This is a genomic window from Shewanella sp. 10B (genome assembly GCF_023475885.1).
In the GTDB taxonomy this organism is placed as follows: Bacteria; Pseudomonadota; Gammaproteobacteria; order Enterobacterales; family Shewanellaceae; genus Shewanella; species Shewanella mangrovisoli.
Window position 1 is genome coordinate 403,700 of sequence record NZ_JAMDJO010000002.1, and the last position, 115,343, is coordinate 519,042.

A 115,343-nucleotide genomic window follows, 5' to 3' on the forward strand; every position below is an offset into this window, starting at 1 on the left:
TAGCCTCTGCTTAGATGAAAAGCCCATATCGGGCACCGAAGCGCTCAGCTATTGGCTCTTCAATAAAGCCGTAGGTACAGATTGCCGTTTGTTAGACGCCGATAAATCCAGTTTGCTGCATTTACTGCCAACTGCACCAAGACTCTACCCCGTTGGCAGATTAGATAAGGATTCCCGTGGCTTATTGCTGCTCACCAATGATGGCGAACTCACCCATAAACTGATGCACCCCAGTTTTGCCCACAGTAAAACCTACCATGTGCAGCTCGATAGGCCCTTCAACGATGCCTTTATGGAACAAATGGCTAGCGGCGTGCAATACAAAGAGGTGCGCACACTCCCCTGCCAAGTCACACGGTTAAGTGCAGACCGTTTTGAAATTGTGCTTACCCAAGGGTTAAATCGCCAGATTCGGCGCATGTCCAACGCCTTAGGTTATAAGGTGATTGACTTACAACGCGTCGCGTTAATGACATTAACGCTAGGCTCCTTAGCCGAAGGCGAAATGCGCCCACTCAGCCCAGAGGAAGTGACAGCGCTTAAAGCCGCTGTGGCAATTTAGTGGAGGACAAGTGGCGAATGCCCTCAAGTTGCTAGCCTCAATTTGAGGCAAATGCCTGCGCGAACAATATCTGCCAATAAACGCCAATGAAGATAGAAACGCCTGAGATGACTCAGGCGTTTTTGATGGAACGAAGATAGCCTTTCAAACTGATGAAATTGAGCTACTTTTTATCGGAACGAAGCACTAACTCCACTCTGCGATTCAACTTTTGTCCAGCGTCATTCGTATTGCTGGCCACAGGGCTGTATTCCCCATTACCGTGGGCGGTTAATTGGGTCGACGGAATTTGAAACCCATCACTCAACTGCTTAATCACTGCAGCGGCGCGGCGCTCCGACAGGCTTTGATTGTAACTCCGCTCGCCCTTGTCATCGGTATGTCCGACCACATAGAAACTCAACGCAGGGTTCTGCTTAAGATAACTCGCGAGGACCTCGAGTACAGGCTTAGACTCAGGCAACATACGCTCACTGTCATAATCAAACAACAATCCCTCTAACGTCGCCTTGCCTGTTTGGCTAATTGCATCGGTCAAGGCATCGAGGTCGATAGCCACACGATCATCCTTCAGAGTAGAGAGTTCCATGACCCTGAGCGTAGTATCGGCAGGCGTGCCATCGAAATATCCTTGGGAATAGATATCGAAGTAAACATCGCCCTTGGCGTGACTCAGCTTAAACAGCTGATACTCCTGCCATTCGTCTTCTTTATCGTCCTTGATTAATTTGATGGCATTGGTCAGGCTATCATCGTCACCGCAGGCCGTACCTTTACAGTGGAACACCCGTTCAGCCTGCAGCTTTTGTGCTGCTGCGGCATAATTGCTGTTGATTTCAAACAACGAGTAGCTTTCAGGCATCTGATAAGTTATTTGGGTAAGCTTGGCGTCCAGCGGTTTGGTTTGATAATCTGCGCCCGAGATCCCCACCAATACAGGCAGTTGAGTAAAGTTAGTTTGTTTGTAACTTGAAATATAACTGCCGGGCATGCGCCCCAATAAAGGATGGTCTGTCGCGCCTTGAACATCATCACTACGCCTATCTTTAATCTCAATGTCCTTCGGCGCCTGCTGTAAAAAGTCACCATTCGCTTGGATCAAATCCAGCGGCTCAGGGATAGCGTCGAGGATATCGACCTGCAGGTAGGTGTATCTATCCTCGCGATTGACGACATAGATACTGGTGTAAACCTCACCGCGAGGACCTTTTAGTTTTGCCGCCGCATAAGCACTGTGATAATCGGCATTCACGCTTTTAAGTGGCTTTAGCTGAGTTTGCATGGCTTGACCATCACCACAGGTGGCGGCCTGACAGCTAAATAACACTTCAGCATTCAGTTTTTTAAGCTGTGCCAAATAGTTATTGATCACATGTTCAGGACTATACCCCTCTGGCAACTCAACGCTTTGTCGAATCAATTTGCCCGATACAGGCAACAGAGTGAACTTGTCACCATTCACTGCGGTAATAAGCTCAAAGGGCGTATAGTGGATGCGCTTTTCTTCAGGCGATTTGGCGTCAGGGAAGGGAGTAAACAGCGATTCAGCATTCACCGCAAAAGTGGCGACACTGCTGGCCACAGTCAAAAATACAGCACTCGATAACGTTTTATGTCCCATAAAAAATCCTTTTCTGTAGGGAAAACTAAATAGATAAAAAAATAGTGACGGGATAATACGATAAAATTTTTTACCTAGGTATTAACTTGCTTAAAAGTAATACTTTTTATTGAAAAGGAAATACGGGAAATACTGAGATATCCTTCTTTAAATAGCGTGGAATAACCTCCATCTATACTTGATTAAGCATTGAACAAGGAGATTTATATGCCGCCAACGGTCACAGTTCATCTTACTAAAAGCTATTGCCCCAAAGCGAGATAAGTTTGTCGTCAGGTGTGTAGGATTAATTGTCATTGTTTCCCCAGTGACACGCCGTCCTTTTATTTTACAAGAAGTATCCCTATAGGCTCGACGGTGGCATCTGCAACACATGGAAGTGTAAATGCCGCGTTCACATGGATGTGAAAGAGCGGCCATGTCGCCAACGGTCACTGTTGCAACAATGGCAATTTTGACGGCCATTGCACTGTTCATTTGGCAAAAAAGCTAATGCCCCATTCCGTGTTTCGGCTCGTTAGCTCAATCGAGAATTCCCACTCCTGCTACCATACATATTCTTATCTATTTGCCTATGTTTGGCATTACCAGAAATCGTCTAACAATGTATGGGTATACAGTCGTATTTAAATTTAGGTGTTTTGGTCTGATTTTCATACAAAATCAGTACGCACTAATTCCATCAGAAATAAATAAAACTCTATAAAATCAGTTAAATATAGTAACTGAATTTTAGTTAATAGGTTTGAAAAACGCGCGTGCGCGTTTTTCCAGATGGTGTATTTGGCAGAATGCTGATAAGTTCTTTACATACAGATAGTTAATCGTGCGCGTTTTCACTGGTCCAACGAGGTAAACGCGCATGCGCACGAATAAAATGTTATGTGAAATGGAGGTAACATGGTAACTCGTGAAAGCATGAAGTCTTGGATAGTGGAGTGCCTTGAGTTAAGTGGTGGCTCAGGCTGGCCCAAAGATGTAGCGAAGTATGTATGGGAGTCTTATGAGTCCGATCTCCAGTCTTCAGGCGACATGCTTTATACATGGCAATATGACCTTCGTTGGGCAGCTCAGCAGTTACGAAATTCCGGGGTATTAAAGCCAGTACACCGTCGAACTGACTTACCATGGGAACTGGCATCTTTTACATCGGAATAGGCATTAGTATCTGTGTTGGCAAGAACTGAAGCTTCAAGGTTAGCCAATAGTATTTCACATAACAAAGCGTTTAAGAGGGACTCCCAACGCTCGGCGAATTGGGTTCAAAGTTCAGCTTAAGTGTTTATGGCACAGTATTTAAGTCTAGGTGTTATAGCGTTGTCGCCCCTTAACGCGGCGTTAAGTGTCCAAAATGAATAAGCATTGTTGCCAAGATATGCAGAGAGCAATCACTTTGGATTGCACCCAACACAAAGACATATATTCATGCCCGGATGTACTTGTTAGTTACATTCCAAAGTTCGACGAATATGGTTTGATTATTCATGACGGCGGTAGTGCATCGACTGAAATAAACTACTGCCCTTGGTGCGGTAAAAAGCTACCAGAGTCAAAACGCGATGAATGGTTCGAGGAACTTGAAAAACTTGGTTTTGATGAACCTTCCGAACAAGAAATTCCAGTGGAATTTAATAGTGATGCATGGTACCGCAACACTTAACCAGTTGCTCAAGTTTACTTCGCCAGCCAAGGCTGGCTCCGTGGGACTGGCGCGTGGCGCCAGCCCCTTAGCAAAGCGTTATGTTTCTGAGGAGAGTTCATCATTGTCAAATAGTTCAGAAAAGAAGATCAAGCGTATTAATCTTCTCCTTGCATATCTTGCGGTATTAACACCTGCGGGGTATCTGGTTGGCCTGAGCTTTTATCAAGGCCGACTGGCGGCATTTGGAGTAAGTGCAGATGCTTTTCCTTTAGCAATTCAGGATACATATGTTTCGGCATATTATGCTATTGGATATTTCTTGTTAGCGGTTAGTTCTGTCTTCACGGATTTCTTGAACACAATATTCTCCTGGCCTAAAGTGATTTACACATTGGGTGTCATTAGTAGCTTTATTGGATTGTGCTACTGGATGATTAAAAGGAAGAAAAGCCCTGATTCAAAAATCAAACAGTGGCTTAGAATACGAACGAAGGAATTAATTTCATACCTGCACTGGGAAAATAATGATTTCACTAAAGCAGTTGGTATAGCAGGTCTTGCATCTTATGGTGTCTTATCCATCTTATATGTCTTAGCTTTCTTGGCAATTTTTTGGTTTATGGTGCCTGCAATCGCTTATTACAGAGGCTTAGATAATGGTGAAGATATCCGATCCAAGTATTTGGAAAGCGGGTGCCATATAGCCGACGATGCTTACTGGGGAAATTGTCACAAACTCAATGACAAAGATGGAACGTTAATCTTAAAAGGGATTTTAGTTGTTCATACAAAAGAGCATGTTGCATTCTTTCATGACGGTGGTTCTATAGTAATGGGGATCCCACAAGGGTCTAGTATCACAAGAGATTTTCGCCAACAAAAAATAACAAGTAAATCCAGGTGACGCCTACGTCGCACCTGATTTAGGCGTTATGCATAAGAGAGTGGTGCTGAATGGAATATGATCGAGAGGCTGATCTTAGCCATCGCTTAAATACATTTTTATCTGAAAATTTTGGACTCCCGACCAAAGATTACTACTCACGGCTAGATGCCGAAGGGTTTATTTCTCTTAAATCAACGCTGTCTGATATAAATAATATTTTGACCCTAAAAGTCACGCTGTCTTTTGCCAACTGGTTATCGAAACACTACAACCTTGATGGCTCAGCCAAAGCAGAATTAGAACGTATTGTTCTCGAGGCTAAGCCTAATTCAAACGGTTATGATATATGGCTCGGTTATCCGATATCTTTTGTAGGTGAAGTTAAGTGCAACATCCCAATTAATAATGGTTCTATATATGGCTCAGCTCAAAGAGTCGGAATAGAAAAGGATATTAATGGTCTGTTAAAAGGTAAGCGAAAAGCATCAATAAATCCTGTAAAGTGCCCAAAGTTTTTAGCTTTTCTTGACTTGCCAGAGATTCGGAGTGCTAACAAACACTTATTAAGTGTCAGTGGTATCTGCAAAGAGCATCTCGTTTTTGCAGAAATGGGTCAAGAGTTAGATAGACTAGATGTAGTGTATGGCATATATGTTTCAATCAATGCATAACAAGTACATCAAAAACCGCTCCACTTCGTTGCGCTGGAACGTCGCTGACGCTCCGCCTTTTATGTGGGCGTTATCGTCATAGAAATTTAATCCGAAACTCAAAAATTAGAGTTCAAAATCTACCATGCTTTTGTCCCTTTGCTTTTTACGTACATACAGCAAATGGGTAGTTAAAATTGACATTGGGGCACCAGTGACCGTTGGCGACATGGATATCGCCGTCGAGCCTATAGGGATACTTCATGTTAAATAAAGAGGCGGCGCGTCACTGGGGAAACAATGATAATAAACTCCATAAATAGATAAAAAGATTAATCGCTTTTGTCCAAAAGCATGCTGTGTGTTTCTTTAAAACCTGCAAGCTACACCGATGCTAAAAGGGTGAGCCATGGTGATTAGCGAGACGACCGTCCTCCCCACGGACGGGGCGGTCGAGCATCCACGGATGGACTTGCTGCGCGTCGGCGAGTGAATACCATGGCTCCGCCTCCGCTATACGCTTACGTTAATGCAATGCTTTATCCATTAGTTCACTCGAAACGCTTTCAAACCTCCAAAAACAAAAAAGCGATAAACCCTTTGGGTTTATCGCTTTCTTCTTACCTTGCGGTCGCTACCTATATATCACCTAAATCATGCAACACAAGCATTAGGCAATGATACTTGCCGCACCTGTGCGGTGCGGTGATGGATTACTTAACGATTTCCATCTCGGCTAATAGGTTGTCGGCATTATCTAAATACTTCATCACCCACAGCATATAACGGCTATCGACTTGGATTGAGCGGTTGATATTGTCGTCGTACGCCCAGTCACCGATGATGCTTTCATACACGCCATCGAACAGTAAACCTACTAGTTCGGCGCGACCATTTAGGGTTGGAGAGCCTGAGTTACCGCCCGTTGTATCTAAGGTCGACAGGAAGTTTACTGGCACAGAATCGATGGCTTTCACATAGAAATCACCGTATTGCTTCTGCTTGATAAGCTCTAACTGTTTTTTCGGCGCATCGAATGGGTCAACACCCGTGTCTTTTTGCACTATGCCTTCGAGGCGAGTAAAGGGCTTAGCCACTAAACCATCTTTAGGCTCATAACCTTTAACATGGCCAACGGTCACGCGCAGGCTAGAGTTCGCATCGGCGTACACTGGCTTACCTTGCTCACGGTTATAGGCAATGATGGCATCCATATACTGTGGACGCACTTTCATCAGCTCGCCATCTAACTCTTTCTCTTTCTTCTCTTCGCTCATGTTGGTGTCATACATGGCCACAGCGAATTGAATAAAAGGATCCTTAGAAGCTTTGAAATCATCAACGGATTTTTCCATCCAAGCTAAACGCACATCTTTATTGCCCAGCTCGGTTTTGGCGTACATTTTATCTAAGGTTTTCGCCAGTTTAGCTTCGTTCACCTTTTTATCGATACCAAAGGCTTTATCCATTGCAGGTAAGCGCTGCGCCTCGGGTAATGCGGCATAACGTTTAAGCATATCCAAGAGTACGGCCTTATCGACACTTGGGGCATAACGGCGATCAATACGCTCCATGCTCGCCTTGAAACGCGTCATATCGCGGTCTTGGAAGCCGGGTTCGCGTTGCATATCAGGCAGTTGCTTCTCATGGGCCAAACGGTACAGATTGGTCGCCGTTGGCACCATAGTGGTGTTGCCAATGTAGCTTAAAATCATATCCCGTTCTTGATGGGCTTTGCTCTTAGCGATCAGCGCGTCTAATTCGCTTAAGGTTTTACCGTATTTGGTTTCGCGGCTGCTGTCTTTAGCAATCCATGCGGCGAGCTCGGCTTCACGGGCCTTGCGGTCGGCTAACATGGTGGATTTGCCATAAAACTCGATCATCGAAGTGAAGTTTTTAGCGTAGTTCGCTAAACCTGCAATTTGGCTCTCGTACTTAATGCGCTCGTCGCTGCCTTCTGGCGCAGTTTCTTTAATGATTTCAATAAAACGTTCGCGCAGCATCTTGCCTTCTGGGTAAGCCCATTCGAACTGATTTTGCACTTCGTTCGCGGTGCGGTATCTGTTGGTACGGCCGGGGTAACCCGCCACCATCACAAAATCCCCTTCACTCACACCTTTGGCCGAAACTTTTAAGAAACTCTTTGGCTCGTACGGCACGTTGTCGGCGCTAAATTCGGCAGGTTTGCCAGTTTTAGACACATAGGCGCGGTAGAAGGAAAAGTCGCCCGTGTGGCGCGGCCACATCCAGTTATCCACATCGCCGCCGTATTTACCGACGCTGCCCGCTGGGTTATAGACTAAACGTACGTCGCGGATTTCTAACTGTTTTACCAGATAGTATTCTAAGCCACCGTGGAAGCTATACACTTGGCAGCGGTAGCCTTCATCCTTTTCACACTCGGCAACGAGTGCTTTTTCTTGATTCTCAACGCCTTGATAAAACTCACGGCCCGTTTTGTTTTCAAGCCCAGCGTTGACGCGCTCAGTCACATTGGTCACCTCTTCGGTGACATAAACGCGAGAGCCAGGCGCCGCAGGTAATTCATCGGCAAAGGTCTTGGCTAAGAAACCGTCCTGTAACAGGTTTTTCTCTGGAGTCGAGTTATATTGAATCGAACCATAGGCGCAGTGGTGGTTTGTCACGACTAAGCCTTTTGGCGATACAAAAGATGCCGTACAGCCACCTAGGCTGATCACGGCATTCATGGGGAATTCGGTCAGTTTGGAAATCGATTTTGCATCAATCTCTAAGCCTTTCGCTTTCAGCTCATCGGCCATTGCGGGCAATTGGTGTGGCTGCCACATGCCTTCATCGGCATGGGAGGCAAAACTCGCCGCCACGGCAACTGAGAGTAACCATTTTTTCATTATCTTAAGTCCGTTTTAGGTGAAGAAAGCCGAGCGCTTGCGAGGCCATTTCTTATATTTATTGGGATAACATGCCGCTTTGATTAACGCTAAAAAGCAAAAAGTCAGGCACAGGGCCTGACTTTAGCATATCGCACGCACTCTATAACAGAGTTTGAAAAATTCGCTTACAAAGCAAATACATTCATCATAGATTATCGGTTTCACTCTGCCGTATCAGCGCGTTAAACAACCTTCAGTTACAGCGCGACAAATAGTTGAGCGCCGATAATCACCGCCCCTAGCAAACCCGCAATGCCGAGGGCAAATGTCCCGCCGGACACTTGGTATCCCTGCGGCGCGGCTTGGCGTTGACGCAGTGCCATCACTATCGGCAGGAAGATAATCATCACCACTAGCGGCACGGCGGCAAACCCTAATACGGCAACAAAACCTTCGGGGACATAGAGCGCACATAACAGCGGCGGTACAAAGGTTAACAGCCAAGTTTGAGCGCGGCCGAGGAAGGTCTTCTTCGCGCGGGTCAGTTCGGCCACAAAATCATACAGGCTTAAGGTTACCCCAAGGAAAGAGGTGATTAAGGCTAAATCCGCAAACAGCGAAATACATTTGCTGATCCAAGGCGTGTGGGCAATCTCTTGTAATGCACTGATAAGCGCAGGTAAAGAGCCATTAAAGCTGCTGATTTCGGTGCCCCCCACAGTGCCTAAGGTCACCAATAACCAGAAGATATAACAAGCGAGAGGAATGGTTGAACCGATTAGCAATACTTTGCGAAGTGAAACGGCATCGCCATCTAAATAACGCACTAAGGTCGCGATACACACGTGGAAACCGAAAGAAGTAAACACTACAGGAATCGCCGCCATCCAACTACTGGTCATGGATTCGGCCACTGCACTGGTTGCCATACTCGAGATACTGACTTCGGGTAACAGGAACAGCACGACCACAATCAGCAATAAAATCATCAGCGAAAACAAGAAACGCGAGGCTTTATCGACCCAAGCCACCCCTAAGGCCGCAAATCCACCCAGCACTAAGGTAAACAGCACGACCGCAAGCTGGTTGTCTAACACTAGGTCGAACATATTTTTGGCTTTAAGCACTAACAGCGATGAGCCGCCCGTCAAATACGCTGCTGTTAAAGCAAAGAGCAAACTGAGAAAGGAGGCGCCTTGCACCATTTGGCCTTTCTTGCCGAGGAGTTTGCCCGTGATGGCGTGGACGTTATCACCGACGCCGGAGCGTAGGTTAATCTCAAGCATTAACAATGAGGTATAGGCTGACAAGCCCCAAATCACCACCATTAACAAAATGGCTGGCACCATGCCTAAAGCGGCCGTGGCTAAGGGTAAGGCTAACATTCCCGCGCCAATGGCGGTCCCCGCGACAATGGCTATCGAGCCTAACATTTTTGAATTCACACAATTATCCTGTTCAAGTATTAATTATTATTTTTTAAGGTTTTTTGAGTAGATTTGAAGGATAAAGCCTTGCGCACTCTGTGATTAAGCCAACAGCAATCTCAAACGAAAAGCGTCACTAAACTTAAAGCATCCAATCCGATCTCAAAGAGCAGATCAATTGGCCCCAATAGCTTTTGAATATTTCAACCCAGTCGCCATTGAGGCTAACTAAATCGTTTGCAGAAAAGTGACATTAATTTCAACCGTGATTGCCTTAGCAAAGCAGCGACATCGCGCGTAATAGAAGATAGCTAGGGACATTAACAGAGCCTATCCCAGCGGGCAAGCCAGTTATAGACAAAGATGACGCCGCTTTAGCTATCCGAAGGGGAAATGTGAGTAAAAGATAAAAAATCGAGGCGGATCTGTTATCAAAACAATAAACCCTGCAACACCTGTGGCATTGCAGGGTTTATCTATTGGCTTTGCGATTCGCTCACGGGGATACGGGATTGCGCTAACGCGGATTAACACGACTCACAATCCCTCATTCCCCTGTTAACGGGTTACAGCTCAATCCAGGCCATAGCCCAAGAGCCGCCGACACCCGGTTCAAACCCTGTTGCCGTTGGCGACCATTGCATGCAATAACCACTGTAAGGCCAAGGTTTACATTGATAGATCTTGCCGGTTTTAGGTTGCAGCACTTTAGTACCCGCCACATAGTTTTTAATGCCCTCGGGGAAGACAAAGTCGGCATCGGGCGCTGTGGCTTGATCTTTTAAGAACAGATCGAAGTTTTGCTGGATAACCTCGCCTTGCTTAGGCTCGCCCTTCACCTGTAAGTGATAATGGCCCGCCTTTGGCGCAACGACATCAAGCACTAAACTCGCGCTGGTATTGTTGACCGCTTGCGTGACATACCCTGCTGCCGTGCCATCGTGGCTAAACAGGTAAGCCGAGACCTGCATATCGGTATTGGTGCTAACATCGAAACTGACCTGAGCGGCACCATCGACAATGGTGTAATCATCGGCCAGTGACGTGACATCGAGCTGATTGCCCGGCGCAGGCGCAATATCAAAGCTCACTTCCACTCGCTCTAGGCCCGAATTTGGCGCGGCATAAATCTCATTTTTACCATAAACGGGCGAGATCACCCCAGAGGCATTCTTCTGCCCCGCCTTAAGTTGTGTCTGCTGGGCATTAATCGCGCTGGCTAACAGGAATGGCCAATTTTGCTTGGCACCTTGAGTGGTGTCGGCAATGGTTATCTGGGTTTGCTTGGCAGCTTGCTCACCGTTGGCGTCAAACACCCGCGTCATCACCTTATCACCCGCCTTAAGATCGAGTGACGGATTGATATCACCAATGTCGGTCCACTCGCCCGGCACCACGGTGCCAGAGCTAAAGTTCACATCGATGGCATTGTAGAAACTGTTGGTGGTGTCCCCCACTTCCCACACGGCCAAAATCACGTGATAACCGCTTCTATCTTCAGGCACATAACAGTTATGCGTCACTAACTTAGGCGGCTGCACCATGCCACCATCGATCACACAGAAGGGCGCTAAGTCAAAACTTGCACGGCTCAACGCTTGGTTTTGATCCCAACCTTGGCGAGTTAAATAGTAACGCCAATTGCGGGTCACATGGTTAGCGGTGAACTGCCAAGAAAAGTCATTCCAACCCGACTTGATATCACGTTTGGACCAACGACTTGGACTCTGTTCATCCAAGGGAGAAAATGCCCCGTTGGCTGCGCTGGCAATTTTACCGTCGGCAGGGCCTGACTCCGGAAAACCTGATGGGCCTTCGACACTTTGCGGTTCCCACTGAACGGCGCCGCAGTTTAAATTGCTGCCGGTTTTACAGGCGTACGAGCGTGACTCAGGTGATACTACATAACCGTGGGCCGACGCCGTTTGGCTGACGATCGCACTCGTGGCGCTTAAAGCTAAGGCAATTAGGCTTAAGCGAGCCAGTTGCGGACGTTTGAGTTTAGCGTTTGTGATTGGTGAAAAAGCAGTTTGATGTTCCACTTTAATGTACTCCGTAGGGTGCCTTTCTCGACGAGATTGGCATAGGTATAAAAGTGGTATTTAGGCAAAACAGCATTAAGCAAAGCCGTTTATTTTTCAAAGAATTGAAAGCATTAAATCAATTCAGAGGCAACCCCGCTATCTTAGTTACAACATCCCTTTACAACCTTAGACCGGAGGCTTTGCGTCCTAATTTTTCAATTAGTTTGCCAAATACGGTGGTTCTCCATTCAAGTTAACAATATGTAACTTAAATTGAGACAGGGCTAACCTAGCAATAAAAGACAACGTTGTCAAAAATTAAAATGTTACAATTCAATGCATTACAAAACGTCGAGCGGTATTTTATTGGCGTTTGTCATATTATTTGCGCTTAAGCTTAATGACTTTACCCTTGAAACAGACTCTTACTTGGGTATAATGCCCTCCTAGCTTCGGGGGAGTAGCTAACTGGATTTCGAGCCGTCGATATTCAGGGTGAACATCAACATACTTGGCCGCATGCCATGGTGTTCACAGCAAATCATCGATTTGTCCTGCAAGACCTGAGCACAGTAACCGCACCTAGGGGTGGACGGTCTATTGTGCTTATGTCAAAAACCACCCCTAAAAGGATCACACTTGGAAGCGTTACTCGCCTCAACCTTTACGGTTGCCATCGCCGAGATTGGCGATAAAACCCAACTGCTTGCCCTATTGCTCGCTGCAAGATTTAAAAATAAAACCGCGATTATCTTGGGTATTTTACTCTCAACCCTATTTAACCATTTTGCCGCCGCTTGGCTTGGTCAATGGGCGATTAACTGGGTAAGCCCAGATGTAGCACGCTACTTGGTTGCCGCTTCCTTCTTTGCGATTGCGCTATGGGTGTTAATCCCCGATAAAGTGGACGCCGAAGAAAGCCGTTTCTATAAGATGGGGCCTTTTATCGCGACCTTTATTCTGTTCTTTATTGCCGAGATGGGCGACAAAACCCAAATCGCGACTGTCGTGTTAGCCGCTAAATACGATGCCTTAGCCATGGTGGTTGCAGGTACCACTTTGGGTATGTTGCTGGCAAACGTCCCAGTGGTTATTGCAGGGCATTTTAGTGCCGAAAAACTACCAATGAAGTGGATCCACCGAGGCTGCGCGATTTTATTCGCCCTATTAGGTGTCGCAACGCTAGTGCTTTAACCAATTGATTAAATTTAGATAAACAAAAAGGCCAGTGATAACATTGGCCTTTTTTATGGGTTAATTAAGCTTATAACCCGAGTGCAGTTTGGATCCGTTGACCGTAATCCGCATCGGCCTTGTGGAAATGTGCCAGCATACGTTGCTGTACCTCTAAACTCGCCTGACGCAGTGAGCCAGAAATCGTTTCCACTAAGCGCACTTTCTCAGCTTCGCTAAAGATGCGATACAAATTACCCGCTTGCGTGTAATCATCCTGATTGTAACGGCTGTAACGTGCCGCTTCGCCATCTAAACGCAGTGGTGGCTCGGCAAAGTTTGCCGGTTCCACTAAAGCTCCCGCAGTGCTGTTTGGACCATAGTTAGCTGCGGCATCGCCACCGGTTTGGCTACCGTGGTACGGGCATTGCGTTCCCGCCATGGCACCCGCACGTTGATGATGATTCGCTTTAGTCGCATGTGGGCAGTTTACTGGTAACTGGTTGTAGTTCGCCCCAATACGGTAACGCTGCGCATCGGCATAGGCGAATAAACGCGCCTGTAACATCTTGTCGGGCGATGCGCCCACACCAGGCACTAAGTTGCTCGGTGCTAATGCCACTTGCTCGACTTCGGCAAAGTAGTTTTGCGGTAAACGATTCAGCTCTAACACACCAATCTCAATTAACGGGTAATCGCCATGTGGCCACACCTTAGTTAAATCGAATGGGTTGATATGGTAAGTGTTGGCGTCGCTCTCAGGCATAATCTGTACGTTCACCGTCCAGCGTGGGAAGTTGCCATCGGTCACTGCCACCACCATATCGCGCTGGGATGAGTCAGGGTCGATACCCTTTAACTTATCGGCTTGCTCGTTGGTTAAGTTCACCACGCCTTGCTGCGATTTGAAGTGGAACTTCACCCAGAAACGCTCACCTTTAGCATTCCAGAACGAGAAAGTATGCGAACCATAACCATGCATTTGGCGATAGTTTGCCGGAATACCACGGTCAGACATCAGAATCGTTACTTGGTGCATGGCTTCAGGGTTTAATGACCAGAAGTCCCACATGGCTTGCGGATCTTTCAAATTCGTCAATGGGTTACGCTTTTGGGTATGGATAAAGTCTGGAAACTTAATCCCATCACGCAGGAAGAAGGTCGGCGTGTTGTTACCCACGATATCGTGATTACCACGAGCGGTATAAAAGCGCAGACCAAAACCACGGGGATCGCGCTCGGCATCAGCAGAACCCATTTCACCGCCCACGGTAGAGAAGCGTACGAAGGTTTCAGTTTGCTTACCAACACCGTTAAAGTGATCGGCAATGGTGTATTCGCTTAAGTCTTTGGTCAGGGTGAAAGTACCGTATACGCCAGTGCCTTTGGCATGCACAACACGCTCAGGAATACGCTCACGGTTAAAGTGGGCAAGCTTTTCAATTAAATGCCAATCTTGCAGTAGTAAAGGACCACGCTCGCCCGCTGACAATGAGTTTTGATCGTCAGCAATTGGAGAACCGCTTTGGCTTGTTAAATACTGTTGACTCATACCTTGCTCCTCATTCTTGATTGGTGTTAACCCAAGATTCAATTAAATCGTAAATTGTGGCCATGGCTTATCTCCTTGGCAGGGCGACGTTTTGTCGATGGAGTTAGAATAGACAAAGATACAGATTCAATAAAACGATTAATATAGATTCAAACAATCTACATTTCAGATTAACGAAGAATGCTTAGATCATTCAGGGAGTAAAGTTCACTCCCCGTATGCGATGAAATAGCCAGCGACAGAATAAAGAGTATGCCAGCCGTAACGCAAACCGACTTGGCAAAAATGAGAACTCGAGCTTAAGACAAACTTAAAAAATACTTCAATTGATTCAAAGTGCTACATATTACTCATTGACAGAGGCCGCCTGTTCACGATAGATGACGACTAAGTAATAGGCATCGATTATCACGATAAAAAAGTTAACCGCCGCCACTGGATAAGCTTGTATCGCCACCCCATAGGCAACGAATAATGCCGACCCCAGCAAGTTCCACCAGCGTAACTTTTTGATGTTAGACATCATCAAAGAGATGGCCACCACCACAGACGCTAAATAACCAACCCATTCCCACATCATTGCACTATCCATACCACGTCCTTATTTATCGATTGATACAACTACAACAGGTTGGTTGAGCCTTGTTAGCGTTTTACTACCGCCGCCGTCATCCGTGAAATACAGGTCAACTCCCCTGCACTATTATGGATTAAGATTTCCCACACCGAACTGCGTTTTCCCAAATGAACCGGTTTAGCCGTCGCGGTCAGTACGCCATTACGCGAAGCGCGTAAATGGTTGGCGTTAATCTCTTGTCCAACACAATAATATTGCTCGAAATCCACCGCAAAGTTTGCGGCATAGCTGGCAACCGTTTCGGCCAGCGCCACGTTAGCACCGCCATGAACAATGCCTAAGGGATTATGTACGGCTGGCGTGGCAGGCATAGTTGCCTTCATGTAGTCATCACCAATCTCACTGATCTCAATCCCTAGGGTCTGCATCAAGGTGCCTTTGCCCCCCATGCCAGCATCTAAACGCGCACAATCCTCTAAGGTGACAGGTCTAAACCAAATACTCATTTCAACATCCTAGTAAAGAAAACCAGCTAGCAGTTTACTAAGAAGTGACTGAAGTTCAACACATAAGCATTGGCTTAATCTGTGTAAAACGGCAAGGGGATGCTGCGCCTAAGTTAACCAATGCTTTGTGACAGCAAAACGACTAAACCAGACTAAGAACACTCCCCACAGGATCACCACACTCGGCATAATGAGGGCATCGCTGCCTAATACCGCAGCCGCCTGTTGAATACCAAATACATAGCCCATTTGCAGCAATACTGCGACTAAGGATGCAACTAACACTTTATAGGAAAAGGCTTTTTTAATAAGTAACAACAGACAACCTATAACACCAGAAACCACCGCAAAACCAAACACACAGTCAAGCCAGGCGGGTGTAGATTCATAGAGCTTTATTTGATCTGGGCTCATCTGCGCCATGGCTTCAGGCGTCATGGTCATTTGGATAACAAATGCCAATAAGCCCATGATGTTCCATAGCAAACTGACAAATGAGACAAAATAAAACCACAGTGGCGCTTTCGCTACGCCGATTGCATGGTAGGAGCCAGTCGCTGCCATTTCTGCTCTCCGAGTGTTCAAGGTACAAACTTTCACAACAACAGTGCCATAAAAAAGGGATGGTAAAACCATCCCTTAGCTCTGAGTTTAGCTCACAAACTCAGTTGTGAGCGTGCAATCACTCGATTAACGGCGACGGCGTTGTAGACCAAATAGAGATAGCAAGGCTAGACCTAAGTATCCTAACGCACCACCATCATCCTTTGGTTTTGGCTCAGGTTTTGGTGGCTCAACCGGCGCTGGGTAGCTAAGCGCCACAATCACTGGGTCATGATCAGAAGCTGAGAAAGCATTTTCAGATTTAGCCAGTTCGCCAGAGAATTTTTTGCCGTATTCGAACAGGTTAGATTCCACCGAGTTGATATGCCAATCTTCGATATCCACTAAACGCTTTGCAAGACTGGTGTTTGCTAAGGCATGGTCGAGGTTACCTAACTCACCGTTGTAGCTGTATGAGTAAGTACCAGCACCATGGGCCTGAGTATTGAGGTTAACCAGACCATAGCCCTTCTCAATCTTGCTACCTTGGCGCTCAAACACTTTGCCATCTAAAGTGGTCCATGAGGCGGTCATGATATCGCGCTCAGACTTGCTCGCATCGTAATCGGTCAATACGCGGATAGGATCTTCCATGCCGTAGGCATTCATATCACCAATCACCAGCAGATCGCCCTTAACGTCTTTTAAGGCTTCGCCGAGCACTTTCGCTGCCGATACGCGGAAGGCATTACACTTGCCCTGTTGATCAGCCGGATCGACTGACTCTTCGAAGTTGATCCAATCTTCTAAACAGCCTGAACCTTTTGATTTCAGATGGTTAACAACAACTGTTAAGTTCTGATCATGGATCTTAAAGGTTTGCGCTAAGCTGTGACGCTGGTAAGCATCGTTACCTGGATTAGTCTCAGTCTTGCCGTCTTTAATACGAGTCACACTGCCAGCGCTCGCGTGCTGCTCAGGGGTATCAATCGCACGAGCCGCACCCGCTAGGCTCACTTTACCCGCGCGGTAAAGCATACCCACAGTGATGGCATCGCTACCAAAATACTTACCGTCGTATTTATCTTCATCGGTGATTTCAACGAAACTATAAGCGTTTTCAGCAGTTTGCTTCTCGTTTAAGGCATCGACTAAGTTCTTAATCGCGCTCTTTTCACCAAAACCGTTGTTAGCGATTTCCATTAAACCGACGATATCGGCGTTCATGGCGGTAATCGCGCTGACGATTTTCGCACGTTGCAGCAGCATTTCTTCTTCGGTTAATGCGCCGCGGTTACTGCCCGATGGGTTAGTATCTCCGCCAACAACATCGTTAAAGAAGTTCAGCACGTTAAAGCTAGCAACACGGATATCGCCCTTAGTGGCCACACTTGGCGCGTCGGTTCTATCGTCACCGCGGATAAAGTCGCCAGCGGTAATAGTATTGGTTGCCACTAAACGGTAGGCGCCATAGCTGTAACCTATCACCCCTTCGAGGTTGGTCAGTTGGTCGCCCACACGGATATAACCGGTTTCGACGTTAAAGTCAGGGAAGTAAGGGATAACACCGTCGGCTGGCTTGTAGTCAGATTCGATAAACAGCTGATTTTCAAGGTTAGATTTAACTAACGCCGTTGCTTCTGCTGACAGTGCTGGATAGAGCTGAGTCGGCTTCATCAACGGTGCCTTGTAAGACACCAGCATGTTATTACGACGGCCCGCATAATCGTAACTGAAGGTACGGCTGATCTTCAGATCGCTACCCGCATCCAGTTTCACATTCATGCCTTCATAGCGCTCTAATGCTTGCGCTAAAGTTTCGCCGTCAGCCACGTAGAATGGTGTTGCAGCAGGGACTTCACCCTTAGCACCGACTTCAAATTTCTTATCGGCTTTAATATCGATTTGGGTTAGGCCGAAGTATTCCTTCACCTTCCCCTGAACGCAGACTTCAACGCCTGGTTGAATCGCTTCAGGTGGATTCTCACCTAAAAACACGAACACACCGTCGGAGGTGTATGGCGAGTTATCGCCTTTCACTTCTTGGAGGTAGAAACCTTTAAATAAGCTCTCGCCACGGGCGGTCACTACGCCGCGAACCGTCACTTCGGTTTCAGACTCGAATGCACCTTCAGGTACATAAGGGCTAGATTCACCCGCACCTTGGACTTGATAAATAGGGACGATTTTCGCGCCGCTGCAGCTAAAGACAGGCGTTTCAGGCTCAGTCGCAGCTTCTAGCGAACCTAAACCTGTGAAGGTGTCCTTAGGTAATTGTTCCCACTGGGCAGGATTAAAGACAGTGTTGGCAACTAATGAATCGAGTTTACGCTGCAGGGTGACATCGAGGCCCCATCCTGTCGGCGTGGGCACATCACCGATAATATCGACTACGGCACCATCTTTAACTAAGGCAACCGCATCACCACCGTTAAAACTTAACGTGCCCGAAAAACTATCGACACCTTGAGGCAGGGTAATGACTGCGCTTGAGTTTAAAATCACTTTTGTGGATTTTGGCGCAATACTTTGTCCATCTAATGCTTGCATATCTAAAGCATCAGTGGCGCCATCTTTATAACGAACGAGTTTATAACCCGCCAGATCAATTGCCGTATCACCGCTGTTATACAATTCGATAGCTTTGTTGTTCGAGCTACCTTCAACATATTCAGTGATCATCACATCAGCGCTTGCCATCATTGGCAAAGCTGCGGCCACAGCTAAAGAAATAGCCGTTAACTTATTAACATTATCCATATTATCAACCCCATTATTATAATATCGCCGCTAATTTTTATTAACGTGCGGGCGGATTATTCCAGAGTTGAAAAGCTAAAAAAAGAGGGGAAGATCCCACTATGCACGCATAAGATATTGATGGAAATGAAATTTTACAACTCAAACTGTCCTATATACAGAACAGTGCTATAACACAAAAGTATTAAGCAGTAAGAAAACAATAAGTAAGATAAAGACATCACAGTGATATATCAGAGTGAAAGCGAGCAAATAACAATCAAAAAATAAATGTGATATTTTGATGATATTTTTAAGAATGCCATACCGAATAAAATAGGCGTTTTCGATAATTTAAATTATGGCAATTTATTTAAAACTTAATTATTTGATCATTATTTTGAAATATTATTCGTCGTCAAAAGAATACGCCTTTTTCCGTCTTTTAAACGCTAGTTCGATTTAAAAAGCCTAGGTGTGGTCGTTTGCGAGATGCTGTAAAACGGTTAAACAAGTTGCCCCATGGTTTTATTTGTATCGCTTACAGCACTGCTTAGTCATTTCGAATGCAAAAAAATACCGCCCTAGGTAGGCGGTATTCTATGAGTGCAAAACTTAACCCGAGTTAAGTTGTTATCACTGCAAATTACTTTTTAGCAGGCTCAGCAGCAGGAGCCGCTTGTGCTTTCTCAATTGATTTCAGTTCAACTTCAAAAATCAGGGTTGAGTTTGGTGGAATAGTACCAGTATCACGGTCGCCGTAAGCTAAGTTTGCAGGGATCACAAACTTGTACTTAGCACCCACAGGCATTAATTGTACGCCTTCGGTCCAGCCTGGAATAACGCGGTTTAATGGGAACTTAGCCGTTTGACCACGCTTGTATGAGCTATCAAACTCAGTGCCGTCAAGCAAAGTACCTACGTAATCCACCTCTACAGTGTCTTCAGCCGCTGGCTTGTCACCAGAACCTGGTGTTAACACTTCGTATTGCAGACCCGATTCAGTGGTCACTACGCCAGGCTTAGCTTTGTTTTCCTCGAGGAACTTTTTACCGTCCTCGATGTTTTTCGCTGCAATGGCTTTAGCTTGTTCTGTGCGTTTGTCGTTTAACTTTTTGTCTAAACCTTGAAGAATGGTTTGCATTTCTTCTTCGGTTAATTTCAGTTGATCATTCAGACCGTTAGTAAAACCAGTCACGATCAGCGCACGGTCAACTGGCAGGCCTAATTCTTCTTGCTCTTTGATATGGCCAGACATATAACGACCGATTGAAGCGCCAACACTGTAGGCTTCTTTTTGTGCTTCAGTCGTTAATTCAACATTTGTGCTTGCATTTGTTGCTTTTTCTTCTTGATTACAAGCAGATAGGCCAATAACAGCCAATGCAACTAACGATAATTTATAAATCGATTTCATTAAAGCTTCCTCAGCATCCTCAAGCGGTTACAATAACCTAAGCGCGACAACTGTATACTAGTTATCTGGGTTATACCAACTAGATTCTGTTATGTGTTAACTGTGATTAATCTCACTCTACCGGACTAGAGACACCAACTTTAGGAGCAAGTTCATGAAGAAAACCCTACTGCTGGTATTTTGCACACTTTTTTTAGCGGCCTGTCAGCCCAAAGCCGATGATATTCGAGTGCTTTCACAGGAACCTTCGTACAGCGCGAGCCTCTCTAGCGACGGCAATATCGCCATTGTCGCCACCCAAAGCCAAGGGGTGCAATGTTGGGACTTAATCACCCATAGCCTCAAGTACCAATGGGTGCATGGCGACCTCAACACTGGCGTCACGGCCACCGCCATTTCCCCTAACGGCGAGTTCGCCGCCTCGTTAAGCCGCGATTCAGTTGCCCTATGGACAATAGCCGACGGCAAATCCCGAGGATGGTGGTCGCTGCCCGCCTCGGGAGAGAGTGTCGCTGTGGCTAACAATGGCGCCTTACTGATTGGTTTGAACGATGGCAGCGTGATGTCACTCAATGCCGCTAAAACCGCATTGATAAAATTCTTAGGGCATAAGGAAAGAGTGAATACGGTTGCGCTTTCCGCCGATGGACGCATTGCCCTGTCAGGCTCCAACGATATGCAGGCAATCCTGTGGCAGGCGCAAACTGGGCAGCCTATCCACACTTGGGATATAGGTAGCCGAGTAACTAAGGTGGCACTCAACGACAGCGGCACATTAAGCTTTACCAATGGCAGTACCAATGAGGCGAACATTTGGGACAACACTAATGGTAAGCTATTAAATCAATTAGAGATTAAACGTCGACAAATGACCTTCTCGGCGGTACGTTTCGCCAAGCAAGACACTCAGTTGCTCACAGGCACACCCGCGCGCGAAGTCATACTCTGGCAACGCCAAACGGGTAAACCTATTGCTAAGTGGCAAATTGCGCTGACTAAAAACAGCCAAAACCGAGGAGCCGTTGTATACTCTGTGGCAATTCGAGATACCAATAAAGTGGTTAGTATCAGTAGCCAAGGCCTAGTTGAGACTTGGCAGGAGTAGAGGTTAGTCATGCAAGGCGTACAAGAACAGATTGAAGAGCTGCAAATGAAATTGGCTTTTCAAGAGCTCACGGTCGAAGAGTTAAACCAAGAGGTCATTAAGCTGAACCAGCTCATCGCCAATCAGCAACATCAAATTCAGTTATTGATTGGCAAATTAAAGGCGATGGAACCCAGCAATATTGCGACCCAAGCCGAAGAAACGCCACCGCCCCATTATTAATGTGATAACGGATAATGGGTAACAAAATCCGCTAACAACACTATGGCCACTAAATATCCAGGGAATGCGATGTTTAAAGATGAGATGTTACAAGCGCCCAGTCAGCCACTGCCAATCGCTTTGGTGGGTGAAGCCATTTTAAAAGAGCACGCCATTGAAGTACGCGACTTCGATACGGCTTTGAGTCAATTAGCTGAGCAGATGGCGCTGAGCATGGTGGCCGCCAAGGGCGTTGGTATTGCCGCTCCACAAGTGCACAGTCCTCTAGCACTGTTTATCATGGCATCTCGGCCGAACGAGCGTTATCCCGATGCGCCGCTAATGGACCCAGTCGTGGTGGTCAATCCACAGATCTTGTCTGCCTCTGCGGAATTAGTTAGCGGTGAAGAAGGCTGCTTATCGGTTCCCGGCCAAAGGTTTAGCATTTGGCGCCACCAGACGATTGTCGTGCGCTATCAAGATCTTTCAGGGCACAGGCAACAGACTGAGTTAACAGGTTTTATTGCTCGTATTTTCCAACATGAGTTTGATCATCTACAAGGGATCACTTTGCTAGAGCGTTCACAAATGCCGGAGCAAACAGTAATGGCGCAAGCAGGTAATCATCAGGCATGAACAGCACCTTCATTCATTCTTTTATCAGACCCACAATCAGTACAGTAGTGTTCGCGGCCATTTTAAGCTCGAGCGGCTGTGCCTATAACAGTATTTTTATCAATTATCCGGCGCAAATTGCACCGATAAAACAAGAGCTCAATACCGCAACGCCCATGGCGGATATCGAGAAATTAGCCAGCAATATCCAAGGTAACGATGGCCTACTCTACGCCCAAGAAGCGGGACGAGTGGCGCAGGTCGCCGGAGATTTTGCCAGCAGCCGTAAGTACTATCAGCAAGCGGTAGATGCCTATACAGCCTTCGATGACAAAGCCAAGATCAGCGCCAGCGACATAGGGGCAACTGCTAGCAGCTTAGTGTTAAACGATAATGCCATCCCCTATCGCGGCCCAGGCTACGAGCGCATTATGCTGCACCAATATCAAGCATTGAATTACCTGTTCAGCGGTGACTATCAAGGTGCCTTGGTGGAAGTTCGCCGCAGTAATGAGCTACAAGGCTCTGAGCAGGAACGTTATCAAAAGTCGCAAAAATCCGTGCAGGCTATGGCCAATGGCACCATAGATGCTGAAGTGAATAAGCTCGGTCAAGCCGCTGGCACAGTAACTAGCTCCTTCCTCAACGCCTACAGCTACTACACTACGGGTCTGTTGCATGAGGTGTTAGGCGAGCCAAACGATGCCTTTATCGACTACCGTAAAGCGGCGCAAATCACTCCAGATAACACTTATCTGCAACAGGATTTAGTACGTCTTGCCAAACAGCTCGGCATGCCGCAATACGATGAGTTTAAAAAGCGCTGGGGCGATGCCCTGCTTCCCAAGGCGGGTGAAGGCCAAGTCATTCTCATGGTCGAAAAGGGATTTGTCCCCGAAAAACAAGCGCTCACAGTGCCCTTCACTATCCATGGCAACTGGCAAACTGTCTCTTTGGCAACCTATGGGCCAAACAATAACTTTGTTGCCGAGACCCAAGTGCAAGGCTTAGGCACAGTGCTTAAAACCGAGCCCATCGCCAATATCGATGCCTTAGCGATTAATGCGCTCAAGGAAGATTTGCCCGGCACCTTGGTTCGCCAAGTCGCGCGGGTATATGCCAAATCGGAAATGGCCTATCAGGTCGAAAAAAGCGGCAAACCCGGTAACAATGCCGCCGATATCGGCAGTATCGCGATGCAGATTTTTAACGTGGTCACCGAACAGGCGGACCGCCGCAGTTGGTTGACCCTGCCAAAACAAGCGCAAATTGGCAGACGTTATCTCAATCCGGGGGAATACACGCTGCAGTTAGACAAGGCACCACCGGCCAAAATTGACGTTGCCGCAGGCAAGACCACCTTGGTCTGGGCAATTGATACTGGTAATTACACCCGAATTTATTCAATAATCATTTAACCTAGCGGTGAATGTTTGAATAAAACGAGTGTCATTAAGTTTTTACAATCACAAAATGGAACTGACTATGAAACAATTTAAACTGATTTTTGTGCTGGCTGCCGTAATGGGCCTGGCTGCATGTCAATCGAAGGTAGAGTATGGCGATGCCACAGAAGTGGAAACCGTTAACGCAAACTTTGGCTCAACGGATCTGCAAGCCATCGCCGCTAAGATGGTCGATAGCATGATGACTTTCCCACCTATCGTAGCAATGACGGCGAACAACCGCCCAATTTTGTTTGTCGATAGCATCAAAAACAAAACCTCTGAGCATATCGATACTGAATCAGTAACCGACTCTATCAGCAACAAGTTGCTGCGCTCAGGCAAGTTCCGTTTTGTCGATATGACAAAAGTCGATTCAGTTCGTAAGCAACTCGATTACCAAAACAATACCGGTATGGTTGACCCATCAACCGCCATCAAGTTTGGCCGTCAAATCGGAGCCCAGTACATGCTGTATGGCAACCTGTCTAGCATCGTTAAGCAAGATGGCAGCACTAAAGACGTTTACTACAAGATGACTATGCGTCTGATGGACTTAGAAACAGGCCTTATCGAATGGTCTGACGAAAAAGAAATCCGTAAGACAAAGTCTAAGTCTTTCTTAGGTATGTAATCTCGTTCAGCCCCATGGGCTAAAGCCGAAATACTCAAAAAAAGCCAGCATTTTCGCTGGCTTTTTTTTACATTTTTAACATTGGTTATCCATGCTAAATAAGGTAGTGTACTCGGCCAAAATACCTAGCATGGGTGCCGCTTTTGAACGGGATAAGTTTGCCACTTCACAGTGCCTAAACTTACCAACCTGCGCCGCGTCCAAGCCACAAATAAAGTAAATCGTTGAAGGATTGAAGTCGTGAATTTGTTTAAAGCCAGCCTAGTCGCCCTCACCTGCTCGGCCCTGATGTCGTGCGCCGTCCAAAGTCCGTTAAATACGGGCCCAAGGGATGCCAGCCCCTATATCAGCCAATATCAGGCGAGCTTACGTTCACAGGTGATTTCGAATGTGCATTATGAGCTGGATTTTCAACTGACTGGCGACACTGAGTTTAGCGCCACCACTAAGGTCCATTTCAATCTTAGCGAAGTGCCTAAGCAATTGAGTCTCGATTTAAACAAGGCACAAATTAAGCGCTTTTTGATTAACGGCACCTCGGTTTACCCTAATTACAATGGCGCCTATATCAGTCTGAACACCCGTTTACTGTCGTCGGGCGACAACACGGTCGAAGTGCAATTTACTCGCGCCCACAGCACTAATGGGGAAGGCTTGCACCGTTTCCAAGACCCCGTCGATGGTAAGGTCTACCTGTATTCACACTTCGAACCTGCTGCGGCGCAGCAAATGTTTGCAGTGTTCGACCAACCCGATTTAAAAGCCAACTATAAAATCAGCGTGACCGCGCCGAAGGACTGGCAAGTGATCAGCACCATGCGCGAGTCTTCAGTTACACCTGCGGGAGCAATAAATCGTTGGGAGTTTCCTGAAACACCTAAGTTAAGCCCGTATAACTTCTCGATGCACGCAGGACCATACCATATGTGGCAGGATAATTCTGGCCGCTACCCAATGCGCCTGTTCGCGCGCCAATCGGTGGCTAACCAAGTCACGCCAGAGGATTGGTTTACCTATACTAAACAAGGCTTAAACTTCTTTGATGCCTATTTTGGTATCCCTTACCCCTTTAAAAAGTACGATCAACTCTTAGTACCAGATTTCCTCTACGGTGCGATGGAAAATGCTGGCGCAGTGACCTTTGCCGAAGATCATTTCCTCCACAAAGCGGCAATGACCGCCGAGCAAAAACAAAGCTTAGCCGGCGTTATCATGCATGAGATGGCGCACCAATGGTTTGGCGATCTAGTCACCATGAAATGGTGGAATGGCCTGTGGTTAAACGAGAGTTTTGCTTCTTTTATGGGCACACTCGCCACCCAAGAAGCCACCGAATTTACCAACGCTTGGCGCAGTTTTTACGCCCAAGGCAAACAGCGCGCCTATGAGCAAGACAGCCTAGTGACCACCCATCCTATCGAAGTGCCCGTGGCGACCACCCAAAATGCCTTCGATAACATCGATGCCATCACCTATCAAAAGGGCGCCTCGACCCTCAAGCAGTTACGCCACTTACTCGGCGATCTGGTGTTCCAGCGCGGCGTGAGTAACTACTTAAAGCAATACAGCTATCAAAATGCCGAGCTGGACGACTTTATCAATAGCCTAGCCAAAGCTGCTGGCCGCGACTTAAGCGCCTGGACGAAGGACTGGCTCTACAGTGCGGGGGTCAACACCATTAAGGCCGAGTACCGCTGTGACGGCAACCGCATCAGCGAATTTAGCCTGTTGCAGTATCCTGCCAGCAGCGAACTGCCGACGCTCAGGGAGCAGAAAGTCCAAATCGCTCTGTTCACTAAGGGGCGCTTCGATTTAAGACATGAGACCACGGTACCAGTCACCTACAAGGGCGAACGCACTGAGGTGAAGCAATTGGTCGGAGAACGTTGTCCTGATTTGGTTTACCCCAACTACGATGACTGGGGCTTTGTGAAAGTACAACTCGATGACAAATCCTTCGACACCGCTAAGCAACAGTTAAGCCGTGTTACAGATCCTCTGCTGCGTTCTATGCTATGGCAAAGTCTGTGGGACAGTGTGCGTGAAGGCAACCTGAGCCTAGATCAATACTTAAGCACGGTATTCGTCAACGCCCCTGCAGAGAATGACTACACTGTGGTCGGCCAGATTATTTCGAGCTTGCTACGCAGTAAAGAATACCTCGCACAAATCGCGCCGATTCAGCAAAACTATGCTGAAAATGCGGTCAAAGGCTTAGCGCAAATGAGCCTTCGTAAGACCATGGAGAGCCGTGGCGACAATGACTTCCAGCGCCGCTGGTTCAATGCCTATATCCAGTTGGCTGGCGATCGCGACAGTCTGCGTCACTTAGCGCAATTGCTAGATGGCACGACCAAAATCAAGGGCTTAACTTTAGACCAAGATCTGCGCTGGGCCATCATCACTCAGCTGAATCGCTACGACTTCCCGAATGCGCAGCAACGTATTAGCCAGGAAGCCGCCCGCGATAACTCAGATTCGGGTGAAAAAGCCGCATTGGCCGCCCAAGTTATCCGCCCAGAAGCGGCCGCAAAACGTCGCTGGTTGAGTAAAGTCCATGCCGACGCCCTGCCGTTTGCCAAACAGCGCATCATTATGGAAAACCTCTATCCTGCGGAGCAAAAACTCTTAAGTGCCGCGACCGCCGAAGAGCGCCTCGCCAACTTAGGGGATATGGATAAAAAAGGCCCAGTATTTATGCGTAGCTACAGCCGTAACTTGATCCCAACCGACTGTAACTACACCAGTATTGCCGCCTTGGATAAAGTACTAGATAGCCAAACTGGATTATCGAATCTTGCCCGCCGTACCCTGTTAGAAACTCGCCAAGCCGAGCAGCGCTGTGTACTGATTAAGAATAAAATGACCCATTGATAAATCGGTTCATCATCCACAAAAAAAGAGGCTCATAGGGGCCTCTTTTTTGTGCGTCCATCTTACTTTTTATTGGATAAATTCTGGTAAAACGTCAGCAAATCCTCAAAGGCCAAAGGCTTCGCATAAAAATACCCTTGATGTTGATATACCCCTTTGGCGGCCAAATACTCTACCTGCGCTAGGGTTTCGACACCTTCGGCCACCATATCCATCTGTGACTCTCGGCCAAAGGCAATAATGGCATCGAGTACCGCGCCCTTTAAGTCCTGCGTGCCTATGGTATCGGTAAACATCTTATCGATTTTGATGCTGTTAATTCCTAGCCGCTGTAAATAACTAAAACCACCAAAGCCAGTACCAAAGTCGTCCAGTTTAAAGTCGTGGCACAGGGGGGTGACCGCCTTCATTTCGGCCAAGGCTAATTCGAATTGTGTGATGGGTTTACGCTCGGTCAACTCGAAGGAAATTCGCTTAGCCCTAGGATCGGGGTGAGACGAAAACCATTGGCTGAGTAAACCCAATTCTAAATGTTGGGCGACAATATTAACGCTGACCCAGCCCTTAAGCTGAGGCAAGTCCTGATATACCTGCTCCAAAATCAGATCGGTGATCGGCAGGATTAATCCCGAATCTTCGGCATAGGGAATAAACTGATTCGGCTGAACGAGTACACCATCGAACCTTCGCCAACGGACTAACATTTCCTGACCGACCACCTCGCCGCTGCGACAATCGATAATAGGTTGATAGTAAGGAATAAACTCTTTACGGCTAATGCCCTTTTGGATCAGCATCCCCATAGACACCCGAGCCGATTGCCAATTCCAATAAAAAATTACCGCTAAAAAGGCCACAATAAGCGCAGAGATAAACAATACAATCCCAACCCGAGAAGCCTCACGCCAATAAAGCTCATCCCCCGCTCTTAAGGTCAAAGTCACATCTAATACGCTGATATAACGAGAATCTTCGATAAAGGTTTGGGTTTGCAGTAAATCTTCAACGCCTCGCTCGAGGGAAGAAAGACCTTGGTAACCAATCATTAATTGGTAACAGCCATGGCACAGAGTAGATAGGGTTTCGTTATAGACAGAGCTATTAGTGAGCACCACTAACCTCTGCTCACCAAGATGAAAAATATAAGCGATGCTGCGGGCTCTATCGTTGGCGGCGACTGTGGTGGCAATATCCACCAATTGCGAATCGATAAATAGGCTGCGAAATCGGTCAAACTGATAATGCACTGGCGGGCCAATATTGGAGCATTGCCTACCATCGGCGAGTTCGAGTTGAATAAAGCGTACGATTGCGGGGCTCAGTGAGGGACTATTCAGTAGGGCAATATCCTCTGGATCACAACTAAAAGATAACTCGGCAAAAGCCTGTTCAACATTGCGCTGCTCAAAACCATCTAAACCACTCGCAAAATCGGTGGCAATATTATCGAGATCTTGGGTAAATCTTTTCTCCATGCTGTAAGAGGTTAACCAAGGTTGCAGTGCGCTCGCCAGCAGGATAGGCAAAATAAATAACAGGCTTGTATGTAGCCAAGGATTTAAGCACCAGCGCGGAAAATTCCATTTCATATAGGTCACTCATTGTATTAATCGGTGCTGTTTGCACTAACTGATCGTTCCCTCAGCGTATGCTCCATAACGACTAAAAGCTGTGCAATAAATCAAATTCGTCATGTTAGCGGTATAAACTCCTATAAAAGCAATTAGCTAACTCAATTGACTATTTGCCGAGATTACACTCACAGCGCCATGAATTCCAATTTCAACCGTCATAAAAAGAGTGGCTTATCTATTCATGCTTTCACACTTTCAGCCGCTATACTCTATTAACGTTAGACAGCTAACGGAATTTAAAGGAATTACATATGAGATCAACACTCAAAACCCGCTTACTCTTTAGTAGTCTCTTCGCCGTTCTCATTACTGTCGCAGTGCTGGTAAGCATTTCAAGTTACTTCATTAGAAATAATGCCTTAGAAAATACTCAACATGAAATTGATCAACTGGCGAACACCTTTGCCGAAGGGATTGGCCTGTGGATGCAAGATAGAAAAATGGCCATCACTAGTCTTAAAAAGACCATAGAGGCCGATCCCAGTGTGCAGATCACCCCTTATTTATTACAAGCCCATAATGGTATGGGATTCGCGCTGACCTATTTTGGAGATGAACAAGGCAACATGTATCGCCAAGATCCTGCGCTTAACGTCGCTAACTATGACCCCAGAATTCGTCCTTGGTATATGGATGCCAAAGCAGCCAATGCCATTGTGATGACCGCGCCCTATGTCAGCGCCACCTTAAAAAAACAAGTAGTGACCATTGCAGAACCTGTAACTGTCTCTGGTAGCCTGTTTGGGGTGGCGGCAGCAAACCTCACCATAGATCAACTCACAGATGCGGTGCAGCGCCTTCAAGTGCCAGGCAAAGGCTACACCATCATGGTGGACAAGACAGGGCTTATCATCAGCCATCCTAAAAGCCAGCTCAATAACGAACAACTCAATAAAATCGATAATAGTTTTACCCCGAGCTGGTTATCTCAACGTGCCAACGCCAATACCCTAGAAGAGCGCGAACTCGATGGCGAGACCCAACTTATTTATGTTGCGGCTGTGCCATCCACCGATTGGGAATTGGTTTTCGTAATGAATAAAGACGAAATCATGTCGCAGGCCACCACACTCGCTTGGTGGATGTCCGCCGTCGGTGCTGGTTTACTGGTGATTTTCGGCTTAGTCCTAGTCGCCATCTTCAAGATCCAATTTAAAGACTTAGAACGCGTTGCCTTGGCACTCAATGATATTGCCGAAGGGGATGGTGACCTAACGGTGAGAATTCACACCGCCAACAGCCACGACGAGATTGGCATCTTAGCCTCGGGCTTTAACCGCTTCGTCGAGCGTCTGCACGGCATGATCTCAAGAATGCACAAGATTGCAGGCCAACTGGAATATCAAGCCCAAGGCAGTAGCGCCTCGGCCACAGATAATAGCCAGCGCATCGCCGTACAGCAGGACGAAGTGACTATGGTTGCCACCGCCGTGACTGAAATGGCGAGCGCCACCGAAGAGATTGCCAGCAATGCCGAACACACAGCGCAAACGGCGCAGGATGCGGTTGGTCTGTCGAACCACGGCCAAAAACAAGTGATGCAGAGTCAGCAATCGATCCGCAACTTAGCCAACGAGGTCGAAACTGCGGGTCGTATTATCAGCGAGTTAAATGAACACTCGCAGAAAATTAATAGCATCCTGCTCACCATCAGTGGCATTGCCGAACAAACCAACTTACTGGCTCTGAACGCCGCCATTGAAGCCGCCCGCGCCGGAGAGCAAGGTCGTGGCTTTGCCGTCGTAGCCGACGAAGTGCGGGTGTTGTCGCAGCGCACTCACTCCTCGACCCAAGAAATTCAAGCCATGATCGAAACCTTACAGCAAACTGCGGGTAAGGCGGTTAAATCTATGACTCAAAGTCATGATATGGCTGAAACCAGTGTCGCCGACGCTAACTCGGCCAGTGAGAGCCTGCTACAGATCAGCAAAGCCATTAATGAGATCTCGGATATGGCGAGCCAAATTGCCACGGCCGCAGAGGAGCAAACCTCGGTCACCAGCGAAATTAACCGTAATACCGAATCGATTCGTGAGGTCTCTGAAAACCTCTCTATCGAAGCGCAAAGCTCTATGGTTCAGGCGCAGGAATTGGCTCACTTAGCCGCCTCGCTGCAACAGGAAGTCGGCCGCTTTAAGCTATAAGGACTGGCTAAATACTGCCGCAGTCATTCATCGAATCATCCATAAAAATCCCCGATAATCTTAAACTTATTGGGGATTTTTATTTATGCTAAAACTATCTCTTTTTACGTTTAGAGATGATGCGGGCTCAAGGATTCAAAATAGCTGGTCTTTAAGCCTTGATAGCCCATTTCAACCCGATTCCCCCCATTACGCTTCGCCTTATACATCGCCGAATCGGCGCAGGACAGCAGCTGTTTTTCATCCTTTCCATGTTCGGGATAAAGGGCAATGCCTATGCTGGGCAAAATATGGATCTGTTGATTGACTAATTCGAAGGGGTGATTAAGTACTTCAAGAATTTTTTGGGCAACGAGCAGGGTATTCTGCGCCGAATCGACACGCTCCAATAGGATCACAAACTCATCGCCACCAAAACGAGCAACCGTATCCGAGTTTCTAACGCAGCCCAAAATCCGCTGGGCAGTGATTTGCAGTAACAGGTCGCCTACACCATGGCCATAGGTATCATTCACCCATTTAAACTTGTCTAAGTCCAAATAGAGTAAGGAGAAATAGCTCGATTCACGATTCGCGCGTGATAGCGCCTTCTGGAATCTGTCATAAAACAACTCACGATTTGGCAAATGGGTGAGTTGGTCGTAAAGCGCAATATGCTCTAAACGCGCCAACATCTGCCGCCGCTCAATCGCGAAGGCGATTTGGGTCGACACAAATTCCACCAGCTCGCAATCTTGCTTAGTGTAGGCCCGAGAATCCGGAGTGCTATGCATGATCAGCGCGCCAATTATGCCCTTTTGTAGCTTTAGCGGGACCCCAAGCCAACTAATAGGTTGATTTTGAAAATCTTGCTCCTGAGCATGGGAAACGGGCATAGCAACCGGACAAATCAGCAGTGACTCGGCGCTTTGGATCACTTGTTCGGTAAACAGATCGAAGCTGGCACACTGCGCCCGATTCTGCTCGCCAACCCAAACTCGATAAGGAAAATCCAGATCATTAAGATCTTGATCATAAAGCGCAATGGCAAAATTCGCCGCCGGTAATAACTTGGCCATGATCTGATGAATATGCCGATACAGGGCTAAGAGATCTTCGGCCACATGCACGGCTTCTGAAATTTCATAGAGCGCGGCTTGGCGCCGCTCGGCAATTTTATTCTTAGTGATATCACGAGCCACGGCAATCCGCTGCTGACGGTCCTCGGACCAACGGGCGGACCAAAGAATATCGACGAGAGTACCGTCCTTTCGTACATAACGGTTTTCAAAGTCGAGCTTAAAACGCCCTTCCATTATGTCGTTGGCTGCGGCGAGAGTCCGTTCCCTGTCCGGTGGATAGACAAGATCTAACATCTGCATGCCGAGCATTTCGTCTGGGGTATAGCCAAAAATACGTTCGGCCCCCGCACTGACAAATTCAAAGTGCCCCGTTTTATCGACGACACAGATGGCATCCAATAGCAGATCAACAAATTGGCTTAGGGAAGTATAACCATCGTTTTTCACACAACTCTCCAACCATGCCTGCGGCTCATTTACATCTTCATACTGAGGCAATTTATCCCCAGTCGTTAAAGCTCTCACCACACAATAACATACTATTAGAGTAGGTTAATTATTATGACAGTTCCACGCAGGCTTAATCACTAAGCTAAGCACTGTAAGTTGAGGGTAAAAGCGATTTGACCTATATAAAGGGATTTGAGCACAATACTCACATAAAACGGCGATGATAAGCTCACAACGCTGATTTATCCATTGAATATCAGGCAATAAGTTTAACTAGGAGCATTTTTGGCGTCACTCAAGTCCCCTTCCCATAGCCCGCGGCATTTACGTCTCGGGCTTGCCATGTGGTCACATAACCACTGGCAAGAAAGTGTTTATGGTTCAAGCACTAAACAGGCTGACAGACTTGCTCGCTATGCCAGTATCTTCAACACAGTGGAAGGTAACACCAGCTTTTACGCGACGCCAAATGCGCAAACCGTGATGAATTGGCACAGTGCCACCCCAGTTGATTTTCGCTTTACCTTCAAACTGCCACAGACCATCACCCATCAAAGACAGTTGCAGGATTGTCAGCAGGAGTTACTGGCTTTCTTCCAAGTGATGTCACCCTTGGTCGAAAAAACCGGTTTGTGGAAAATTCAGCTCCCCGCCGCCTTCGGGCCAGAACAGTTGCCCGCATTAGCACGTTTTTTTGATCTGTTACCGCAAGGTTTAAGCTATGGCGTAGAGGTTCGCCATTTAGCCTTTTTTGCCAAGGGAGACGCCGAGCGCGCGCTAAATCGTCTGCTGATGGACAGACAAGTCAATCGCATTATAATGGACAGTCGGCCGCTATTTGCCCTGCCGCCCGCCAACGAGGCGATTATCGATGCCCATAAGAAAAAACCTCAGGTGCCCGTCCACGCTATCGCGACCGCCCATACGCCCGTGGTGCGCTTTATTGGCCAAACGGATGGCACGATTGAAGCCTTAGCGGCGAGCAACGATAGATTGCAGGTGAAGAATAACGATAGCTTTTTTAACAATTGGCTACGGCAACTCGCGCTGTGGATAAAAGAGGGTCGCGAGCCCTATCTGTTTATCCATACGCCCGATAACCAGACCGCGCCTGAATTAGCGGTACGTTTATACCAGCAGTTACAGCAACAACTGGCCGATGAGGTCAGCTTACCGACGATTCAGTTGCATAAGGCCTTGGTACAATCCACAGCGCAGATGCAACTGACCTGGTAAAGGGTATTGAGCTTAACCCCAGAGCACGTTAGCCAAGATAAACACCAAGGCCGATAAGAGCATGGTAATCGGCAGTGTCAGTACCCAAGCCAATAAAATCTGCTTAATGGTTTGGCTTTGTAAGCCTGAGCGATTAGCCACCATAGTGCCCGCCACCGCCGAAGACAGAATATGGGTGGTTGAAACCGGCATCCCCGTCACGCTAGCAATCCCAATCGATGCCGCCGCCGTCACCTGTGCCGCAATCCCTTGGCTGTAGGTCATCCCCGAGGAGCCTATCTTCTCGCCGACCGTATAAACAATGCGGCGCCAACCCACTAAGGTGCCACAGCCCAAAGCCGTCGCAATGGCCACTATCACCCACAAAGGCGCGTATTCGGTTGACTTAGTTAGGTCCTTACGCCATTTATTGAGTGATGTTAACTCCTTGGCGGGTAAGTCTAATTTTGCCACTTTGCGCGCAGTATCATCGATACACAGCAGCAGGCGACGCACTTCACGACGTTCTTCGACAGTCATCTCTTGAAAACTGCTGGCCTTATCTAAACGGCGATCGAGTAGCGACATGGCCGGTAACACGGTTTGTGCCGAGCAGTGGCTCAGTAAAGTGTCAGTCACATTCACTTGTGCTTTAACATCCACCAGATCGCTAATCACAGCTTGATTGCGACTGTAGATAGCCATAATACGGCGGTTAGCATCCTGTGTTCTTTCTAAATCATAGGATTGGCTACTCATGTCGAGGGCAAAATACGCTGGCGCCATACAGATCAGCACCAGCATCACTAAACCAATGCCTTTTTGGCCATCGTTAGAACCGTGGGCGAAGCTCACCCCCATGGCCGAGGCTATCAAACTGACGCGCGCCCAGAACGGCGGATGGCGTTTGCCATTAATCTGAAATTGTTCATCGGGGGTGCGGTGGATCTTGTGCTTTTGCCACACAAACTTCATTAGCAATAACAGTATCCCCGCCAGCACAAACCCCAGCGTGGGCGAAATGATCAACGACAGCATAATTTGCGTGGCTTTGGTGAGATTAATGCCGTGCAGTACAGGTTCATTGTGTATCCAAGCGAATGCGCCACCAACCCCCATAATCGAGCCAATCAGGGTATGGGAACTGGAGGCTGGAATGCCAAAATACCAGGTGCCTAAGTTCCAAATAATGGCCGAGAAGAGTAGCGAGAACACCATCAACAACCCTTGGGTGGAGTCCATTCCCAGTAAAGAATCGACGGGCAAGAGATGCACTATGGCATAGGCCACGCCAAGTCCACCGAGTAGCACTCCGGCAAAGTTGAACAGGGCTGAAGAAATCACCGCGAGGTTGGCAGGCATTGCCTTGGTGTAGATGACTGTGGCAACAGCATTGGCGGTATCGTGGAAACCATTGATAAATTCGTAGGCCAGCACAAATAACACCGCCAGCACTAAAGCTACCGACCAACCCAGGCCGATAGAAGTCAATATCTCAAACATGAATCGCTAACCTATAACGAGGACGCCACAGATTACGCCTTAGGTAGGCCTCTTTGACAGTGAAAAATTATTTAGATTTGCAAAAAGTGAATCAGTCCTCAATAACTCAGTTGCATGCTTGCAATTAGCACAGGCTTGATTTTATTCGGCCCTAATGAATATCTGGGCCGCAAAAAGATACAACGGACTGATTTAATGTAAGAAGTATCGATTAAATAGAGTGTTCGTCACCATAAATCGTCACAAGGTTATATCCCATGATCGCCTAATCGAAATCGCTGTGGCGTCACCCCAAAACGCTCCTTGAAGGCTTTGATATAGGATGAGTCATTTTGATAACCAATTTGGTGGGCCACATTCTGTATTGATAGGTCAGTAGCCAATAGTGATAGCGAATAGATCAGCCGCAAATGTTGACGCCATAATACGAAGGAAGAACCAAACTCCCTCACGAATAACCTCGACAATGTTCGCTCCGATGCCCCAACCATCTCACCCCATTTCACTAAAGATAAATCTAGAGCAGGCGTTTGAGTTAAGTGCTCAAAAATCAATTTTAGGCGCCTATCTTGTGGTATCAGTAGCTTAAAAGTCTGTTCCCCAGCACTATTAATTTGATCGTATAACACCTCAAGTAAACGCTGTATTGCCGCCAGCAGTATTGGATCAACATTCATTGGAGTGTTAAAAATACATTGTTTTCTGATCGTTAACACTAACTCCCTTAGGAAAGTACTCATAGCAACTGGTTTAATCGTGGCGCCATAATCTCGACCATACATAGGGTTCAGATAGACACCAATAAAGCAGGTATCAGTAATCGCAACAGACTCATGTATCACCCCTGCTGGCACAAAAAGCGCAGTGGTATGGGGAACTAGAAATAGTGACCCATTTGCCTCTGTCTGTAACAGGCCTTGAAGCGGAAAAATAAGCTGATGCCAACAGTGCTCGTGTAAAACATCCACATACCCTTTCTGCATCTCAATCGTTTTTACAAAGCAAGGCATATTAGGCGCTTGCTCAATAATAGCGTTAATCGAATCAGTTTGGCGGCTTAGCATCATTATTTGTCCATATGACTTTATTCAGCCAAATAAAAGGATTGTAGCATAGCGTTATCCCATAAAAGACACAGGAAAACTCAATGCAGATTCATTGCATTATTCATGAAAGCTATGAAGGTCTAGGATATTTTAGTGATTGGGCCGCCAGCAAAAACTACAAAATGAGCTTTAGCAGAGTCTATTTAGGTGAAGCCCTCCCCGAAGATACTGATGGTTTTGATCTGTTAATTATCCTCGGAGGCCCTCAGTCTCCCGCCACATGCCAAAGCGATTGTCCATATTTTGATAGTCAAGCAGAACAAAGACTTATCAGGCAAGCTATTCAAACAAATAAAGCCGTTGTGGGGGTTTGCCTTGGCGCACAATTAATTGGCGAAGCATTAGGCGCCCGTTATCAAAAGAGCCCACATACCGAGATTGGTTATTTCCCCATAGAGCTAACGGCAGCAGGTAAAAATGATATTAACCTTAAGACATTTTCGACAACCGAAATAGTCGGCCACTGGCATAACGACATGCCAGGCCTCACTCCCAATAGCGAAGTACTCGCCACCAGTGAAGCTTGCCCACGGCAAATTGTACGTTACACAAATTTAGTTTATGGATTCCAATGCCATCTTGAATTTATCAGTAGTCAATTGACGCCACTCATTGCCCAAGAACAGGCTTTTTCCAGTACGCAGACCATGGCATACATTCAAAGCCCTAAGTTCATCCAGGAGCAATCAACGACTCGGATGAATCAGTTGCTGGGGCATTTTTTAGATAATCTAGTCTTAGTCTATCAAACTGTATAAACCCCACACTGGGTAAAAAGTAGCTAAAGCCAAAACAAAAACGCCAGCACAGGGCTGGCGTTTTAAGATTTAAAACTGAGTCACGGCTTACTGCAGATGACCGGCGTTATGCAACTCACGCTCGTTCACTGGTGGTGGTGTCCATTGGTACATCCAAGTCTCAGTTAACGGTTGACCATCTACCTCTAAGTAAACTCTGAGGTTAATCGGCTCAACGCTGTCTTCTGGTGGCACTAGGTCAAACATAGCGCGGTAACCGTTGATCGCATGTTGTGGGCGAGCAGATTCAATTTCAACACGACCTTGAGAGGTCGAAATCACCGCTTTCACTTGGGTATCTTTACCCAGCATAGGTAATGAACCACCAGCAAAATCAATCACAAAGCGCTTGCTATAGTACTTACGCTTTTGACCAACCACACCACCAATACCGGTAAAGGTATCGACTACACGAGCACGGGGTGACTGCACGGGTGGAATACCGCCCCAGTACATGTTGTAGCTGTAGAGTAACTCTTGACCTGGCTGAATGGGCTCTGCCGGGTTCCAAAACGCCACGATATTGTCAAAGGTTTCATCCAGTGTTGGAATTTCCACTAACTGCACCGAACCTTTACCCCAGTTACCCGTTGGCTCAATCCACAGGCTTGGGCGCTTCTCGTAGAACACACCATCATCTTGATAATGGTCGAAATTACGGTCGCGCTGCATTAAACCAAAGCCCTTTGGATTCTCATCGCTATAGGCATTGAAACGCAGGTTGCTTGGGTTGCCCAGCGGACGCCAAATCCACTCACCGTTACCCGTGTGCATGGCAAGACCGTCTGAATCGTGGATCTCTTGGCGCCAGTCGTAACCGGTACGGCGATCGTTTTCACCCACCATGTACATACTGGTTAGTGGCGCAACGCCTAAACGTTCGATAGCCTTACGCGGGTAAATCGCCGCATCGACCTTCATTTTTAAACGTTCACCCGGCTCGATATCGAAACGGTAAGCCCCTGTTACACTTGGTGAATCTAACAGAGCGTACACAGTCGCAATATTAGAACCCGGTTGTGGTTTCTCTAACCAGAAGCGGGTAAACATAGGGAATTCTTCAGGTTTAGGCAGCGCAGTGTCTACCGCTAAACCACGGGCAGATAGACCATATTGCATTTCTTGACCTACGGCGCGGAAGTAGCTGGCACCTAAGAAGGCGACCACGTCACGCTGCCAGTCGGTGTTGAACTGCATTCTAAATCCAGCAAAGCCTAGGTCTTTCGGTAGCTGGCTACCCTTCACCTTGGATTTACCGTAATCGAACATGGAAGACGAATATTCGATAAGCTTTGCCTTACCATTTTCCAATTGGTAAATATGCACAGGCGTATCGAAGTACAGGCCTAAGTGGAATAACTCGGCGCGAAACTCCGAATCATCCTCACGCCACAGGGCGGCTTTTTTCTTGAAATGGAACTGCTGGTAATCATCCCAGCTCATGCCCTGTAAGCTTTTTGGCAACTCGCCCTTATGGCTCACATAGGACTCAGTCGCCAGCGTATGGGCATAGCCTTTCAACCAAGCGTAGCTAAACTCTTCTTCCTGCGGTGCGCTCGCCTTACCCGCTGCACAAGCAGATAAGCTTAACAACACGCTGCAAGTGAGTAGCACACTGCCCATCATGCGTTGTAAACGGCTACGGGTAGACTGAGCTTCCACCGACGGCATCACCATCGGCTCACGATTAAAATGTCTTTGTTCGGGAAATAAATTGGGTTGCATAAGCAGACTCTGATTTGGTGTAACTTCCTGACACTTCTCTGCAAAAGTAAGCAATATTGCAGTGACTGCCCTGTGGAGAACTGTTGATGACAGTGATAACCATACCTCTATCTCCATCAGTTCGCCAGAATCTAACATAATTTCGACGCAATGGAATATGTCACAGTGACAATATTCAATACTGACGCCAGTTTATGAAAATAGTATTAAAAAGGGCTGCAAAATGCAGCCCTTAGCAGTCACAAAACCAATGAGGTTAAGAGTTTGTATCCAGCACTGTTTTGCGTTTGTTATGGGCAATAATCAAGGCCACTAAACACACCACACCGACCGCAATCCCCACTGGTTGACTCAGTGACTGAGGTAAGCCTAAACCAATACCCGCCGTCATGATGTAAGAGATGGTCACACAGGTTCCGGCAATCGCTGGCAAGCTCACGATCCAATGGAAGCTGCCTCTATCGAACAGGTACTTAGTCGCCAACCACAGCACGCTTGTCGATAACAGCATGTTTGAGAAAGCGAAATAACGCCAGATCAAGGAGAAGTCGATCTTAGTCATAAAGTAAGCGATAGTCAGGATAGGCGCCGCCACCAGTAAACGGTTACGCATACTCTGTGGGATATTAAAGGCGTCGATAATAGTGAGACGTAGCGATCTAAACGCAGTATCACCCGATGTAATAGGGAATACAGCCACTGCAATAATCGCCATCACACCGCCTAATACGCCAAGATAGCTAGTCGCCACTTGGTTAACCACTAGGCCTGGACCACCTTGGTCGAGTAAGCTCTTAAGCTCAACATAACCACCAGGGAAGGCCGCAATCCCCGCAGTCGCCCACACACAAGCCACTACACCTTCAGCCACCATAGCGCCATAGTAAACGGGGCGAACGTATTTCTCGTTAGTCAGGCAGCGCGCCATGATAGGTGCTTGAGTCGAGTGGAAACCGCTGATAGCACCACAGGTAATAGTCACAAACAGCAATGGCCAAATCGGTAAACCGTCTGGGTTTGGCTCGAGTAACTCATTGTTGTAATGGCTGTGGTTGAAGTAAGCGAACACATCGCCCATCTCGGGTAACTGTGGCGCGCTGATAAGTAGAGCAACCGCAATCGAGGTGGTCATAACGATCATCAACAGACCAAAAGCAGGATATAGCTTAGTGATGATCTTATCGATTGGCAGCATAGTGGCTAAGAAGTAATAAGCCAAAATCACCAACACCCAGAAGGTGTTATTGCCAAAAATGGTGTCTTTAAAATAGTCGAGGTTACTTAACAGGCCCGCAGGGCTCATGATAAACACCACGCCCACGAAGAACAGTAACATCGCAGTAAATAGCAGCATCACGCCTTTAAAGTAGACATTAAAGTAATGACCGGCGATTTCTGGCAGGCTCTTACCATCTTCTTTAATGCTTAACACGCCAGAGAAATAGTCGTGTACCGCGCCGCCAATAATGTTACCTAACACAATCCAGAGTAAGGCCACTGGGCCATATAAAGCCCCTAGGATAGGACCAAAGATCGGCCCAACCCCGGCAACGTTTAAGAATTGGATCAAAAACGCTTTGGCTGGGTGAACGGGCACATAGTCCACGCCATCTTCGAATCTTGCTTGGGGTGTTTGCGCTTTAGGATCAATCCCCGCTTGGCGCTCAACAAACGGGCTATAAAACTTGTATGCCAGCACTAAGAGCGCAAGACATAAGAAGAAAATAAACATTATTTAATTATCCATACTTTAGTAGGAGGTGATTAAATGGAGAGTTTCATTGAGTTAGCCAATGAGGTCAAGCCATCAGGTACTAGACTAAAGTCGGGTTGATAAATCTAAATTTACGATAAAACACGTATATCTAAATAGATTTCTTAAATAATGTTCTCCTAAAAATAAACCAAAGCCACAGGAAAAGCGTTTTAAACTATTGGCTAGCGTGACTGTTTAGCATCAGGCCAGTACAAACTCAAACAAGGGCGCCGCATCATCCTCTTCTTGAATGAGTCTGTCCGTCTTTACAAATCCGTGGCGCAGTAACACCCGCTGGGACGCAAGATTATGCTGAGCCACATGGGCAAAGAGCGGCTTTGAGGTCACTAAAGGTAAAAACGCGCTTAAGGTTAGGGTTGCTACCCCACGTCCCCAAAATGCACGGTCAATCCAGTAGCCAATCATCGCCTGACCATCCATATGCCAATGGCCGATATTGCCAACGAGCAAGCCATCGACTTCTATCCCCCGTGCCAGCACCGATGCCTGCCCGAGGATATTTTGCTGCCAATGAAGGTAAAACGCCTCACGATCCCGCGAGGGAAACTGTGCCAGTTGGGATGCTATCGGATCCTGCTGATGGGTGAAGATCAACTCCAAATCGTCTTGTCCTATGGGTCTCAATGTCACATTCGATACCCGTGTTTGCTTGTCCATCCTATATCCCTATTCGATTTCGTTATCATTCTATTTTACATTCGCCGCCAGCTAAAAAAATGGGCGCATAACCCAGCAGAGGTTAGCGCCCTAAGAGGCAAAACAACATCATTTAAACAAACAAAATAGCAATAAGGTGGAGAGGATTAACGCAAACTCAGCACACCACTCTCGAACATTAACTGAAGATCACTGCAAATACGGGCGCGCCCAGCACCATGACAATCCCGATAAAAATCATGGTTAAACTGGCAATAACCCCCTCTTGCTGACCTAACTCACTGGCTTTAGCAGCGCCCGCACCGTGGGCCGAGGCACCCAAGGCTACGCCTTTACCTAAAGACGTACGAATGTGCATCAGCTTGAACAGCGGCTCGCACACTAACATGCCGATAATGCCGGTGATGAGCACCATCATGGCGGTCAGTTCTGGCACTCCGCCAAAGGCGCTTGTGGCCTCCATCGCAAAGGGCGTGGATACCGAACGCACCAACAAGCTCTTAGATAGCTCCACCGGCAGCGGCACAAATTTCACTAACAGCCAGCTGGAAATCATGCCCAGCAACAGTCCCGCTATCACCCCAAGGGCAATGGTCAACGGATATTGGCGAATAAGTTTACGCTCCCGATAAATCGGTAAAGCAAATGCGATCGTCGCTGGCGCTAACATCGCCATTAACCAATGGGTATATTCAAAATAAGTGGGCAGTGGAATATCGAGATTAAACACTAAGAGCGTTATCACCACAGGCGCGAGCACAATCGGCGCCAACCACCACACACGGTGGAGCCTGTATAAACGCTTGGCCGCAAAGTAACAGAACAGCGTTAATAACAAGCTGATAAGCGCCAATCCCGTCTGCGAAAACAGCAACTCAGAAACAGCCGAAGGGTTTAAGTTAAGGCTCGACATTAGGCGGCCTTAGCATGGCGACGTGCATGCTTTTTGATATTGAGTTGACGCTCGAAACGAAATACTCGGTCAACCACAAATCCTGTGCCCACCATCACGCACACACTGCCCATGACTAAGGTGAAGAGAATATTCACCCCATATTGTTCAAACAGGCCTTCGTACTTGATCACAGAGATCACTGGCGGGATAAAAAACAGCAGCAACTCACCTATCAGCCAAGCGGCACCAAGCTGCACAGCGTTTTCAGGGATTAACTTAGTCGCAAGTAAAATCAGTAAGATACCTAGACCCAGCACACTACCAGGCACAGGTGAATGCGCCCAAGTCGCAAACCAATGGCAGGCGAAAGACAATAAACAAAAGAGGCCAATTTGAGTTAACAATAAAGCCCCATGACGGCATCGACGTATTGCGGCTTGTAGGAAAGACATGCGGTTTCTCGATTTACACTAAAGTTGCTATGGGATTATTTTAGGCTTGCCTATTTGATAAAAAAAATGAATATTAAGAATGTAATCCATGAATTTTAAGAATGTATTATAGGGAAGATAATGGATCTTAAAGTGCTGCGTTATTTTATCGAGATCATCGATGCCGGCGGTTTTGGTAAGGCCAGCGAAAAAGTTCACCTCACCCAACCCGCCCTTTCCAAGGCGCTGCGCCAATTAGAGGAAGAACTCGATCTCGTGCTACTCGAGCGCGGCAAACGTGGCACGCAAGTTAAGCTCACCCAAGCGGGAGAAGTGGTCTATCGCCATGGCAAGGAGTTACTCGCTGGCCGACAACGCATGTTGGCCGAACTCAGTGCCCAGCGCAGTTTAACTGCAGGCGAATTAAAACTCGGTCTCGCGCCGCTTGGCAGTGCTGAGATTTTTGCTCCTATAATTGCCAAGTATCGCCAGCAATATCCGCAAATAGATATGCACCTGCTGGTGCGCGGTGGCGTCGAGCAAACACTAGCCATTCAAAAGGGTGAAATCGAACTGGCAACCGGGATTATCAACCTCGACGATGGTTACCACGGCATTCGGGTGTTTAACGATCCTATGGTGGTGGTGCTGCCCAAGGAGAATCCCCTCACCTCGCGGCCAATGCTGTCAATCCACGACTTAGTCGACGAGCCGCAAGTAATGTTTGAGTCCGAGTATACCTTGTATCAACTGGTGTTAACCGCTTGCCAGCACGCCGGATTTACCCCTAAAAACATCACTCGAGTCAGCCAAGCCGACTTCGGGATTGCCCTCGTGGCGGCGGGCACTGGCGTGATGATACTGCCGCGCTCTATCGCGCGGCGTTACAGTGTGTCTGGGGTGGTGAATATTCCATTGGCGAGCGATGAACTGCGCTGGGAGTTATCGCTGTTCTGGCGCAAAGAACAGGTATTGTCCTTTGCGGCAAAGGCAATGATTGCGTTAGTGGAGAAACACTTAACCCAAAAGTAATAACTACCAAGGCACGACTAAGCTAAAGCGCACTAAGGTATCGTTATCCCAAGGCAGAATGGGCAAGTAGTTAGGTGAGTGCACACTCTCCTTGGCATAGTGGTCTAGATTGTATTCGGTATGCTCCACATACAGTAACCACTGGCTGCCCTTCTCCCAATAATCCGTATCGTAACTCATGCTGAAGCGATATTGATTTTCAAGCCATTTATCACCGTCATTCCAGTTTTGCGCGGCAAAATTCATCTTTAACTTGGGCGTGATATCAAAACCAAAGCTGCCCATTAAGGTGTAAGCAAACGTGCCATTGCCAAAGTCACCCCGATCGTAACCACGGGTGCGAGGCACATCGTCATCGATTTCTAAATAGTAATAGCCCGCGCCCGCCTTTAACTGCGCCTGCGATTCTTGGCCTTGATAATTGGCGGTTAATCCAGGGAATAACTTGGCTTGCTTTTCGATAGAACTCACAGTGTTACGTTTACCCTGCAAGTCGACCTGCCAACCAAAAAAGAAGCGAGGATCGATATGGTAGAACTCACCCGAGGCCACATAGTCCGATTTAAACCACACGGGAATATGATCGGGGTCGAGATCGTCGGTATCGATGTCGATAAACATATCCAGCTTGGCGGACAGGTAAATATTCGATGCCGTGGTATGTTCAATCATGATGTTGCCGTTAAAGCCAAAGGTATGTGAACTCTCCTGTTCCACAATAAAATCGTGTATCCCCATGGTGTAATGCCACTGGGTAGATTCTTCTGCACTGACTGAAGTTACTAAACCTAAAAGGAGTGCCGCAGGTGCCAGAGTTAGGTATCTCACATTTCGCTCCATAAATTGCTATTTGTTCCTGCATTAAGATTAGATTAACGCGCATAATTTAATGAAGTTTTTACGATTTTTGTTGGAAATAGCTCATAAAATTTCATCGCCGCCTAAAAAATGAATAAAAGTTGCCGTCTTGTGCACAAGTTTACACCGCCAAATTGCTATCCACGGTCATCCTAAACAATTCGCTAACGCTTTAAAAACGTATTGATATCAACCCAGCCTAAGCCTGTAGCCATAAGCTTCCCCTTATAAATTACCCACTTCTTAAATTGAATTTTTAATCAAATTTAAAGCATAATTATTGACACCTATACTGCATATCCCTATAGTCGCCACATTGCGAGTCATTCAAAAGAGAGTCTTAAATGAAAAAATCCATGTTATTAGGCGGCCTAGCGCTGACTGCCACCTTGTTGTTAGCTGGATGTGGGAAAAGCAACGATGTTTTAGTCGTCGGTACCAATGCGGCATTCCCGCCCTTTGAATACGTAGGCGGACAAAGTGGCGACGAAATCAAAGGCTTCGACATTGAGCTTGCCAAGCAAATCGCTAAAGATGCCGGCAAGACGCTTAAAGTCGAAAACATGAAATTTGATTCACTGATCGTTGCGTTAAACTCTGGCAAGATTGATTTTATCGCCTCGGGCATGACCATCACCCCAGAGCGGCAGGCCAGTGTTAACTTTTCGGAGCCCTACTACGAGGCGACTCAAGTGCTGCTCGTGAATAAAGATAACGACACAATTCATACCCTTGATGACATTAAAGACAAACACTTTGCGGTGCAGCTCGGCTCAACCGCCGATATGATGTCTAAAAAGTACACCCAAAATGTCACGGCTTTTAATACAGGTTTTGAAGCCATCATGGAACTGAAGAATGGCAAAGTCGACTTAGTGCTATTCGACAGCGAGCCTGCGGCGAACTATCTGGCGAAAAACCCCGATCTCAAACTGATCAAGCTGGATTTTCCCCCTGAGTTTTATGGTTTTGCGGTGTCGAAGCAGCAACCAGAACTCCTCACCAGCATTAACAACACACTGAAAAACTTGAAAGCAAGCGGCCAGTATCAGGCACTCGTTTCAGCCCATATCAAGTGATCCCTATGTTAGAAGCAATCAATACTTCGTTGTTTAGCCCGATTGGCGACGACGGCATGATAGGCATACTGCTGATTTTAAATGGCTTAAAAGTCACCTTGATTGTGACCTTCTTCGCCATGTTATTAGGCGCAGTATTAGGCGTGGGTACCACACTGATGAAGATGTCATCTAAGTGGTATATCCGCTTCCCCGCTGAACTCTATGTTGGCGTCATCCGCGGCACGCCTGTGGTGGTGCAGTTAGTGATCCTTTACTTCATCGTGCTGGCAGCGCTCGATGTCGATAAAATTACTGCCGCCATTATCGCCTTTGGTTTAAACAGCGGCGCATATATCTCTGAGATTATTCGCGCAGGGATCCAAGCCGTTGATAAGGGTCAAACCGAAGCGGCACGCTCGCTCGGCCTGTCGCAGGCGATGACCATGAAGCTGATTATTCTGCCGCAGGCGATTAAGAATATTCTGCCCGCGTTAGGCAATGAGTTTATTGTGCTACTCAAAGAAACCGCGGTCATTGGCTTTATTGGCGGCGTGGATTTAATGCGGGCGGGCGAGATTATCCGTAGCCGCACCTTTGAAGACAGTATCCCACTCTTTACCTGTGCACTGATTTACCTGTTCCTGACCTACAGCTTCACATTTATGCTGTCGAAATTCGAAAAGAGGTTGAAGCAAAGTGATTAACATAACCAACCTACACAAAAGTTACGGCGATAATAAGGTCCTTAAGGGCATCAACGAACATATTCGCCAAGGCGAAGTGGTCAGTGTTATCGGCCCCAGCGGCAGCGGTAAAAGCACCTTTTTACGTTGCATCAATCTGTTAGAAAAACCCACCCAAGGGGATATTGAAATCGAAGGGCAATCCATTACCGCCAAGGATGCCTGTGTCGATAAATTGCGGCAAAAAGTGGGCATGGTGTTCCAAAACTTCAACCTATTCCCTCATAAAACCGTATTGCAAAACATTACCTTAGCACCAGTGAGCCTAAAGTTAATGACCCAAGCCGAAGCCGATAACAAGGCGCTGGCGCTGCTTACTCAAGTGGGTTTGCAGGATAAAGCCAATTCCTATCCTTCGAGTCTCTCGGGTGGACAAAAACAAAGGGTTGCCATTACCCGCGCGCTGGCGATGGAGCCGGATCTGATGCTATTCGATGAGCCCACCTCGGCACTCGATCCTGAAATGGTCGGCGATGTACTGGATGTAATGAAGGACTTAGCGCAAAAAGGCATGACCATGGTGATTGTGACCCACGAAATGGGCTTTGCACGCGATGTTTCCGACAGAGTCATCTTTATGGATGGCGGCTATGTGGTGGAGTCCAATGTCCCCGAGGAATTATTCACCCGCCCCAAAGAAGCCAGAACCCAAAGCTTTTTAAGTAAGGTGCTGAGGTAATAAAGACTTATAAAACATTGGAAGTTGAACAATGGTATTTGCTCGATGATACGCAGCATGCTTTGAGACAGAAGCGATTAATCTTTTTATCTATTTATGGAGTTTATTGTCATTGTTTCCCCAGTGACTCGCCGTGAATATATCCCTATAGGCTCGACGGCGACATCCATGTCGCCAACGGTCACTGGTGCCCCAATGCCAATTTTAACTACCCATTTGCGATATATACGTAAAAAGCAAAGGGACAAAAGAGAGTTAGATTCCTGACTATTATTTCCTAATTTCGGATTAAAACTTCTATTGAGATAACGCACACCTAAACGGGGAGCAACTTGTTGCGAGTCCAGCGGCCGCAATGTTTAAGGCGCTTGTTAGGGCTGCTTTGGCGCATAAATAAAAACGTAACTATGAATACCATTGCGTACAGTTTTGTTTCTTGGCGCTGGATAGATTTTAAAATCTTGGACTTTTAGCTCTGGCGTACCGGTGCTATTAACGGCACGTTGAGCTAACGGAATTGTTGTGGCCAATCCCTTTAAATTTATAGTATCCAGAGCTTCGATAAGCTTTTCATTCTGCGCGACTTCAATAACAAAATCTCGCCCGTTGTCCGAAATATAATATTTCGCTGTACTATCACTTAACCCAGCATCAAGCAGAATTTGACATTCTAGACTCATGTTTAACTCCTTAACCTTAGCGCGAGCAAAGGGCGCGTTTTTGATGGCGCTTGTTAGCCACCATTAAAAGTTAATTTATAGCGAGGTAAGCTAAACGATATACCAAGCAACAGCCATTATGGCCACACCAAACGCAAATCCATAAATAAAAGGCTTAAAACGAAAATCTGGTGAAGATTGCTTGTTTTCCATTTTAATGCTCCTTGATAAAAACAGTTCTTAATTCAAAACTAGGGCTAACGCCGCGTTAAGTGGTGAACAACGCCAACCACTAAACCTAAACCATTGTACCTTAAACACTAAATTTAACTTGAACTGAGATCGCCAAGCGTTGTGAATCCGCCTTAAACGCCTTGTTATGTTCGTAGCCTCGTATGCCACCTAGTTACTTCCGAGAATCTACTTTCATAGACCTTATTCACTGTTGCCACATGCGCTGTGCAGTCAAAATTAAACAACACTACACGTTTTTTAATGGTTTTTACTTTATCCGTATCTACTTCAACTGTTAAACAAGCTTTCAATAACTTTGATAAGTCGATATTTTCCTTTATAGATTCGCTTCTAAACCACGCTGATAGCTCATTGGAAATATACAGTTCTAGCTCACCAACAATCGAGTGGGAAACTGTTCCATCGAGTAAGTTAATACACAAGACACCATTGGGCAGCTCAGACAATGTTTCGAGGTCTTCACCCATCCGCCACCCGACAAACATTTTGGGTAGAACTTCAACGTAGTGATTAATCCTTTTTAATCCCATATTTCCTCTAGAACATAACGCCCGCATTTGCGGCTGGTTGGGAGCGCAGCGGAAAACCAGTGAGACAACATGCGCTTGTTAAATGCCAATCTGTGCTCGTGCAACGAAGCTCTGATCAACTTCGGTCACTCCCTCTAATTCATTGATACCTTTTAATGCCGCTAATGATTTATCTAAGTCGCCATCAAAAGATAGTATCTTTTCAAATTTAGAAGACACCTCAAGAGGAAGACCATATTCCTCCAGTGCAACAAGTGATGAATCATAAAAATAATTCTCAACCATAATAGAGTAAGCACTGTAATCACAAAAAAAACTAGCCCCTTTTGCTTGCTGGACACTATTTACAATTGATTCTATTGTTCGAAGTAACCGGGGGAAATGAAAATTGGCCCAGAGTCGTCTAAAATCCAATATTCTACTAATGACCGCGTCGACGTTTTCATCAGGGCGATATGCAAGCGCTTCATCGATCAGTAAATATATTGGTTTTCGCTCAGAAAGCTCACTAACTTTAAATGCAAGCTGAGAGGCTGAAAAAACACTTCGATTGCCTATCTTGGCACCATCAAAGCAATCCCAAATCAACGCACATAGAAATTTCAATTGGTCATAGCTAGGGTATCCTTTCCACAATAGTTGGGGAATCCAAGCTTCATAATTCTTGTTCAGCAATTTTGCGAAATTAATTTGTTGGCTTGGTTCAACCGTTTTGTTGCCTCTAATTGTACTTAAGGATAAATCAGTTTGATCTATGATTGGCTTAATTCGATCTCTAGATTGTGGAGTAAGATCAGTCTCATCCATATTTACCAGTAATGATTCTGGTGTGTCGGGCCCCTGAGTATAAACGGGTATATCTACATATGGTAACTGTTCAGTCGGTGGAGGGGCTAGCAAATACACATGACCAATAAAGTGCTTAAACATTCTGCCACTTCGACCGGCAATGTTGTTGAATGTAAAATAGTCAATATTAGTCCTATTGATTTTATTGTCGTAACACACGATATTTTTTGTAGCAGTATTTACACCTTCGATTAACGTTGACGTACATACCAAAAACTTGATCTTTCCGGCATTAAATAGATCAACTATATATTGAGATACACCTCGTGGAATTCTAGCGTGATGGATCCCAACTCCACATCTTAGAGCGTTTGTTAATATCCATTCTTCATGGTAATTGTCCGCTAGCCAGTCTGCTAGCTTAAGTGCATCTTCTTGCCCCTCAAAATCAACATTACTAGCAATTAGCTCGGCCGCAGAATTCGCCCTTGCAGGCGAGCTGCAAAAAACAATTGTTTGGCCACTTATTGACCCACATAAATCAACTAGAACATCCTCTTTTTCATCAGAAGTCAGGTCATGGAATTCAGTAACCACCGTGCTAAAGCTGAATTTAATAAACTCAAATCGTACATTTTCAATAAAATCGCCAGCTACACCTTGTATGTTTGGCCCCAACATATAAAAGTGTGAGCATTTTTTATACAAACGGTAAAATGCTTCATTTAACAATGAACACCTATTACCGCTATCTGCCCAAGGACTTAGTTTGTAAAATTCATCAATCACAAAAAAATCAACGTCACCAATGAAATCCACTTCTAAAACACGTTCTTGAGTTAAAACAAATATATTTTTATCTGCTTTAGACAGTAGGGAATGAGTAATGATTTTATATTCGGGGCTGAACTTAGCTAATCTTCTACGTGTCTCATCTATTAGCGATATTGTAGGGACAACTATCACAATATTTCTGAATTTTTCGCTGGCAATCAGTGCATCGACTATCAAGCTTTTACCAAAGCTAGTAGGAGCACTCAGCACTACACTCTGCCCAGTCAATAGTTTGTAATAAACTTCTGCTTGCGGACCGTGAAAATAGATTTCTTCATTACCAATGGAAGCCTTATGAGCCTCTACAGCGAGCAAATCTCGTAAATTTAGATTTTCCTTATTTAAGTATGGAAATAACCCAAGCTCTCTAATTAGAGAATCTATAATCGGTTTTGACTCACCAAAGTATTCGTATTTATCCATCGCTCTAAGCACTAGTTCTTGCGCCCTAGAAATGGATTGTGAATCCGAATTGTTATATATCGAGGCTAGCGCTTTAGCAATAAAAAATGATTCACGCTCAATAACCTCTGAATCTTTTAACTTGTTTTTCAGAAGACTTAATTCCATGCTTGGAGTTCCTCATGTAATTTCTTCTGAATATCTTCCTTAGACCTAAGAGGCAGCAATATCAATCTGATATTTATACAATCAGGTAGGTTCTTGCCTTTAAACTTCTCCCAATTATTTAGAACTTCACTCTTAAATTCAGCCTCAAATTCATCCGTTACTTTTGTATGACTATTAATTACGTCGCTATCATAAGTTAGCAAAACAGGTATACAGACAGAATCAAAAATATCATCAAGTGATGTATTTTCATCAAGCAACATTTTAAGCTTTTCTGAGTGAGGCCATGTTTCGTCAATCTTATTAGTGATTGCTACAAATTCGTCGCGCAAATAATCCCTTTCTGTATGCTCATAAAGTTCTTTAACAACATCTCTAATAGCAGATGTAATCTCCTTATAAAATTTTACTTCTCCAATCCATAGCTCTAACTGGGTTTCTTTTGCGACAACATGGACACAGTCAAAGCCTTTTACAGTGTCATTTCTAGAGTCTTTGTAGTGCATTTTACAAATCGCAGGGATAGTGCCAAATACTTGCCTGAGAATCATATGAAGAAAGAGCTCTCCAAATTCTCCCCGACTTTTAAATTTTTCTGTATTATAAAGAGCTTTGGCCGCTTTTCTGATGAGTTTTACAGCGTTCGAAGCACCAAGCGAACTCCATTCGCTATATTTAAGAGAGAATTCCGGCAACCATTCCATTGCATGCTCTATAAGCTGCTCTTCTCGCCACTCCCCATTTTCATAACCAGCACACATGGCTACCAGCCATGGTTCGGCTTCAAAGTCTGATACTCTTACTTTCAAAAGTGGAGCAGGATGCTTCATCATCTCATCCTTAGACATCTATTATTCCTTCTGTGGACATAGAGCGATTCTTGTTCTGGGCATTTAACATTTTATTCGTGCGCATGCGCGTTTACCTCGTTGGACCAGTAAAAACGCGCACGGTTAACTACCTGTATGCAAAGAACTTATCAGCTTTCTGACGAATACACCATCTGGGAAAACGCGCATGCGCGTTTTCCAAACCTATTAACTAAAATTCAGTTACTATATTCACCTGATTTTATAGAGTTTTATTTATTGCGGACGGAATTAGTGCGCACTGATTTTGTCTAAAAATCATACCGAAACACCTAAATTTTAATACGACTGTATACCCATACATTGTTAGCCGATTTCTGGTAAGGCCATACATAGGCAAATAGATAAGAATATTTATGACAGCAGGTGTGGAAATTTTCGGTTGAGTTAAAGAGCCGAAACAAGAAATGGGGCAAAAGCGCGTTCGCTAGAAGCCAACTCAAAATAGTAAGGGTCGCACGTAACCAGACTAGATAAATCTGAACCACTGTCACGTTTGAATATTGATAGGGTAACTCCAAATTAATACAGCAACAGATGACCAATGCTCTTTTATCACCAACTTATGGGTATAAAAGACTGTGCAAACATCTGTTTGTGACTTCTTTGGGACTGCACTTTCTAAAACGTTTTCTAGAACATAACCTCTATGAAATTACATTCCCGCAGGTTTCTCGCAGGTCTCATAGTTCTGTTGAGTACAAAAGGTCACTGGTGTGTAAATAATGTCGTCGTATTTTTGTTTCGTGACAATTTTATATAAGGTCAAAATGGCCTGCCTTCCCATTTCATAGGGACTTTGACCAATGTTGATATGGGCAAGGCGGTCTTTCAACATAGTTAATTGCTCTGGAGAGATGTCGGTAATAATAATGACGATGTCCTTGTTATCAATTTTATCTTGATAGGGAGCCATCATTTCACGGTAGAGGGTTGCATCATTTTGCGCCCAACCGCCTACGGCAACGAAGGAATTGGCCTTGACTGGCTTGCCTTTCATCACGGACTCCATTTGCTTAACCGCTTGACTAAGTTGGTCAAAATTAAACAAAGGCTCGCGTACTTCAGTCCAGCCCAAATCGTTATTGAGCAATTCACCTGGAGGGGTATTGTAGGTTTTGCCAGATAACGCGGAGCGCACGCCCATCAACCTTAAATTCAGATTTGGAGAATCGGGCCGGCCCGATTGCATGATGAGGCTTCCCCCATTGGGCCGTAACTTTTTAAGCTGCTCCCCTAACGACTGACCTAGTGCAAAATTGTCGGTGCCGATATAAGCCAAACGTAAATTTTTAGGATCTTCATCGATAGAAGCATCCAAGTCTGAGTCATAGGTAACAATGGGGATGCCGGCTTCCTTTGCCCTCTTTAAGCTATTTTCGGCAAGATACTTAGATTGCGTAACCGCAACGGCAATTCCATCCACACCTTCATCAATCAGCTGGTTTATCACTTGATCTTGCAATCTCACACTACTTGATTCGGGTCCCCGATAGATGCATTCAACCCCTTTAATTTGTGCGGCGGCGTCAACACAACCCGTTTTGCTTTGGTCAAAAAAAATACTATAGAATTTAGGCACTACTGCAAACTTAAGTTCCTTTGCGTAGCCACAAGACAGTGGTACTAGGCTAAAAGCAATCAGCAGCATCAATAATCTCGCCATACGTTCCCCTAAACAGTAAGCTCGACTTAATAAAATGTAGCAAAGGAATAGATTAAACCATACGAGCGACAACGGTATTTTGGAGGACTTTTGATCTCACTCAGTATTTTTGAGTTAGCTCATTTCTCTGCCCACAACAAAACAGTACTCAACAATTTGTTAGACGAGTCATAACGCCAATAGATGATTCTTGCTATTCACTGCAATTCACCAAAGCCGATAAGCATTCATTGCGTAAAACGGCTATTAATTTCAAAAATATTTTGAAACTGATAGCTGTTTTGATCACATTGTTTTTTGTCCAAACCAGCTTAAAATGCTGAGGTTGAATTTGTATTCCTAGATGATTTGGAGCCGTTACATGAGTGATTTAAGTTTTCTCGCTAAAAAGCGTTACACCACTAAGGCCTTTGATCCAACCAAGACGATTCCTGCCGACAAGATTGCCGAAATCAAGACCTTACTGCAATTCAGCCCATCATCGACCAACTCGCAGCCTTGGCACTTTGTATTGGCTGGCACGGCGGAAGGCAAAGCCTTGATCGCACAAGCGACCGAAAACTACGCCTTCAATACTCAAAAAATTCTCAACGCTTCCCATGTAGTCGTGCTGTGTACACGCACTCAACTCGATGAAGCCCATTTGCTGCAAGTGCTAGAGCAAGAAGCCAAAGATGGCCGTTTTGCCAGTGAAGAAGCCAAGCAAGGTCAACATAATGGCCGCTCTTTCTTCGCCAATATGCACAAATATGAGCTAAAAGACGCCCAGCATTGGATGGAGAAGCAAGTGTATTTAGCACTGGGTACCCTGATGTTGGGCGCAAGTGTGCTCGATATCGATGCCTGTCCTATCGAAGGTTTCGATGCGACTAAACTCAATCAAGTCTTAGGCCTGCGCGAAAAAGGCCTGTGCGCCTCTGTCGTGGTCGCTCTAGGTTACCGCTCCGAAGAAGATTTTAACGCTAAGTTACCTAAGTCGCGTTTAGCGCAAGAGGTTATCTTTACCGAGATCTAAACCTCGCCCCTTGAGCGAATTTGTATATGCCCTTGTTTGTTATTGACAAATAAGGGCATTTTTATTGCCTCTACTCCAGCATCAGCCAGATCCCATTGCCGCAGTTAAAACCAACCAAAGGCGGAGTGACCTTGGGGTAAATTGCTCTAGAATCCTTCTTTGCCTACACTTTTCCTCTATGGCATAGTGTATTCCAAGCTCAGTAACGACTCGCATCAATATAAGATAAAAACATTTAAAATCTTACAGATAGCGCAAAGTTACTTTTAATCACACTCGCTTGATAACAACTTAGGATGGGACAGTCAGTATGCTACTCGCTAAACCTTCACTCAGTGCAGAAGCTCAATCGGCAACGCTCTCGACCACTAAGGGCGATAACCCGTTAATCTGGCCCGTGTTATCCGTGTTACAAGCCTCTAATCAAAGTTGGAAAATCCATCATCTCGCCACCGAACTGCAAAATCGCGGGCTAATCCATCCGTTAGATGAAAACCCTGGTAATGATTTGTTTAAACGCAATTTTTTACTGATGAATGCCCTGTTTGAACTGCAAGAGATCCTGATGCCAAAGCAATGGCTGCAAGTCAAAGCCATGGAGATTCAAATTTTCCGCCTCGTCCCTTCCAACGTTAACCTATTGATAATGGAAGATACTTCCCTGCGGGAATACTATCTTGACTGGAATAACTACGACACCAGTGAAAACGTGGTGCGCGAATTATTAGAAGCCTTCTGGAGCAGTTATAAGAGCTATATTGGCTTGAATGTGAATTTGATGCATAAGGGCCATGCGTTGAGGGTATTCGAGTTGGATGAGAGCGCAACCCCAAGGGATATCCGTAAACAGTGGCGCCGTTTAGCGCTGAAATGGCATCCCGATAGACCTGAAGGCGACGCCGCGCGTTTCCGTGAGGTCTGTGAGGCTTGGCAATCCCTGCGGGATATTGCTTAAGTTTTCCCTTTTATAACTGTGATCCCCTTTGCAGTCCTGCAATTCTCACGGTGAAACTCCCGCGGGATCACAGATTTAGTCCGATATCCGCCCCCTAATTCAGCGATAATTAAGCCTTGCCATCTAACCTAAAACCATATTCACGCGGGTATAAGCCCTGCGTATTTTTCAGTTTGAAATCATCTCGCCAATTAAATTAATTGCGCATCTCAATCGATACGATGAATTCACGCTAACCGACTTTGAGGGAACTATGATCAAACCATTAGCCTTGGCTGTCGCCTTAATCGTTGCACCATTTAGCGCCTTTGCCGCGAATTATGTTGAAGGTACTCATTACACTCAAATCTCTGACAAAGCGCCGAGCAGCGAACCCAAACTGACTGAGTTTTTCTCCTTCTATTGCCATAACTGCTTCAATATGGAAACCAACTATCTGCCCGATATCAAAGCGAACCTAAACAAAGGCATTGCATTTGATACTAAGCATGTCGACTTTATGAATAGCGACATTGGCACCGAAGTGATGCGCTCGCTGGCAGTGATCCAAGAGTTAGATAATAAAGATGCCTTAACCCATGCGATGTTCGCCGCGATTCAAGGCGAAGCAGGCGCAAATGGCCACGACCACAGTGCGCCAGGCCATAAGCACGAGCCACAAATCAATAGCCGTGACGACATTAAACAAGTCTTCGCTAAGTTTGGTATCGATGCGGCCAAGTACGACAAACTGGCCGACAGCAAGAGTACAGATGAGAAGCTCGCCCTATGGCGTGCCCAGCAGAACCAATTCCGCGTTGAAAGCGTGCCTGCTTTTATCGTGAATGATAAATATGCGGTTAACTTAAGTAGCATCAGAACCTTAGATGAATTAATTGGCCTGATTAACTACCTAGCAGTCGAGAAAGATGCTCAAGCACCTAAGAGTTCTGGCGGTAGCCTAAACTGGCTATTTTTAGCCTTTGCCGCAGTAGTTGCTCTTGGCCGTCAAAAGCGTTTGAGCTAACACTCGACTGACGAGTTACCAATAAAAAACCAGCATCTCTGCTGGTTTTTTATTGTGTTTTATTCGCGAACTAACTCTACGGGACGTGACTCCTACGGGAAGTTACGCCTATGGGACATTAGGCCTACGGAAAGTTACGCTCAGCAACGCCATTAGCGGTAACTGTCACCCCAGTTTCTGCGGCATGGATAAAGAAAGGCGCTGCCACATCATCGGGATTGTTACTCACATCCGGATCATCATTTTGCGCTAAGCAGGTATAGCCTAAGCTGTAATCACCCGCGACCACAAAACCAAATTCATAATCGTGGCCGACGACTTGGCCGTTTGTGTCTGTGACATCATTCACCCGAGCGGCGGCGATAGGTGCGATTTCAGTCGCCGTGTCAGCTTCGGTTCTGAAATCTTTCATCTGCTCAAGCGTGGTATTGGCGGGATACAAATAAACCGCTGGCGAGAACTCAGAGCCACCCGCAGCGACTTCACAGCCTTCCATCACCGTCGCGCCCACTGTGCCTTTAATCGCACCCACTTCGGACTGATTAAATAATTGCACTGAAGTCGGTTTCAGCGTCCAGTAATCTTTGTTGCCATGGGGATCCTGCAGACCTTTGCTTAAATCAAACTCGGCGACAAAGCTGTTTACACCCGCCGCAATGGTGAATTTTTTATTAAAAAACAATCGGCCAGTGTCGCTTTCATCGGCGCCCACACCACCGCATGAGCCATTGCTGTTGGTCGTTAGCCCATACAGAGTGTCATCGAAGGTTTGTACGTGTGAGCTTTCGCTATTGGCCACAGTGCTGTTTTTCATATACAGGCACATTTGGTATTCACCGACTGGGATGGATTGACCACTCACCAGCGTTTCTACTGCACTGCCTTGAAACTCTAATAAATCGACAAATTTGAGCTCGCCATTTGGAGTGACATTAAATGAGTAGCTACCCGTGTCGTTCTTCAACACGACCTGCCTAAATGCGATAGTGACCGATTTTGCATCGGCGGGGTTGTCTGAAACCCCTAGGCTAAAGGTCGCCATTTGAGTGGCGGGCTCATTCGAATCAGAGCCACCGCAACCAAACAGTAACCCCGTCAACGCTATCGCTAGAGCACTTTTTTGAATATTCATAGGATACCTTCATTTGTTCCAAAAAATTCTCAGCATCGCCTACCTCAATCTTTGAGCACAATTCAGTAAAGCCAAAGCATGAAAACATCGGCTCAAACGGCTGGGTAGGCATGTAGAGATAAGTCTAGGGCTGAGTGTGCAGCTTGTCGATGAACGTACGCTGAACGGTGAAAACCTGTTCAATCGAGAATGAGGTAAACCTATAGTCGGAGGAGGCGCAAAGCGGGCCAAATCCTTGAGCTAACCTGACCGAGATAAAATGTTATTGGCGAATAAATTCAATGATATGTGTTGCTGCCAAGACCAAGTGAACGACTGAAAAACCAATAAAAAAATCAGCACAGACTTGATGATACCCGCGCCAAGTCATCGCGAGCGGAGTGCCTTGATAAATAAACCATATCGCGCCCGTCACGCCAGTGGCCACCAGCAGCAACATGCCAATGCCTTCAACCGTACTGAACAAGCCCTTACCACCCGCGACCGGTAGTTTGCCCTTAAACAGTCCTTTAATGTCCTGCGCTAGTTGCCCCCAATCTCCCACCAACCAGGCAAAATACTGATGCCATTTCCCTTGAAGAGTATTGCGCAGTAAAAATAAGATCCCGAGTACAGCACAGATTAATCCAAGATAAACATGCAGATAATCCCAAACGCTAGCATTAGCGCGCAGGCTTCTGCCGATAAAGATCCACGGGCTAGTACAGACGAGTAAAGTAGAAGACAGCACAATCCAAACGTGCAAACGTGCCAACAAAAAACCGAGAGCCTGCGTTAATTTTTCTGACATAGTTGAGTTACCTTTGCAGCAGACTTATCCCATTCGCCCATTTAGGCTTGATGGATCTGTTGGCCAAAATCATTCACTTTTTGCCAGTCAGTGTATTCCACATTAGTGACAGGATCCGTAGGCCCCTTAGTTAACCACATGATAAAGCGAATGATATTTCTATCTAACGCATTATAGCCTTGGTAATTTAAGTTACCGCCAAATACCTGTAACAGCTTAGGGCGCCATGTCGTTTTACTTAAAAACGCCTGCATATAGGGATTGGTTTCTGGGGTGTTTTTCTCTGGCTTACGCGCGACTAAACTGACGGAGAAAAAGCCACTCACCTTTTGCGTGAGGATCTGTTGATGCTTCTGAATAAACTCATACAGCGCTGGGTTATGTTTCCCGTGGCGAATGCTGGCGCCAATAATGATCTTATCGAAGGATTCCATCGCAGGGACGGCCTTAATATCCGCAATCACCACAGAGTTGCCTAACTCTTTGAGTTGCTGCGCCAATTGATTGGTGATTTTACGAGTTTGACCATGAACACTAGAGAAGATGATCAGAATTTTTTTCACTTAAGCCTCGATTATCTCAACAAAAATAAGAAAAAGCGGCCAGAAAAAGACAAAGACGGCGGCTTTATGTTGACCTAAAAAAACGAATACATTCAGCCTCGATGACCCAATCAACCACTGCGCTTATTAAGCACCAGAAGGGCGCTTTTATGGTTCATCAGTCAAATAAGAAGCCGTTTAGGTTTATCACGCAAAAAGCAAACTGCCTATTACGATATTGCATACTAGGTGATTTAGTCATCAATTTACATGAAATAGATCACGGGCTTAGCGCCAAATGTGCCCTAGATATACGGTAATTCTAGCTTGCTCACAAAAACAAATATCCACTACCTTGGGATCAAAATGTTACAAAATCAGGAATGAGTACTATAGCTCTCGGGTGGCGAATAACAGGTAAAAGCATTAGCATTTGTTCACTTATCGCCTGAGTACCCCATCCATGAACGCAACTAAAACCCCAAATCCAAAGGCATTACTGCTATGGATGACCTTTGTTATGTCGCTGGTCTTCGCCGTCTGGCAAGCCCTGCTCAATAACTTCGTGATTGAAAAAGCGCAATTTACCGGCGCCGAAATCGGTATGCTGCAAAGCCTGCGGGAAATCCCCGGCTTCTTGGCCTTTACCGCTATTTTTGTATTGCTGTTAGTGCGCGAACAAGCCTTCGCTCTGCTCTCATTAGCCCTGCTCTGTATTGGCGTGGCGATTACTGGCTTTTTTCCGCAGGTGTTGGGGCTATATCTGACCACAATTCTGATGTCAGTTGGGTTCCATTATTTTGAAACCATTAACCAATCCCTCACCCTGCAATGGGTCGATAAACAAGACACTGCGGCGTTTATGGGTAAAGCCCTCGCATGGCGCTCGGCGGCGGCCTTAGTCGGTTATGGCAGTATTTGGCTAGTCATGACCTGGCTAAAGTTAGATTACTGGCATATGTACTTGATTATTGGTGTATTAGGTTTACTGATGGTGATCAGCATGAGCCTGTATTACCCCCAGTTCGACACCCATGAAGTGCAACATAAAAAGGTCATCCTGCGTAAACGCTACTGGTTGTATTACTTACTAACCTTCTTCTCCGGCGCCCGTAGGCAGATTTTTATGGTGTTTGCAGGCTTTATGATGGTCGAGAAATTCGGCTACAGCGTTAGCGAAATCACCGCCCTGTTCCTTATCAATTATGTGGTTAACCTGCTTTTCGCCCCAGCAATTGGCCGCTTTATCGGCCGTATTGGTGAACGTAATGCTCTCACAGTGGAATACATTGGGCTGTTTTTTGTGTTTGTCAGCTATGCCCTTGTCGAACAACCCCATATGGCCGCCGCGCTCTATGTGATTGACCATTTACTGTTTGCGATGGCGATAGCCATGAAAACCTATTTCCAAAAGATTGCCGACAGCAAAGATATTGCCGCCACTATGTCGGTCAGCTTTACCATTAACCATATCGCTGCGGTCGTTATCCCCGTACTCTTAGGTCTGTTGTGGCTAAGCGATCCCGCCCTCGTCTTCTATATAGGTGCAGGCTTTGCGGTGTGCTCACTCGTGTTGGCTCTCAATGTGCCGCGCCACCCATCCCCCGGAAATGAAACCTACTGGGCATGGCCAGCTAAAAGCATTGATAAACCGAGTCTCGACAGTTAAAACGGTAGGCTGCGCAATAAAAGCAATCCAGCGCAGAGACTTAAGGATTGCAATCGACTAAGCTGGTCACGCGGGATAAGCTAGTATCCCGCGTATCAACAGCGATTAAGCCACAGGATAAAGGCATGAAGGATTCAGATATTTTAATGCTTGCGGATGAAGCGGCTCCCGCAGCCGAGGTCTCGGCCCGTAAAAAAGCGCTGCTCCTTGGTCGCCAACTCGGGCTCGCCAGCGAGCAGGAATATCGCCCCGCCAATGCCTCTATTGCCGAACGTGCACAACATAGGGAGCGCAAACTCGCCAGCCAATATCAGGCCAATGTCGAAACCATTTTCGCCCTCGCCTTGAGCTACACGCCATCGGATGTGACGGGTGTCGATCTCGACCCCGACTGGAGTCATCAATTTTTCCTGATGGCGGAGCAAATCCACAACCGTAAAATGCAGGATCTGTGGGCCCGTATTCTCTCGAGTGAAATCGTCAACCCGGGTAACTTTAGCCTGCGCACCTTAGCGCTACTCAAACAACTTACCCACAGAGAAGCGCAAATCCTCGAAAAGGCCCTCGGTATGGCGGCCAAGGTCAATAATGAGCAGCGCTTAAAACTGATCAGCGGCTATCGACTCACCGGCGGACTCGGGCAGTATTTTCGCAAAAATAGCACTGTCACTCTTGGCCTATCCCAATTCGGTCTGCCCTACTCCAGCATTCTCACCTTAGTCGATGCAGGGATACTCCACAGCAGTGAGTTTGAAACCGGGTTACTCAACAGTAAAACCCCCATCCAACTGAGCATGCCCGGCATCCAAATGAAGCTCACCCCCAAGAGCGGAAACTTGCTGTTTAGCTACTATCGATTGACGCCGATTGGCGATGAACTGGCGCAGCTTGTGTTGCCCAAACAGGATCAAGAATACCTTAGGGCATTACAGGCGCTGTTTTCTAAGGATTTCAAAATCGAGTAATTGCTTAAAAAGACTTATATATCTGACCACAAAAATATTTTCTTGAATAAAGCCTAGCTGTCGCAAATACTTTGAGTATAAAAATTGCTCACTTCTAGGCTGAGTTAATAAGGATGCTTAGGCATCTCAAGGAAAGAGAATATGGTTAGTCAATCGCAAGAAATTGTTTTTTTAGATGAGCCCATAGCAAGCACAGCGGTAAAGGCTGCAAAAGCTGTCAAAATTCTCACAGTTGATGATGATATTAACTTCCAACGCTCTACCGCATTTGCACTGTCTACCCTGACCATTCTTGGCTCAAAATAGAATTAACCCAAGCATTTAGCTACGCAGAAGCCTGTCAAATCGTCGCCAATGAAGACGATTTTGCCATTGCCTTAGTCGATGTGGTGATGGAGACCGAAGATGCAGGACTGAGATTAGTTCGCGGCATTCGAGAAGTGCTCGGCAACGAGAAAATTCGCATTATTCTGCTCACCGGACAACCCGGCATGGCACCAGTTTTTAACGTGATGCGCGACTATGATATCAACGATTATTGGACTAAGTCGGAACTCTCCGCCGATCGCCTACAAACCATCTTGACCACTAACCTGCGCTCCTATCAACAGATCAGCAATATCGCCAACGCAAAACGCGGGCTGCAATTAATCGCCGAGTCCAGCGGCGCCCTGTATACCTCGCGCAATATCAAAGAACTCTCGAGCAAGATGCTGCAGCAACTGGCCATACTGCTGAATTTGCCTTCGGGCGGGATTGTCTGTGTCAAAGCCATTAATGATCTCAGCGAGTTTGGTCATATACATCAGATCATTGGTGCCTCGGGGGAATTTGAGTCTTACTATGGCAAAGCCTTACAACAACTCGAGCAGCAACATATTCGCATCCAGCTCGAATTATCACTCAGCAGTAAACAATCACGCATCGAGCCACAATACACTTGTCTGTTCTTCCCCGGCGAGCTGGCTGGCAATGACTATGCGGTTTACCTCGCCACTGGGCGACTCTTAGATGCGACCGAAACCGAGCTAATTCGCGTCTTTAGCATGAATATTTGCGGCGGCTTGCACAGCGTCTCCCTGATGAGTCAGTTGGATAAGATCGCCTTCGAAGATCCTTTACTTAAGATCCCAAATCGCAATGTACTCATTCGTACACTCGATGGCATTTTAAAGGAGGATGTTCGCGATAAATTTAATCTATTACTCATCGATATTGATAAGTTTTCAGACTTTAACCACGTATTTGGCTCTGAGCATGGCAACGATATGCTCAAACATGTGGCCAATAGCCTGAGGGAGCAGTTCGATGCGAGTGTGCTCGTCAGCCGCTTAAAGGATGATAAGTTTGCCATTTTAGGCCCTAAGCATTTAGTCACCGCCGCACTGATTGAGCAGCTGTTTGTCGCCCCCTATCAACAGGGTACCTCCTGTATTACCGTCAATATCAGCACTGTGACTCTCCCCCTTGAGCTCGCCGAAGGGGATGTGGTCGCCGCCATCACTCAGCTGAATATGGCACTCAAAAAGGCTAAGAGTCTGGGTATTCGTCAGCATGTAACCTATCAGCCCAACAACGATGATGTGACGTCACATTTTGAATTACTTCAGGCACTACAGTTAGGCATTACCCAAGGGGATATTCATATTGCCCTGCAGCCACAGGTGTCGTTACAAACAGGGGAAGTCGTTGGGGTCGAAGCGCTGGCGCGCTGGACTTTACCCAATGGTGATAAGGTGCCGCCCCTACGTTTTATCCCCATCGCCGAAGCGACGGGGCTGATCACTCAGTTGGGGGAACAACTGTTTGTGCAATCATGCCAAGCCATGCATGCACTCGCCGAGGCGGGTTATCAAAACTTACGTATTGGCGTTAACCTCTCCGCAATGCAATTTGAGCAGGAAAAAATCGTTAATCAACTGCATAGCCATATTGAGGCCGCACAGATTGCCAGCAAACATATCGAAATAGAAGTCACAGAATCCATTGCCATGCAAAATTTTGAGGTGATCAATAAACAACTCAAAGCCCTGCGCAATATGAATATCAAGGTCGCGATCGATGACTTTGGCACTGGATTTTCTTCCCTTGCCTACCTTAGCAAGCTGACCTTTGACAGGATTAAGATTGATAAATCCTTTATCGATAATATCACCACCGACGATGGCGCCGCGGCGATTGTCGACAGCATTATCCTGCTGGGTGAACGCTTCAAGATGAATGTGATTGCCGAAGGCGTTGAAACCCGCGAGCAAGCCCGCTGGCTTAAAGACCGCGGCTGCCATGATGCCCAAGGCTATTTTTACGCTAAACCTATGCCACTCCAAGAGTTATTAGTGTGGCTCGCCAACTATCAAAAAAGCATTCTGTAATGATTTTGAAACGCGTTATGAGCTCCCAGCAGTTATTTTGGCGATATTGGCTTAAGCTGATGTTACCTTGGCTGTTATTGGTGCCGCTACTCAGCCTGGTGCTCTACCAAAAGCGCCACGAAGATGCGATGACCCCCTTATATCGACAGGCCGATGCCGTGCTTGCCGATGCCAATCAAACCATAGCTTACTATCTCGGTAGCCTGAAACGAGACGCGCTGTTTCTCGCTAAATATCAACTTCTTCTCGATACCGCGTCGGGCAAAAATGCCGATCTGGCTGCTGTTGAGAACTTCTTTAAGGCCTTTAGCGACGCCTCGTTACAGTACGATCAAGTGCGCTGGCTAGATAACGACGCCATGGAAAAGGTGCGCATTAATCTTATCAACCATGAAGCACAAATTGTTCCGCAAGCAGAATTGCAGTCTAAACAAGGACGCTACTACATAGCGCCGAGTTTAGCGCTCGAACCCGATACGTTTTACTTTTCCCCCTTAGATTTAAATGTCGAAAACAAAGTCATTGAGACCCCTATCAAACCTATGCTGCGCATCACCACCCCAGTGTTTTTAGCCTCAGGGGAAAGACAAGGGTTTATTGCGCTGAATTTTCTCGCCCAAACCATGCTGGACGCCATCGCCAATACGGCTAAAGAGGGCGTCGAGCTGTCGATGTTAAACTCAGATGGCTACTGGCTTTTAGCCCCACAGCCACAAATGGCATGGGGATTTATGTATGGACGCGAAGAGGTAAACTTTAGCAAATTCAATCCCTCCGCTTGGCAAGAAATCCGCAAAAATACCGAGGTAGCCTTTACCACCCCAGATGGACTATGGGACTACGAAAATGTGCATGACATAGGTAATGCGGCCCTTCCTGAATGGCGACTCGTGACTCATATTTCCCACAGCGTATTGGTGAGTATCACCAAACAATGCATTGTCGAAGCATTGAGTATTGGTCTGTTGCTGTTGTTATTGGGCAGCGCCGTTTGCTGGCGTACGGCAAAATCAATGTGCGAGCGGGATAGGCTCCACGATGACTTAACCGAGCAGCAGCGACGGCTGGCAAATAGCAATAAAGCGCTGGCGCAGTCACTGCAACACCTGCACGATACTCAGCAGCAGCTGATTGAAACCGGTAAATTATCTTCTCTTGGGATGATGGTGGCGGGTGTCGCCCATGAACTCAATACCCCTGTGGGCGCCTCTTTAATGACCCTGTCGAGCATGAAGAATGAGTGCAGTAAATTGCAATCAGCCTTCGAAACTGGCCTTAAACGCTCCGATGTTGACAGTTACTTTGAGCACTTTAATGAAGGCGCCGAGATAGTCCAAGCAAACCTAGAACGCGCAGCCGCCTTAGTGAAAAGCTTCAAACGGTTAGCGGTCGACCGCACAGGTGAAGAACGTCGTGTCTTTAAACTCACTAGCCTAGTGCAAGATATGCTGCACACCTCATGGTTAAGAATGAAGAAGCAATTTCATGAACTGAACATCGACATCTCCCCCGAGATAGAACTCAATAGTTATCCTGGCGCCCTTGGGCAAGTACTCGAGAATTTAGTCTCAAATGCGCTCACCCATGCGTTCGAAGATGTCGGTAATGGGCAAATCAATATTACGGCCTACAGCCTCGAAGATGCCTTTGTCGCCATTACCGTCACAGACAATGGCGGCGGCATGGACGATGCGACCTTAAAGCAGATCTTCGATCCCTTCTTTACCACTCGAAGAGGTAAAGGCGGCACAGGTTTAGGATTACATTTAGCACATCAACTGGTGACCCAGTTATTAGGCGGGTATATCAAAGTGACGAGTGAACTGGGCAAAGGCACTTGTTTTACATTAACCATTCCAACAAATGCCCCTGAGTCCCATAAAATCAACTTAGGCTAATGCTTTAGCCTTATCGGGATTGATGACCCCAATCGCGGTTAAATAATCGATTAAAGCACGCACTTGCGAGGCTAAATCCCCTTTACTGGTATCAATCGTTAACTCCGCCGAGAGCGGCGCCTCGTAGGGTGATGAAATACCGGTAAAGTTACTGATTTCTCCGCGGCGAGCCTTAACATACAAGCCCTTAGGATCGCGCTGCTCACATATGCTAAGCGGCGTCGACACATGCACTTCGATAAATTGACCTTCTGGAAAACGTGCCCGTATGCTATCGCGCTCCTCGCGGGTCGGCGAAATAAAGGCTGATAGTACGACTAAACCCGCATCCACCATAAGTTTTGCCACTTCGCCAACACGGCGTAAGTTTTCATCCCTATCGGCGACGCTAAAACCCAGATCCTTACATAAACCATGGCGCACATTGTCACCATCGAGCAAATAAGTGTGAAAGCCCGCCTCAAACAGTGCGCGTTCAAGCGCCCCTGCTAAAGTCGACTTACCCGCACCAGACAACCCGGTAAACCAGAGTAATACTGGATTTTGGCCCTTAAGTTTGGCTCTGGCCGCTTGGTCGACACTATGTTGGTGCCACACAATATTGCTCATAAACACTCCTCAAATCTTAGGTTGAGTAACAACCTAAGACAAAAAATCATTAAAACGGAAAGATAACTGGCACCATAAAAATCACTATCAAGGAATAAAGCACAGATAGCGGTAGCCCTAAGCGCAAAAAGTCACTGAAACGATAGTTGCCCGCGTTAAACACCATCAAGTTGGTTTGATAGCCGTAGGGCGAAATAAAACTGGCACTGGCCCCAAACACTACCGCCATAATAAATGGCCTAGGATCGACGCCATAATTCAGCGCCACCGCATAGGCAATAGGAAAGGCCAAGGCCGCCGCGGCATTATTGGTAACGAGTTCAGTCAACAATAAGGTGACTAAATAGACACCCACAAAGGCGCCAAACACCCCATAACCATTGATGGTACCGAGCAAGCCTTGCGCTAACCCATCGGCAAGGCCAGTGCTCATCATCAGATTCGCCAACCCTAAGGCACTGCCAACTATCACCACTAATTCCAGTGGGAAGCGACGCTTAAGCTCCGACAAGGTCACGGCGCCAATGGCAAAGTAGCTCAGCAGTAATAGCACCAAGCCCTTGGCCAGCGGTAATACGCCAGTCAGACTAAGCACAATGGTGAGCACAAAACTGCTTAATACAAAACGGCTGCGGCGGCTGTCTAAGCGCACATTCAAATCGAGTCCGCTGACGGCGGCAAATTCAGTACTCAGCTTAGCATTGGTGCTAAAACCATCCCCCGGTGTCAGCAGTAACACATCGCCCGGTTGTAATACGATATCGCCCAAACCACCTTTTAGCGGATGATGACCGCGACGAATCGCCATTACAGCCGCATCAAACTGTTCGCGAAAGCGAGACTCCTTTAAGGTACTACCCACTAGGCTCGATGAAGGTGCTAACACGGCTTCGACTAGGTTTTGACCTTTTGCTTGATGTTTACCAAACCAATCCAGACCATCGAATTGATGCAACAGCTCCACCGACTCCACCGCGCCACTGAAACGCAGCACATCGTCCGCCTGTAACACTAACTGTGGCGGAACCGGACAAATACAAATACCACTGCGCTCAAGCTCGACTAAATAGAGCTTTTTCAGGGCTCTTAATTTGTTATCCACCACGCTGCGCCCAACTAAAGGCGAGCCTTTGGCCACGTGGGCTTCCAGCAGATAGGGCAGTGTCTCTTCGGTCGTATCCTCTCGCCTGTCGGGTAAGGTATTGGCCAATACAATCAGCAGCACTATGCCTAACAGCACAATCAGCGTGGCCACTGGCGTAAACTCAAAGAACCCCAGCGCAGGCAAGCCCGCGTTTTCGACAAACGAGTTGACGATAAGGTTAGTGGAAGTACCAATTAAGGTCAGCGTACCGCCCAGAATCGCCGCATAGTTAAGTGGTAACAATAACTTAGCCGGAGCGTGGGCCTGATTGCGGCGCACCACCCCAATCAAAGATGCGACGACGGCGGTATTATTGGTAAAAGAGGACAGCAGCGCCGTTGAAAATCCCAATTTTGCCATAGTCACCGCAAGCGAATTATTGCCAATCACTTGGCTTAACTTGCCCAGCAGTGAGGTTTTTTCCAGCGCCGTCGCCGCCAGCACCAATAACACCAATGTGACTAAACCTGTGTTGGTAAAGCTAGTGAGCGCCGTGTCGAGTGATACCATTCCTAGGAGGTAACAGAGTAAAAAAGCAAATAAAAACAACACAGCGGGATTAATGCGGCCGGCGATTAAGCCAGCCACTAATCCAAACAACACTATAGCTAATAGCCACAAGTCACTCACGTATTAGGCTCCAAGCTTTGAAATATCGATCGCTTGCCAATGCGGGAAGTGCTTACGCACCAGCGCATTAAACTCAATTTCAAAGGCGCTAAATTGTGAGGACGCTTGCTTGTTCACATGCTGTCCCGATACCACCATCACAGCCGCAACAGTAGCATTGGATAAACGGTCAATCAGGATCATGCCGCCAGTATCACGCACCAGAGAATAGGCGTCGAAGACGATATCTTCGGTCAGTTCTAAGGTCACGCGGGCGATGGCATTGAGCCCTAAAGTGTCGGCGCTGCTGCGCGCAAGCGTGTTCACATCAACCACATAGTCGATGGCCGTCACAGAGGCTTGAGTCTTTTTACCCGCAACTTTAATGTCGTATAACTGGCCGAGTTGTAATGGTTTTTCATCCATCCACACTAGGTCAGCCACGATTTGATTGGCAACCTGTGGCGCACTCTCTGGCAGTGCCAGCAAGTCACCGCGGGAAATATCGATTTCATCTTCTAAGGTGATAGTGACGGCTTGCCCAGCCGTTGCTTCGGCGAGATCGCCATCGAAGGTCACAATGCGTTCAACCTTGCTACGCTTACCCGAAGGCAGCGCAACCACCTCGTCACCCACCTTGATGACACCAGAGGCTAAAGTACCGGCAAAACCACGAAAATCGAGATTTGGACGCGACACATATTGCACTGGGAAGCGTACAGGCAAGGCGCTGAGTTCACGTTGAGTATCAATGGTTTCGAGTAGCTCCAGCAGTGTGCCGCCCTGATACCAAGGCGTATGCAGACTCGGCTCAACCACGTTATCGCCATTGAGCGCTGATAGGGGCACAAAGTGGATATCTAAGTCGCCAAAGTCTTTTACAAACTCACTGAAATCATTACGGATACGATTAAATACTTGCTCATCGAACCCGAGTAAATCCATCTTATTAACCGCGACCACAAAGTGACGAATACCCAGCAAAGAGGCAATAAAGGCATGACGCTTGGTTTGAGTCTGCACGCCGTAACGCGCATCCACTAAGATCACCGCTAAATCACAGGTTGAGGCGCCAGTCGCCATATTACGGGTGTACTGCTCATGGCCAGGGGTATCTGCGATGATAAACTTACGCTTGTCGCTTGAAAAATAACGATAAGCCACATCGATAGTAATGCCCTGCTCGCGCTCGGCTTGCAGACCATCGACCAACAAAGCCAAGTCGATGGCTTCGCCCGTTGTGCCCATCTTAGCGCTATCATTTTTTAAGCTGGCGAGTTGGTCTTCGTAAATCTGCGCGCTGTCATGCAGTAAACGGCCAATCAGGGTGCTCTTGCCATCGTCTACGCTGCCGCAGGTTAAAAAGCGCAACAAACCTTTATGTTGTTGCTGGGCTAGATATTCTTTTACCCCGTGCTGGCTGATTTCTGCCGCCATACGATTGGTTTTATTGACCGCTTTATCCATCTTTATCTCACTCTTATCTTGCTCAACTGTTCGTGAAGTCACTGGTACTCGATTGCTCTAAGAGCCTTCATCGGGACATTCACGAAATCGGTTTAATCTGTCTCTAACCTGCGCTCGAAATGCCTTGGTTTAGAAATAACCTTGGCGTTTCTTCTGCTCCATCGATGCACTCTGATCCGAGTCAATCAATCGCCCTTGGCGTTCGCTCGAGCGAGTTAGCAGCATTTCTTCGATGATTTTTTCGAGATTGTCTGCCTGCGAGTGCATCGCCGCCGTCAATGGATAACAACCTAAGGTTCTAAAACGCACCACCTCATGCTTGATGGTTTCACCTTCCTCGAGCTTCATGCGCTCATCGTCGGCCATAATTAACTGACCACCACGCTCAACCACAGGGCGCTCGGCAGCAAAATACAGTGGCACTAACTCAATGTTTTCTTGGTAGATATATTGCCAAATATCGAGTTCGGTCCAGTTAGATAAAGGGAAGACACGAATACTTTCGCCCTTATTCACCGCGCCGTTATAGGTGCGCCACAGTTCGGGACGCTGATTCTTGGGATCCCATCTGTGGTGACGGTCGCGGAACGAATACACCCGCTCCTTCGCGCGGGACTTTTCCTCATCGCGGCGCGCACCACCAAATGCGGCATCGAAACCATATTGGTTTAAGGCTTGTTTTAAGCCTTGGGTTTTCATGATGTCAGTGTGCTTGGCACTGCCATGGTCGAAGGGGTTAATCCCTTGGGCAACGCCTTCTGGGTTGGTGTGGGTTAATAATTCAAAACCAAACTTTTTCGCCTGCGCATCACGAAAGGCGATCATCTCTTTGAATTTCCAGCCCGTATCCACGTGCAACAAGGGGAATGGGATCTTGCCGGGATAAAAAGCTTTACGCGCAAGGTGTAACATCACCGAAGAATCTTTTCCGATGGAATACAACATTACTGGATTATCGAATTCGGCAGCGACTTCACGAATGATCTGAATGCTTTCGGCTTCCAGTTGTTGTAAGTGGCTTAATTCACGCCCGGCCATACTCTTCTCCGTTTACCTAAAATGGGCTGCAACAGGCAGCTGGATTTAACTTAACTATTAAAAATTAACTGATTTAACTAAATTTTTGCCACAATCTTGGTGGCATCTACGGTATCGAACGCTGACTCGCCTTCACCCTTAGGTTGGAACCAATTTAAGCTGTCTGCCAGTGCAACCACTTCACCAATAATCATCAGGGCGGGCATTTGCAATTGCGGATCGGCCGCAAGCTGTTCGAGTGAATCTAATTGGCCAATAAAACGCTGCTGCGACTGAGTGGTCGCCTTAGAGACAATCGCTACTGGGGTTTGTGGGCTACGGCCAGCATCGATTAATCCTTGACGAATAATGCCTGCATTTAAAATCCCCATATACACAACTAAGGTATTGTTTGGGTTAGCGTAACCCTGCCAGTCCATCGGACGGCTTTCGAGCTGACAATGGCCAGTGATAAAGGTCACCCCTTGGGCATAATCCCTGTGAGTTAATGGAATGCCCGCATAGGCCGAAGTGCCACTGGCGGCGGTAATGCCAGGAACCACTTCAAATTCGACGCCTGCTTCGACTAAGGTTTGTAACTCTTCACCACCGCGACCAAAAATAAAGGGATCGCCGCCCTTGAGGCGTACCACGTTTTTACGGGTATAGGCTTTTGTCACCAGTAACTGATTAATTTCATCTTGCGCAGCACTATGCTTACCGGCACGTTTACCAACGGCAATCTTCTCTGCATCCTTAGGGATCAAATCGAGGATATCTTGGCTGACGAGCGCATCGTATAGCACAGCGTCGGCGGACTTGAGAATGCGCCAGGCTTTGAGGGTTAAGAGTTCAACGTCTCCGGGGCCTGCGCCAACAAGCCAGACTTTGCCCTTCGCCCTTTGGCCCGGTAAAGATAAAATTTCCATCACATTCCCCGATATGAGATCAATGTGTAGCAATATAGCCCTAGTTATATTCCTTAATAAATATAAAATCATTAATTGTTATATCAAAAAGAAATAAAAAAAGCGCTTCGAATTAAGCCTGTTAACTATAAGTGAGGGTAACCAAAACGCCAATGGCCGAAAAATCGTTTAAGCAAATGAAATAATTGAATAAAACAGGATTTCATGCCGAATATATCGGCAATCAAAACTTGCATCAGCTCACATAACCGCACTATGTTATTGCAAAAAATTCTACTTAGTTGCTTCTTTAGACCACGAAAATAGGCTCCATCTCGCCAGAACGGAATAAGACACATGGCAGGATTTCTCATAATAAATCCACAAACTAATGTTAAGCTGGGTAAAGAACGAGAAAGCGTAAGGCAAACAGACACATCAAGGAGGGCCGATGTCCCGATTTAATAAAGGTATCGCATTAATTGGACTGTTAACTTGTACAGGGCTTCAGGCGGAAGAATCCCTCGTTAAAGGACGCGTGCAGGACGAGCTAGCCACCTCAGAACGTCCATTCGTGATCACGCCGCATAAAGTGAATTACATTTTACCCGCCACTTACAACCCCGATCCCAATATGGCGCCCTTCGCCCAAGATGCGGCCGAAAACGACTATACCCTGGACGAAATGGAAGCTAAGTTCCAGATAAGCTTTAAGTTCCCTATTTGGTACAACGTCTTTGGCGACAATGGCCACCTGTTTTTTGCCTACACTAACCAGTCCTACTGGCAGCTGTATAACAAGGATATTTCTTCCCCCTTCCGTGAGACTAACCACGAACCCGAAATCTTTATGCTGTTCAACAACGATTGGAAAATCGGCAGCGTGACTAACTCCTTCTGGGGCTTTGGCGCCGTGCATCAATCTAATGGTAAGTCAGGGTTATTATCCCGTAGCTGGAACCGTATCTATGGCACCATGATCTTCGATGCCGGCCCGCTGGCCTTTGCCACTAAGGTGTGGTGGCGTATTCCAGAGGACGAAAAAACCGATATCCATCAACCCCGCGGTGACGATAACCCCGATATTGATGAATACATAGGTAAAGCCGAGTTTGTAGGGGTTTACGGCATTGATGACCATAGATTCACCCTCACCCTAAAAACTAACTTTAAAGATATTGATCGAGGATCGGCAGAATTTACATGGAGCTATCCGATAATCGGTAATTTACGCCTTTATACTCAATACTTTAACGGCTATGGCGAGAGTCTTATCGACTACAACTACCATAACCAACGCATAGGTATCGGCCTATCACTCAACGATATTCTCTAACGCTACAACCGTGACAGAGCACAAAAAACAGCCATAATTCTATGCTGACTTGCAAAAACTGCTGCTAAATTGCTCAAATGGATACGAGCAAAAGGTGAGCAAAGACGATTTTTATTGCCAAAATAGGCATTTACATCGATAGTCGCACACCTTTTTAGCCGTAAAAGTAAGTGGTCATGGAGGAATATGAATTTTAGCTATCGCACTGTCGTGACTTTACTGGGCGTGATCATTTGCGCGAGCCTTATCAGGCTCGCGTTTTTCGCTATTCCTGAAAAAGCACAACCCACGCTAACGACCAAAGATATTCGCCAAGATCTCTATATTCTGTTCGACCAAATTGAGCAACACTCGGCATTTTACGCACTAGATCCACAAGCTAATGAGCAGCAACTCAAACGACTGGCAGGATTAATCACAGAACAATATCAAGATGTTGTGCCAAAAGAGCGCTTCGCCGCCGAACTCACTAAGCTACTTAATACCTTAAAAGACCCAGGGACACAGGTTGCGAAAGTCGAAAATAGCAGCGGTGAACTGCCCTTAACACTCAGGCCTGTCAACGAGCAATGGCTCGCCTTGGACAGCAAAAATAACCCCATCAGCGCCGATTTTCCCTTTATCACTCATATAGATGGCATTCCCTTAAGCAAATGGATTTCGGCCAGCCAAGCCTACTTATCAGAGCCAGCGAAAAACAGCCAAGAGATGCAGCTGATTTGGCTAAAGCGACTCAATTTATTGCGGGAGGACTTAGGCTTAAGCATCAAACCCCATGTGCTTATCAGCTTGATTAATGATGATTTGCAGACCACGCAAGTGACTATCGCCCTGCCGCAGCCGTCAAAAACCATCGTCAAACCGATTGAAGATGAGACTGAGCTGAGTCTTGAAAGCCTGATCACCCAACTCGATAATTTGGCCCCAACTGCGCCAATCAGGCCTGATTATTCATTGGAGCAGATCAATCCGGCGACAGCACGGCTCAAGATTGATGACCTCTATGCCTTTGAACTCGATAAGAGGCAACAAGACGCCCTACGCCAAGGCATGGAGCAACCATTGTTGATTGTCGATTTAAGGCAAGCGAGGGGCTTTAGCCCTAAATTATTGACTATGTTGTCGCGTTATCAAGATGTCCCTCAAAATGCGACTCCCTATGCCTCAGCCATGACACAAATTATGGGCTTTGCCCATTATCGCCGCTCGCCAGAACTCAGAAATGATTATTTAAGGCCCCTAAATTTTAGGCCGCTCGAGGCACTGGAACTCAGCTCGCCTCGGCTTAAGGTGCTAACGAGGCGTCTGCCAAGCATAGATGAAAGTCGATTTAGCCCTTGGTTTGTCCGCACAAAACCCGAAGTTGTAGCCGAAGGCAATAATCGCCTTGCGCTGCTTGTCAGCCCTTTGTGTAAACAGGAATGCGAGTGGATAGCCTACCGCACTAAAGCTTGGTCGAGGGTGAATCTGATTGGGGAGAAAACCTCGGGGGATTTTGCCAGACAATACCAACTCACCTTACCTAACAGTGATTTAGATGTTCGGTTTAGCAGCTCACTCACCTATGACGCCGCGGGCGAGCTGCTTTCAGGAAAAGGCACAGAGCCGGATATTTGGCTGCCACAGAACAGCGATATTGAATGGCAAGGATTGGTCAGTTTAGTGCGTGCCGCGAAACCGAAATCCATAGACACGCCCCTCGGTTCTCAACCTAAGTTAGCACAAGCCAATTAACAAAAAAGCCAGCAATCAGCTGGCTTTTCGATTAACACTCTAAGGCATCACGCTTACTTCTTCTCGCTCGCTTTTGAGTTCATCACAGAACCAAACACTATGCCCTGTTTGTTCACATCGAAGCTCATTTGCACGCGCATATTGTAATCTTTCAGCATTTGCAGCTCTTCAGGAATCGGCTCGCCAGTCAATTCTAACAGGGTCAGCACAGGGGTAAACATCTTACCGTAATCAGCCGACATGCTGTAAAGCCCATTGGCCGATGGCTTTTCGCCAGCCAGTTTATTGGCTAACGCTAAGCCCTTATCGCCAGAGTAAACCACTAAGTGTTGTCCCTTAATCGCCAGCATCGGCTTGATGTTCATCTCAGGCGGCAACATTAACAGTGGTGATAAGTCGGTAGGCTCGCCATTATCCGCAACTTGCAGTTCAGCTAGCATTGGAGCAAAAGGTTTCACCATATTGAATAGCATTGAAGGATTATCAGCCGTTAAGCTCACTAAGGCATCTAAGCTTTCAAGCTTAGGCTCTTGGTCCTGTGTGCTCATCTTATAATCGAGCAATGACAGGCTCACACCTTTAACGCCGTTAGCCATACCAGTAAACATACCTAACATCGCAGGGCTCTGTTGGCTTAACTCGGCTTGCAACTCGGCAAGCGGTGCGCAGGTTAACTGCGGCTTTTGCAGGTCATCCCAAATCGCCGTCAGAGAAGGCGCAACTTCGTTAACGTCAATCCCCAGCCCCATAGAGAAGATAGTGCTGTTAATATCGGCTAAGTGGGTTGGAATGTAGCCGCGCATTTTTTGCAATGCGGTTAAGATTGCCTGGTTTTTGCTTTCAACCACAAAAGAGGCTGCCATATGGCTTTCTTTTTCGGTCGAGCTAAATGCGGTTAACCCCGCCACTGTACGTGGCCAGTTAGCGGCAATAGCGGTTAGCTCAGCTTTACATTCAGGGGTACGGATCTCTGCAAAAGGATCTTCACCTTGGCTTTCTTCTGCCATGAACTTCGTCAGCTGTTTGCCTAGCATATTGCCATCGGGAGAGGTAATCGCTTTCACAATCTCAACATGGTTGATAAAGCTGATGCTATCTTCCATAAAACCATGGGTTTTGATGATGTCTTTCAGCATGCCTGAAGCGGCTAAGGATTGAGTCGGTTTCTTTAATCCAAAGGCCATTTCTAAGATTTCGGGCTCAATCGTTGTGCCAGACAAGGTCACAGTTAAGATGCCATCTTTATGGGCAAATAACAGGTCAACCTTCTCAGTAGAACCTTCTTCGGCCAGTGAATAAGCGCGATAATCAACGCCCGCTAAGGTGCGCTTTTCATGGGTGAAGCCGCTGTCTTGCTCGGCTTTATCCAAGACAGCCCAGAATGCATCGATTTGATCCACATTGGTTTTAAGTACGGGGATCACGCCCAAGGTATAGAAAAAAGGCTCGACTTCATTTGGTAAACCAAAGGTCTTAAGCAATTGGGTTGGATTTTTTATCCCATCCATATACTGCGTATAGATGCTGACAAAAAACTTGGCCATAGGGCTATCTAATTCGCCTAACTCGGCCAGAGAATCCGTAGAGTATTGCTGGTAATTGCCAGAAATAGATTGCAGGTAGTTTTTCAGTGGGAAAGGTTTTAACTGACCTGAAAATACTGGGGTGTCGGCAGGGATATAATCAAGCAAAGGATTGGCCGAAGCACTCGAGCTAGTTCCATGCTGAGTGTACCAATAAGCACCTGCTCCCGCTGCAATAATTGCCGCAGCAATAACAATCTTCTTCATCTAAAACTCCATTTAATAACCGTCAAAGTGACAAAAATAATACCGAAAGCACTCACCTCCGGTATTTAAATACTGACCTGTTGTCATTCCTTTTTACACGCGTCATGGCAAACCAATATCCGACACAAGCTAAAAATTAGCGAGGGGAATAGCCAAAGGACTGAGTGTATTTGAAGGGGAAATTCGTGCGCTAATTTATCATTAATTAACCTAGGATGCGAATCAAGCTGCGCAATTAAGACAAATTCGCTTGGCAAACTAAATGAAATTTACATTCAGAGCCTAATTCATCTTGAGGATAAAGTTCATATTAACGATAAAGCGCATGACATATTAATAAGACGAAAGTTATCGCCTTATTTACCCGTTAATCGGCCTGATGAACACGGTTAAGTGTCACTTCCCCTAACTGGCGCATTTGCTTACGGATCCAAGCGGAGCGCTGCTCAACATAAGGTGAAGGCGGCGAGACTTTATATCGCCAAGGATTAGGCAATACCGCCGCTAATAATGACGCCTCATAACGGGTTAATTTGGCGGCACTCTTAGCAAAATAATGTTTCGATGCCGCTTCGGCACCATATATTCCGGGGCCAAATTCGACGATATTCAGATACACTTCGAGAATCCGCGACTTATCCCAAATCAATTCCATTAACAGGGTAAACCAGGCCTCAATTCCCTTGCGGATAAAGCTGCGGCTCGACCACATAAACAGGTTTTTCGCCGCTTGCTGACTTAAGGTACTCGCACCACGAACCTTGTTGCCCTTTTGGTTGTATTCAATGGCCGAACTTATCGCGGCTATATCAAATCCCGTGTGGCTGGCAAATTTTTGATCCTCAGCGGCAATCACGGCTAATTGTAATTCAGGGGAAATTTGCTCGAGTGAGCGCCATTGATGCCTAACCTCAGTAATCGGCGCGGGCGGGAATAATGCCCGTTCAATCCGCCAAGTCCACATTGGCGGGTCAATAAAACGCAGTAGCACCACACTTAAAATGGAGGCGAGTAACAAGCCTAAGATGAGTTTCACGAGCCAAGCGACTATTCGCTTAAGGCCGCGTGCTTTGGGCTTTTGTGCAGGGCGATTGGATTTATTCCCTTGAGGACGATTGACATGATCGCGCATGGCATACATAGGGGCGGTCATCCAGTAATCCTCATCAATAATTCCATCAAAGGGGCCGTTTGCGGCAGCATTAGCCACTCAGCATAAAATAACACAGTGTAAGTTTATGATAATATTGTCATAAACAGCGCCAAAAACCGAGCTGAATTGATGAATTAGCGAAATAAACGATGTTAACTATGTTGGCTCAACCTCGGCAGCTTTGACCACAGCTGACCGAGGTGAAATGGGCAGATTAACGAGGGCTAGCAAGTCAATCAAACTGCTTGATACTCGCGGCGGCGAGCAAGGTCTTTTGGAAGTGCAACTGTTTTCCGTCTCGTTATATCGTTACACAGCAAACTAAGCCCATAAATAACGATATTCAACAACTTAACTTGGCAAAATACCGACTAGGGCATATCTGCGCAGTAAACTCCCTCAAAACCATCTACGGGAACTTTGTAATATAGCTCAGAACATTCTAATGTGCATAACTCTGTGAGTAAAAATGTACAAAAATTTATTTTCTGGTGAACAAGCCTTAACTAACTCTATGAAAATAAACTTTATCTGACTTTAATGACGCCAGAATGACACTTAAAATACTTTAACGGTCAAACCGCTGTAAAATTAAGCAAAGCATTCTTTGGGCGGCATAAAATAAAAAATGCCACAGGGAATACTGTGGCATTTTTCTATTAAATCAGATAGATGGTTATATTTCGTAATGCAAACCGCATTCGCGTTTTAAGCCATTAAAGCGGGTTTCTTCTTCAGTCATCCCTAATTCTAAGGGTTTACTCGAATGGGTATCCCCAACAGAAACATAACCTTGCTCCCATAGAGGATGGTAAGGCAAGTCAAATTGCGTCAGATATAGGTGCACATCTTTGTTCGACCACTCGATAATCGGCAGCAGCTTAAAGCGAGTACCGTGGATAGCCAATATCGGTAACTCTTCGCGTGTGCTCGACTGGCTGCGACGTAGTCCCGCGAACCAAGTACCGACTTCAAGTTCCGCCAAGGCACGTTGCATCGGCTCCACTTTATTCAGTCGATTATAACGCTCGAGCCCATCTAAGCCCTGCTCCCACAACTTGCCGAAACGCGCCTCCTGCCATGCCGAGGTCATCGGCGCTTGGTAAACCTTGAGGTTTAAGGATAAACGCTCGGTAAGCTGGTCAATAAACTGATATGTCTCAGGAAAGAGATAGCCAGTATCCGTTAAGATCACCGGAATATCCGATTGCACCTGACTCACCATATGCAGCATCACCGCCGCTTGGATCCCAAAACTGGATGACAGCGCGTGATTACCCGGCAGATAGGCTAAGCCCCAGAGCACTCGCTCTTGAGCCGTCAATCCGGCCAAGAAGCGATTAATGCGCTCTAGTTCTGCTTGCTGCACATCCTTAGGCGCCGTTAGCAGCGCTTTAAGTTCGCTGTGACTTACCACGCTCTGCAACGCGTTCGGCAAGCCAGAACCCGTTACCCCAGAATCAAGATCAGCCATGGAAATCCTTAGCGGCATCGATTACCGCCTTCACTACGCCCGTGCGGACGGTGAAGTTACCAAAGGTTTCGCCTGCATTACGCTCAACCGCGTAGCGGGCAAATAATGCATCCAATTCAGCAAGGATCTCAGCCTCTTGGATATTCTCTCTGTACATCTTATTCAGACGAGTACCTTCGAAGTTCGCCCCGAGATACAAGTTGTAGCGACCTGGCGCCTTACCCACTAAGCCTATTTCTGCGGCAAATGGGCGGGCGCAACCGTTTGGACAGCCGGTCATACGCACCACGATGGCTTGATCGCTAATGCCATTTTTAGCCTGCAGCGCATCGATATGGTCGATAAACTCAGGGAAATAACGCTCAGCTTCCGCCATCGCCAATGGACAGGTTGGCAAGGCCACACAGGCAATCGAATGACCGCGGGTTTGGGTCAGCACTTGGCCGAGTAAACCGTGTTTACGGGCAAGGCCTTCGATGGTCGCTTTATCCTCTGGGGCCACACCAGCAATAATCATATTCTGGTTTGAAGTCATGCGGAAATCGCCCTTGTGGATCTTCGCGATTTCACGCATGCCGGTTTGTAAACTCTTACCGGGCACATCTTTAATGCGGCCACTTTCGATAAACAGGGTTAAATGCCACTTACCATCGACACCTTCGACCCAGCCGTAACGATCGCCGCGATCGCCAATCACTACATCGCGCTTGGGCTCAAATTTGACGCCAGCTCTTGCTTCCACTTCGGCCTTAAACTTCTCATAGCCATGGTCGACGATAGTGTACTTAAGGCGTGAACGTTTACGGTTGGTACGATTACCCCAGTCACGCTGCACTGTCATCACAGCTTCGGCAAACTTCATCACATCTTCAGTTTTGATAAAACCAAAGTCATCGGCCAAGCGCGGGAAGGTTTCGACTTCACCGTGGGTCGAGCCCATGCCGCCACCTGCTGTCAGGTTAAAACCGACTAATTCGCCATTTTCAGCCACCGCAATAAAGCCTAAGTCGTTGGTGTAGACGTCAACATCGTTATCCGGTGGTACGGCAACGGCCATCTTAAACTTACGTGGCAAGTAGGTTTTGCCATACACAGGTTCAACGGTTTCGTCTTCTGTGGTCAGTAACTTCTCTTCATCTAACCAAATCTCGGCGTAGGCGCGAGTGTGGGGCAGCAGGTGATCAGACAGCTTCTTCGCGACTTCATAGGCCTGCGCATGCAGCTTAGATTCCACCGGATTCGGGTTACACATCACGTTACGGTTAACGTCACCACAGGCGGCAATAGAATCGAGTGCCTCACGGTCCAAGCCTTGAATAATGGTCTTAAGATTACGCTTTGGAATGCCGTGGTATTGGAACGTCTGGCGCGTCGTTAAACGAATGCTGTTAGAGCTAGTAAGCGTCGAGGCAATTTCATCCACACCTAACCATTGCTTAGGTGTACACACACCACCTGGCACGCGGGCACGTAACATAAAGCTATATAAAGGCTCGAGTTTTTGTTCTTTACGCTCGTTACGTAAATCGCGGTCATCCTGCTGATAGAAGCCGTGGAACTTGATCAATTGCTGATCGCCGTCGCTAAAACTGCCCGTCACCGAGGAGTCTAATCCCTCTTTAATAGTGCCACGCAGATAATCACTGTCGGTCTTTAGATATTCGTTTAATGCTAACTTTTGCTCACTCATGGCAACTGCCTCTTAAAATTCGTTCGGCGGCAGTATCTCAGTGGATACTGCTCTATCTTTGGGATCGATTAATTAGTACACGTCTTTTTGGTAACGTTTATGACTGCGCAGAGTCTCGAAATATTCTTCCGCCGCCTCGCTCGACAGTCCGCCAAACTCCACCGCAACCGCTAGTAAGGCTTGGTGTACGTCTTTGGCCATACGCTCGGCATCACCACAAATATAGAGATGCGCGCCATTTTGCAGCCATTGCCACAGGGTTTGTCCCTGTTCTTTAATGCGGTGCTGCACGTAAATCTTATGGGCCTGATCCCGCGAAAATGCCACATCGATACGGGTTAAATCGCCGTTTTTCAGATACTGTTGCCATTCTGTTTGATACAGGAAGTCCTGCTCAAAGTGAGGATTGCCGAAGAATAACCAGCTATCGCCCTCAGCGCCTTGCGCCACGCGCTCCTGCATAAAGGCGCGAAACGGCGCAACACCAGTACCTGGACCAATCATGATGACTGGCGTTTGTGGATCTTCAGGTAAACGGAAATGCTTGTTCGGTTCAACATACACTTTTACTTCGGCGCCTTCCTGTGCCGAGGCTAAGAAATGCGATGCGCCGCCAAAACGGGCTTGCCCTTGGTGCTCATCCTCCACCAAGGCCACGGTGAGATGCACTTCGGTATCGACTTCACTCTGGCTCGAAGCGATGGAGTAGAGTCTTGGCGTTAATGGGCGTAATAGCTCCACTAACTTGTTTGCATCAAGATTAGCATCGGCCTTGAGCTGATAGTTTGCCACTAAGTCTGCAAATTGATGATGTAAGATAAATTGGCGAACCTGTTCTTTATCTTCACTCAGGGCAAGCAGCTCAGGGCTTGCGGACAACTCGGCCCAGGCTTTGACTAAACCGGGATATAACTGTGTCAGCTCTTTCTTCTCGATTAAGGCTTGTTTGAGGCTGATTGACTCATTACCGACGGTCACAGTGGTATCGGCCGCTAACCCTAAGCCCGCTAAAATCTCATCGACCAAAGTTTCATTGTTGCTAAACCACACCCCAAGGGCATCACCCACTTCGTAACGCAGTCCTGACTCACCTAAATCGATTTCAACGTGGCGTACGTCTCGGTCTGAACCGCGTCCGGTGATCTTCTGGCTCACCAACACCTCAGCACTGTAAGGGTTTTGCTTAGTAAATTCGCTTTCGCTGGCAACTTGTGCCGAGCCGGTATCATTGAGCGCCACCACGTTAGCCGTGGTTTGAATGAGTGGCTTCACGGCGGTGAGCACATCGGCGTGCCACTGTCCGGCCGCAGCCTCATAGTCCACATCACACTCAACCAGAGGCAGCAACGCTTTGGCGCCTAATGCCGACAGACGGGCATCGAAGTCTTTACCGGTTTGGCAGAAAAACTCATAGCTCGAATCGCCCAGTGCCAACACTGAGTAATGTAAGTTGTTTAATTGAGGAGCACGTTTCGATGCTAAAAACTTATGTAATTCAATCGCATCATCCGGCGCTTCACCTTCACCATGGGTACTGACCACCAGCAGTAGCAAGGTTTCTTGCTTGAGCTGGCGCACATTGTATTCACCCATAGAGGCGAGATTCACGCCATAGCCCTGTGCTTTCGCCTTCTCGGCCAAAGCTTTGGCAATACCACGGCCATTGCCGGTTTGGCTGCCATAGAGAATGGTCACTGTCTGCGCCGCCTGTGCGTCGGACACGGGCGCGAGCTGGGCCTGATTGCCCGCATTGGCCGTTGCGGCTAAATAACCGCTCACCCAAGCAAGTTGCACCGCGTTTAATTCAGCGGTGAGTTGTTTCAGCTTTTCGACCTGCGGTTGCGACAGGGGTGAAGCCAGTGATGAAAGTTCTTTTAACAACATGAGACGGCCCTATGACAGTGTAATGTCCAGCAGATTAACGTGGTTTTAGAAAAGCAAAAAAGAATAATATTTGATTTTTAATTCCATTTTGGAATATACAAAGTGCAAAATTTAAGCTACAAAAGTGTGCACTGGTTAAAAGTTTTTGATACGACCAGTTCAGAAACGACCAGCTTGAGCAATATGCGCTTGTGTCAAACCAAAGTATTGCCACAATGGTGACGAGCCTGCTGTACAGTGACCTCTGTTGCTCGCAAAGAAGTTTGTTTTCAAGCACAAATTTCATACCAAGATTGAATGCGCTAACTGTCACAACTGAATAAACGAGTCCATTCTTACCGCGGCCTAGCCCTACCTAGGTTTAGCTCAGGGGAAGCACTCAGGCGGAACGATTATATAAACCACCAGGGAGTAATCATGCAGATTGGAATACCGAGAGAGAGTCTCGCCGGTGAGACTCGGGTCGCCGCGACCCCTGTCACCGTCGAACAACTTAAAAAGCTCGGCTTTGAAGTTGTTGTTGAGGCCAATGCTGGCTTACTGTCTAGCTTTGACGATGCCGCTTTTGAAGCCGCTGGGGCGAAGATCACGGCAGAGGTTTGGCAAGCGGATCTGATTTTTAAAGTCAATGCACCGACCGATGCTGAAATTGCGCAAATTAAAGAAGGCGCGACCTTAATCAGCTTTATCTGGCCCGCTCAAAATCCAGAGTTGGTCGAGAAACTGTCTAAACGCAACATCAATGTGATGGCGATGGACATGGTGCCACGTATTTCCCGTGCCCAATCCCTCGATGCTCTCTCCTCTATGGCCAATATCGGCGGTTATCGCGCCGTTGTTGAAGCCGCGCACCACTTTGGCCGTTTCTTTACCGGACAAATTACCGCCGCGGGTAAGGTTCCTCCGGCAAAAGTGTTGGTGATTGGTGCCGGTGTGGCGGGTCTTGCCGCCATTGGTACCGCAGGTTCGTTAGGTGCTATCGTTCGAGCCTTCGACACACGTTTAGAAGTGGCCGAACAAATCGAATCCATGGGTGGCCAGTTCCTCAAGCTAGACTTCACCAATGAAGATGGCAGCTCATCGGATGGTTACGCCAAAACCATGTCAGACGAGTTTATCGCCGCCGAAATGGCACTGTTTGCCGAGCAAGCCAAAGAAGTCGATATCATCATTACCACAGCGCTGATCCCAGGCCGCCCAGCACCTAAGCTCATCACCAAGGCTATGGTCGACAGCATGAAGCCCGGCTCTGTGATTGTCGATATGGCCGCACAAGCGGGCGGTAACTGTGAATACACTCAGCCAAGCGAGCTGTTTGTGACCGAGAATGGCGTTAAAGTCATCGGCTTTACCGATCTTCCCGGCCGCCTGCCTGCGCAGTCTTCACAGCTTTACGGAACTAACTTAGTCAACCTGATGAAGTTAATGTGTAAAGAGAAAAACGGCGTCGCCAGCATCAACTTCGATGATGTGGTCATGCGCAATATGACAGTGGTCAAAGCTGGCGAAGTGACCTTCCCGCCACCGGCGATTTCGGTGTCGGCCGCGCCCGCCAAACCTGCGGCTAAGGTCGAAGCCAAAGCGGCTGAGGCCAAAAAGCCATCCAAGCTTAAGTATATTCTCGCCGCCCTTGGGGCTGCGGGTTTTGCCGCAGTTGCCTCGGTTGCGCCAGCCGAGTTCTTATCCCACTTTACGGTTTTTGTCCTGTCCTGCGTGGTGGGCTATTACGTGGTGTGGAACGTATCCCACTCACTACATACGCCTTTAATGTCAGTGACTAACGCGATTTCGGGCATTATCGTGGTCGGCGCCTTGCTGCAAATTGGACAAGGTTCAACCTTGGTCACTGTGCTGGCGTTTATCGCCGTGCTGATCGCCAGTATTAACATCTTCGGCGGCTTTACCGTCACTCAGCGCATGCTGAAGATGTTCCGTAAAGATTAAGGGGGTATAACGTGTCTCAAGGACTGGTAACAGCAGCTTACATTATTGCCGCCGTGCTCTTTATCTTCAGTCTCGCAGGATTGTCGAAGCAAGAAACGGCCAAACACGGCAATTTATTTGGTATCACAGGTATGGCCATTGCCCTACTGGCGACCATTTTTAATCCTGACACCAGCGGTGTCGCCTGGATTATTGTCGCCATGGTGATTGGTGGTGCCATCGGCGTGCGTTTAGCACTTAAAGTCGAAATGACGGAAATGCCCGAACTGGTCGCAGTACTCCACAGCTTTGTGGGTATGGCGGCGGTATTAGTGGGCTTTAACAGCTTTATCGACCTACACCCAGAGCAAGTATCCCAAGTGGTTGTGGCCGTTGGCGGAGATATCAACTCCACCTTAGCCGCAGTGCAGGATGCGCTAAGCGAAGCGGCCAAAGCCGCCGAGAAAGCCCATTTAACTGGCGCAATGCTCAACATTCACTTAGTGGAAGTGTTCCTCGGGATCTTTATCGGTGCGGTGACCTTCACGGGTTCTATCGTAGCCTTCGGTAAGTTACGTGGATTAATTTCCTCAAAACCTTTGATGTTGCCACATCGCCATAAACTGAATCTCGCAGCGGTATTGGTATCGCTTGGCCTGTTGGTGTACTTCGTGCAAACCGGTGGCACTATGCCAGCCCTACTGTTGATGACGCTTATCGCCTTCGCCTTTGGCTGGCATTTAGTGGCTTCAATCGGCGGTGCGGACATGCCAGTTGTGGTCTCAATGCTGAACTCCTACTCAGGTTGGGCGGCAGCGGCAGCGGGCTTTATGCTGTCAAACGATCTGCTGATCGTGACAGGTGCGCTCGTGGGCTCATCGGGTGCGATTCTGTCTTACATCATGTGTAAGGCGATGAACCGCTCGTTCATTTCTGTTATCGCAGGTGGATTTGGCACCGATGGTGTGGCCTCATCTGGCGATGAAGAAATGGGCGAATACCGTGAAACCAACGCCGAAGATGTGGCTGACATGCTGAAAAATGCAACTTCTGTCATCATCACCCCAGGCTATGGTATGGCAGTGGCACAGGCGCAATATCCTGTGGCTGAAATCACTCAAAAACTGCGTGATCGGGGCGTGAAGGTACGCTTTGGTATTCACCCCGTGGCGGGTCGCTTGCCTGGCCATATGAACGTGCTCTTGGCCGAAGCCAAAGTGCCCTACGATATCGTGCTCGAAATGGACGAAATCAACGAGGACTTTAGCGATACCGACGTAGTGCTCGTCATTGGTGCCAACGATACGGTGAACCCTGCTGCGATGGAAGATCCGGGCAGCCCAATTGCGGGCATGCCAGTGCTCGAAGTGTGGAAAGCGCAAAACGTGATTGGCTTTAAACGCTCGATGAACACAGGTTATGCGGGTGTACAAAACCCACTGTTCTTTAAAGATAATACTCAAATGCTGTTCGGCGATGCGAAGGCCAGCGTTGAGGCGATTTTAAAAGCGCTGTAATGCTTAAGTTTGCTTGTTAATCATAAAGGGAGCCACTTGGCTCCCTTTATCTTTTCCCCTGTTTAGGGATGTGTTTTCACACGTTTTTAAGCCAGTTCAGCTAGTCTCAGCGCAACTTGCTTGTGGTCATCCCATGTATTGAAAGGATAGCTTGATGCTGCTTGGATTATTTATGCTGTCGGCAATTTTGATTAAAACCTCGCTGCTGGGGCTCGGTTGGATATCGATTGGCATTGGCCTCGCTGGTTATCTATTTTGCCGCTATTACCGCATCAATCTCGCCGCTCGCTTGGTGCAAAAGTTTAAGCGCCTCTTTATCACAGGGGCGATATTGCACTTACTCTTGTACCTTGGGCTTATCGTTAAACTCTTCCTTATCGACAGCATTGAGGATATTCCAGCCTTCTTTATCAGCCATTTGGTGTTCCATCACGCGCTTTGCGCCTTAATCGCCGCGGCGCTGACCTTTATGGCAATCGGCATCTATCTTACCCAACAAAAGTTAAAACAAGCGCAGCTGTCTCCCCCATTGCAGCTTAACTAACTGCAGCTTAAATAACTTAAGGGTGTGTAAAATCTCTGACGCCACGGCGGATAAAACCAACTGCTATTCGCCAAACCATAGAAACAAAAAAGGAGCCTAAGGCTCCTTTTTTGTGGTGAAGCTTAAGATTATGCCGCTTTGGCAACATCAAAATTAGACAGCAGCATGACCGCAGTACGGCCTAATAGGTGATTGATAGTACGATCGCCGACCAATCCTAATTCAGCAATGGCTTGCTGACGTGCTGTGCTGACCGCTCTGAAGAGGGTGATTTCATTATTCGCGCCACCACAGAGGCTGAAGAATAATCTTAACACTGCGCGGTAATGCTCTTCTTGCATCGCTTTCATCCAAGAGGCTTCTAAGGCTTCTTGGCTAGAAAAGTCGAGCGCGGCAACAAATAAATTGCCAATACGACTATCTAAACGGATTAAGAAGTCGTTTTTACGCGGAAAGTGATGACTAATACCGGTGCGGCTAATCCCCGTTGCTTCAGATAACGTGGTATAAGACATAGTCTCAAAGCCAATAGTCAAAATTTGTCTTAACGCTTCATCCATAATCTGATTTATGGTCTGCTCAGTCTGTACTCGCGAGCGCTTAGCCATAGTAAAGTCTCCCGTTGTTCTTTTTCTGGGGTAGAGCTTACCAAAGCCTTTCAGGGATTACTGCTGTTTGGAAACGCCAAACAAGTGTATTTCGCTTTTGTTCAGCTAGGGTTCAGTTTGAAACAGGGAGATTTATCGATTCCGTTCACATATTCACAACATTGAATTTTGTACTAACCAGTCGTGTGCTTTTGCCTCCCCCATCAGCAGTGTCAGTGTCGGGGTAAGATAATACCCAAGATCCGGCTTGCGCCAAGATAGGTATGCTGGCAGGGGTTGCAGCACGGTCTCGCCAAAAGTCCGCTGCATTAAACTCGAATATTCACGTAATATCTGTGGCTCAATTTGTATTATTTTAGGATAAAAATCGGCGACAAAATCACGATATTGACTGTAATGAGCAATCTGACCCACTTGATACTTTCTTAACACTTGTATCATCATCGGGCTGGTCCAGTGAGACATATACTGCGAACTTGTTAACGCCGCAAGGTTACGTCTGTGATATTGCTGCCAAGCTAAATCAAGATTGCCTTTGGCCTTAGCGACACGCCAAACAAGGTAGAGATCCGCCAACCACTCATGCTGATAAGCTGTTAATTCTTTAGGTAATAAACTGCCCTGCAAGGCAAGATTTTCAAGGTGTCCTAGCTCATGCCATAGGGTTAATAATGCCTGTTCTTTGAGGTCATATTGATAGGTTATTCCATCGATATTGAGCAGTTGAAACTCTGGTGTTTCTCGCTCATTTACCAGGATTAAACCGGAGAAATGACTATTTTCGACGGGTAACACCATGGCACTGCGAAGCCCAAGTTCAGTTTGAAACTGGGCTTCACTGCGAGGGAGTTGTTCACGAACCTGAGTTGGAAAGTTTGCCAGACACTGACTCAATTGCGCTAAGGGGCAAATTAACGCCTGCTTGTCGCCGATGGGCACCCAAGTCAGGCTAGAGATCAGCGTCAGGGCAATGAGACTCACTGTTTTGCCATGATATTTTGGATAATGGCCGTAGTTGATATCCCGTCTTCAAACCCTAACACTTGGACTTGGCCACCCGCGGCGATCACCTCGGCGCCCCCGGCGATATCCTCAACCTTATAATCACCGCCTTTGACGAGAAGATCGGGGAGCAATCTGGCGATAATCCGCTGTGGCGTATCTTCACTAAAAGGCACAACCCAATCGACGGCGGCTAATCCCGCTAATACCGCCATACGTCTATCCACTTGATTGACAGGGCGACCTTCACCTTTTAAGCGTTTGACCGAGGCGTCGTCATTCACGGCCACAATCAATCTGTCGCCTAAGGCTCTGGCTTGCTTGAGGTAACTGACGTGCCCCGCGTGCAGAATATCGAAGCAACCGTTAGTCATCACCACTCGCTCGCCGCGCAATTTGGCTTGCTCTAGGGCATAGGCAAGTTGATCTTCACTCACTACCCCAAAACCCGACTCACCATGGTGCAGTGCTAAGGCTTCAATCAGCTCGATACGAGACACGGTTGAAGTACCTAATTTACCCACTACAACCCCTGCGGCGGTATTGGCAATGGCGCACGCCTGCGGCAGTTCTGCGCCCGCGGCGAGTGAGGTCGCCAGAGCTGAAATCACAGTATCACCGGCGCCTGTCACGTCATACACCTCACGGGCCACTGTAGGAATGTGTAACTCTGGGGCATTGGCCGTCACTAAGGTCATGCCCTTTTCGGAGCGAGTGACTAAGATAGCGTCGAACTGATGTTTGTTGAGTAAGCCACGGGCCTTTTCGAGCAGATCCGCCTCAGAGGTTACCGCGCCAACCACGGCTTCAAATTCACTCATATTGGGTGTGATGAGTGAAGCGCCATGGTAACGGCTAAAATCGGAACCCTTTGGATCGACAAGCACTTTCACGCCTTTAGCGCGAGCCAGCGCAATAAAATCCTGCGGCTTATCGATAGCGCCCTTCGCATAATCCGACAGCACCACTACATCGACCGAATCGAGTAAGGCTTCAGACTGTTTAAGCAAACGCGCACTATCCTGCTTATCGAAGGATTCTTCAAAATCGAGGCGAATGAGCTGCTGGTTACGCGACAGTACCCGCAGTTTGGTAATGGTCGGTTTATCGGCAATATTCAACCACTGTGGCTCAACACCCAGCGCTTGCACGCCAAGGGTTAACGCCTTAGCGGTATCATCCTCACCGACTAACCCCGCCAATTGCACTTGGCCGCCTAGGGTCGCGATATTTAGCGCCACGTTGGCCGCACCGCCCGGTCTGTCTTCGACTTGGTTAATCTTCACCACAGGCACAGGCGCTTCGGGCGAGATACGTCCCGTTGGCCCAACCCAGTAGCGATCTAACATCACATCGCCGACAACTAACACTTTGGCTTTTTCAAATGCTGGCAGAGAAACCTTCATAGCGCTCTTATCTATTGCAGAAATTAAACCGTGATTGTACCTAATTTTCGGCAAAATATGAGTTAGAATAAGCAGTAATTTTCAAAAGTAGTGAGTATTTTTGTGGTCGAGAAAGCTGAGTTTTCATCATCCTTATATCATCCGAAGCACTGGCCCATGTGGTTTGGGGTGTTAGTGATGCGGATTACCCAAGTGTTACCTCTCTCGTGGCAGATGAAGTTAGGTAAAGGATTAGGCCGATTAGTTAAGACTATTGCAGGCAGCCGTACCCATACCGCGCGCCGCAATTTAACTCTCTGCTTCCCCGACATGCCCGAGTCAGAGCGCGAAGCCCTGCTGACCCGTAACTTTGAAGAAACGGGTAAAGCGATTTTCGATACCATCAATGCCTGGTGGTGGACCGATGAAAAAATCCAACAACATATGCAGATCACCGGCAAAGAATACGTGCAAGACACCTTGAATGCCGGCCATGGGGTGATTCTGTTTGCCGTGCACTGTTTACCACTAGAAATGGGCGCGCGTATTTTTGGTCAATTCCAACCCGGTGTTGGGGTGTATCGTCCACACAACAATCCGGTGATGGAATATCTACAGGTAAAAGGCCGCTTACGCTCAAACAAAGCCTTAGTGCCGAAACGCGATCTACGCCAAATGGTGCGTTGTTTACGCAATCCCGATGTGATTTGGTATACCGCCGATCAGGATTTTGGGCGTTCGAGTGCGGTGTTTATTCCCTTCTATGCCGTGCCCGATGCAGCGACCATTACCGGTGCCACCACACTGGCAAAACTCGGTAAGGCCAAAGTGCTGCCCTTCTTTGTGGAGCGCACCGAAGGCGATAAGGGTTACCATATTGAGATTATGCCGCCGCTCGATAACTTCCCCGGTGAAGATGAGCTAGCCGATGCCATTCGCGGTAACAAAATTATCGAAGGGATTATCGATAGAAATCGCGCCCAATATATGTGGCTCCACCGCCGCTTTAAGACTCGCCCAGATCCAACAGACAAGTCCTTATATAAATAAGCTTTCGTTCAGAGTGTTCGAGATAAGTGCTTAAAAGCGAATACAAAAATGCCAAGCAATTGCTTGGTATTTTTTATGTTAGATCTTTTGTTTAAGGCATTTTGAAAGGCTTGAAATACCAAGAACCATATCCGGTGAAGCCCAGCATTGCAGGCACTTCAATACAGCTTCACTTAAGCCTCTGCCGGTAAGCGAATACCCACATTGGTGACTTTGCCTTCATTGAGTCCTGCAACTACCCAATGCAGTGACTGCCATAGGAACTGATCCCCAAGTACCGGATGTGAGCCTAATTCTGCCGCCACTAAATCTGCGACCGTCATGTCACCAGTTGCTTCATCTAACTCCAGACCATAAATCGGCGCCAGATCCAGCAGCTTAACTTCTGTATCGATAAAGAAGTCACCGAAGAAACGCGGCACTTCCTTGGTTTCGGGTGCCTGACTAAAGAGGTTACTCAGTGCCTCTAGGCTCTTCTCTTGCCCAAGTACGCACAAAATGTCCCCCGCTTCGAGGCAGGTACTGCCCGATGGGTGCAACAGCGTATTATGGCGAAATACCGCCGCAATCCGCGTACCATCTGGCATAGAGAGGCGTTTAAGTGGCTCGCCGATACACCATTTGTTTTCACTCAGATGGTACACAAACACTTCCCACTCGCTGCTCGGGTATATTTCGACCCCAGAGCGTGAAATCGGCAACGGCTTAGGCGGTAACTCCACCTTAGCTAAACGCGCCGCCGTGGTGAGTGACGCCCCCTGCACAAGCAGTGACACTAACACTACGAAGAATGCCAAGTTAAAGTACAGCTGAGCGCCCGGTAATCCCGCCATCATAGGGAATACCGCTAAAATAATCGGCACGGCGCCACGCAGTCCGACCCAAGAAATAAACCAGCGGTCACGGCTGCTAAAGCTCTTAAAGGGCAGCAAGCTGAGCCATACGGCTAACGGTCTGGCAAACAGGATCATTCCAAAGGCTAACGCTAAGCCCGGTAGCCAAATATCCAACAAATCAGACGGTGTGAGCAGCAGCCCTAATACGAGGAACATACCGATTTGGCTGACCCAAGTCATGCCATCCAATACGTTTAGGATTGAATGACGACCACGGGTAGGCTTGTTGCCGAGGAAGAGACCGACGAGATAAATCGACAGAATGCCGCTGCCGCCAAGTTTGTTCGAGGCGGCATAAATCATCAGGCCGCCACTGAGCACTAAAATCGAATACAAGCCTTCGGCAAGCTTGCTTAAATTCACCAACTTCCACAGCAGCCAACCGCCGCCAAGACCGAGGAAAATCCCCAAGCCAAACTGCTTGATAAAGCTTATCAGCATAAAGCTTACGGATAACTCGGCGTCCACATTAGCGAGGATGGCAATCAGGGTCACGGTTAAAAACACCGCCATTGGGTCGTTACTGCCCGATTCGATTTCCAGCGTCGCGCCAACACGCTCGTTAAGGCTACGTCCCTTTAATAGTGAGAATACCGCCGCCGCATCGGTGGAACCGACAATTGCCCCCACCAGCAAGCCTTGCAACCAGTGTAAGTCAAATAACCATGCGGCCATCACGCCCGTGATACTGGTGGTAATAGCAACCCCAAAGGTCGCCAGCGACAATGCCGGCCACAACGCCACCCTAAAGCTTGCAACCCGCGTGCGCATACCGCCATCGAGCAAGATAATGGCTAAGGCTAAGTTACTGACAAGATAAGCGGTTGAGTAGTCGTCAAACAGAATACCGCCGGGACCATCCTCCCCGGCTAAAATCCCTACAGCGAGGAAAATTAATAAGATAGGGATACCCAAGCGCGAAGACACGGGACTTAACAAAACACTCACAGCGGCAAGCAAGGCACCGATCAGAAAAAAACTATTGATGGAATCTGCATCCACACATGCCTCCTTAAATACAAGAGTGTTTAGTTAAACGATAAAGAAATCACCTAGATTAAAAATGACTCAATTGAAAATTTTTGTGTTTCTATACTAGCATAAAAAATGCAAATTAATGGAGTTTTAAATATTAAATTTCAAACATCTACATCCAAATCCTCAGTAAAAGGCCATTTTGACTAACTTTTACATAAAAACCAGTACAACCACAAACGCCTATCGAACATGAACCCAAGCTCATAAACAAGATAAAATCTTTATTTATCAATATATTTAAAAATAGCATTCCATATAAACTCACTGTATACCGCCAAAATCGCGAGGATAACTATATAAAAATATGCTGTATTCGCTAAAAGTCGGCTTAAGTCCAGTTAAACTCTGCAATAACTTGAAAGCATAGATAAAATCACCTTTTCCATTGTGTTATCGACATACAAGCCTCTAAAGCTGTCATAAAGACAATCACTGTCATATCAACAATCAATATTCAGTATCAAAAAGACAATCAAGCATAGAGCAAAATTTATATTCTTCTTTATTTTCAACAACAAAAAGGTTTGGCACGTATTACGCAATAGCAGGTGAAACGTATCAAAATGACGTTGCATCAAGGAGACTTATGAGCAAACAAAAACTCACCGCTATCGCACTGTTAGTTGTGCTGATTGCTTCATTCACTGTGTTGCTGAGCATCGGCAGTGAAATTTATCGGGAAAAACCGCCGATCCCCACTGCATTTACCGATGTAAATGGTCAGGTTGTGTTTAGCGAAAATGATATCGAACAAGGCCAATTGGTCTGGCGCTCCATGGGCGGCCATCAACTGGGGTCGGTTTGGGGACATGGCTCTTATGTTGCCCCGGATTGGACCGCCGACTGGTTACACAGAGAAGCCGAAGCTTGGCTCGATATTCGCGCAGAGCAGCAATATCAAACACCGTTTGCCCAATTAAGCGCCCAACAAAAAGCTGGCCTTGAACAAGCCTTAAGGGAAGATTTACGCCATAACAGCGTCGAGCCACAGGCCGATGGCACTGTGCTTATTCGCTTGTCCGACACTCGTATCGAGGCGATAAATAAGGTCGAGCAGCATTATTTATCCCTGTTTGGGAGCGATCCGGAGCTTAGCAAGCTTCGTGAACAATACGCCATGAAAGAAGGCACTGTGCCCGATCTTACCCGCCGCGAACAACTCAATGCGTTCCTCTTTTGGGGAGCCTGGGCGGCAATCACTGAACGCCCCGATGCCCCCTATACCTACACCAATAACTGGCCCTTCGATCCCCAATTAGGCAATACACCGACCTCGGATAATATCGTCTGGTCAATACTCAGTATTGTGACCTTAATTGCGGGGATTGGCGGATTGATCTGGCACCATGCGAGCGGCAAGCATGAAAGTCTGCCCAAGCCTTCGGAGCAAGATCCGCTGTTTTTCACTAAACCCACCGCCTCACAAAAAGCCGTCGGCAAATACTTCATCACGGCAATTGGTCTGTTTTTACTGCAAATTTTACTCGGCGGGATCACGGCCCACTATGCGGTTGAAGGCCAAGAGTTTTACGGTTTACCGATTTCGGAAATACTCCCCTACTCAGTGACTCGTACCTGGCACACCCAGTTAGCGGTATTTTGGATAGCCACGGCCTGGTTAGGCACTGGGCTGTATATTGCTCCCGCCTTATCGGGTTATGAGCCTAAATATCAGCGTCTCGGCGTTAACGTACTCTGGGTAGCCTTAGTCGTCGTGGTGCTTGGCTCAATGGCGGGCGAATGGATTGGGGTGCAGCAGTATTTTGACCTCGACATGAACTTCCTCTTTGGACACCAAGGATATGAGTACATAGATCTTGGCCGAGTATGGCAAATCTTACTCCTCGTCGGATTATTGATTTGGCTGGCCCTAGTCACCGCCGCCATTAAACCCGCCCTTAAAGTGCAAGGCGAGATGCGCCCTGTAATTTGGGTACTCTATGCCTCCTGCGTGGCGATTGGCTTGTTCTATGGCGCCGGCCTCTTTATGGGTAAACACGCCAATTTAGCAATTGCAGAATACTGGCGTTGGTGGGTTGTACACCTGTGGGTTGAGGGCTTCTTCGAAACCTTTGCCACCGCCGTTATCGCCTTAATGTTAGTACGTTTAGGTTTAATCCGCGGTCGCAGTGCCAACGGTGCGGTGTTATTCACGACAGTGATCTTCCTAACCGGTGGTTTGATTGGCACCCTACACCACCTCTACTTTACTGGCACCCCGACCTCAGTGATCGCCTGGGGCGCCATCTTCTCCGCCTTAGAAGTCGTTCCCCTCGCCATAATTGGTTTTGAAGCGATGGAAACCTACCGTCTGCGCAAAGCCAGTGGCTGGATGCAACGTTATCATTGGGCGATTATGTTCTTTGTGGCGACCGCGTTTTGGAACTTAGTCGGTGCAGGTATGCTGGGCTTTTTAATCAATCCACCTATCTCGCTCTATTACATTCAAGGATTAAACACCACGGCCACCCACGGTCACGCCGCCTTTATGGGCGTGTACGGTATGCTGGGCATGGGCTTGATGCTCTTCTGTCTGCGGGGTCTCACCGACAATATGCAGTGGAATGACAAAATGCTTAAGGGCGCCTTCTGGAGCCTCAACATTGGCCTAGCGGCTATGGTGTTCATGTCGTTATTACCCGTGGGGATTACGCAGTTTTTTGCCGTCATCGACCATGGATATTGGTTCGCCCGCTCGCCAGAAGTGATCCATAGTCCGCTGGTTGAAAAGCTGGTTTGGATGCGTATGTTTGGGGATGTCATCTTCAGTATCGGCGGTCTCTTAATGGGCGCCTTCTTGCTCGATTTGATTAGAAAAGCCCAGAATAAACCAGCCAAAGTGCAACAGGAAGTCTTACAAACAAATCACTAACCACAGCGATAAATCCGTTCTGACCAAGGTGTCGTTTAGGCACCTTGGTTGCTTAGTTTGATGGCCTGTGCCGTTTATCGTTTACCACGCTTTTATAGCCTTACCGCAATAACGGTTAGCAGTGTCTAAATAACCTGTGTCAATATAACAATCAATGCTATAAATCAGGGGAACCTCGCTGCAGGAGTTTTTATGGCCCTTAGTCAAACCGACCTTACCCGTATCGCACTGGACATTACCTCAGGTTTAGCCCACAGAGACCGCTTCTCACGCTTGCTCGATACGGTGAGAGCTAACCTGCACTGTGACGCGGCAGCGCTACTCACCTTCCATGGACACTATTTTACCCCGCTTGCCATCGACGGTTTGAACGAGGATGTGCTCGGCAGACGCTTTATCCTGAATGAACATCCAAGGCTTGAGGCCATTGCCCGGGCGGGGGATATAGTGCGCTTTCCAGCCGACAGTGAACTTGCCGATCCCTACGATGGCTTGATCCCCAATCAAACCGGGGCATTGAAGGTCCATGCCTGTATCGGACTGCCCTTATTTGCCGACGAACAGCTTATCGGTGCCGTGACTATCGATGCCTTCAATCCCCTGCAGTTCGACCAATTCAGCAATACTGAGCTTCGCAGCTTAAGTGCGATTGCCGCCGCATCCTTAAGCAACGCCCTGCTGGTTGAAAAGTTGGAGCGCATGGCACTCAATAGCCACTCGACCCATGTGCAGGAAAAAAGCCCCAACCTTAACCACGATGCCGAGATCATAGGTAACTCGCCCCAGATGCAAAGCTTGAATCGAGAGATAGAAGTTGTTGCCCATAGCGACCTTAACGTACTGATTTTAGGCGAGACTGGAACAGGCAAAGAGTTAGTTGCACAGGCAATACACCAAAAGTCCGCGAGACAGCACAAACCCTTGGTTTATCTCAATTGCGCGGCGCTTCCTGAATCGGTTGCCGAAAGCGAACTCTTTGGCCATATCAAAGGCGCGTTTACCGGCGCCATCAGCCATCGCAGTGGCAAGTTTGAAATGGCCGATAAGGGCACACTCTTTCTCGATGAGATTGGCGAGCTGCCGCTCACGCTTCAGGCCAAGTTGCTGCGGGTACTACAATATGGCGATATTCAAAAAGTGGGCGATGATCGCAGTCTAAAAGTCGATGTGCGTATCATTGCCGCCACCAATAAAGATCTTAAAACAGAAGTGCTGGCTGGCCGTTTTAGGGCCGATCTTTACCATAGGTTGAGCGTGTTTCCCCTGCTGGTGCCGCCACTGCGCGAGCGCGAGCAGGACATCACCTTGTTGAGCGGATTCTTTGCCGAGCGATATAGGCAAAAGCTTGGGATGAAACAGCTTAATTTCAGCCCCAGTAGCTTAATCTTGCTCAATCAATATACCTGGCCGGGCAATGTGCGCGAGCTCGAGCACGCCATTCACAGGGCAACCGTACTGGCGCGAGTCTCGGCACAGGATGGCTGCTGCACCATAGCGCCACAACATTTTGATTTACCGTTTAAACAAAGTCATTCAGAAACAAGCGCATCGACAAGTTTAAGCGTAAACGAAACACAGCTTCGCCCGTTAGAAGGTGCCAGTTTAGCCCAAGCGACCGATGCCTTTCAGCGTGACTTCATCAAACAAGTACTCAGTGTACATAGCGGCAATTGGGCCGCCTCGGCCAGAGCCTTAGGACTCGATCCTGGCAATCTGCATCGCCTCGCAAAACGCTTAAGGCTAAAATAAGTGATAAATACGCTGTACGGATCATATTTCAGTTGAAATAATGGCCAAAATAAGGAAGGATGCGAGCTTCGCGCGCCAGTGCACTTTGCCAGACAATTTGCCGCCCTGTTTTGGGGAGAAAAGCCGCGTAAAACAGGTTATTTTATTAACAGGAATCGTAGTATCCGCTTATGAGTATGCTTCGCACCACAGCTTTATTATTGACTCTGGTTTTTCCGAGTCTTTCCGCTTTAGCAACGGAATACCCTTTACCGTCTTCGAAGAGTCGGTTAGTTGGCGAGAACCTGTATTACACAGTGCCAGAGGGTAAACACACCCTCGAAGATGTTGCCGCTAAATTCCAACTCGGTCTAAGCAACTTGCTGGAAGCAAACCCTGGCGTGGATCCTTTCCTACCTACTCCAGGCAGCAAGCTATTAATTCCTCAACAGCTCATTCTGCCCAATGCGCCGCGTGAAGGCATTGTTATCAACGTTGCCGAAATGCGCCTGTATTACTATCCAAAAGGTAAGAACACCGTTGAAGTGCTGCCAATCGGTATTGGTCAGATTGGTAAAGATACCCCTGAAAACTGGGTCACCAGTGTTCAACGTAAACGCGCTAACCCAACTTGGACACCAACCCCACGTATTCGTAAAGAATATGCGGCAAGGGGCGAAATTCTGCCTGCGGTATGGCCAGCCGGCCCCGATAACCCAATGGGACTCTACGCGCTCTACATAGGTAACTTGTATGCCATCCATGGTACCAACGCCAGCTTCGGTATTGGTTTACGTGTCAGCCAAGGCTGTGTACGTTTACGCCACGATGACATTGAACACTTATTCAAAACGGTTCCAGTGGGTACCCGAGTACAATTTGTGAACCAACCGATTAAAGCAACCGAAGAGCCAGACGGTAAGCGCTACTTAGCCGTGCACCAACCACTGTCACGCACCATTGCCGAGTTTGAATCAGAAGAGCCTGTCTCTCTGACCTTACCGAAAGACATCGCTAAGTTTATTGCCAAGGCCGATACCGATTCAGCAGTGATTAAAAAGCTGCTCGATGAGCGTACAGGCGTGCCAACGATTATTAATCAATAATCGGCAAAGTAATAGATTGCAGCGGTTGATGCCGCTGCGCCCATAAAAATACCCGCCTAGGCGGGTATTTTTGTTTCAATCGAAATGAAATTATCGGCTCAATCGCATAATGGTGCGCAAAGGGCCAAGAAATGAGTCATTGCCGCGCTATTTGCCAAGATGCGTTGGTCGAAGTTTTGCAGTGCAGGGGTTTCGGTACAGGCACCGACACGCGCGCCGCTACGCACTAAACACGCCTCAAATGAGGTATCGAAGTGATTGAAAATCAAGCCATCTTTAACAGGGCAACCATCAATTTCACCGTCAGCAGCGATAGGGAAATAGCCCCCTAAGGTATCGCGTAAATCGAGACTAAAACGTCCCGGCACTTGGCTTGGCTCGAAGGAATACACATAAGCCTCACGGCTCAGCACGTCCTCATGGCAGGTTAAAATACCGTCACGGCTCGCCGCGATGAGTAATTGCGCATGATCTAACAGCAGCTTACCTTCCACCGAGGTGCTCTCATTGGCCTTAGGTTTACCGTTTTCAAACACGAAGCCACGGTTAGGGTTTTCACCAAACTTGTTAAATCTGTGGCCACGCTTAAAGCCAGTTGGGTTCACCAGAGGCAGAATGCTCAAATTCACCCGTTCAAATAAATCGGCTGATGCCTCACTTAAAAAGTGCAGTAAGCCCCAAGGGCCTGCCGATTCTTCACCGTGAAACCCTGCGCTGATCAATAACGAAGGTAAGCCAGATTTGGCGGCGGGAGATTGATACAGACTGACGCAGTATTTGCCGACTTCACCGAGTTTTTTCTCAACCATCCCCAAACGGGACATTTCCTGCTCAAGCTGTAGATAAAAATTATCGATATCAGTGCTTTCACAGTTAAAAATATCGCTTTTCCACTGAAAGGATTCGAACGGAGATCTGCTTACCATATCTTGTACTTATGCCAGAAAAAGAACTGTGCCATCATAGCAGTTCTTTTCAAAAACTGAATGCTATTCAACTGATTTAGATGAAATCAGACGAGTGGGCTAAGCTGCTCACACAAGCACACAGATGAAAGCCTTCAGCGGGTAATTTAGATAGGATGCTAAATGAGACCATACCTTAGCGGTTATTTCGGCCTAGTTATCGCGTTGCTTAGCCCTTCGCTTAAGGCGCAGTGCCTGATAACGGGCGCCGAGCAACTGTATCAACTCGAGTCGCACATTGAGACTTACACTTTAGCCAATGGCCTCACAGTGCACCTCTTGCCACAAGCGGATAAGCATACTTTGACCATTGCCAGCCAATTTAATGTCGGCGCGCGCAATGAGGCCAAGGGCCAAACTGGCTACGCGCACTTATTCGAGCACATGCTCTTCAAGGGCAGTGAGCAGGCACCCGGCGACAGCTATGCCCAACAGTTAAGTGCCCTTGGGGCGCGTTTTAATGCCAGCACTCACTTCGATTACACCAATTATTACGTCACTCTGCCCAGCCAAGCTCTAAGCTTGGGGTTGTTCCTCGAGGCCGATCGTTTTATTCGCCCCGATTTGAACGAGACTACGGTAAAAAATCAGCAGGAAACCGTGCTCCAAGAAATGGCGCAAACCATAGATAACCAGCCCTATGTGCGCAGTGCGATGGAGTTTCTGCTAGAGCAAGTTAAAGATACGCCCTACGGCCACAGTATTATTGGCAGTCGTGAGGATATTACCGAGGCGAGTCCCGAGCGTTTAATCGCCTTTCACCGCGCCCATTATCGTCCCGATGCGATGCAGTTATCTCTGGTCGGCAAACTACCCTCCGACATCAAGTCGCTTATAGCACAACACTTTAATGCTTGGCCCACACCTAGTCAGCCCATAACCGAATTTGATGAACTAAAAATCACGCCTAAGCCCGTACATGCAGAGCTTATCGATGAGCGTGGTCCTTGGCCCGGCTTACTGCTCGCCTGGCATACTGTGGGTAAAAATCATCCCGACGCTGCCGCCATTCGCCTGCTCGAAGGCTATTTATTCCAAAATACCCGCAGCGCCATAGCGCAAATCAGCCAGCACGATCCGGCGCAAATGTTGAGTTATTCACTGCCCTTTGAGCTGGAAAATCATGGCATAACCAATCTGATCTTAGTACCTAGGGCCAAAACCTCCCTCGATGACTTAACGGAAAAGGTTTTAGGCGTGGTTGCCAAAGTGCATCAGACGCCATTGAGTGACGCTGAACTGTGCCAACTGAAACAAACTTGGCTGAACAATCAGTTAGCGCAGCTCGATAACACTCAATCGCTCGCCACTCTACTATCCGCCACGGCGAAACAAGACCAAAGGCATCCCTTAACGGCCCAATGGCAACGGATTAACTCTGTAACGACAGAAGATCTTCAACGGGTTGCCACGCTCTACTTTACCAACAATATGGTCAGGGTTGACCTCTTGCCGCCTTGGTATATCCGCGTTGGCAAGACGTTGCTGGAGTGGCTGCCATCGGGTGTGAGCGATAGCCTTGAGGACGCGGTACTATGATAAAAATGATTCCATTCAGTAGATTGGCAATAGCGCCAACTCTCCTTAAAGGCCTAAAAGCCATGAGCCTTGGTCTTTTCGGTATCACGCTAATGGCTTGCCAACAGACCCAGCTGAACTTTACCGCCACCCAAGCGCCCAGTTTGGCAAGCTTCGATATCCCAACTCAACTACCGGAGGAGGGGCTGATCCGCCTGCCCACTGAACCGGCTTTTATCGATATAATTCCCGATGGCCTAACACTCCCCTACCAGCTCCACACAGCACACAGCAGCCAAGGACTGAGTAATAGGGTGAGCCTTGTAGCCATTAGCCCCAGCATGCCCTTCGAAAATCCGGATATTTTACAGTTCGCCCTGCAGGAGAAAGCCCGTAGTCTGGCGCTCAACCAACCCGATGCCTGCCTTGAAACCTTCGAGACTCGCGTTACCCTGCACAGTATCAATCTAAGCCTAGCCTGCCCCATGCCGGTTAATCATCTCTACCAGCTATTGATACAGTTTTGGCAAGCCGATGCGTTTAGCGAACATGCCATGGCAGCGGTCGATATCGACAATATCCGCCGCCAATTGAAACTCAATAAGCACTTAAATGCCTTTAGTGGCGCCGAAATTGATAAAGTCTGGCGCGATAAACTCCTCGGGGCGGCGCATCCCTATAATCAGAGCATCAATAATCAGGCACTGTACGACTCACTCACCTTAAGTGAACTGTCGCAATTGCAGCAGCGCACGTTTGCCCAAGCACAGTGGCACCTATTTTTAGAAGGCACAGAGGCTGAAGAAGCCGAGTTTGATCTCAAGCAAAGCCTCGCCCTGTGGCCGAGTGGCACAGACTTAAGCTTACCCACGGCATCAACTAAACCAAAGCCGCTTAATCGAGCGACTTCGTCGATAAAGCAGTCCCACACTATCTATCTGATTGATGCGCCGGGCAGCGTGCAAACTCAGGTACGAATCGGTTATGCCCTCGACTATAAACACTTGTCTGCTCAGGATATACCGCTCGCTTGCCGCAGTTTGGCCGCCATCTTGGGGCGCAGTTTTTCGGGCCGACTCTATTATGACTTGCGTGAACAGCGCGGCTTAACCTATGGCATTTACGGCCAATGCGCTAATGCGCCGCTCGCCACCAGCATCAAGTTTTATGGCAGTACGGCGATAGAGCACACGGGCGCCTTTGTGGTGGGGATCTTAGATCATCTCAACCTGCTGGCCTCGACGCCCGCGAGCGAAGGGGAAATTGCCGCCCTTAAAACCTATCTGATTGGTGAAGCGCTGTTAACGCAAGACAATCCCAGCCAGCGTGAAACTCAGTTTATTCATCAACTCGTGTTGGGATTAGATCCCCAGTCGAGCCAAGCGATGAACGCTAAACTGCAGGATCTGACGCCCGCTCAGTTGCAGCAGTTAACTCAGCAAGCCTTTAGCGGCGAACCTTTGGTGATTTTACGGGGGGATGTCGATAGGATAACGGCCGATCTCACCCACAAGCTGCCGGGCTGGCAGCTAGAGGTGGTCAAAGTAAACGATTAATTTTTTTAGAGTTTACCGCTAGGTACATCGCTCGCCGTGCCCTGTTGTAACATCTGGGCATGGCCTTGCTCCATTTGCGCTAAGTCTTCCATGGCGGCGCCAGACTCCATATTAGGATGCCCTTCGCTTGGGTGTTCTGGATTGCTGCCATCGTGGCTATCCAATGCCATGGCTGAAGCCGTTTGCGTGTCGTTATCGCTTGCTACAGGGCTATCATTGGCGAGCGAGTCATCTTTCACGGGGGATTGCAGCAGAGTTTCACTATTCAGGGCATCGCCCTGCGCAGTATTTGCTGTAATGGCCGCTGGTTGACCAAAGGTGCTTAGCCAAGTAATTAACTTTGCAGGTGTTATGACACTGACCAGCACAATAACGGCGGCGGCCGCGGCGCCATAGGGTAACCATTTGCGCACACCCGGCTGATTATCCCGAGCATACAAGGCGTTGGACTGAGCGGTGTTGGTATTTTTGGCTGCGGCCTCTGGCGCTAAGGCTTGCAATAGCTCGGGTAGATGTTCCAGCTCTTGGCCGATGATGCGCTGACCGATAAACTGCCCGCCCTCATAAATTTCTAATTGGTGGCTAAGCACTTCGCCCTCGACCGTGCCAGAGCTGACAATCACTAATTTATTGCAACGCACCTTGCCGCGAAAAACTCCGCAGGCTTTCAATTCATCACAGCTGAGTTCACCCGAGACTTCGCCACCAAGCTCGATCTTAATCTGTCCGGCGCAGCGGATATTCCCCGCTAATTTCCCCGCAACTAATGCCGTGCCCGCCAGTTGCATCTCGCCCTCAATGGAGGTCGAGGCACTGATAAAAGTGACACCATTACCTTTGCTACCCATAGGTTTAATTCCATCTCATTATTTTTGTGAAAAAGATGTTAAGTGAAAATACCTAAAGAATAAAGCATTGGATTCCTTTGATATTTGACTTGAGTCGGTTTTAGGTAAGATTTTAGTCCGCTGATTAACTGTGTTAGGCTGGCAAGGTTTTTCAGCAGATTTAGGCTTAACACCTCACACGTAATAAGCCCAAGCTTGCCGCCGCAAAGGGATAACACTGACTCAATTGATGACAAATTCCATGGTCTTAAACCCGCTCACAACTGCAACAGCCACCCTATCACCTCTGGCCATTTATCAGGCCAAAATCGGCGCCGAGCTGATTGAGGATCCCGCACAGGCACAGGCGGTACTCGCCTTAGATAAGCTGTATCAGCTGATTATTAGTCGAACAGACGCTCAGCCAATCAAAGGCTTATATCTGTGGGGTGATGTCGGCCGGGGTAAAACCTTTCTTATGGATTTGTTCTTCGATGCCCTGCCACCACAGGGAAAGCTTAGATTGCACTTTCATCGCTTTATGGCGCGGGTGCACCAAGCCTTAAAGGAACATGCGGGGCAGCGCGATCCCCTAAAGCTAATCGCAAAAAATTTAGCGCAGGAGTGCAAGGTACTCTGTTTCGATGAGTTTTTTGTCTCAGACATAGGGGATGCCATGATCCTCGCCGGTTTGTTTGAAACCTTGTTTGCCCAAGGGGTGGTGCTAGTCGCCACATCCAACATTCCCATCGAACGCTTATATGAGAATGGTCTTGCCAGACACAGATTTTTACCCTGCATTGCCCTGCTCCAAGCCCATACCCAAATGCTGCATTTGAATGGCGAGCAAGACCACAGGTTGCATGCCTTGAATCACGAGCCGTCGGCAGAGGCCATTGCCGCCACCTCAAAGAATATAAGCCTGACTGGCACACTGGATTTCGAGGCCATTTTTAAGGCGCTGACGCATGGCGCCCCCATGATTGAAACCAGCACGCTGCGCATCTGTCAGCGGGATATTCCTGTCCTGCGCGCCACTACTGAAGGCCATCTGCCATCGGTCGCCTGGTTTGATTTTCATGCCCTGTGCGATGGCCCGCGCTCGCAACTCGACTATATTGAAATTGCGAGCCGATTTAAGGTGTTAATGCTGAGCAATGTGCCCAGACTCGGGGGCGAAGTAAAAGGTTGGATCCGCGCCCGCGGCACTGAAGATGGCACAGGCAACAATCAAGCGGCCGCTACGGGAGAGCGGCAACTGTCCTATGCCGCTAACGATGACCCAGCGCGGCGTTTTATCAGCCTTATCGATGAGTTATACGATCAAGGGGTGAGCTTATATTTAAGCTGCGAAGTGCCACTGAGCGAACTTTACCAAGGCGGCGCCCTCAGTTTTGAGTTTCGCCGCACCTATAGTCGGCTCATTGAGATGAGCCAGCAAAGAGTAGAATGAGTCGTCCCCACATGGTCACGATTAACATCAGCAAGAAAGCGATATCAAGATGAATATTGGTGAATTATCCCAAAAGACTGGACTTGCGGCGTCGCGGATCCGATTCTACGAACGCATTGGTTTACTCAAAGCGGTGAAACGTAAAGCGAATGGTTATCGCAGTTATCCCCCTGAGGCCGTGATGGCGCTCGAGATGATCACTACGGGACAACAGGCGGGATTTAGCCTCGATGAACTGCGGTTATTACTGCCAGCCGATCTGGCCAACTGGGATCATCAACATTTACTCACTACGCTACGACAAAAGGTCAACGATCTCGAAGAAATCGAGCGAAAAATCGCACTCAACAAAGCCAAGTTATTGAAGATCTTAACCGAAATTGAAGCTAAACCCCAAGATATGGACTGCCAAACCAATGCGCTGCGGGTGATGTCTCAATTCGGTTGGGATATTTTACCCACTCAATCGCAGCCAAAGTCCAAATAACCCGATCACTGAAAGGACTCATATCGAAAACAATAACGGCACCCTCTTTTTGGCCACCACTTTGCTGGCTGTGGATTTAGCCTAAATGAGTCACCACATCCCAACTACTTTCTTTATTCTTATGGCATCACTTGGTGCAGTTTAAGCTCAAGCGAATAAATCCCAAGATAGGCTATTGACCTTAAACTTAGCTTTAACCTTAGGATAGTGGCAAACGAGTCATCCCTTTGGAGAAAACATGAGACAAACCATACTCGGAGCCAACGGTCAAATCGGCAGAGAACTAGCCCTTAGCCTTAACCGCGAGTTTGACTGCGACATTCGCCTTGTTAGCCGTAAACCGCAAAAAGTGAATGCCACGGACGAGTTAAAGAGCGCCAACCTGCTCGACTTAGCACAAACCCTTGCCGCGGTGGAAGGCTCTGAAATCGTTTATCTCACGGCGGGACTGCCAATGGATACTCAGCTTTGGGTCGAGCAATGGCCTGTTATCATGGGTAATGTTATTCAGGCCTGTAAGACTCACGGCGCCAAGCTGGTGTATTTCGATAATACCTATATGTATCCGCAAACGGCGACGCCGCAGCGCGAGGATACGGCCTTTGCGCCCAATGGTACCAAAGGCCACGTGAGGGACGACATCACCCAAATGTTACTCGATGAAATCTGTGCAGGGCGACTCGAGGCGATGATCTGCCGCGCGCCAGAATTTTACGGCCCAGGCCAAACCCAGAGCATCACCAATACGACGGTTATCGACAATCTCGCCCAAGGGAAAAAGGCCAAAGTGTTTTTACGTGACAATACGAAACGCAGTTTGATTTACACCCCTGATGCCAGCCGCGCCATGGCCTTACTCGGGAATACGCCCGATGCCTATGGCCAAACATGGCACTTACCCTGTGATGACAATATATTGACCTATAAGGAATTTATTACTCTTGCCGCCGACATTTTTAAAGTATCGGCGCGATATACTGTGGTCAAAGAATGGCAACTGTGGCTCGCGGGTAAATTCAACCCCACCATACGTGATGCGGGAGAATTGCTGCCCCGTTATCGCTGCGACAATCTGTTTATTTCCGATAAATTTAAAGCCCATTTCCCTGATTTTAAGGTCACTCACTTTGAACAAGGGCTGGCTGAAATCGCCAAGGAACGCAAGTTAATCTAAGAGTATGCTCGATGGCGTCGTGGATAAGTGTAACGCCATCTCATGCATTCACTAACTGGCAGAGAGTAAGAGGCAGACGCTTAGGTTATCAGTCGCTAATAGCGACTTTTCCGGCAAGACCGACCAGTAACACGCCGGAAACGCCCTCAAGTCCGCGAGCGTAACGCTGTGAATCGGCTCGATTAAATAGCCAACTGCCACAGGCGGCATATAGCAGGTTAACCAAAGTTGCTAGGCCACTGAAGAGTAAACCTAAGATTAACAGTTGCGTGGCAACCTCGCCCGAGGTCGGGTCGATAAATTGCGGTAAAAATGATAGGAAAAACAGCGCTACCTTAGGATTTAACACACTCACCACCATGCCCTGTAAAAACACATTGGTGTTTGACGTGACGTTGTCGCCAATCACTATTCTGCTCTGGCCCTGCAAGCAGGATATCAGAGCTTTTACACCTAAATACAATAAGTAAGCCGCACCGAGCCATTTCACTATATTAAAGGCCAAGGCCGAACTTAAGATAATGGCGGAGAGCCCTAAGCAAGCGGCCAAGGTATGCACAAAATAACCCGCGCCTAATCCTAACGCCGCTTTAAGACCGCTGGCCATCTTACCCTTCATAGTGTTCGAAACGATGTAGACCACATCTGGCCCGGGGATCAGATTGATTGAGAGGCACGCAATCACAAACATCAGCAACGAATCTAGCTCCATTTATTTTCCTCTGAACATCTGCACCGACATTTTTAGCCTAAACTACCCTATCCTCACTGCCGCGCCAAGATAAGTATCATCCATTGAATCGCTGGCTTAACTGCTGAATATCCGCGGCAACCCATTCAGGTTCAATACAGTCGGCAAGTTGGCTCGCCATAAACGACACCAACTGCATGGCAGCATAGGGTAAGCGCCTATCCCTGCGTCCCACCAGATACCAGTTACTCTCCAGTGGAAATCCGTTCACCGACAATATTGCAGGTTTTTCACGCCCTTCCTGCAACGTGTGGGCCGAAATCACCGATAAGCCTAAGCCCGACGCCACGCTCAACCGAATCGCCTCGTTACTCTCAATTTGCATAGTGTCGCTCAAGGCAATGCCTTGGGCGCTACACCAAGACTCAAACATTAGCCGTGTGGCAGAGCCCGGCTCGCGCATGATAAAGCGCTCTTGTTTCAACTCATTAAAGTTGAGGTGTTGGCGCTCAACCGCCCAATGGTTCTTAGGGGCTATTAGTTGCAGCGGATTTTTAATGATCCGCGCCGATAACACATGCTCACCACTGGGTGGATGACTAAAGAGATATAAATCATCTTCTTGGCGCTCGAATCGCCCCAAAATATGTGCACGGTTGCCAATATTTAAGGTGACTTTAACCTGCGGAAATTGGCGATAGAAGGCCCCTAGAATCCGAGGCATCACGTATTTTGCCGTGGTCACTAGACCAATATTGATATGACCCACACTGCCGCCCCTCGCCTGTTGGATAAAGGCATCGAAGTCTTCAAAACGACTCAAGGTATCGCAGGCAACCCGATAGAGCTCTTGCCCGACTAAGGTTGGCTGCATTCGCCCCTCTGCGCTTACCAATAGAGGCTCACCCAAAATATCCGCCAATTTTTTCAGTTGTAGCGAGACCGTCGGCTGAGTGAGATGCAAGGCGCGCGCGGCGGCTGAGATATTGCCAAGCCTGACAACCTGCACATACACCTCGAGCAAACGAAAGCTTAAGTGCCGAAGCTTAAGTTGGCCTTGGGAAGACTTATCCATAGATGATTATCTATACCTAATCTGTAAACAATTTATTTTTCAATATAACGAATTGGGTTCAGAATCTCCAGCCATCGATGCCCGTGGAACTTTCTCGGCGCATTATTCTGTTGATGTCGTTATTAATGAGATACTTATGCCAGATATTGTCATTGCGTTTTTCGCCTTAGGTTTACTCGCCGGTTTAGTTAAATCCGATCTTAAGGTTCCCCCCGCCATCTACGAAACCCTCTCGATTTTGTTAATGCTGACCTTAGGGCTTAAGGGCGGTATGGCGCTGCACGGTCATACCCAAAACCTAGTGATCACCGAATTGGTTGCTGTGGTCGCCTTAGGTTTACTCATCCCCTTAGCGCTTTACCCTGTGCTGACCCGCTTAGTGCAACTCGGTCGAACCGATGCCATTAGTATCGCCGCCCATTATGGTTCGGTCAGTGCGGGCACCTTTGCGGTGGTGCTCGCCATGGTGGAAAAATCAGGGATGACATTAAGACCCGAAACCACCCTATACCTAGTGCTACTCGAACTGCCCGCGATTGTAGTTATGCTCTGGCTGCACAGATACTTAAGCTCAAAACAGGCGGAGCAAGATGCCGCGCCAACGGCCCATAAATCCAGTGTGTTACACGAGGCGCTAACCAGCCGTGGCGTCGTGCTACTGGTAGGTGGTGTCGTGATAGGTTGGCTCTATGGCCCGACGGGACTAGCCCCTCTCACACCTGTGCTGCTCGGTGGCTTTAAAACCCTACTGGCACTGTTTTTACTGGAGATGGGCTTAGTCACGGCGAAAGTCTGTTTACCGCTGCCACTGCAACAATGGCGCCTGTTAGTGTTTGCCGCCGTGACGCCATTTATCTTGGCATGGTGTGGTATCGGTGTCGGTTTATGGTTGGAATTGCCCGAAGGTAGCATCTTAGTGCTTGCGGCCTTAAGTGCCAGCGCCTCCTATATTGCAGCGCCTGCCGCCATCCGCGCCGCCATTCCCGAGGCCAATATCGGTTTGGCTATGCTAGCGTCACTGGGGATTACCTTCCCGGTAAATGTGTTAATCGGTTTGCCCTTGTATCAGCACTGGGTGTTACAAATTACCGCTTAAACTTCCCTCGCAAAAGGGAGACTACAGTCTCCCTTTTTATCTTATAAATCTGTTTATCACTGAGTCAGCGACTCGATTAACTAAGGCTTATCCGAGTGATGCACCGCTTTATCTCGATACATGGCTCGATCGGCCGCATCGAGTAGATCATCCAGATTCATATCGGATGCTGGTGACCAATGGGCTATGCCTATGCTGGTTTCGAGGGAATGCTCTGAATGTTGTTGATTATACTCGGCAAGTAACAGCTTAAAGCGCTCAATCGCAAAGTTCACTGTATCGCGCTCGATAAAACTTAATAGCACCACAAACTCATCGCCGCCTAGCCGTGCAATCACATCGGACTCCCTAAAAGCCGCCATCAAAATATGGGCAAAGTCATAGAGCAGTTGGTCGCCCTTGCGATGGCCAAAACTATCATTTACCTCCTTAAAAAAGTCGAGGTCGAAAAAGACTAAGGCAGCCTCGGCATCGGTACGACGACAACTCGCCAGCGCTTGATAGGCGAGCAACTCAAACCCTCGGCGATTGGAGATCATGGTCAGTGGATCTAAGGTATTTTGCGCGATGGACAAGAGCTCGGCTTCCACCATTTGCCCGAGATCCGTTAAGGTTTCGGCATCTTCTTCGGTAAAATCGCGCGGTTCATTACCGATTAAGCACAGAGTACCGACCCGATATTCCCCTTGGATGGTAAGAGGGTAACCCACATAAAAACGAATATGGGGCGGCTCAGTGACTAAAGGATTATCACAAAAGCGTGGATCCTTTAGCGCATCATGCACAACGAAAATCCCATCATGATTAATCGCATGGGCGCAAAAGGAAATATCCCTAGGGGTTTGCTCCACTTCTATCCCTTGGCGAGATTTAAACCACTGGCGATTCGCGTCCACTAGGGTCACTAAACAAATGGGCAGGGCAAAGATCCGCCGAGTCAATCGAGTGATCCTATCGAATCTTTCTTCGACATCGGTATCGAGTACATTCAGCGCTCTTAGAGTAGCTAAACGCTGCAACTCGTTTTCAGGAACTGGAGGTAATTGCATAGTACGCTCCGCTAACGGCTCTTAATCAAGCTTAGTCTAAGCCCAAGGAGTGGAACAGCAAGGAATGGCGTTAACCGCCCTGCTATTCCTCCGTGGCTTTAGCTATTCGAGTATATTTCGATAAATATTCATCACCCTTTCAGCATGTTCTTCCACATCGGCGTAGGCTAACTTACCGGCTTTTTGTTGCAGGGTGAGGCGATGATTTTCATCCCTTAGCCAGCAATAACTCTGGGTTAAGTGCTGCGCGCTCATTAGCGGCAAAAGCTCAAGCTCGGCCAACACCCCAAAAATACGCACGTTATCAGACCAAATCGACAACTCGGGATACTCATGGGCATGAGCGAGCACTAAATATTGGGCGATAAACTCAATATCCGTGATCCCGCCGGGGCTCTGTTTCAGATCGAATTCACCTTCACTGACCTTGAGTAAATGGTCGCGCATCTTCTGGCGCATCTCACGCACGGCCTTTTTCAGCTCGTCCTTTTCCCTTGGTTGCTCAAGCACCGATGCGCGGATCTGGCTAAATTTAGCGGCTAAACTATTATCGCCAAACACAAAACGTGAACGCACTAAGGCTTGATGCTCCCAAGTCCAGGCCTCCTGCGTTTGATACTCGCCAAAGCGCGCAATCTCACTCACCATTAAGCCCGATGAGCCAGACGGACGCAGGCGCATATCCACTTCATACAACTCACCCGAGGTGGTTCTGGTCGAGAATAAGTGCAGAATACGTTGAGCCAGTTTCAAATAAAAATGGCCCACTTCTATCGGTCTATCGCCATTGGTGAGGCTATTGGCCATGTTTTCGGGCGCTTCGTAGAGGAAGACTAAATCCAGATCCGAACCGTAACCCAGTTCGATACCACCTAACTTGCCATAACCTATGACCGCAAAGCCGGTGTCGTTGCCTTCCTCAAGATAACAGGGCACACCATGGCGAACCGCTACTTGCTGCCATGCCTGCATCACCACTTGCTCGATAATGGCTTCGGCCAAGAAGGTTAAGTGGTCGCTCACCTGCATCACAGGCAAAACGCCAGTCACATCGGCGGCAGCAATTTTCAGCTGCTGTGACAACTTAAACTGGCGCAGCGCCTCCATTTGCTGCTCCATATCATCCTCAGGCACCCGCAGCAGATACTGGCGCAATTCACTGGGATAATCATCGAGCGATGTCGTATCGTACAGATGCGCAGGGTCGATAAGCTCATCGAGCAACATCGGGAATTTAGCGAGCTGCGCCGCAATCCAAGGGCTGGCGCAGCACAGGCTCACTAGCTGCTGACGGGCGCCGGGATTTTCGCATAGCAACTCGAGATAGGTCGTGCGCGTCAGAATTTGCTCCAGCACCTTTGAGACAGGCTCGAAGGCCGCTGAAGGGCTGGGCTGATTGAGTAACTCGTCGAGCAACCTTGGCATTAATTTATCGAGGGTCTCACGGCCACGAGGACCAATCGATCGTTTCGTCACAGTGTCGCGCCAACTGCTAAGCAGCGGCCAGAGTTTATCGTCGTCAATCTGCTGCTCGGCTAGGAGATTAACTGCGTGGTCGTCCTGCTGCACATTCCACAGCTGCGCAGTCCAATGCTCGGCTTTTTCCTCACCTTCTTCACCGCCCACGGTGGCTTTAAAATGACGATGAATTTTCGCCATCGCCGCCTCGATATGAGTGCGAAGATCGGTTTCGTTGGTCATATCCAGCACTGCGCAAAGTCTTGCCCAATCGAGGGGACTATTTGGCAGAGTCTGGGTTTGCTTATCATCAATCGCCTGTAACAGGTTCTCGACTCGGCGCAGTAATAAGTAGCTGTGTTTTAGCTCATCGACCGCCAAGTACTCGAATTGCCCTAGGCTGTAAAGGGTGTCCATGGCTCCAAATAGGCTCTGCTGGCGCAGGGCGGGTTCACGACCGCCGCGGATCAGCTGGAAGCTTTGCACCACGAACTCCACTTCACGTATCCCGCCGGCACCGAGTTTAATATTGTCGGTTAACTGACGGCGACGCACTTCTTGGGCAATGAGTTGTTTCATTTTGCGCAGGGACTCAATCGCCGAGAAGTCGATATAGCGGCGATAGACAAAGGGGCGCAGCAAGCTGTGTAATTCGTCGGAAAAATGGTTCCAAGGCCCAAGCGAGCGGGCTTTGACCATGGCATAGCGTTCCCAGTCTCGCCCTTGCTCTTGGTAATAATCCTCAAGACCGCTAAAGCTCACCACCAATGGACCGCTCTCGCCGTAGGGACGCAGGCGCATATCGACGCGGAACACAAACCCATCGACGGTAATTTGGTCGAGTAAATTAACTAGCCGCTGCCCCATACGGATGAAAAACTGTTGGTTATCGAGGCTTCGGCGCCCACCCACGGTTTCGCCATGTTCGGGGAAGGTAAAAATCAGGTCGATATCGGAGGAGAAGTTAAGCTCACGCCCACCGAGCTTGCCCATGCCCAAAATAAGCAATGGCTGCGGATTGCCCGCCTTATCCATTGGCGTGCCATATTGGGCACACATTTCTTTATAGAGCCAATCCCTTGCCCCTATCACTAACGCTTCGGCGAGTGCCGAGAGGTCTAACAGTGACTCTTCTAAGCTGGCGTAATCTAAAAAATCTCGCCAGGCTAAACGCACCATTTGATAGTTACGGAATCGGCGTAATTGACGTTTTGCGAGATCTTCAGTCGTCGCACTACTTAACTGATCGTGTAACTGGGCATCAAAGGTCTGCCGCTCCACTTGCTGCAAATCGCCCGCGAATAAAGTGTTAATCCACTCGGGTGACCGAATTAATTGCGCTGCGATATAATCGCTTAATCCTAAAACGTTTTTCAGTTCCTGCTGCTGCGCAGGCGTTAAATTTGCCAGTCCTTCTGACCATACTTCGGCGAGGCGTGCCCAATGCCGCTCAGCGGCTTGATTGATGAGGGGAGACAATGACTTATTACTGTCTTTTTGTACGGCCATAATAATCCCTAACAAATTTAAACGTCGACATATTATGTCGTAAATGATATAGAATGAAGCCACATCAGGTTTGATGCCATTGCCATGCCTCAAGGCAAATTTCCCTCCATGGCAAATGCAAGCTCAGCCCAACAGAAAGTGGCCCCCTCTTTCTTGGCTGTTTAGGGTACTATAACCTGTGAGGCAAACATATTGGGCAACTAGATTATTATTGTCCGCCCATATTTGAGTTTTATTTCAGCACTTTTGGAGAAAACATGGCAGGAATGCTAATGCGGGTTCTCACGTCGATACTCATTTTGGCCGCGACCTTATCGCTTACGGGTTGTGGCGATGACAGGCCAGAGAAAATTGAGAAGTATCAACAACTCACTCAGCAGCGCCTCTCGACACTCAATACCATGCTCGAGGACGGCCAAGTACGTAACGCCAATCTGCTCAAGCAATATAGCAGTTTGCTCAAACAGCAAAAGCCCGATTTCGCGCCACTCTTGGATGAATTAGCCAAGGACTCGACCGCCGAAGGGCCAATGTATACCTCGCTAAAGCGCCGCTTAGACGATGCCAAAAACTCGGCTAACTTTACCGATCTCGACCAGCAACTCGCCGAGGTTGAGAACCTTTATCAAGCGGCCGATCCCAGCCTGTATAACGACATGCTTTCCGATCCCGTCAACGTGATTGCCGATATGTCGGAGGGCAAGCTTGCCCGTGTGAATGCGATTAGCCGTGAAGCGGCGGCCCTTGCCAATAATGCCGAAGATTTTGGTCCAGGAAGCCAATTGGTGGGTAACCCGGCTTACGGCAGTTGGCAGACAGACTCAAGCGGCATGTCCTTCTGGGCTTGGTACGGCATGTACTCGATGTTTTCGAATATCTTCCACCGCCCCATTTATTACGATCGCTGGTCGGGTAACCGTGGCTACAGTTATTACAACGACGTAGGTCGCTATCGCTATACTTCGCCAAAACAAGCACAGGCGCAGGAAAAAACCTTCGAGCAGACCAAAAAACGTTTCGATTCTCAAGGAAAACGCTTCGACAGCCCCTATTCAAAATCGCGCACGGGTGCCACGGCTCTCTCCCGTGAGAGCAGCAGCGCGCCTAAAACCAATACCACTGCGAATAAGTCGAGCGCGCAGTCGGGCAGTAAATTTCGCTCAAATTATTCTAAAGACAGCAGTTTCCGTAATTCCAGCAACCGCACGACCCGCAGTGTGCGCCGAGGCAAGTAAACTAAAGGATCTCCCATGACATTATTTCAGGATTTCGGTATCACACCAGAGCTAGTCACTATACTGGCAATTGACCTCACTATTGCGGTTATCTTATTGACATTAATGCGTTATTTGCAGGGCTGGAGCGTCAGAGTCAACAGCAGTAAAGAACTGGCTGAACGCGATAACTTTGCCTTTGGGATCAGCACCGCCGGTGCCGTTGCCGCGCTAGGCATAGTGCTGACTGGTGCAATTACTGGCGCCGCTGCGCCCTCGTATTTAACCGAAGCCATTGGCATGAGCGCCTACGGATTATTTGGTTTAGTGCTGATTAAGCTCGGGCGCTTTTTACACGACAAAATCGCGCTAAACGAGTTAGATAAGAATCAGCAAATCCTTAAAGGTAATGTGTCAGTCGCCATTGTGGATGCAAGCGCGGCCATCGCTACCGCGATCATTATTCGCGCCGTACTGTTATGGGCCGAGGATTTAACACTCGATACCTTTATCGCCATCTTCAGCGCCTTTGCGATTTCGCAGTTGATGCTAGTGCTACTCACCCGCCTACGCGAAAAACGCTTCGCGAGTCGTAATCAAGACTCTTCCATGCAACAGGCGCTCGCCCAAGGCCACACGGCGTTAGCCATTCGCCACGCAGGCTTTATGATCGCCATGGCACTAAGCTTTAATGCCGCGAGTCATTTTATCCTGTTCAACCCAACGGCCTATGTGACTAACATCATCGGCTGGTTAGTGTTCTCCATCATCATGCTGGTCGTACTGACACTGCTGCTGTTTGTGATCAAAAAGCTGGTATTGGCACGAATCGATTTAGCGGATGAGGTTGAAAGACAGCACAACATTGGTATCGCTGCCGTAGAAATGGCCATCAGTATTGCTATCGCACTTATTCTCACGGCCCTAATGGCATAATCCAATGCACGAATCCCAAATAACCGGTTCGGCGACTCAAGCGGTAAAAACGAGTCGCCTAAGCTGGTTCGATGATGTCCTGCTGTTGGGCATTATGGCCGTACTCGCTGGGTGCGGCCTGATCTACGAATACCTGTTGTCCCACTACGCAGGCCGGATCTTAGGCGCGTTAGAAGCCGCCATTTACACTATGATCGGCCTGATGATCGTCTCCATGGGTCTTGGCGCCTTTGCCGCTCGCAAAATTAAAGATGCCTTTACAGGCTTTGTGGTACTGGAACTCACGGTCGCGCTCTGTGGCTCGCTGGCGATTTTAATTACCGCAGCCGTTATAGGTTTTGGTCAGCAACTGCCGATGCTTATCGCCTCCACCTTAGGTTTACCACCAGATCAACTGCCAGAAGGTGGCATGATTGGCTCGCTGCAAAAGCTGAGCGAACATCTGCCCTATGTCTGGGGCGTGCTACTCGGCTTGATGATCGGGATGGAAATTCCGCTGATCGCGAGGGTGAGACAATCCCT

General features: G+C 47.7%; 92 protein-coding genes and 1 riboswitch (2 of these 93 running past the window's edge). Of the genes, 44 read left to right on the plus strand and 48 right to left on the minus strand.

Annotation, left to right across the window (positions count from 1 at the left end; all coding sequences use genetic code 11):
• Nucleotides 1-562: the 3' portion of a 23S rRNA pseudouridine(2604) synthase RluF gene (locus M0415_RS09270; RefSeq protein ID WP_249554180.1), read on the plus strand. The gene continues 149 nt to the left of window position 1, outside the view; the window shows 562 of its 711 coding nt (coding positions 150-711); the start codon falls outside the window, past its left edge; the stop codon is at nucleotides 560-562.
• Between the two features lie 163 nt (nucleotides 563-725).
• Here M0415_RS09270 and M0415_RS09275 read toward each other — a convergent pair whose 3' ends face one another.
• Nucleotides 726-2,183, minus strand: coding sequence for an OmpA family protein (locus tag M0415_RS09275; protein WP_249554178.1), 1,458 nt, complete (start codon nucleotides 2,181-2,183; stop codon nucleotides 726-728).
• A gap of 1,351 nt (nucleotides 2,184-3,534) precedes the next feature.
• On the opposite strand from M0415_RS09275, the gene M0415_RS09280 reads away from it, so the two are divergent.
• Genes M0415_RS09280 through M0415_RS09290 form a run of 3 tightly spaced genes read left to right on the plus strand, consistent with a single transcriptional unit; the run spans nucleotide 3,535 to nucleotide 5,382 of the window.
• Nucleotides 3,535-3,843: a DUF6980 family protein gene (locus M0415_RS09280; protein WP_249554176.1), complete on the plus strand. Its 309-nt coding sequence runs from the start codon at nucleotides 3,535-3,537 to the stop codon at nucleotides 3,841-3,843.
• Nucleotides 3,818-4,729 (plus strand): hypothetical protein, encoded by a 912-nt coding sequence (locus tag M0415_RS09285; protein WP_249554174.1) that lies wholly within the window; start codon nucleotides 3,818-3,820, stop codon nucleotides 4,727-4,729. Before M0415_RS09280 ends, M0415_RS09285 begins: the two co-directional genes overlap by 26 nt.
• A gap of 50 nt (nucleotides 4,730-4,779) precedes the next feature.
• Nucleotides 4,780-5,382 (plus strand): hypothetical protein, encoded by a 603-nt coding sequence (locus M0415_RS09290; RefSeq protein ID WP_249554172.1) that lies wholly within the window; start codon nucleotides 4,780-4,782, stop codon nucleotides 5,380-5,382.
• A 692-nt stretch (nucleotides 5,383-6,074) separates the two neighbouring features.
• On the opposite strand, the gene M0415_RS09295 is transcribed toward M0415_RS09290, so the two are convergent.
• From M0415_RS09295 to gbpA, 3 genes are all read right to left on the minus strand, one after another.
• Entirely contained in the window at nucleotides 6,075-8,231 is a 2,157-nt protein-coding gene (locus M0415_RS09295; protein WP_249554170.1) for a S46 family peptidase, read from the minus strand.
• Between the two features lie 239 nt (nucleotides 8,232-8,470).
• Complete coding sequence (locus M0415_RS09300) at nucleotides 8,471-9,646, minus strand: aromatic amino acid transport family protein (protein WP_249556577.1); 1,176 nt, start codon at nucleotides 9,644-9,646, stop codon at nucleotides 8,471-8,473.
• A gap of 560 nt (nucleotides 9,647-10,206) precedes the next feature.
• Complete coding sequence (gbpA, locus tag M0415_RS09305; protein ID WP_283771607.1) at nucleotides 10,207-11,625, minus strand: N-acetylglucosamine-binding protein GbpA; 1,419 nt, start codon at nucleotides 11,623-11,625, stop codon at nucleotides 10,207-10,209.
• A gap of 182 nt (nucleotides 11,626-11,807) precedes the next feature.
• Nucleotides 11,808-11,903, minus strand: a riboswitch (cyclic di-GMP riboswitch).
• Between the two features lie 400 nt (nucleotides 11,904-12,303).
• Between gbpA and M0415_RS09310 the strand changes: the two genes are divergently transcribed.
• Entirely contained in the window at nucleotides 12,304-12,858 is a 555-nt protein-coding gene (locus M0415_RS09310; protein ID WP_088210953.1) for a TMEM165/GDT1 family protein, read from the plus strand.
• Between the two features lie 70 nt (nucleotides 12,859-12,928).
• On the opposite strand, the gene katB is transcribed toward M0415_RS09310, so the two are convergent.
• The 6 genes from katB to fkpA form a co-directional block, all read right to left on the minus strand.
• Entirely contained in the window at nucleotides 12,929-14,389 is a 1,461-nt protein-coding gene (gene katB / locus M0415_RS09315) for a catalase KatB (RefSeq protein ID WP_249554166.1), read from the minus strand.
• 346 nt (nucleotides 14,390-14,735) lie between these two features.
• Nucleotides 14,736-14,981, minus strand: a complete 246-nt coding sequence (locus tag M0415_RS09320; RefSeq protein ID WP_011716040.1) for a YgjV family protein — start codon at nucleotides 14,979-14,981, stop codon at nucleotides 14,736-14,738.
• Between the two features lie 53 nt (nucleotides 14,982-15,034).
• Entirely contained in the window at nucleotides 15,035-15,472 is a 438-nt protein-coding gene (locus tag M0415_RS09325; RefSeq protein ID WP_011716039.1) for a PaaI family thioesterase, read from the minus strand.
• A 108-nt stretch (nucleotides 15,473-15,580) separates the two neighbouring features.
• Nucleotides 15,581-16,036 carry a hypothetical protein gene (locus M0415_RS09330; protein ID WP_249554164.1) on the minus strand — a complete coding sequence of 152 codons (456 nt, stop codon included), beginning with the start codon at nucleotides 16,034-16,036 and terminating at the stop codon, nucleotides 15,581-15,583.
• A 126-nt stretch (nucleotides 16,037-16,162) separates the two neighbouring features.
• Nucleotides 16,163-18,775 (minus strand): extracellular exonuclease ExeM, encoded by a 2,613-nt coding sequence (gene exeM / locus M0415_RS09335; protein WP_249554162.1) that lies wholly within the window; start codon nucleotides 18,773-18,775, stop codon nucleotides 16,163-16,165.
• Nucleotides 18,776-19,400: 625 nt separating this feature from the next.
• On the minus strand, nucleotides 19,401-20,171 hold the full coding sequence (fkpA, locus tag M0415_RS09340; RefSeq protein WP_011716036.1) for an FKBP-type peptidyl-prolyl cis-trans isomerase: 771 nt from the start codon (nucleotides 20,169-20,171) through the stop codon (nucleotides 19,401-19,403).
• A gap of 154 nt (nucleotides 20,172-20,325) precedes the next feature.
• Here fkpA and M0415_RS09345 point away from each other — a divergent pair, with 154 nt between their 5' ends.
• From M0415_RS09345 to pepN, 6 genes are all read left to right on the plus strand, one after another.
• Nucleotides 20,326-21,276 (plus strand): WD40 repeat domain-containing protein, encoded by a 951-nt coding sequence (locus M0415_RS09345; RefSeq protein ID WP_249554160.1) that lies wholly within the window; start codon nucleotides 20,326-20,328, stop codon nucleotides 21,274-21,276.
• A gap of 9 nt (nucleotides 21,277-21,285) precedes the next feature.
• Nucleotides 21,286-21,498, plus strand: coding sequence for a SlyX family protein (locus M0415_RS09350; protein ID WP_011716034.1), 213 nt, complete (start codon nucleotides 21,286-21,288; stop codon nucleotides 21,496-21,498).
• Nucleotides 21,499-21,567: 69 nt separating this feature from the next.
• Nucleotides 21,568-22,113, plus strand: coding sequence for a peptide deformylase (def, locus tag M0415_RS09355; RefSeq protein ID WP_249554158.1), 546 nt, complete (start codon nucleotides 21,568-21,570; stop codon nucleotides 22,111-22,113).
• Nucleotides 22,110-23,510 (plus strand): COG3014 family protein, encoded by a 1,401-nt coding sequence (locus M0415_RS09360; RefSeq protein WP_249554156.1) that lies wholly within the window; start codon nucleotides 22,110-22,112, stop codon nucleotides 23,508-23,510. The genes def and M0415_RS09360 overlap by 4 nt, the downstream gene beginning before the upstream one ends.
• A 67-nt stretch (nucleotides 23,511-23,577) precedes the next feature.
• A complete protein-coding gene (gene lpoB, locus M0415_RS09365) occupies nucleotides 23,578-24,171 on the plus strand; it encodes a penicillin-binding protein activator LpoB (protein ID WP_249554154.1) in 594 nt (197 codons plus the stop codon).
• A 240-nt stretch (nucleotides 24,172-24,411) separates the two neighbouring features.
• Nucleotides 24,412-27,045, plus strand: coding sequence for an aminopeptidase N (gene pepN, locus M0415_RS09370; protein ID WP_249554152.1), 2,634 nt, complete (start codon nucleotides 24,412-24,414; stop codon nucleotides 27,043-27,045).
• 62 nt (nucleotides 27,046-27,107) lie between these two features.
• Here the strand turns inward: pepN and M0415_RS09375 are convergent, their stop codons facing one another.
• A complete protein-coding gene (locus tag M0415_RS09375) occupies nucleotides 27,108-28,634 on the minus strand; it encodes an EAL domain-containing protein (RefSeq protein ID WP_249554150.1) in 1,527 nt (508 codons plus the stop codon).
• Nucleotides 28,635-28,930: 296 nt separating this feature from the next.
• Between M0415_RS09375 and M0415_RS09380 the strand changes: the two genes are divergently transcribed.
• Complete coding sequence (locus M0415_RS09380; protein ID WP_011716030.1) at nucleotides 28,931-30,823, plus strand: methyl-accepting chemotaxis protein; 1,893 nt, start codon at nucleotides 28,931-28,933, stop codon at nucleotides 30,821-30,823.
• A 110-nt stretch (nucleotides 30,824-30,933) separates the two neighbouring features.
• On the opposite strand, the gene M0415_RS09385 is transcribed toward M0415_RS09380, so the two are convergent.
• Nucleotides 30,934-32,331: a sensor domain-containing protein gene (locus M0415_RS09385; RefSeq protein ID WP_249554148.1), complete on the minus strand. Its 1,398-nt coding sequence runs from the start codon at nucleotides 32,329-32,331 to the stop codon at nucleotides 30,934-30,936.
• 345 nt (nucleotides 32,332-32,676) lie between these two features.
• Between M0415_RS09385 and M0415_RS09390 the strand changes: the two genes are divergently transcribed.
• A complete protein-coding gene (locus M0415_RS09390; RefSeq protein ID WP_249556576.1) occupies nucleotides 32,677-33,570 on the plus strand; it encodes a DUF72 domain-containing protein in 894 nt (297 codons plus the stop codon).
• A 12-nt stretch (nucleotides 33,571-33,582) separates the two neighbouring features.
• On the opposite strand, the gene M0415_RS09395 is transcribed toward M0415_RS09390, so the two are convergent.
• Together M0415_RS09395 and M0415_RS09400 are read right to left on the minus strand one after the other, a co-directional pair.
• Nucleotides 33,583-35,052: an inorganic phosphate transporter gene (locus M0415_RS09395; RefSeq protein WP_249554139.1), complete on the minus strand. Its 1,470-nt coding sequence runs from the start codon at nucleotides 35,050-35,052 to the stop codon at nucleotides 33,583-33,585.
• Nucleotides 35,053-35,300: 248 nt separating this feature from the next.
• Entirely contained in the window at nucleotides 35,301-36,116 is an 816-nt protein-coding gene (locus M0415_RS09400; RefSeq protein ID WP_342190631.1) for an AraC family transcriptional regulator, read from the minus strand.
• A gap of 83 nt (nucleotides 36,117-36,199) precedes the next feature.
• Between M0415_RS09400 and M0415_RS09405 the strand changes: the two genes are divergently transcribed.
• Nucleotides 36,200-36,916, plus strand: a complete 717-nt coding sequence (locus tag M0415_RS09405; RefSeq protein ID WP_249554135.1) for a type 1 glutamine amidotransferase — start codon at nucleotides 36,200-36,202, stop codon at nucleotides 36,914-36,916.
• Nucleotides 36,917-37,003: 87 nt separating this feature from the next.
• On the opposite strand, the gene M0415_RS09410 is transcribed toward M0415_RS09405, so the two are convergent.
• The 5 genes from M0415_RS09410 to M0415_RS09430 all read right to left on the minus strand — a co-directional run bounded on the left by M0415_RS09410 (nucleotide 37,004) and on the right by M0415_RS09430 (nucleotide 42,461).
• On the minus strand, nucleotides 37,004-38,680 hold the full coding sequence (locus M0415_RS09410; RefSeq protein ID WP_249554133.1) for an OpgD/OpgG family glucan biosynthesis protein: 1,677 nt from the start codon (nucleotides 38,678-38,680) through the stop codon (nucleotides 37,004-37,006).
• A gap of 256 nt (nucleotides 38,681-38,936) precedes the next feature.
• A complete protein-coding gene (locus M0415_RS09415) occupies nucleotides 38,937-40,412 on the minus strand; it encodes a carbon starvation CstA family protein (RefSeq protein WP_011716023.1) in 1,476 nt (491 codons plus the stop codon).
• Between the two features lie 225 nt (nucleotides 40,413-40,637).
• Nucleotides 40,638-41,114 carry a GNAT family N-acetyltransferase gene (locus M0415_RS09420; protein WP_249554131.1) on the minus strand — a complete coding sequence of 159 codons (477 nt, stop codon included), beginning with the start codon at nucleotides 41,112-41,114 and terminating at the stop codon, nucleotides 40,638-40,640.
• Nucleotides 41,115-41,292: 178 nt separating this feature from the next.
• Nucleotides 41,293-42,027, minus strand: coding sequence for an LrgB family protein (locus tag M0415_RS09425; protein ID WP_249554129.1), 735 nt, complete (start codon nucleotides 42,025-42,027; stop codon nucleotides 41,293-41,295).
• On the minus strand, nucleotides 42,027-42,461 hold the full coding sequence (locus M0415_RS09430; protein ID WP_023268403.1) for a CidA/LrgA family protein: 435 nt from the start codon (nucleotides 42,459-42,461) through the stop codon (nucleotides 42,027-42,029). Before M0415_RS09430 ends, M0415_RS09425 begins: the two co-directional genes overlap by 1 nt.
• Before the next feature lie 120 nt (nucleotides 42,462-42,581).
• Here M0415_RS09430 and M0415_RS09435 point away from each other — a divergent pair, with 120 nt between their 5' ends.
• Nucleotides 42,582-43,472, plus strand: coding sequence for a LysR family transcriptional regulator (locus M0415_RS09435; protein WP_249554128.1), 891 nt, complete (start codon nucleotides 42,582-42,584; stop codon nucleotides 43,470-43,472).
• A 3-nt stretch (nucleotides 43,473-43,475) separates the two neighbouring features.
• On the opposite strand, the gene M0415_RS09440 is transcribed toward M0415_RS09435, so the two are convergent.
• On the minus strand, nucleotides 43,476-44,300 hold the full coding sequence (locus M0415_RS09440) for a hypothetical protein (RefSeq protein ID WP_249554126.1): 825 nt from the start codon (nucleotides 44,298-44,300) through the stop codon (nucleotides 43,476-43,478).
• 374 nt (nucleotides 44,301-44,674) lie between these two features.
• Here M0415_RS09440 and M0415_RS09445 point away from each other — a divergent pair, with 374 nt between their 5' ends.
• The 3 genes from M0415_RS09445 to M0415_RS09455 are packed head-to-tail and all read left to right on the plus strand — an operon-like array spanning nucleotide 44,675 to nucleotide 46,813.
• The gene (locus tag M0415_RS09445; RefSeq protein WP_249554124.1) at nucleotides 44,675-45,409 is read left to right on the plus strand and encodes a basic amino acid ABC transporter substrate-binding protein; all 735 of its coding nucleotides are present in this window, start codon (nucleotides 44,675-44,677) and stop codon (nucleotides 45,407-45,409) included.
• 5 nt (nucleotides 45,410-45,414) lie between these two features.
• Nucleotides 45,415-46,095: an amino acid ABC transporter permease gene (locus M0415_RS09450; protein WP_011625362.1), complete on the plus strand. Its 681-nt coding sequence runs from the start codon at nucleotides 45,415-45,417 to the stop codon at nucleotides 46,093-46,095.
• Nucleotides 46,088-46,813 (plus strand): amino acid ABC transporter ATP-binding protein, encoded by a 726-nt coding sequence (locus M0415_RS09455; protein WP_249554122.1) that lies wholly within the window; start codon nucleotides 46,088-46,090, stop codon nucleotides 46,811-46,813. Before M0415_RS09450 ends, M0415_RS09455 begins: the two co-directional genes overlap by 8 nt.
• 371 nt (nucleotides 46,814-47,184) lie before the next feature.
• Here the strand turns inward: M0415_RS09455 and M0415_RS09460 are convergent, their stop codons facing one another.
• The 5 genes from M0415_RS09460 to M0415_RS09480 all read right to left on the minus strand — a co-directional run bounded on the left by M0415_RS09460 (nucleotide 47,185) and on the right by M0415_RS09480 (nucleotide 52,985).
• Nucleotides 47,185-47,493 carry a hypothetical protein gene (locus tag M0415_RS09460; RefSeq protein ID WP_249554120.1) on the minus strand — a complete coding sequence of 103 codons (309 nt, stop codon included), beginning with the start codon at nucleotides 47,491-47,493 and terminating at the stop codon, nucleotides 47,185-47,187.
• A gap of 356 nt (nucleotides 47,494-47,849) precedes the next feature.
• Nucleotides 47,850-48,194: a hypothetical protein gene (locus M0415_RS09465; protein ID WP_229631758.1), complete on the minus strand. Its 345-nt coding sequence runs from the start codon at nucleotides 48,192-48,194 to the stop codon at nucleotides 47,850-47,852.
• A gap of 141 nt (nucleotides 48,195-48,335) precedes the next feature.
• The gene (locus M0415_RS09470) at nucleotides 48,336-50,450 is read right to left on the minus strand and encodes a DEAD/DEAH box helicase (RefSeq protein ID WP_249554118.1); all 2,115 of its coding nucleotides are present in this window, start codon (nucleotides 50,448-50,450) and stop codon (nucleotides 48,336-48,338) included.
• Nucleotides 50,441-51,298, minus strand: a complete 858-nt coding sequence (locus M0415_RS09475) for a HamA C-terminal domain-containing protein (RefSeq protein ID WP_249554113.1) — start codon at nucleotides 51,296-51,298, stop codon at nucleotides 50,441-50,443. The genes M0415_RS09470 and M0415_RS09475 overlap by 10 nt, the downstream gene beginning before the upstream one ends.
• Nucleotides 51,299-51,974: 676 nt before the next feature.
• Nucleotides 51,975-52,985: a sugar-binding protein gene (locus tag M0415_RS09480; RefSeq protein ID WP_249554111.1), complete on the minus strand. Its 1,011-nt coding sequence runs from the start codon at nucleotides 52,983-52,985 to the stop codon at nucleotides 51,975-51,977.
• 361 nt (nucleotides 52,986-53,346) lie between these two features.
• Between M0415_RS09480 and nfsB the strand changes: the two genes are divergently transcribed.
• From nfsB to M0415_RS09495, 3 genes are all read left to right on the plus strand, one after another.
• Nucleotides 53,347-54,000 (plus strand): oxygen-insensitive NAD(P)H nitroreductase, encoded by a 654-nt coding sequence (nfsB, locus tag M0415_RS09485; protein WP_086902103.1) that lies wholly within the window; start codon nucleotides 53,347-53,349, stop codon nucleotides 53,998-54,000.
• Nucleotides 54,001-54,310: 310 nt separating this feature from the next.
• Complete coding sequence (locus M0415_RS09490; RefSeq protein WP_011623806.1) at nucleotides 54,311-54,955, plus strand: DNA-J related domain-containing protein; 645 nt, start codon at nucleotides 54,311-54,313, stop codon at nucleotides 54,953-54,955.
• Nucleotides 54,956-55,208: 253 nt separating this feature from the next.
• Nucleotides 55,209-55,961: a thiol:disulfide interchange protein DsbA/DsbL gene (locus M0415_RS09495; protein ID WP_249554104.1), complete on the plus strand. Its 753-nt coding sequence runs from the start codon at nucleotides 55,209-55,211 to the stop codon at nucleotides 55,959-55,961.
• Nucleotides 55,962-56,085: 124 nt separating this feature from the next.
• On the opposite strand, the gene M0415_RS09500 is transcribed toward M0415_RS09495, so the two are convergent.
• From M0415_RS09500 to hemG, 3 genes are all read right to left on the minus strand, one after another.
• Complete coding sequence (locus M0415_RS09500; protein WP_249554102.1) at nucleotides 56,086-57,093, minus strand: DUF4382 domain-containing protein; 1,008 nt, start codon at nucleotides 57,091-57,093, stop codon at nucleotides 56,086-56,088.
• Nucleotides 57,094-57,355: 262 nt separating this feature from the next.
• The gene (locus M0415_RS09505) at nucleotides 57,356-57,883 is read right to left on the minus strand and encodes a cytochrome b/b6 domain-containing protein (RefSeq protein ID WP_249554100.1); all 528 of its coding nucleotides are present in this window, start codon (nucleotides 57,881-57,883) and stop codon (nucleotides 57,356-57,358) included.
• A 41-nt stretch (nucleotides 57,884-57,924) separates the two neighbouring features.
• Nucleotides 57,925-58,446, minus strand: a complete 522-nt coding sequence (gene hemG / locus M0415_RS09510) for a menaquinone-dependent protoporphyrinogen IX dehydrogenase (protein WP_011716010.1) — start codon at nucleotides 58,444-58,446, stop codon at nucleotides 57,925-57,927.
• Between the two features lie 442 nt (nucleotides 58,447-58,888).
• On the opposite strand from hemG, the gene M0415_RS09515 reads away from it, so the two are divergent.
• From M0415_RS09515 to M0415_RS09535, 5 genes are all read left to right on the plus strand, one after another.
• The gene (locus M0415_RS09515) at nucleotides 58,889-60,094 is read left to right on the plus strand and encodes an MFS transporter (protein WP_249554098.1); all 1,206 of its coding nucleotides are present in this window, start codon (nucleotides 58,889-58,891) and stop codon (nucleotides 60,092-60,094) included.
• 125 nt (nucleotides 60,095-60,219) lie between these two features.
• Entirely contained in the window at nucleotides 60,220-61,059 is an 840-nt protein-coding gene (locus M0415_RS09520; RefSeq protein WP_249554096.1) for a TIGR03899 family protein, read from the plus strand.
• 141 nt (nucleotides 61,060-61,200) lie between these two features.
• Complete coding sequence (locus M0415_RS09525; RefSeq protein WP_249554088.1) at nucleotides 61,201-61,365, plus strand: hypothetical protein; 165 nt, start codon at nucleotides 61,201-61,203, stop codon at nucleotides 61,363-61,365.
• Nucleotides 61,366-61,451: 86 nt separating this feature from the next.
• Nucleotides 61,452-63,431, plus strand: coding sequence for an EAL domain-containing protein (locus tag M0415_RS09530; RefSeq protein WP_249554086.1), 1,980 nt, complete (start codon nucleotides 61,452-61,454; stop codon nucleotides 63,429-63,431).
• A gap of 17 nt (nucleotides 63,432-63,448) precedes the next feature.
• On the plus strand, nucleotides 63,449-65,329 hold the full coding sequence (locus M0415_RS09535) for a sensor histidine kinase (protein WP_249554084.1): 1,881 nt from the start codon (nucleotides 63,449-63,451) through the stop codon (nucleotides 65,327-65,329).
• Here the strand turns inward: M0415_RS09535 and cysC are convergent.
• From cysC to cobA, 5 genes are all read right to left on the minus strand, one after another.
• Nucleotides 65,321-65,938 (minus strand): adenylyl-sulfate kinase, encoded by a 618-nt coding sequence (cysC, locus tag M0415_RS09540; protein WP_011716005.1) that lies wholly within the window; start codon nucleotides 65,936-65,938, stop codon nucleotides 65,321-65,323. The genes M0415_RS09535 and cysC overlap by 9 nt on opposite strands.
• A 49-nt stretch (nucleotides 65,939-65,987) precedes the next feature.
• Nucleotides 65,988-67,712: an SLC13 family permease gene (locus M0415_RS09545; protein ID WP_249554076.1), complete on the minus strand. Its 1,725-nt coding sequence runs from the start codon at nucleotides 67,710-67,712 to the stop codon at nucleotides 65,988-65,990.
• Between the two features lie 3 nt (nucleotides 67,713-67,715).
• Nucleotides 67,716-69,158 carry a sulfate adenylyltransferase subunit CysN gene (gene cysN, locus M0415_RS09550; RefSeq protein ID WP_086902092.1) on the minus strand — a complete coding sequence of 481 codons (1,443 nt, stop codon included), beginning with the start codon at nucleotides 69,156-69,158 and terminating at the stop codon, nucleotides 67,716-67,718.
• Nucleotides 69,159-69,287: 129 nt separating this feature from the next.
• Nucleotides 69,288-70,196 carry a sulfate adenylyltransferase subunit CysD gene (cysD, locus tag M0415_RS09555; protein ID WP_011623816.1) on the minus strand — a complete coding sequence of 303 codons (909 nt, stop codon included), beginning with the start codon at nucleotides 70,194-70,196 and terminating at the stop codon, nucleotides 69,288-69,290.
• 77 nt (nucleotides 70,197-70,273) lie between these two features.
• Entirely contained in the window at nucleotides 70,274-71,104 is an 831-nt protein-coding gene (cobA, locus tag M0415_RS09560) for a uroporphyrinogen-III C-methyltransferase (protein WP_249554074.1), read from the minus strand.
• Between the two features lie 430 nt (nucleotides 71,105-71,534).
• Here cobA and M0415_RS09565 point away from each other — a divergent pair, with 430 nt between their 5' ends.
• Both M0415_RS09565 and M0415_RS09570 read left to right on the plus strand, forming a co-directional pair.
• A complete protein-coding gene (locus tag M0415_RS09565) occupies nucleotides 71,535-72,419 on the plus strand; it encodes a phospholipase A (RefSeq protein ID WP_249554073.1) in 885 nt (294 codons plus the stop codon).
• A 186-nt stretch (nucleotides 72,420-72,605) separates the two neighbouring features.
• Complete coding sequence (locus M0415_RS09570) at nucleotides 72,606-74,153, plus strand: S41 family peptidase (protein WP_249554071.1); 1,548 nt, start codon at nucleotides 72,606-72,608, stop codon at nucleotides 74,151-74,153.
• 53 nt (nucleotides 74,154-74,206) lie between these two features.
• Here the strand turns inward: M0415_RS09570 and M0415_RS09575 are convergent, their stop codons facing one another.
• From M0415_RS09575 to M0415_RS09595, 5 genes are all read right to left on the minus strand, one after another.
• Nucleotides 74,207-75,943, minus strand: coding sequence for a hypothetical protein (locus M0415_RS09575; protein WP_249554069.1), 1,737 nt, complete (start codon nucleotides 75,941-75,943; stop codon nucleotides 74,207-74,209).
• A 367-nt stretch (nucleotides 75,944-76,310) separates the two neighbouring features.
• A complete protein-coding gene (gene mtgA / locus M0415_RS09580; protein WP_249554067.1) occupies nucleotides 76,311-77,096 on the minus strand; it encodes a monofunctional biosynthetic peptidoglycan transglycosylase in 786 nt (261 codons plus the stop codon).
• Between the two features lie 676 nt (nucleotides 77,097-77,772).
• Nucleotides 77,773-78,570 (minus strand): phosphoadenylyl-sulfate reductase, encoded by a 798-nt coding sequence (locus M0415_RS09585; protein WP_249554065.1) that lies wholly within the window; start codon nucleotides 78,568-78,570, stop codon nucleotides 77,773-77,775.
• Nucleotides 78,563-80,260, minus strand: coding sequence for an assimilatory sulfite reductase (NADPH) hemoprotein subunit (gene cysI / locus M0415_RS09590; RefSeq protein WP_011625339.1), 1,698 nt, complete (start codon nucleotides 80,258-80,260; stop codon nucleotides 78,563-78,565). Before cysI ends, M0415_RS09585 begins: the two co-directional genes overlap by 8 nt.
• 72 nt (nucleotides 80,261-80,332) lie before the next feature.
• Entirely contained in the window at nucleotides 80,333-82,144 is a 1,812-nt protein-coding gene (locus M0415_RS09595; RefSeq protein ID WP_249554063.1) for an assimilatory sulfite reductase (NADPH) flavoprotein subunit, read from the minus strand.
• 417 nt (nucleotides 82,145-82,561) lie between these two features.
• Between M0415_RS09595 and M0415_RS09600 the strand changes: the two genes are divergently transcribed.
• From M0415_RS09600 to M0415_RS09610, 3 genes are all read left to right on the plus strand, one after another.
• On the plus strand, nucleotides 82,562-84,088 hold the full coding sequence (locus M0415_RS09600; protein ID WP_249554061.1) for a Re/Si-specific NAD(P)(+) transhydrogenase subunit alpha: 1,527 nt from the start codon (nucleotides 82,562-82,564) through the stop codon (nucleotides 84,086-84,088).
• A gap of 11 nt (nucleotides 84,089-84,099) precedes the next feature.
• The gene (gene pntB, locus M0415_RS09605; protein ID WP_023268429.1) at nucleotides 84,100-85,584 is read left to right on the plus strand and encodes a Re/Si-specific NAD(P)(+) transhydrogenase subunit beta; all 1,485 of its coding nucleotides are present in this window, start codon (nucleotides 84,100-84,102) and stop codon (nucleotides 85,582-85,584) included.
• A gap of 154 nt (nucleotides 85,585-85,738) precedes the next feature.
• Nucleotides 85,739-86,128 carry a hypothetical protein gene (locus tag M0415_RS09610; RefSeq protein WP_249554059.1) on the plus strand — a complete coding sequence of 130 codons (390 nt, stop codon included), beginning with the start codon at nucleotides 85,739-85,741 and terminating at the stop codon, nucleotides 86,126-86,128.
• A 128-nt stretch (nucleotides 86,129-86,256) separates the two neighbouring features.
• Here the strand turns inward: M0415_RS09610 and M0415_RS09615 are convergent, their stop codons facing one another.
• The 3 genes from M0415_RS09615 to hldE form a co-directional block, all read right to left on the minus strand.
• Nucleotides 86,257-86,736: a TetR family transcriptional regulator gene (locus M0415_RS09615; protein WP_011623828.1), complete on the minus strand. Its 480-nt coding sequence runs from the start codon at nucleotides 86,734-86,736 to the stop codon at nucleotides 86,257-86,259.
• Nucleotides 86,737-86,889: 153 nt separating this feature from the next.
• On the minus strand, nucleotides 86,890-87,717 hold the full coding sequence (locus tag M0415_RS09620) for a hypothetical protein (RefSeq protein ID WP_249554057.1): 828 nt from the start codon (nucleotides 87,715-87,717) through the stop codon (nucleotides 86,890-86,892).
• Nucleotides 87,714-89,144, minus strand: coding sequence for a bifunctional D-glycero-beta-D-manno-heptose-7-phosphate kinase/D-glycero-beta-D-manno-heptose 1-phosphate adenylyltransferase HldE (gene hldE / locus M0415_RS09625; protein WP_220054759.1), 1,431 nt, complete (start codon nucleotides 89,142-89,144; stop codon nucleotides 87,714-87,716). The genes M0415_RS09620 and hldE overlap by 4 nt, the downstream gene beginning before the upstream one ends.
• 102 nt (nucleotides 89,145-89,246) lie before the next feature.
• Between hldE and M0415_RS09630 the strand changes: the two genes are divergently transcribed.
• The gene (locus tag M0415_RS09630; protein WP_084796736.1) at nucleotides 89,247-90,173 is read left to right on the plus strand and encodes an LpxL/LpxP family Kdo(2)-lipid IV(A) lauroyl/palmitoleoyl acyltransferase; all 927 of its coding nucleotides are present in this window, start codon (nucleotides 89,247-89,249) and stop codon (nucleotides 90,171-90,173) included.
• 173 nt (nucleotides 90,174-90,346) lie between these two features.
• Here the strand turns inward: M0415_RS09630 and M0415_RS09635 are convergent, their stop codons facing one another.
• Entirely contained in the window at nucleotides 90,347-92,071 is a 1,725-nt protein-coding gene (locus M0415_RS09635) for a potassium/proton antiporter (RefSeq protein ID WP_011715990.1), read from the minus strand.
• A 622-nt stretch (nucleotides 92,072-92,693) separates the two neighbouring features.
• On the opposite strand from M0415_RS09635, the gene M0415_RS09640 reads away from it, so the two are divergent.
• The 3 genes from M0415_RS09640 (at nucleotide 92,694) to M0415_RS09650 (ending at nucleotide 97,813) form a co-directional block, all read left to right on the plus strand.
• A complete protein-coding gene (locus M0415_RS09640) occupies nucleotides 92,694-94,979 on the plus strand; it encodes a nitric-oxide reductase large subunit (protein WP_249554055.1) in 2,286 nt (761 codons plus the stop codon).
• A gap of 192 nt (nucleotides 94,980-95,171) precedes the next feature.
• The gene (gene norR, locus M0415_RS09645; RefSeq protein WP_249554053.1) at nucleotides 95,172-96,728 is read left to right on the plus strand and encodes a nitric oxide reductase transcriptional regulator NorR; all 1,557 of its coding nucleotides are present in this window, start codon (nucleotides 95,172-95,174) and stop codon (nucleotides 96,726-96,728) included.
• A gap of 170 nt (nucleotides 96,729-96,898) precedes the next feature.
• The gene (locus tag M0415_RS09650) at nucleotides 96,899-97,813 is read left to right on the plus strand and encodes a L,D-transpeptidase family protein (RefSeq protein WP_088210998.1); all 915 of its coding nucleotides are present in this window, start codon (nucleotides 96,899-96,901) and stop codon (nucleotides 97,811-97,813) included.
• Between the two features lie 98 nt (nucleotides 97,814-97,911).
• Here M0415_RS09650 and M0415_RS09655 read toward each other — a convergent pair whose 3' ends face one another.
• Nucleotides 97,912-98,739 (minus strand): N-acetyl-ornithine deacetylase, encoded by an 828-nt coding sequence (locus tag M0415_RS09655; RefSeq protein WP_249554051.1) that lies wholly within the window; start codon nucleotides 98,737-98,739, stop codon nucleotides 97,912-97,914.
• A gap of 162 nt (nucleotides 98,740-98,901) precedes the next feature.
• Here M0415_RS09655 and M0415_RS09660 point away from each other — a divergent pair, with 162 nt between their 5' ends.
• Both M0415_RS09660 and M0415_RS09665 read left to right on the plus strand, forming a co-directional pair.
• Nucleotides 98,902-100,317 (plus strand): M16 family metallopeptidase, encoded by a 1,416-nt coding sequence (locus M0415_RS09660; RefSeq protein WP_249554049.1) that lies wholly within the window; start codon nucleotides 98,902-98,904, stop codon nucleotides 100,315-100,317.
• Nucleotides 100,314-101,852 carry a M16 family metallopeptidase gene (locus tag M0415_RS09665; protein WP_249554047.1) on the plus strand — a complete coding sequence of 513 codons (1,539 nt, stop codon included), beginning with the start codon at nucleotides 100,314-100,316 and terminating at the stop codon, nucleotides 101,850-101,852. The genes M0415_RS09660 and M0415_RS09665 overlap by 4 nt, the downstream gene beginning before the upstream one ends.
• 5 nt (nucleotides 101,853-101,857) lie before the next feature.
• Here the strand turns inward: M0415_RS09665 and M0415_RS09670 are convergent, their stop codons facing one another.
• The gene (locus tag M0415_RS09670) at nucleotides 101,858-102,700 is read right to left on the minus strand and encodes a bactofilin family protein (protein ID WP_249554045.1); all 843 of its coding nucleotides are present in this window, start codon (nucleotides 102,698-102,700) and stop codon (nucleotides 101,858-101,860) included.
• A gap of 229 nt (nucleotides 102,701-102,929) precedes the next feature.
• Here M0415_RS09670 and zapE point away from each other — a divergent pair, with 229 nt between their 5' ends.
• From zapE to M0415_RS09685, 3 genes are all read left to right on the plus strand, one after another.
• Entirely contained in the window at nucleotides 102,930-104,132 is a 1,203-nt protein-coding gene (zapE, locus tag M0415_RS09675; protein ID WP_249554044.1) for a cell division protein ZapE, read from the plus strand.
• Nucleotides 104,133-104,181: 49 nt separating this feature from the next.
• Nucleotides 104,182-104,619: a MerR family transcriptional regulator gene (locus M0415_RS09680; protein ID WP_249554042.1), complete on the plus strand. Its 438-nt coding sequence runs from the start codon at nucleotides 104,182-104,184 to the stop codon at nucleotides 104,617-104,619.
• Between the two features lie 238 nt (nucleotides 104,620-104,857).
• Entirely contained in the window at nucleotides 104,858-105,793 is a 936-nt protein-coding gene (locus M0415_RS09685) for an NAD-dependent epimerase/dehydratase family protein (RefSeq protein WP_249554040.1), read from the plus strand.
• A gap of 88 nt (nucleotides 105,794-105,881) precedes the next feature.
• Here M0415_RS09685 and M0415_RS09690 read toward each other — a convergent pair whose 3' ends face one another.
• Together M0415_RS09690 and M0415_RS09695 are read right to left on the minus strand one after the other, a co-directional pair.
• Nucleotides 105,882-106,505, minus strand: a complete 624-nt coding sequence (locus M0415_RS09690; RefSeq protein WP_249554038.1) for a LysE family translocator — start codon at nucleotides 106,503-106,505, stop codon at nucleotides 105,882-105,884.
• A gap of 76 nt (nucleotides 106,506-106,581) precedes the next feature.
• Complete coding sequence (locus M0415_RS09695; protein ID WP_249554036.1) at nucleotides 106,582-107,559, minus strand: LysR family transcriptional regulator; 978 nt, start codon at nucleotides 107,557-107,559, stop codon at nucleotides 106,582-106,584.
• A 136-nt stretch (nucleotides 107,560-107,695) separates the two neighbouring features.
• On the opposite strand from M0415_RS09695, the gene M0415_RS09700 reads away from it, so the two are divergent.
• Nucleotides 107,696-108,655 carry a sodium-dependent bicarbonate transport family permease gene (locus M0415_RS09700; protein WP_249554034.1) on the plus strand — a complete coding sequence of 320 codons (960 nt, stop codon included), beginning with the start codon at nucleotides 107,696-107,698 and terminating at the stop codon, nucleotides 108,653-108,655.
• An 80-nt stretch (nucleotides 108,656-108,735) separates the two neighbouring features.
• Here the strand turns inward: M0415_RS09700 and M0415_RS09705 are convergent, their stop codons facing one another.
• A complete protein-coding gene (locus M0415_RS09705) occupies nucleotides 108,736-109,704 on the minus strand; it encodes a GGDEF domain-containing protein (protein ID WP_249554032.1) in 969 nt (322 codons plus the stop codon).
• A gap of 102 nt (nucleotides 109,705-109,806) precedes the next feature.
• Nucleotides 109,807-112,671 carry a bifunctional [glutamate--ammonia ligase]-adenylyl-L-tyrosine phosphorylase/[glutamate--ammonia-ligase] adenylyltransferase gene (glnE, locus tag M0415_RS09710; RefSeq protein WP_249554030.1) on the minus strand — a complete coding sequence of 955 codons (2,865 nt, stop codon included), beginning with the start codon at nucleotides 112,669-112,671 and terminating at the stop codon, nucleotides 109,807-109,809.
• Between the two features lie 257 nt (nucleotides 112,672-112,928).
• Between glnE and M0415_RS09715 the strand changes: the two genes are divergently transcribed.
• The 3 genes in view from M0415_RS09715 to M0415_RS09725 are tightly spaced (at most 15 nt apart) and all read left to right on the plus strand, a layout consistent with a single transcriptional unit that may run on beyond the window.
• Nucleotides 112,929-113,906: a hypothetical protein gene (locus tag M0415_RS09715; protein ID WP_011715975.1), complete on the plus strand. Its 978-nt coding sequence runs from the start codon at nucleotides 112,929-112,931 to the stop codon at nucleotides 113,904-113,906.
• A 15-nt stretch (nucleotides 113,907-113,921) separates the two neighbouring features.
• Nucleotides 113,922-114,821 (plus strand): DUF350 domain-containing protein, encoded by a 900-nt coding sequence (locus tag M0415_RS09720; RefSeq protein WP_011623854.1) that lies wholly within the window; start codon nucleotides 113,922-113,924, stop codon nucleotides 114,819-114,821.
• Between the two features lie 4 nt (nucleotides 114,822-114,825).
• Nucleotides 114,826-115,343: the beginning of a polyamine aminopropyltransferase gene (locus M0415_RS09725; protein ID WP_249554028.1), read on the plus strand. It continues 1,216 nt past the right edge of the window; only the first 518 of its 1,734 coding nucleotides appear in the window; the start codon lies at nucleotides 114,826-114,828; its stop codon lies beyond the right edge, outside the window.

What these genes read in the sequence shown, in the direction of transcription:
- M0415_RS09600 (WP_249554061.1), top strand. Translation starts at nt 82,562, where the DNA reads ATGCAGATTGGAATACCGAGAGAGAGTCTCGCCGGTGAGACTCGGGTC.
- M0415_RS09525 (WP_249554088.1), top strand. Translation starts at nt 61,201, where the DNA reads ATGGTTAGTCAATCGCAAGAAATTGTTTTTTTAGATGAGCCCATAGCA.
- cobA (WP_249554074.1), bottom strand. Translation starts at nt 71,104, where the DNA reads ATGGAAATTTTATCTTTACCGGGCCAAAGGGCGAAGGGCAAAGTCTGG.
- hldE (WP_220054759.1), bottom strand. Translation starts at nt 89,144, where the DNA reads ATGAAGGTTTCTCTGCCAGCATTTGAAAAAGCCAAAGTGTTAGTTGTC.
- M0415_RS09445 (WP_249554124.1), top strand. Translation starts at nt 44,675, where the DNA reads ATGAAAAAATCCATGTTATTAGGCGGCCTAGCGCTGACTGCCACCTTG.
- M0415_RS09715 (WP_011715975.1), top strand. Translation starts at nt 112,929, where the DNA reads ATGGCAGGAATGCTAATGCGGGTTCTCACGTCGATACTCATTTTGGCC.
- lpoB (WP_249554154.1), top strand. Translation starts at nt 23,578, where the DNA reads ATGAAACAATTTAAACTGATTTTTGTGCTGGCTGCCGTAATGGGCCTG.
- M0415_RS09465 (WP_229631758.1), bottom strand. Translation starts at nt 48,194, where the DNA reads ATGGGTGAAGACCTCGAAACATTGTCTGAGCTGCCCAATGGTGTCTTG.
- M0415_RS09585 (WP_249554065.1), bottom strand. Translation starts at nt 78,570, where the DNA reads ATGGCTGATCTTGATTCTGGGGTAACGGGTTCTGGCTTGCCGAACGCG.
- M0415_RS09475 (WP_249554113.1), bottom strand. Translation starts at nt 51,298, where the DNA reads ATGTCTAAGGATGAGATGATGAAGCATCCTGCTCCACTTTTGAAAGTA.
- M0415_RS09495 (WP_249554104.1), top strand. Translation starts at nt 55,209, where the DNA reads ATGATCAAACCATTAGCCTTGGCTGTCGCCTTAATCGTTGCACCATTT.
- cysN (WP_086902092.1), bottom strand. Translation starts at nt 69,158, where the DNA reads ATGGATAAAGCGGTCAATAAAACCAATCGTATGGCGGCAGAAATCAGC.
- M0415_RS09405 (WP_249554135.1), top strand. Translation starts at nt 36,200, where the DNA reads ATGCAGATTCATTGCATTATTCATGAAAGCTATGAAGGTCTAGGATAT.
- mtgA (WP_249554067.1), bottom strand. Translation starts at nt 77,096, where the DNA reads ATGACCGCCCCTATGTATGCCATGCGCGATCATGTCAATCGTCCTCAA.
- glnE (WP_249554030.1), bottom strand. Translation starts at nt 112,671, where the DNA reads ATGGCCGTACAAAAAGACAGTAATAAGTCATTGTCTCCCCTCATCAAT.
- M0415_RS09345 (WP_249554160.1), top strand. Translation starts at nt 20,326, where the DNA reads ATGAAGAAAACCCTACTGCTGGTATTTTGCACACTTTTTTTAGCGGCC.
- M0415_RS09655 (WP_249554051.1), bottom strand. Translation starts at nt 98,739, where the DNA reads ATGGTAAGCAGATCTCCGTTCGAATCCTTTCAGTGGAAAAGCGATATT.
- M0415_RS09670 (WP_249554045.1), bottom strand. Translation starts at nt 102,700, where the DNA reads ATGGGTAGCAAAGGTAATGGTGTCACTTTTATCAGTGCCTCGACCTCC.
- M0415_RS09650 (WP_088210998.1), top strand. Translation starts at nt 96,899, where the DNA reads ATGAGTATGCTTCGCACCACAGCTTTATTATTGACTCTGGTTTTTCCG.
- exeM (WP_249554162.1), bottom strand. Translation starts at nt 18,775, where the DNA reads ATGGATAATGTTAATAAGTTAACGGCTATTTCTTTAGCTGTGGCCGCA.
- M0415_RS09425 (WP_249554129.1), bottom strand. Translation starts at nt 42,027, where the DNA reads ATGTCGAGCCTTAACTTAAACCCTTCGGCTGTTTCTGAGTTGCTGTTT.
- M0415_RS09610 (WP_249554059.1), top strand. Translation starts at nt 85,739, where the DNA reads ATGCTGCTTGGATTATTTATGCTGTCGGCAATTTTGATTAAAACCTCG.
- M0415_RS09400 (WP_342190631.1), bottom strand. Translation starts at nt 36,116, where the DNA reads ATGCTAAGCCGCCAAACTGATTCGATTAACGCTATTATTGAGCAAGCG.
- M0415_RS09395 (WP_249554139.1), bottom strand. Translation starts at nt 35,052, where the DNA reads ATGTTTGAGATATTGACTTCTATCGGCCTGGGTTGGTCGGTAGCTTTA.
- M0415_RS09325 (WP_011716039.1), bottom strand. Translation starts at nt 15,472, where the DNA reads ATGAGTATTTGGTTTAGACCTGTCACCTTAGAGGATTGTGCGCGTTTA.
- M0415_RS09520 (WP_249554096.1), top strand. Translation starts at nt 60,220, where the DNA reads ATGAAGGATTCAGATATTTTAATGCTTGCGGATGAAGCGGCTCCCGCA.
- M0415_RS09390 (WP_249556576.1), top strand. Translation starts at nt 32,677, where the DNA reads ATGTGGTCACATAACCACTGGCAAGAAAGTGTTTATGGTTCAAGCACT.
- nfsB (WP_086902103.1), top strand. Translation starts at nt 53,347, where the DNA reads ATGAGTGATTTAAGTTTTCTCGCTAAAAAGCGTTACACCACTAAGGCC.
- M0415_RS09700 (WP_249554034.1), top strand. Translation starts at nt 107,696, where the DNA reads ATGCCAGATATTGTCATTGCGTTTTTCGCCTTAGGTTTACTCGCCGGT.
- M0415_RS09480 (WP_249554111.1), bottom strand. Translation starts at nt 52,985, where the DNA reads ATGGCGAGATTATTGATGCTGCTGATTGCTTTTAGCCTAGTACCACTG.
- M0415_RS09300 (WP_249556577.1), bottom strand. Translation starts at nt 9,646, where the DNA reads ATGTTAGGCTCGATAGCCATTGTCGCGGGGACCGCCATTGGCGCGGGA.
- M0415_RS09660 (WP_249554049.1), top strand. Translation starts at nt 98,902, where the DNA reads ATGAGACCATACCTTAGCGGTTATTTCGGCCTAGTTATCGCGTTGCTT.
- M0415_RS09360 (WP_249554156.1), top strand. Translation starts at nt 22,110, where the DNA reads ATGAACAGCACCTTCATTCATTCTTTTATCAGACCCACAATCAGTACA.
- M0415_RS09595 (WP_249554063.1), bottom strand. Translation starts at nt 82,144, where the DNA reads ATGTTGTTAAAAGAACTTTCATCACTGGCTTCACCCCTGTCGCAACCG.
- cysI (WP_011625339.1), bottom strand. Translation starts at nt 80,260, where the DNA reads ATGAGTGAGCAAAAGTTAGCATTAAACGAATATCTAAAGACCGACAGT.
- M0415_RS09705 (WP_249554032.1), bottom strand. Translation starts at nt 109,704, where the DNA reads ATGCAATTACCTCCAGTTCCTGAAAACGAGTTGCAGCGTTTAGCTACT.
- M0415_RS09430 (WP_023268403.1), bottom strand. Translation starts at nt 42,461, where the DNA reads ATGTCTTTCCTACAAGCCGCAATACGTCGATGCCGTCATGGGGCTTTA.
- cysC (WP_011716005.1), bottom strand. Translation starts at nt 65,938, where the DNA reads ATGAGCAATATTGTGTGGCACCAACATAGTGTCGACCAAGCGGCCAGA.
- M0415_RS09615 (WP_011623828.1), bottom strand. Translation starts at nt 86,736, where the DNA reads ATGGCTAAGCGCTCGCGAGTACAGACTGAGCAGACCATAAATCAGATT.
- M0415_RS09565 (WP_249554073.1), top strand. Translation starts at nt 71,535, where the DNA reads ATGTCCCGATTTAATAAAGGTATCGCATTAATTGGACTGTTAACTTGT.
- M0415_RS09680 (WP_249554042.1), top strand. Translation starts at nt 104,182, where the DNA reads ATGAATATTGGTGAATTATCCCAAAAGACTGGACTTGCGGCGTCGCGG.
- M0415_RS09640 (WP_249554055.1), top strand. Translation starts at nt 92,694, where the DNA reads ATGAGCAAACAAAAACTCACCGCTATCGCACTGTTAGTTGTGCTGATT.
- M0415_RS09275 (WP_249554178.1), bottom strand. Translation starts at nt 2,183, where the DNA reads ATGGGACATAAAACGTTATCGAGTGCTGTATTTTTGACTGTGGCCAGC.
- M0415_RS09695 (WP_249554036.1), bottom strand. Translation starts at nt 107,559, where the DNA reads ATGGATAAGTCTTCCCAAGGCCAACTTAAGCTTCGGCACTTAAGCTTT.
- M0415_RS09665 (WP_249554047.1), top strand. Translation starts at nt 100,314, where the DNA reads ATGATAAAAATGATTCCATTCAGTAGATTGGCAATAGCGCCAACTCTC.
- katB (WP_249554166.1), bottom strand. Translation starts at nt 14,389, where the DNA reads ATGAGTCAACAGTATTTAACAAGCCAAAGCGGTTCTCCAATTGCTGAC.
- M0415_RS09490 (WP_011623806.1), top strand. Translation starts at nt 54,311, where the DNA reads ATGCTACTCGCTAAACCTTCACTCAGTGCAGAAGCTCAATCGGCAACG.
- M0415_RS09720 (WP_011623854.1), top strand. Translation starts at nt 113,922, where the DNA reads ATGACATTATTTCAGGATTTCGGTATCACACCAGAGCTAGTCACTATA.
- M0415_RS09470 (WP_249554118.1), bottom strand. Translation starts at nt 50,450, where the DNA reads ATGGAATTAAGTCTTCTGAAAAACAAGTTAAAAGATTCAGAGGTTATT.
- M0415_RS09535 (WP_249554084.1), top strand. Translation starts at nt 63,449, where the DNA reads ATGAGCTCCCAGCAGTTATTTTGGCGATATTGGCTTAAGCTGATGTTA.
- M0415_RS09690 (WP_249554038.1), bottom strand. Translation starts at nt 106,505, where the DNA reads ATGGAGCTAGATTCGTTGCTGATGTTTGTGATTGCGTGCCTCTCAATC.
- M0415_RS09570 (WP_249554071.1), top strand. Translation starts at nt 72,606, where the DNA reads ATGAATTTTAGCTATCGCACTGTCGTGACTTTACTGGGCGTGATCATT.
- M0415_RS09350 (WP_011716034.1), top strand. Translation starts at nt 21,286, where the DNA reads ATGCAAGGCGTACAAGAACAGATTGAAGAGCTGCAAATGAAATTGGCT.
- M0415_RS09460 (WP_249554120.1), bottom strand. Translation starts at nt 47,493, where the DNA reads ATGAGTCTAGAATGTCAAATTCTGCTTGATGCTGGGTTAAGTGATAGT.
- M0415_RS09685 (WP_249554040.1), top strand. Translation starts at nt 104,858, where the DNA reads ATGAGACAAACCATACTCGGAGCCAACGGTCAAATCGGCAGAGAACTA.
- M0415_RS09450 (WP_011625362.1), top strand. Translation starts at nt 45,415, where the DNA reads ATGTTAGAAGCAATCAATACTTCGTTGTTTAGCCCGATTGGCGACGAC.
- M0415_RS09500 (WP_249554102.1), bottom strand. Translation starts at nt 57,093, where the DNA reads ATGAATATTCAAAAAAGTGCTCTAGCGATAGCGTTGACGGGGTTACTG.
- M0415_RS09530 (WP_249554086.1), top strand. Translation starts at nt 61,452, where the DNA reads ATGGAGACCGAAGATGCAGGACTGAGATTAGTTCGCGGCATTCGAGAA.
- M0415_RS09280 (WP_249554176.1), top strand. Translation starts at nt 3,535, where the DNA reads ATGAATAAGCATTGTTGCCAAGATATGCAGAGAGCAATCACTTTGGAT.
- M0415_RS09515 (WP_249554098.1), top strand. Translation starts at nt 58,889, where the DNA reads ATGAACGCAACTAAAACCCCAAATCCAAAGGCATTACTGCTATGGATG.
- zapE (WP_249554044.1), top strand. Translation starts at nt 102,930, where the DNA reads ATGACAAATTCCATGGTCTTAAACCCGCTCACAACTGCAACAGCCACC.
- M0415_RS09410 (WP_249554133.1), bottom strand. Translation starts at nt 38,680, where the DNA reads ATGCAACCCAATTTATTTCCCGAACAAAGACATTTTAATCGTGAGCCG.
- M0415_RS09295 (WP_249554170.1), bottom strand. Translation starts at nt 8,231, where the DNA reads ATGAAAAAATGGTTACTCTCAGTTGCCGTGGCGGCGAGTTTTGCCTCC.
- M0415_RS09575 (WP_249554069.1), bottom strand. Translation starts at nt 75,943, where the DNA reads ATGAAGAAGATTGTTATTGCTGCGGCAATTATTGCAGCGGGAGCAGGT.
- cysD (WP_011623816.1), bottom strand. Translation starts at nt 70,196, where the DNA reads ATGGCCGGGCGTGAATTAAGCCACTTACAACAACTGGAAGCCGAAAGC.
- M0415_RS09420 (WP_249554131.1), bottom strand. Translation starts at nt 41,114, where the DNA reads ATGGACAAGCAAACACGGGTATCGAATGTGACATTGAGACCCATAGGA.
- def (WP_249554158.1), top strand. Translation starts at nt 21,568, where the DNA reads ATGTTTAAAGATGAGATGTTACAAGCGCCCAGTCAGCCACTGCCAATC.
- norR (WP_249554053.1), top strand. Translation starts at nt 95,172, where the DNA reads ATGGCCCTTAGTCAAACCGACCTTACCCGTATCGCACTGGACATTACC.
- M0415_RS09415 (WP_011716023.1), bottom strand. Translation starts at nt 40,412, where the DNA reads ATGTTTATTTTCTTCTTATGTCTTGCGCTCTTAGTGCTGGCATACAAG.
- M0415_RS09320 (WP_011716040.1), bottom strand. Translation starts at nt 14,981, where the DNA reads ATGGATAGTGCAATGATGTGGGAATGGGTTGGTTATTTAGCGTCTGTG.
- M0415_RS09505 (WP_249554100.1), bottom strand. Translation starts at nt 57,883, where the DNA reads ATGTCAGAAAAATTAACGCAGGCTCTCGGTTTTTTGTTGGCACGTTTG.
- M0415_RS09435 (WP_249554128.1), top strand. Translation starts at nt 42,582, where the DNA reads ATGGATCTTAAAGTGCTGCGTTATTTTATCGAGATCATCGATGCCGGC.
- M0415_RS09380 (WP_011716030.1), top strand. Translation starts at nt 28,931, where the DNA reads ATGAGATCAACACTCAAAACCCGCTTACTCTTTAGTAGTCTCTTCGCC.
- M0415_RS09375 (WP_249554150.1), bottom strand. Translation starts at nt 28,634, where the DNA reads ATGAAATGGAATTTTCCGCGCTGGTGCTTAAATCCTTGGCTACATACA.
- M0415_RS09290 (WP_249554172.1), top strand. Translation starts at nt 4,780, where the DNA reads ATGGAATATGATCGAGAGGCTGATCTTAGCCATCGCTTAAATACATTT.
- M0415_RS09330 (WP_249554164.1), bottom strand. Translation starts at nt 16,036, where the DNA reads ATGGCAGCGACTGGCTCCTACCATGCAATCGGCGTAGCGAAAGCGCCA.
- fkpA (WP_011716036.1), bottom strand. Translation starts at nt 20,171, where the DNA reads ATGAAATCGATTTATAAATTATCGTTAGTTGCATTGGCTGTTATTGGC.